113 protein-coding genes and 3 tRNA genes (2 of these 116 only partly in view) are annotated in these 114,238 nt (G+C 66.4%); 79 read left to right on the top strand and 37 right to left on the bottom strand.

Annotation, left to right across the window (positions count from 1 at the left end):
• The 7 genes from VMV82_04720 to dusB all read left to right on the top strand — a co-directional run.
• Positions 1-3 carry the end of an FHA domain-containing protein gene (locus VMV82_04720; protein ID HUY40853.1) on the top strand. 291 nt of this gene lie to the left of the window's left edge, so 3 of the gene's 294 nt are visible here — the last part of the coding sequence; its start codon lies off the left edge, out of view; it ends in the stop codon at positions 1-3.
• Positions 3-821, top strand: coding sequence for a pantoate--beta-alanine ligase (gene panC / locus VMV82_04715; GenBank protein HUY40852.1), 819 nt, complete (start codon positions 3-5; stop codon positions 819-821). Before VMV82_04720 ends, panC begins: the two co-directional genes overlap by 1 nt.
• Positions 818-1,999 (top strand): bifunctional phosphopantothenoylcysteine decarboxylase/phosphopantothenate--cysteine ligase CoaBC, encoded by a 1,182-nt coding sequence (coaBC, locus tag VMV82_04710; protein HUY40851.1) that lies wholly within the window; start codon positions 818-820, stop codon positions 1,997-1,999. Before panC ends, coaBC begins: the two co-directional genes overlap by 4 nt.
• Positions 1,999-2,772, top strand: a complete 774-nt coding sequence (locus VMV82_04705) for a type III pantothenate kinase (protein HUY40850.1) — start codon at positions 1,999-2,001, stop codon at positions 2,770-2,772. The genes coaBC and VMV82_04705 overlap by 1 nt, the downstream gene beginning before the upstream one ends.
• Positions 2,773-2,862: 90 nt before the next feature.
• Complete coding sequence (locus tag VMV82_04700) at positions 2,863-3,105, top strand: type II toxin-antitoxin system prevent-host-death family antitoxin (protein HUY40849.1); 243 nt, start codon at positions 2,863-2,865, stop codon at positions 3,103-3,105.
• Between the two features lie 9 nt (positions 3,106-3,114).
• A complete protein-coding gene (locus VMV82_04695) occupies positions 3,115-3,507 on the top strand; it encodes a type II toxin-antitoxin system VapC family toxin (GenBank protein HUY40848.1) in 393 nt (130 codons plus the stop codon).
• A gap of 12 nt (positions 3,508-3,519) precedes the next feature.
• Positions 3,520-4,521 (top strand): tRNA dihydrouridine synthase DusB, encoded by a 1,002-nt coding sequence (gene dusB / locus VMV82_04690; GenBank protein HUY40847.1) that lies wholly within the window; start codon positions 3,520-3,522, stop codon positions 4,519-4,521.
• A 131-nt stretch (positions 4,522-4,652) separates the two neighbouring features.
• Here dusB and VMV82_04685 read toward each other — a convergent pair.
• Positions 4,653-4,726: transfer RNA gene (locus VMV82_04685), tRNA-Ser, on the bottom strand.
• Positions 4,727-4,791: 65 nt separating this feature from the next.
• On the opposite strand from VMV82_04685, the gene VMV82_04680 reads away from it, so the two are divergent.
• The 32 genes from VMV82_04680 to VMV82_04525 all read left to right on the top strand — a co-directional run bounded on the left by VMV82_04680 (position 4,792) and on the right by VMV82_04525 (position 30,142).
• Entirely contained in the window at positions 4,792-5,547 is a 756-nt protein-coding gene (locus VMV82_04680) for a hypothetical protein (GenBank protein HUY40846.1), read from the top strand.
• Positions 5,548-5,575: 28 nt separating this feature from the next.
• Positions 5,576-6,859, top strand: coding sequence for an aspartate aminotransferase family protein (locus VMV82_04675; GenBank protein HUY40845.1), 1,284 nt, complete (start codon positions 5,576-5,578; stop codon positions 6,857-6,859).
• Positions 6,860-6,865: 6 nt separating this feature from the next.
• Entirely contained in the window at positions 6,866-7,303 is a 438-nt protein-coding gene (locus VMV82_04670; protein HUY40844.1) for an aromatase/cyclase, read from the top strand.
• 4 nt (positions 7,304-7,307) lie between these two features.
• A complete protein-coding gene (locus tag VMV82_04665) occupies positions 7,308-8,426 on the top strand; it encodes a shikimate dehydrogenase (GenBank protein HUY40843.1) in 1,119 nt (372 codons plus the stop codon).
• Positions 8,423-9,169, top strand: a complete 747-nt coding sequence (locus VMV82_04660; GenBank protein ID HUY40842.1) for a type II CAAX endopeptidase family protein — start codon at positions 8,423-8,425, stop codon at positions 9,167-9,169. The genes VMV82_04665 and VMV82_04660 overlap by 4 nt, the downstream gene beginning before the upstream one ends.
• Positions 9,166-10,071, top strand: coding sequence for a quinate 5-dehydrogenase (locus VMV82_04655; protein HUY40841.1), 906 nt, complete (start codon positions 9,166-9,168; stop codon positions 10,069-10,071). Before VMV82_04660 ends, VMV82_04655 begins: the two co-directional genes overlap by 4 nt.
• On the top strand, positions 10,058-11,398 hold the full coding sequence (locus VMV82_04650) for an APC family permease (protein ID HUY40840.1): 1,341 nt from the start codon (positions 10,058-10,060) through the stop codon (positions 11,396-11,398). Before VMV82_04655 ends, VMV82_04650 begins: the two co-directional genes overlap by 14 nt.
• A 98-nt stretch (positions 11,399-11,496) precedes the next feature.
• Positions 11,497-12,003 (top strand): transcription elongation factor GreA, encoded by a 507-nt coding sequence (gene greA / locus VMV82_04645; protein HUY40839.1) that lies wholly within the window; start codon positions 11,497-11,499, stop codon positions 12,001-12,003.
• A 28-nt stretch (positions 12,004-12,031) separates the two neighbouring features.
• Positions 12,032-12,238: a hypothetical protein gene (locus VMV82_04640; GenBank protein ID HUY40838.1), complete on the top strand. Its 207-nt coding sequence runs from the start codon at positions 12,032-12,034 to the stop codon at positions 12,236-12,238.
• Positions 12,220-13,722, top strand: a complete 1,503-nt coding sequence (gene lysS, locus VMV82_04635) for a lysine--tRNA ligase (GenBank protein ID HUY40837.1) — start codon at positions 12,220-12,222, stop codon at positions 13,720-13,722. Before VMV82_04640 ends, lysS begins: the two co-directional genes overlap by 19 nt.
• A gap of 16 nt (positions 13,723-13,738) precedes the next feature.
• Positions 13,739-14,173: a DUF5069 domain-containing protein gene (locus VMV82_04630; protein HUY40836.1), complete on the top strand. Its 435-nt coding sequence runs from the start codon at positions 13,739-13,741 to the stop codon at positions 14,171-14,173.
• Positions 14,062-14,970: a tRNA pseudouridine(38-40) synthase TruA gene (gene truA, locus VMV82_04625; GenBank protein ID HUY40835.1), complete on the top strand. Its 909-nt coding sequence runs from the start codon at positions 14,062-14,064 to the stop codon at positions 14,968-14,970. Before VMV82_04630 ends, truA begins: the two co-directional genes overlap by 112 nt.
• Positions 14,971-14,972: 2 nt before the next feature.
• Positions 14,973-16,427, top strand: coding sequence for a PQQ-binding-like beta-propeller repeat protein (locus tag VMV82_04620; protein HUY40834.1), 1,455 nt, complete (start codon positions 14,973-14,975; stop codon positions 16,425-16,427).
• Positions 16,428-16,502: 75 nt separating this feature from the next.
• Positions 16,503-16,943, top strand: a complete 441-nt coding sequence (rplM, locus tag VMV82_04615) for a 50S ribosomal protein L13 (protein ID HUY40833.1) — start codon at positions 16,503-16,505, stop codon at positions 16,941-16,943.
• Positions 16,940-17,335, top strand: coding sequence for a 30S ribosomal protein S9 (gene rpsI, locus VMV82_04610; GenBank protein HUY40832.1), 396 nt, complete (start codon positions 16,940-16,942; stop codon positions 17,333-17,335). The genes rplM and rpsI overlap by 4 nt, the downstream gene beginning before the upstream one ends.
• A gap of 28 nt (positions 17,336-17,363) precedes the next feature.
• The gene (locus VMV82_04605; GenBank protein HUY40831.1) at positions 17,364-18,410 is read left to right on the top strand and encodes a DUF3810 family protein; all 1,047 of its coding nucleotides are present in this window, start codon (positions 17,364-17,366) and stop codon (positions 18,408-18,410) included.
• Between the two features lie 43 nt (positions 18,411-18,453).
• Complete coding sequence (locus VMV82_04600; GenBank protein ID HUY40830.1) at positions 18,454-18,672, top strand: hypothetical protein; 219 nt, start codon at positions 18,454-18,456, stop codon at positions 18,670-18,672.
• On the top strand, positions 18,669-18,998 hold the full coding sequence (locus VMV82_04595) for a flagellar basal body rod C-terminal domain-containing protein (protein HUY40829.1): 330 nt from the start codon (positions 18,669-18,671) through the stop codon (positions 18,996-18,998). The genes VMV82_04600 and VMV82_04595 overlap by 4 nt, the downstream gene beginning before the upstream one ends.
• On the top strand, positions 18,995-19,270 hold the full coding sequence (locus VMV82_04590) for a flagellar hook-basal body complex protein FliE (GenBank protein HUY40828.1): 276 nt from the start codon (positions 18,995-18,997) through the stop codon (positions 19,268-19,270). Before VMV82_04595 ends, VMV82_04590 begins: the two co-directional genes overlap by 4 nt.
• A 1-nt stretch (position 19,271) precedes the next feature.
• Positions 19,272-20,555 (top strand): hypothetical protein, encoded by a 1,284-nt coding sequence (locus VMV82_04585; protein ID HUY40827.1) that lies wholly within the window; start codon positions 19,272-19,274, stop codon positions 20,553-20,555.
• A complete protein-coding gene (locus VMV82_04580) occupies positions 20,548-20,994 on the top strand; it encodes a FliH/SctL family protein (protein ID HUY40826.1) in 447 nt (148 codons plus the stop codon). Before VMV82_04585 ends, VMV82_04580 begins: the two co-directional genes overlap by 8 nt.
• A complete protein-coding gene (locus VMV82_04575) occupies positions 20,991-22,232 on the top strand; it encodes an EscN/YscN/HrcN family type III secretion system ATPase (GenBank protein HUY40825.1) in 1,242 nt (413 codons plus the stop codon). The genes VMV82_04580 and VMV82_04575 overlap by 4 nt, the downstream gene beginning before the upstream one ends.
• Before the next feature lie 34 nt (positions 22,233-22,266).
• Positions 22,267-22,830 carry a hypothetical protein gene (locus VMV82_04570; GenBank protein ID HUY40824.1) on the top strand — a complete coding sequence of 188 codons (564 nt, stop codon included), beginning with the start codon at positions 22,267-22,269 and terminating at the stop codon, positions 22,828-22,830.
• Positions 22,821-23,534, top strand: coding sequence for a hypothetical protein (locus VMV82_04565; protein ID HUY40823.1), 714 nt, complete (start codon positions 22,821-22,823; stop codon positions 23,532-23,534). The genes VMV82_04570 and VMV82_04565 overlap by 10 nt, the downstream gene beginning before the upstream one ends.
• Positions 23,531-24,283: a FliM/FliN family flagellar motor switch protein gene (locus VMV82_04560; protein HUY40822.1), complete on the top strand. Its 753-nt coding sequence runs from the start codon at positions 23,531-23,533 to the stop codon at positions 24,281-24,283. Before VMV82_04565 ends, VMV82_04560 begins: the two co-directional genes overlap by 4 nt.
• Entirely contained in the window at positions 24,283-24,534 is a 252-nt protein-coding gene (fliN, locus tag VMV82_04555; protein ID HUY40821.1) for a flagellar motor switch protein FliN, read from the top strand. Before VMV82_04560 ends, fliN begins: the two co-directional genes overlap by 1 nt.
• The gene (locus tag VMV82_04550) at positions 24,531-25,187 is read left to right on the top strand and encodes a flagellar type III secretion system pore protein FliP (protein ID HUY40820.1); all 657 of its coding nucleotides are present in this window, start codon (positions 24,531-24,533) and stop codon (positions 25,185-25,187) included. The genes fliN and VMV82_04550 overlap by 4 nt, the downstream gene beginning before the upstream one ends.
• A gap of 10 nt (positions 25,188-25,197) precedes the next feature.
• A complete protein-coding gene (gene metF / locus VMV82_04545) occupies positions 25,198-26,103 on the top strand; it encodes a methylenetetrahydrofolate reductase [NAD(P)H] (GenBank protein HUY40819.1) in 906 nt (301 codons plus the stop codon).
• A 34-nt stretch (positions 26,104-26,137) separates the two neighbouring features.
• Positions 26,138-26,404: a flagellar biosynthetic protein FliQ gene (locus tag VMV82_04540; GenBank protein ID HUY40818.1), complete on the top strand. Its 267-nt coding sequence runs from the start codon at positions 26,138-26,140 to the stop codon at positions 26,402-26,404.
• The gene (locus tag VMV82_04535; GenBank protein HUY40817.1) at positions 26,401-27,099 is read left to right on the top strand and encodes a flagellar biosynthetic protein FliR; all 699 of its coding nucleotides are present in this window, start codon (positions 26,401-26,403) and stop codon (positions 27,097-27,099) included. Before VMV82_04540 ends, VMV82_04535 begins: the two co-directional genes overlap by 4 nt.
• Positions 27,096-28,103 (top strand): EscU/YscU/HrcU family type III secretion system export apparatus switch protein, encoded by a 1,008-nt coding sequence (locus VMV82_04530; GenBank protein ID HUY40816.1) that lies wholly within the window; start codon positions 27,096-27,098, stop codon positions 28,101-28,103. Before VMV82_04535 ends, VMV82_04530 begins: the two co-directional genes overlap by 4 nt.
• Positions 28,100-30,142 carry a flagellar biosynthesis protein FlhA gene (locus tag VMV82_04525; GenBank protein ID HUY40815.1) on the top strand — a complete coding sequence of 681 codons (2,043 nt, stop codon included), beginning with the start codon at positions 28,100-28,102 and terminating at the stop codon, positions 30,140-30,142. Before VMV82_04530 ends, VMV82_04525 begins: the two co-directional genes overlap by 4 nt.
• A 177-nt stretch (positions 30,143-30,319) precedes the next feature.
• On the opposite strand, the gene VMV82_04520 is transcribed toward VMV82_04525, so the two are convergent.
• Positions 30,320-33,976 carry a TonB-dependent receptor gene (locus VMV82_04520; protein ID HUY40814.1) on the bottom strand — a complete coding sequence of 1,219 codons (3,657 nt, stop codon included), beginning with the start codon at positions 33,974-33,976 and terminating at the stop codon, positions 30,320-30,322.
• 200 nt (positions 33,977-34,176) lie between these two features.
• Entirely contained in the window at positions 34,177-35,319 is a 1,143-nt protein-coding gene (locus VMV82_04515) for a site-specific integrase (protein ID HUY40813.1), read from the bottom strand.
• Positions 35,320-35,408: 89 nt separating this feature from the next.
• Here VMV82_04515 and secD point away from each other — a divergent pair, with 89 nt between their 5' ends.
• The 5 genes from secD to VMV82_04490 all read left to right on the top strand — a co-directional run bounded on the left by secD (position 35,409) and on the right by VMV82_04490 (position 43,028).
• Positions 35,409-36,788, top strand: coding sequence for a protein translocase subunit SecD (gene secD, locus VMV82_04510; GenBank protein ID HUY40812.1), 1,380 nt, complete (start codon positions 35,409-35,411; stop codon positions 36,786-36,788).
• Positions 36,788-38,080, top strand: coding sequence for a protein translocase subunit SecF (gene secF / locus VMV82_04505; GenBank protein HUY40811.1), 1,293 nt, complete (start codon positions 36,788-36,790; stop codon positions 38,078-38,080). Before secD ends, secF begins: the two co-directional genes overlap by 1 nt.
• Positions 38,004-40,022 carry a helicase-related protein gene (locus VMV82_04500; protein HUY40810.1) on the top strand — a complete coding sequence of 673 codons (2,019 nt, stop codon included), beginning with the start codon at positions 38,004-38,006 and terminating at the stop codon, positions 40,020-40,022. The genes secF and VMV82_04500 overlap by 77 nt, the downstream gene beginning before the upstream one ends.
• A gap of 38 nt (positions 40,023-40,060) precedes the next feature.
• Complete coding sequence (locus VMV82_04495) at positions 40,061-42,580, top strand: zinc-dependent metalloprotease (GenBank protein HUY40809.1); 2,520 nt, start codon at positions 40,061-40,063, stop codon at positions 42,578-42,580.
• Positions 42,581-42,653: 73 nt separating this feature from the next.
• The gene (locus VMV82_04490; GenBank protein HUY40808.1) at positions 42,654-43,028 is read left to right on the top strand and encodes a hypothetical protein; all 375 of its coding nucleotides are present in this window, start codon (positions 42,654-42,656) and stop codon (positions 43,026-43,028) included.
• Here VMV82_04490 and VMV82_04485 read toward each other — a convergent pair whose 3' ends face one another.
• Positions 43,029-44,234: a hypothetical protein gene (locus VMV82_04485; protein HUY40807.1), complete on the bottom strand. Its 1,206-nt coding sequence runs from the start codon at positions 44,232-44,234 to the stop codon at positions 43,029-43,031.
• An 84-nt stretch (positions 44,235-44,318) separates the two neighbouring features.
• Positions 44,319-45,092: a DUF4097 family beta strand repeat-containing protein gene (locus VMV82_04480; GenBank protein HUY40806.1), complete on the bottom strand. Its 774-nt coding sequence runs from the start codon at positions 45,090-45,092 to the stop codon at positions 44,319-44,321.
• A 92-nt stretch (positions 45,093-45,184) separates the two neighbouring features.
• On the opposite strand from VMV82_04480, the gene VMV82_04475 reads away from it, so the two are divergent.
• Genes VMV82_04475 through VMV82_04455 form a run of 5 tightly spaced genes read left to right on the top strand, consistent with a single transcriptional unit; the run spans position 45,185 to position 49,642 of the window.
• Positions 45,185-45,697, top strand: a complete 513-nt coding sequence (locus VMV82_04475; protein ID HUY40805.1) for an adenine phosphoribosyltransferase — start codon at positions 45,185-45,187, stop codon at positions 45,695-45,697.
• Between the two features lie 23 nt (positions 45,698-45,720).
• Positions 45,721-46,158 (top strand): hypothetical protein, encoded by a 438-nt coding sequence (locus tag VMV82_04470; protein HUY40804.1) that lies wholly within the window; start codon positions 45,721-45,723, stop codon positions 46,156-46,158.
• A gap of 22 nt (positions 46,159-46,180) precedes the next feature.
• Complete coding sequence (locus VMV82_04465) at positions 46,181-48,346, top strand: bifunctional (p)ppGpp synthetase/guanosine-3',5'-bis(diphosphate) 3'-pyrophosphohydrolase (GenBank protein HUY40803.1); 2,166 nt, start codon at positions 46,181-46,183, stop codon at positions 48,344-48,346.
• 10 nt (positions 48,347-48,356) lie between these two features.
• Entirely contained in the window at positions 48,357-49,094 is a 738-nt protein-coding gene (locus VMV82_04460; protein HUY40802.1) for a sulfite exporter TauE/SafE family protein, read from the top strand.
• Positions 49,091-49,642: an NTP transferase domain-containing protein gene (locus tag VMV82_04455; protein ID HUY40801.1), complete on the top strand. Its 552-nt coding sequence runs from the start codon at positions 49,091-49,093 to the stop codon at positions 49,640-49,642. The genes VMV82_04460 and VMV82_04455 overlap by 4 nt, the downstream gene beginning before the upstream one ends.
• A 15-nt stretch (positions 49,643-49,657) precedes the next feature.
• Here the strand turns inward: VMV82_04455 and VMV82_04450 are convergent, their stop codons facing one another.
• The gene (locus VMV82_04450; protein HUY40800.1) at positions 49,658-50,107 is read right to left on the bottom strand and encodes a hypothetical protein; all 450 of its coding nucleotides are present in this window, start codon (positions 50,105-50,107) and stop codon (positions 49,658-49,660) included.
• A complete protein-coding gene (locus VMV82_04445; GenBank protein HUY40799.1) occupies positions 50,107-50,742 on the bottom strand; it encodes a hypothetical protein in 636 nt (211 codons plus the stop codon). Before VMV82_04445 ends, VMV82_04450 begins: the two co-directional genes overlap by 1 nt.
• 95 nt (positions 50,743-50,837) lie before the next feature.
• Between VMV82_04445 and VMV82_04440 the strand changes: the two genes are divergently transcribed.
• Positions 50,838-52,220 (top strand): winged helix-turn-helix domain-containing protein, encoded by a 1,383-nt coding sequence (locus VMV82_04440; GenBank protein HUY40798.1) that lies wholly within the window; start codon positions 50,838-50,840, stop codon positions 52,218-52,220.
• Positions 52,220-53,122 (top strand): XdhC family protein, encoded by a 903-nt coding sequence (locus VMV82_04435; protein HUY40797.1) that lies wholly within the window; start codon positions 52,220-52,222, stop codon positions 53,120-53,122. Before VMV82_04440 ends, VMV82_04435 begins: the two co-directional genes overlap by 1 nt.
• A gap of 7 nt (positions 53,123-53,129) precedes the next feature.
• Here VMV82_04435 and VMV82_04430 read toward each other — a convergent pair whose 3' ends face one another.
• Complete coding sequence (locus VMV82_04430) at positions 53,130-56,354, bottom strand: efflux RND transporter permease subunit (protein ID HUY40796.1); 3,225 nt, start codon at positions 56,352-56,354, stop codon at positions 53,130-53,132.
• On the bottom strand, positions 56,351-57,487 hold the full coding sequence (locus VMV82_04425; GenBank protein HUY40795.1) for an efflux RND transporter periplasmic adaptor subunit: 1,137 nt from the start codon (positions 57,485-57,487) through the stop codon (positions 56,351-56,353). Before VMV82_04425 ends, VMV82_04430 begins: the two co-directional genes overlap by 4 nt.
• A gap of 203 nt (positions 57,488-57,690) precedes the next feature.
• Between VMV82_04425 and rpsF the strand changes: the two genes are divergently transcribed.
• On the top strand, positions 57,691-58,059 hold the full coding sequence (gene rpsF, locus VMV82_04420) for a 30S ribosomal protein S6 (protein ID HUY40794.1): 369 nt from the start codon (positions 57,691-57,693) through the stop codon (positions 58,057-58,059).
• A gap of 81 nt (positions 58,060-58,140) precedes the next feature.
• Positions 58,141-58,584 carry a single-stranded DNA-binding protein gene (gene ssb / locus VMV82_04415; protein HUY40793.1) on the top strand — a complete coding sequence of 148 codons (444 nt, stop codon included), beginning with the start codon at positions 58,141-58,143 and terminating at the stop codon, positions 58,582-58,584.
• Between the two features lie 453 nt (positions 58,585-59,037).
• On the opposite strand, the gene VMV82_04410 is transcribed toward ssb, so the two are convergent.
• The 3 genes from VMV82_04410 to VMV82_04400 all read right to left on the bottom strand — a co-directional run bounded on the left by VMV82_04410 (position 59,038) and on the right by VMV82_04400 (position 61,701).
• Positions 59,038-59,667, bottom strand: coding sequence for an RES family NAD+ phosphorylase (locus tag VMV82_04410; GenBank protein HUY40792.1), 630 nt, complete (start codon positions 59,665-59,667; stop codon positions 59,038-59,040).
• Complete coding sequence (locus VMV82_04405; GenBank protein ID HUY40791.1) at positions 59,664-60,038, bottom strand: antitoxin Xre/MbcA/ParS toxin-binding domain-containing protein; 375 nt, start codon at positions 60,036-60,038, stop codon at positions 59,664-59,666. Before VMV82_04405 ends, VMV82_04410 begins: the two co-directional genes overlap by 4 nt.
• Before the next feature lie 259 nt (positions 60,039-60,297).
• Positions 60,298-61,701, bottom strand: a complete 1,404-nt coding sequence (locus VMV82_04400; protein ID HUY40790.1) for a hypothetical protein — start codon at positions 61,699-61,701, stop codon at positions 60,298-60,300.
• 295 nt (positions 61,702-61,996) lie between these two features.
• On the opposite strand from VMV82_04400, the gene VMV82_04395 reads away from it, so the two are divergent.
• Together VMV82_04395 and VMV82_04390 are read left to right on the top strand one after the other, a co-directional pair.
• Entirely contained in the window at positions 61,997-62,269 is a 273-nt protein-coding gene (locus VMV82_04395) for an AbrB/MazE/SpoVT family DNA-binding domain-containing protein (protein HUY40789.1), read from the top strand.
• Positions 62,256-62,675: a PIN domain-containing protein gene (locus VMV82_04390; protein ID HUY40788.1), complete on the top strand. Its 420-nt coding sequence runs from the start codon at positions 62,256-62,258 to the stop codon at positions 62,673-62,675. The genes VMV82_04395 and VMV82_04390 overlap by 14 nt, the downstream gene beginning before the upstream one ends.
• A 34-nt stretch (positions 62,676-62,709) precedes the next feature.
• Here the strand turns inward: VMV82_04390 and VMV82_04385 are convergent, their stop codons facing one another.
• Positions 62,710-63,948 carry an MFS transporter gene (locus VMV82_04385; protein ID HUY40787.1) on the bottom strand — a complete coding sequence of 413 codons (1,239 nt, stop codon included), beginning with the start codon at positions 63,946-63,948 and terminating at the stop codon, positions 62,710-62,712.
• Between the two features lie 18 nt (positions 63,949-63,966).
• On the opposite strand from VMV82_04385, the gene VMV82_04380 reads away from it, so the two are divergent.
• The 8 genes from VMV82_04380 to dnaB all read left to right on the top strand — a co-directional run bounded on the left by VMV82_04380 (position 63,967) and on the right by dnaB (position 72,279).
• Positions 63,967-65,127, top strand: coding sequence for an MFS transporter (locus tag VMV82_04380; GenBank protein HUY40786.1), 1,161 nt, complete (start codon positions 63,967-63,969; stop codon positions 65,125-65,127).
• Positions 65,127-65,690: a thymidine kinase gene (locus tag VMV82_04375; GenBank protein HUY40785.1), complete on the top strand. Its 564-nt coding sequence runs from the start codon at positions 65,127-65,129 to the stop codon at positions 65,688-65,690. Before VMV82_04380 ends, VMV82_04375 begins: the two co-directional genes overlap by 1 nt.
• The gene (locus VMV82_04370; GenBank protein ID HUY40784.1) at positions 65,677-66,567 is read left to right on the top strand and encodes a CHAD domain-containing protein; all 891 of its coding nucleotides are present in this window, start codon (positions 65,677-65,679) and stop codon (positions 66,565-66,567) included. The genes VMV82_04375 and VMV82_04370 overlap by 14 nt, the downstream gene beginning before the upstream one ends.
• Complete coding sequence (locus VMV82_04365; GenBank protein ID HUY40783.1) at positions 66,492-68,105, top strand: retropepsin-like aspartic protease; 1,614 nt, start codon at positions 66,492-66,494, stop codon at positions 68,103-68,105. Before VMV82_04370 ends, VMV82_04365 begins: the two co-directional genes overlap by 76 nt.
• A 126-nt stretch (positions 68,106-68,231) precedes the next feature.
• Complete coding sequence (gene rpsR, locus VMV82_04360; protein HUY40782.1) at positions 68,232-68,477, top strand: 30S ribosomal protein S18; 246 nt, start codon at positions 68,232-68,234, stop codon at positions 68,475-68,477.
• Positions 68,478-68,487: 10 nt separating this feature from the next.
• Positions 68,488-68,934, top strand: coding sequence for a 50S ribosomal protein L9 (rplI, locus tag VMV82_04355; protein ID HUY40781.1), 447 nt, complete (start codon positions 68,488-68,490; stop codon positions 68,932-68,934).
• Positions 68,935-68,944: 10 nt separating this feature from the next.
• Positions 68,945-70,918 carry a Lon family ATP-dependent protease gene (gene lonC / locus VMV82_04350; GenBank protein ID HUY40780.1) on the top strand — a complete coding sequence of 658 codons (1,974 nt, stop codon included), beginning with the start codon at positions 68,945-68,947 and terminating at the stop codon, positions 70,916-70,918.
• Positions 70,915-72,279, top strand: coding sequence for a replicative DNA helicase (gene dnaB, locus VMV82_04345; protein ID HUY40779.1), 1,365 nt, complete (start codon positions 70,915-70,917; stop codon positions 72,277-72,279). The genes lonC and dnaB overlap by 4 nt, the downstream gene beginning before the upstream one ends.
• Before the next feature lie 6 nt (positions 72,280-72,285).
• Here dnaB and VMV82_04340 read toward each other — a convergent pair whose 3' ends face one another.
• Genes VMV82_04340 through VMV82_04325 form a run of 4 tightly spaced genes read right to left on the bottom strand, consistent with a single transcriptional unit; the run spans position 72,286 to position 74,879 of the window.
• Positions 72,286-72,687 (bottom strand): YbjN domain-containing protein, encoded by a 402-nt coding sequence (locus VMV82_04340; GenBank protein HUY40778.1) that lies wholly within the window; start codon positions 72,685-72,687, stop codon positions 72,286-72,288.
• A 10-nt stretch (positions 72,688-72,697) separates the two neighbouring features.
• Complete coding sequence (locus VMV82_04335; protein HUY40777.1) at positions 72,698-73,159, bottom strand: hypothetical protein; 462 nt, start codon at positions 73,157-73,159, stop codon at positions 72,698-72,700.
• The gene (locus tag VMV82_04330) at positions 73,156-73,644 is read right to left on the bottom strand and encodes a gamma carbonic anhydrase family protein (GenBank protein ID HUY40776.1); all 489 of its coding nucleotides are present in this window, start codon (positions 73,642-73,644) and stop codon (positions 73,156-73,158) included. The genes VMV82_04335 and VMV82_04330 overlap by 4 nt, the downstream gene beginning before the upstream one ends.
• Positions 73,645-73,697: 53 nt before the next feature.
• The gene (locus tag VMV82_04325) at positions 73,698-74,879 is read right to left on the bottom strand and encodes a tetratricopeptide repeat protein (GenBank protein ID HUY40775.1); all 1,182 of its coding nucleotides are present in this window, start codon (positions 74,877-74,879) and stop codon (positions 73,698-73,700) included.
• A 33-nt stretch (positions 74,880-74,912) separates the two neighbouring features.
• Here VMV82_04325 and VMV82_04320 point away from each other — a divergent pair, with 33 nt between their 5' ends.
• Entirely contained in the window at positions 74,913-75,164 is a 252-nt protein-coding gene (locus tag VMV82_04320) for a hypothetical protein (protein ID HUY40774.1), read from the top strand.
• 63 nt (positions 75,165-75,227) lie between these two features.
• Positions 75,228-75,303, top strand: a tRNA-Thr gene (locus tag VMV82_04315).
• 28 nt (positions 75,304-75,331) lie between these two features.
• Here VMV82_04315 and VMV82_04310 read toward each other — a convergent pair.
• On the bottom strand, positions 75,332-76,372 hold the full coding sequence (locus tag VMV82_04310; GenBank protein HUY40773.1) for a S1/P1 Nuclease: 1,041 nt from the start codon (positions 76,370-76,372) through the stop codon (positions 75,332-75,334).
• Between the two features lie 194 nt (positions 76,373-76,566).
• Here VMV82_04310 and VMV82_04305 point away from each other — a divergent pair, with 194 nt between their 5' ends.
• From VMV82_04305 to VMV82_04295, 3 genes are all read left to right on the top strand, one after another.
• A complete protein-coding gene (locus VMV82_04305; GenBank protein ID HUY40772.1) occupies positions 76,567-78,339 on the top strand; it encodes a S53 family peptidase in 1,773 nt (590 codons plus the stop codon).
• A 1-nt stretch (position 78,340) separates the two neighbouring features.
• Positions 78,341-80,200, top strand: a complete 1,860-nt coding sequence (locus VMV82_04300; GenBank protein ID HUY40771.1) for a S53 family peptidase — start codon at positions 78,341-78,343, stop codon at positions 80,198-80,200.
• A gap of 74 nt (positions 80,201-80,274) precedes the next feature.
• On the top strand, positions 80,275-81,189 hold the full coding sequence (locus VMV82_04295) for a hypothetical protein (GenBank protein ID HUY40770.1): 915 nt from the start codon (positions 80,275-80,277) through the stop codon (positions 81,187-81,189).
• A gap of 2 nt (positions 81,190-81,191) precedes the next feature.
• Here VMV82_04295 and msrB read toward each other — a convergent pair whose 3' ends face one another.
• Genes msrB through VMV82_04275 form a run of 4 tightly spaced genes read right to left on the bottom strand, consistent with a single transcriptional unit; the run spans position 81,192 to position 84,377 of the window.
• Positions 81,192-81,671, bottom strand: a complete 480-nt coding sequence (msrB, locus tag VMV82_04290; protein ID HUY40769.1) for a peptide-methionine (R)-S-oxide reductase MsrB — start codon at positions 81,669-81,671, stop codon at positions 81,192-81,194.
• Positions 81,668-82,141 carry a peptide-methionine (S)-S-oxide reductase MsrA gene (gene msrA, locus VMV82_04285; GenBank protein HUY40768.1) on the bottom strand — a complete coding sequence of 158 codons (474 nt, stop codon included), beginning with the start codon at positions 82,139-82,141 and terminating at the stop codon, positions 81,668-81,670. Before msrA ends, msrB begins: the two co-directional genes overlap by 4 nt.
• A complete protein-coding gene (lysA, locus tag VMV82_04280) occupies positions 82,138-83,373 on the bottom strand; it encodes a diaminopimelate decarboxylase (GenBank protein ID HUY40767.1) in 1,236 nt (411 codons plus the stop codon). The genes msrA and lysA overlap by 4 nt, the downstream gene beginning before the upstream one ends.
• Positions 83,370-84,377: a type I phosphomannose isomerase catalytic subunit gene (locus VMV82_04275; protein ID HUY40766.1), complete on the bottom strand. Its 1,008-nt coding sequence runs from the start codon at positions 84,375-84,377 to the stop codon at positions 83,370-83,372. The genes lysA and VMV82_04275 overlap by 4 nt, the downstream gene beginning before the upstream one ends.
• Before the next feature lie 134 nt (positions 84,378-84,511).
• Between VMV82_04275 and mptA the strand changes: the two genes are divergently transcribed.
• The gene (mptA, locus tag VMV82_04270; GenBank protein HUY40765.1) at positions 84,512-85,927 is read left to right on the top strand and encodes a GTP cyclohydrolase MptA; all 1,416 of its coding nucleotides are present in this window, start codon (positions 84,512-84,514) and stop codon (positions 85,925-85,927) included.
• Here the strand turns inward: mptA and VMV82_04265 are convergent.
• On the bottom strand, positions 85,872-87,068 hold the full coding sequence (locus tag VMV82_04265; protein ID HUY40764.1) for a M48 family metallopeptidase: 1,197 nt from the start codon (positions 87,066-87,068) through the stop codon (positions 85,872-85,874). The two genes, mptA and VMV82_04265, sit on opposite strands and share 56 nt — an antisense overlap.
• On the opposite strand from VMV82_04265, the gene VMV82_04260 reads away from it, so the two are divergent.
• On the top strand, positions 87,067-88,584 hold the full coding sequence (locus VMV82_04260) for an amidohydrolase family protein (GenBank protein HUY40763.1): 1,518 nt from the start codon (positions 87,067-87,069) through the stop codon (positions 88,582-88,584). The two genes, VMV82_04265 and VMV82_04260, sit on opposite strands and share 2 nt — an antisense overlap.
• A gap of 15 nt (positions 88,585-88,599) precedes the next feature.
• On the opposite strand, the gene VMV82_04255 is transcribed toward VMV82_04260, so the two are convergent.
• Positions 88,600-89,700, bottom strand: a complete 1,101-nt coding sequence (locus VMV82_04255; protein HUY40762.1) for a P-loop NTPase — start codon at positions 89,698-89,700, stop codon at positions 88,600-88,602.
• A 52-nt stretch (positions 89,701-89,752) separates the two neighbouring features.
• Between VMV82_04255 and VMV82_04250 the strand changes: the two genes are divergently transcribed.
• Positions 89,753-91,030, top strand: a complete 1,278-nt coding sequence (locus VMV82_04250) for a glutamate-1-semialdehyde 2,1-aminomutase (protein HUY40761.1) — start codon at positions 89,753-89,755, stop codon at positions 91,028-91,030.
• Between the two features lie 92 nt (positions 91,031-91,122).
• Here VMV82_04250 and VMV82_04245 read toward each other — a convergent pair.
• The 3 genes from VMV82_04245 to VMV82_04235 form a co-directional block, all read right to left on the bottom strand.
• Positions 91,123-91,195, bottom strand: a tRNA-OTHER gene (locus VMV82_04245).
• Positions 91,196-91,371: 176 nt separating this feature from the next.
• Entirely contained in the window at positions 91,372-92,745 is a 1,374-nt protein-coding gene (locus VMV82_04240; GenBank protein HUY40760.1) for a M28 family metallopeptidase, read from the bottom strand.
• A gap of 12 nt (positions 92,746-92,757) precedes the next feature.
• On the bottom strand, positions 92,758-93,219 hold the full coding sequence (locus tag VMV82_04235) for an ATP-binding protein (protein HUY40759.1): 462 nt from the start codon (positions 93,217-93,219) through the stop codon (positions 92,758-92,760).
• Between VMV82_04235 and VMV82_04230 the strand changes: the two genes are divergently transcribed.
• Positions 93,218-94,054: a peptidylprolyl isomerase gene (locus VMV82_04230; protein HUY40758.1), complete on the top strand. Its 837-nt coding sequence runs from the start codon at positions 93,218-93,220 to the stop codon at positions 94,052-94,054. The genes VMV82_04235 and VMV82_04230 overlap by 2 nt on opposite strands.
• A gap of 276 nt (positions 94,055-94,330) precedes the next feature.
• Here the strand turns inward: VMV82_04230 and VMV82_04225 are convergent, their stop codons facing one another.
• Genes VMV82_04225 through VMV82_04205 form a run of 5 tightly spaced genes read right to left on the bottom strand, consistent with a single transcriptional unit; the run spans position 94,331 to position 98,386 of the window.
• The gene (locus tag VMV82_04225; GenBank protein ID HUY40757.1) at positions 94,331-95,212 is read right to left on the bottom strand and encodes a serine hydrolase; all 882 of its coding nucleotides are present in this window, start codon (positions 95,210-95,212) and stop codon (positions 94,331-94,333) included.
• Entirely contained in the window at positions 95,209-96,003 is a 795-nt protein-coding gene (locus VMV82_04220; GenBank protein HUY40756.1) for an ABC-2 family transporter protein, read from the bottom strand. Before VMV82_04220 ends, VMV82_04225 begins: the two co-directional genes overlap by 4 nt.
• 27 nt (positions 96,004-96,030) lie before the next feature.
• A complete protein-coding gene (locus VMV82_04215) occupies positions 96,031-96,828 on the bottom strand; it encodes an ABC-2 family transporter protein (protein ID HUY40755.1) in 798 nt (265 codons plus the stop codon).
• Positions 96,829-96,842: 14 nt separating this feature from the next.
• Positions 96,843-97,379 (bottom strand): hypothetical protein, encoded by a 537-nt coding sequence (locus VMV82_04210; protein ID HUY40754.1) that lies wholly within the window; start codon positions 97,377-97,379, stop codon positions 96,843-96,845.
• Positions 97,376-98,386 carry an ATP-binding cassette domain-containing protein gene (locus VMV82_04205; GenBank protein ID HUY40753.1) on the bottom strand — a complete coding sequence of 337 codons (1,011 nt, stop codon included), beginning with the start codon at positions 98,384-98,386 and terminating at the stop codon, positions 97,376-97,378. The genes VMV82_04210 and VMV82_04205 overlap by 4 nt, the downstream gene beginning before the upstream one ends.
• 45 nt (positions 98,387-98,431) lie before the next feature.
• On the opposite strand from VMV82_04205, the gene VMV82_04200 reads away from it, so the two are divergent.
• The 3 genes from VMV82_04200 (at position 98,432) to VMV82_04190 (ending at position 101,432) form a co-directional block, all read left to right on the top strand.
• Positions 98,432-99,040 carry a cytidylate kinase-like family protein gene (locus VMV82_04200; GenBank protein HUY40752.1) on the top strand — a complete coding sequence of 203 codons (609 nt, stop codon included), beginning with the start codon at positions 98,432-98,434 and terminating at the stop codon, positions 99,038-99,040.
• The gene (locus VMV82_04195; GenBank protein HUY40751.1) at positions 99,037-100,275 is read left to right on the top strand and encodes an MFS transporter; all 1,239 of its coding nucleotides are present in this window, start codon (positions 99,037-99,039) and stop codon (positions 100,273-100,275) included. Before VMV82_04200 ends, VMV82_04195 begins: the two co-directional genes overlap by 4 nt.
• A 335-nt stretch (positions 100,276-100,610) precedes the next feature.
• Entirely contained in the window at positions 100,611-101,432 is an 822-nt protein-coding gene (locus tag VMV82_04190; GenBank protein ID HUY40750.1) for an alpha/beta hydrolase, read from the top strand.
• Here the strand turns inward: VMV82_04190 and VMV82_04185 are convergent.
• Positions 101,339-105,505 carry a DEAD/DEAH box helicase gene (locus VMV82_04185; GenBank protein ID HUY40749.1) on the bottom strand — a complete coding sequence of 1,389 codons (4,167 nt, stop codon included), beginning with the start codon at positions 105,503-105,505 and terminating at the stop codon, positions 101,339-101,341. The genes VMV82_04190 and VMV82_04185 overlap by 94 nt on opposite strands.
• On the bottom strand, positions 105,490-106,065 hold the full coding sequence (locus VMV82_04180; GenBank protein HUY40748.1) for an NUDIX hydrolase: 576 nt from the start codon (positions 106,063-106,065) through the stop codon (positions 105,490-105,492). The genes VMV82_04185 and VMV82_04180 overlap by 16 nt, the downstream gene beginning before the upstream one ends.
• A 41-nt stretch (positions 106,066-106,106) precedes the next feature.
• On the opposite strand from VMV82_04180, the gene VMV82_04175 reads away from it, so the two are divergent.
• A complete protein-coding gene (locus VMV82_04175) occupies positions 106,107-107,675 on the top strand; it encodes an FAD-dependent oxidoreductase (protein ID HUY40747.1) in 1,569 nt (522 codons plus the stop codon).
• 14 nt (positions 107,676-107,689) lie between these two features.
• Here VMV82_04175 and VMV82_04170 read toward each other — a convergent pair whose 3' ends face one another.
• From VMV82_04170 to VMV82_04160, 3 genes are all read right to left on the bottom strand, one after another.
• A complete protein-coding gene (locus tag VMV82_04170; GenBank protein HUY40746.1) occupies positions 107,690-108,100 on the bottom strand; it encodes a hypothetical protein in 411 nt (136 codons plus the stop codon).
• Positions 108,101-108,165: 65 nt separating this feature from the next.
• The gene (locus tag VMV82_04165; GenBank protein HUY40745.1) at positions 108,166-109,107 is read right to left on the bottom strand and encodes an NADP-dependent oxidoreductase; all 942 of its coding nucleotides are present in this window, start codon (positions 109,105-109,107) and stop codon (positions 108,166-108,168) included.
• A gap of 5 nt (positions 109,108-109,112) precedes the next feature.
• Entirely contained in the window at positions 109,113-110,903 is a 1,791-nt protein-coding gene (locus VMV82_04160) for a serine hydrolase domain-containing protein (GenBank protein ID HUY40744.1), read from the bottom strand.
• On the opposite strand from VMV82_04160, the gene cysK reads away from it, so the two are divergent.
• The 3 genes from cysK to metH form a co-directional block, all read left to right on the top strand.
• Positions 110,902-111,864, top strand: coding sequence for a cysteine synthase A (gene cysK / locus VMV82_04155; GenBank protein HUY40743.1), 963 nt, complete (start codon positions 110,902-110,904; stop codon positions 111,862-111,864). The two genes, VMV82_04160 and cysK, sit on opposite strands and share 2 nt — an antisense overlap.
• A 33-nt stretch (positions 111,865-111,897) precedes the next feature.
• Positions 111,898-112,878, top strand: a complete 981-nt coding sequence (locus tag VMV82_04150; protein HUY40742.1) for an asparaginase — start codon at positions 111,898-111,900, stop codon at positions 112,876-112,878.
• Between the two features lie 140 nt (positions 112,879-113,018).
• A protein-coding gene (metH, locus tag VMV82_04145; protein ID HUY40741.1) for a methionine synthase crosses the window boundary here: on the top strand, positions 113,019-114,238 show its 5' portion. The gene runs 2,281 nt beyond the window's last position; 1,220 of the gene's 3,501 nt are visible here — the first part of the coding sequence; it begins with the start codon at positions 113,019-113,021; its stop codon lies beyond the right edge, outside the window.

Raw genomic sequence — 114,238 nt, 5'->3', positions numbered from 1 at the left:
TAATCACGCAGCCCCGCGCGCTGCGCGAAGCCGTCGCCAAGCTCCCGCGCCCGCTTGGATTCGTTCCAACCATGGGATCGCTGCATGCCGGTCATCTTGCGCTTCTGGCACGTGCGCGCGCGGCAAGCGCGTGCGTTGCAGCCTCCGTTTTTGTCAACCCGCTGCAGTTTCGCGCCGGTGAAGACTTCGAGCGGTATCCGCGCGATCTCGCCGGCGACCGCTCGGCGCTGGAAGGCGCCGGCGTCGAGCTGCTCTTCGCACCCGACGCGGACGCGATGTATCCCACCGGTTTTTCGACGGCGATCGATCCGGGTTCGGTCGGCGAGGCCTTCGAGGGCGCGATTCGCCCAGACCACTTTCGTGGCGTCGCAACCGTCGTGGTGAAGCTGCTCGATCTCGTGACGCCCGACGTGCTCTACGTCGGGCAGAAGGACGCGCAGCAGACCGCGGTGCTGCGGCGCGTCGTGCGCGACTTGAACGTGCCGGTGGAGATCGAGATCGTCGAAACCGTACGCGAGAGCGATGGGCTCGCGCTTTCGAGCCGCAACGCGTATCTGAGCGGTCAGGAGCGTACGGCTGCTCCGACGCTGTACCGTTCGTTGCGCGAGCTTTTGGCGGTGCTCGAGCGCGGCGCGAGCAAGGCTGAGGCAATCGCCGTCGCGCGCAGCGCGCTCGCACCCGCGGCATCGCTCGACTACTACGATCTGGTGGACGCCGACACGTTCGAGCCGCTCGAAAGGCTGCGGCCGCCAGCGTTCGTGCTCGGCGCTGCGCGCTTCGGCAGCACGCGCCTCATCGACAATCTCTGGGTACGCGGATGAAGGGGCGGCGGATTCTCCTCGGCGTGACCGGGGGCATCGCTGCCTATAAAACGGCGGCGCTCGCCTCGACGCTCGTGCAACGCGGCGCCGTCGTCGACGTCGTCATGACCGCCGAGGCCGAGCGGTTCGTCGGCGCGCTCACCTTCGCATCGCTGACGGGGCGCCCGGTCTACACTTCGCTCTGGGATGCACCCGAAGAGATTCCGCACATCCGGCTGGTGCGCGAGGCGGAGGTTGCGATGGTCGTTCCGGCGACCGCGCACGCGATCGCCAAGCTCGCGCTCGGACTCGCCGACGATCTGCTCTCGACCGCGCTGCTTGCCGCGCGCATTCCCATCGTACTCGCACCGGCGATGAATGCGGCGATGTACGAGAATCCCGCAACGCAAGCGCATCTTGCGACGCTGCGCGAGCGCGGCTATGCGATCGTCGAGCCGGAAGAGGGCTACCTCGCCGAGGGCGAGCACGGCGTCGGGCGCCTGGCGTCGGAGGAGCGCTTGATCGCCGCGCTCGAGCGATCGCTCGCGCCGCAGACGCTCGCGGGCGTGCGCGTCGCGATTACCGCGGGTCCGACGCGCGAAGCCTTCGACCCGGTGCGTTTCGTCAGCAACGCAGCGACGGGGGCGACCGGAATCGCACTCGCGCGCGAAGCGGCGCGTCGCGGCGCCGACGTGACGCTGATTCTGGGCCCCACGCTGCTCGCGCCTCCGGCGGAGGTGCGCGTGCTGCGGGTGACGAGCGCGCGGGAGATGCGCGACGCTGCCCTCGCGCACGCCGTCGGCGCGGACCTCACGATTGCGACCGCTGCGGTAGCGGATTGGCGGCCCGCGGAGTTCGCGGCGGAGAAGCGCGCGAAAGGTGAGGCCGAGCTCGATCTGCGCTTCGAGGCGAATCCGGACATTCTGGCGGAGCTCGGCGCGCGCAAAGGGAAGAGCTTTCTCGTCGGGTTCGCCGCGCAAACGCACGACCATGAAGCGCGCGCTCGAGAGAAGCTGCGGCGCAAGCATCTCGATGCGATCGTCGTCAACGACGTGGGCGGCGAGCGTGGATTCGGAATCGGCGAGAACGCGCTCGTGCTGCTGTGGGGGGAGAGAGAGAGAAAGGACTTGGGCAAGGGCGGGAAAGCGCTGCTCGCGGCGCGGCTGCTCGACGCGCTCGAAGAGCTGCGAGGCCGCTGATGCTGCTCGCGATCGACGTCGGAAACACCGAGACCAAGCTTGGCTGCTTTGCCGATGGCGAGGATCGGCTGCGTCACACGTGGCGCCTAACCACCGAGCCCCGCCGCACGCCCGACGAGTGCAGCGCGCTCTTCCTGCAATTGTTCGGGCAGAGCGGCATCGCTGCAAGCGAGGTCAGCGCGATCGTGATCGCGAGCGTCGTGCCGAAGCTCGACGCGTCGCTCGAGGTTGCCTGCGAGCGAAGCTTCGGCGTCGCGCCGGTCTTCTTCGAACCGCATCGCCAAAGCCTCATTGCCGTCCGTACGGAGCGGCCGGAGGAGGTGGGCGCGGATTTGGTCGCGATGGCGATCGGCGGGCGCGCGCGGTACGGTTCGCCGCTCATCATCGTCAGTTACGGAACGGCGACCGTCTTCATGGCGATCTCCGCTACCGGCGAGTACAGCGGTGTGGCGATCGCGCCCGGGATTCAAGTCTCGATCGACGCTCTCGTCGGCCGCACTGCGAAGTTGCCGCAGATCGCGCTCGAGGCGCCCCACACGGCGCTCGGCCGCAACACGATCGAAGCACTGCAAGCCGGAATCGTCTACGGCTTCATCGGCCAGAGCGAGGCGTTGATTGCCCGCATGCGCGAAGAGATGGGCGTGGACGCGCGGGTGATCGCCACCGGCGGCCTCGCCGACGTCGTTGCGCGCCACTCTACGCTGATCGAGCGGGTCGACCCGTACCTCAGCTTGGAGGGCCTTCGCTTATACCATGCGGCAAATCGCCGTTAGCGGCCGAAGGCTTGCGAGGGGCCGTCGCCCCATAAAAGCTTGCAAAGCTTGGCCATCGCATAGTAGACTGGTCTTGGAGACTAGTCTACTATGAAGCAGATCGGCGCCTACGAGGCCAAGAGCCACTTTAGCCAGATCCTCGACGACGTCGCCGCCGGTGAGACCGTGACGGTCACGCGGAACGGGCGTCCCGTCGCGCGCATCGTACCCATCGAGTCGCGCGCCGATCGCGTTACACGGCTGCTTGGCGAAAGCCGCGCCCTCCGGGAGCGAGTCAACGCCCGCTTTACCGCCGAGGAACTGAAGGACATGGCACGCGAGGGCCGGCGCTAGGTGCTCGTCATGGATTCGTCAGTGGTTCTCGCATGGCTTTTGCCCGACGAGCATAGTCACGATGCGGAGTCCATCCTCACGCGCATGCGTGACGAATCAGCCGCGGCACCAGCGCTGCTGCGGGTCGAGGTCGGCAGCGCTTTGCTTGCCGCCTCCCGCAGGGGAAGAATCTCCGATGATTCGCTTTCCGAAGCGTTTGTGAAATTCGAAGCATATCCGATCGACATCGTGCCGATAGAAACCGAGCACGTTCGCGAGGCGATGACCCTCGGCACGCGGTACGCTCTCACGGTCTACGACGCGCTCTACCTGCGACTCGCTGCGGCGCACCAGGCCGTCTTGTGCTCGTACGACGCGGCCCTCTTGGCAGCCGCATCCCGTCACGGCGTCGCTTGCGGCTAGGATACGACGAACGTGGGCCACGCCGTTTCTCCGTTGCGTATCGGGCCGATCGAGGTCTGGCCGCCGCTCGTGCTCGCGCCCATGTCGGGCGTGACCAACCGCACGATGCGTGCGCTCTACAAGCCGTTCGGCCTCGGGCTCACCGTGACGGAGTTCGTCTCGTCCAACGCGCTGAAGTTCGGCAGCAAGCGCACGATGGAGATGATCGACCAGCACGGTATCGAGAGACCCGTTTCAACGCAACTCTGGGGCGACGATCCGCAGGCGATGGCGCACGCGGCGAAGATCGTGCGCGAGTGCGGCGCCGATATCGTCGACATCAACTTCGGCTGCCCGGCGCCGAAGGTCACGAAGACGAACGGCGGCTCCGCCTGCCTGCGCGATCCCGACCGTTGCGAAGCGATCATGCGCGCGGTCGTCGCCGCGGTCGACTGCCCGGTGACGATGAAGATGCGCCTGGGCTGGGGCGAGGACCGGCTCGTCTACCTGGAGATTGCCCGCCGCGCTCAAGATGCCGGCGTTCAGGCGCTGACGCTGCACGCGCGCACCGCGAAGCAATTCTATAAAGGAGATGCCGACTGGGAGCACATCGCGCGCCTCAAGCGGGCGGTCGAGATTCCCGTAATCGGTAACGGCGACCTCAACGACGCGCACGTTGCGATGCGGCGCATGCGGGAGAGCGGCGTTGACGCAATCATGCTCGGGCGCGCGACGCTGGGCAATCCGTGGCTCATAGCGCAGATCCGCGACCTCATGGAGGGACGCGAGGCGCAGCCGTCGCCGAACGCGCCCGATCGCTTGCGCTATGCGATCATTCACTACCGCGCGATGCTCGACGAGTTAGGCGAGGCGCGCGCGGTTCCGCAGATGCGCAAGCACGTCGCGCTCTACTTGAAAAGCGTTCCCGGCGCGGCGCAACTGCGCGAGCGTTTGATGCGGCTCGACCGCGCCGACGACGCGATCGCGCTCATTGAAGAGACGATCGCGCGCCTCGAATCCAACCTCGCAGCATAGGAGAAAAAGAAGAGGGCCGGATACCCGGTCCTCTTCCGTGTAGCTCGCGGATGCGAGCGCCGCTCCGACTAAGCACCTCGACTCTAGCGCGGGTGACCAGTCCGCGTCAAGGTGCCTAGCCATCGGGAGCGCGCGCCCGGCGGGACTCAAACCCGCATCCTCCACTTAGTCGGAATGGCGCTCTGTTCGATTGAGCTACGGGCGCCATCGGCCAATACCGCGGCGTGAAGCAAGAGCGAGGCCCTCAATAGAGAATTCTCGCCGGCGATCATGCCTCTCCAGGTCGAGCTCGTTCCATTGCTGCAGCGCGAGCGGGAACTCTACGCCGTTCCACGCGGGCGCGAGCGTTTCGATGCGTACGTCAAAGCGATGACCGACGAGACGGGCGAAGCCGTGTTGCCGTTGACCGTGCTCAACCCGATGGGGCGCGAGCACGTTGCCGAGCTGCTCGACCGCATGATCGATCTCGGCGTGGAGCGCGTCGCCGCGCAAGCCGCCGCGCAGGCGCAGGAGCGCCTGGCCGGCGTGGACGACAGCGTGCGCGTCGCGATCGCCGTCGCGGACGATCTCAAAGGCGGATGGACGAATCGCTACTTCACCGAGATGGCAAACCGCTTCGAGCGACGGTACGAAGTCGCGCGCGGCTGGGCGACGGTACTCTTCTGGACGAGTGAAGAGCCGACGCTGGAGCACGCACGTCGCGAGACGCTCGGCGCCATCTGTCGCACGGTTCACGAGCGCAAGCACGGCCCAGCGCGAACGCTGCGAGCGATGATGGAGCAAGAGGGCGAGGCCGCGCACTTTGCCGGCGAGCGCGTGCACCTCGACGACGCAGCGCTGCGCGACGCGCGACGCATCATCGAGCCGCTCCGTGAATCGACGGCGTATCCCGCGATCGTAGCGGCGCTCTACGGCGACGAGGCTGCGGCGTCGCTCGGATATCCGCCGCTGGGCCTCCCCGCGCGGGCCGGCTACGCCGTGGCGCTCGCGCAAAGCCGCGATCGCCCTTCGACAAGCTCAGGGTGACAGCGGGGAGACGGCGAAAAGGCCATTGATGATCGAGGAACGCGACGCGCTCTACGGCGCGGCGACTCCGGCAGAGCTCGCCGACGAGACCTACGAGAACTACCGGCGCTACGTGAACCCGCCGCTGGCGCGCGTCATGCGGCTCTCCGGCAGTCCCGTGGAGACGCGCGCGCACGGCTGCACGATTTGGGATCAGAACGGAAAGGCGTATCTCGATTTCGCGGGCGGCTACGGCGTCTTCACACTCGGCCACACGCACGTACGCGTCGTCGAGGCGGTTCGCGCGCAGCTCGATCTCATGGCGCTCTCGGGCAAGACGATGTTCGACCCGCTGCTCGGCCGCGCCGCGAAACGCCTTGCCGAGCTCGCCCCCGGCGACTTGCAGATCTCGTTTTGGTGCAACTCGGGAACCGAAGCCGTCGAAGGCGCAATCAAGCTCGCGCGCGCTGCGACCGGCCGCGCGAAGATCGTCGCGACGCATGGTGCGTACCACGGTAAGACGCTCGGCGCGCTTTCAGCCAGCGGTCGCGACGCGTTTCGTACCCCGTTTGCGCCGCTGCTCGCCAACGTCGAGCACGTACCCTTCGGCGACGAAGAGATTCTCAAGAGCGCGCTCGACGGCGCGGCTGCGTTCATCGTCGAGCCGGTGCAGGGCGAGGGCGGCGTCAACGTTCCGCAGCCGGGATACCTGCGCGCTGCAAAGGCGGCGTGCGAGAGTGCGGAGGCGCTACTCGTCGCCGACGAAGTGCAGACGGGGCTCGGCCGCTGCGGCTTTCGCTTCGCCTGCGAGCGCGACGGCGTCGTGCCCGACGTGATGACGCTCGCGAAGGGACTCTCCGGCGGCGTGATCCCGGTAGGAGCGTTCATCGCGCGACCTGCGGTTTGGGAGCGCGCCTTCGGAAAGGCGCCGCTCCTGCACACGTCGACCTTCGGCGGCAATCCGCTCGCCTGCGCGGCGGCGCTCGCCGCGATGAACGTGCTCGAGGAGGAGCATCTCGTCGAAAACGCGCGGATTCGCGGCGAGCAGCTTCTTGCCGGGGCGCGCGCAGTCGCGGCGCAGTTTCCCGCCGTAATTCGCGAGGTGCGCGGGCTCGGGCTGCTCGTCGGCGTCGAGCTCACGAACGAGGGGTATGGCGGCGCGATCATTCCTGAGATGCTGCAGCGCGGCGTTACGGCCGCATGGACGCTGAATCAGCAGCGCGTGATTCGCTTGGAGCCGCCGCTGGTCGTCAACGAAAGCGAGATCGCGCGCGCGATCGACGCATTGCGCGCCAGCATTGCCGCAGCCTACGAAAAGCTCGGCGACCTCTAAGCGCGAATGCCGTTCGTCGAGACTGCGATCACGGTGACTGCGCCAGCGCGGGTCGTCTACGAGCTGGCGAAGCAGCAGGATCGCTTTCCGCAGTTCATGCCCGACGTCGAGAGCGTCACCATCCTCGAGCACCGCGCCGGCGGCGTCGTCTCCCGCTGGAAGACGCTCGTGGAAGAGGCGCCCATCGAATGGACCGAGGAGGACCGCTTCGACGACGACGCGCTGCGGATCGACTACAAGCTCCTGGAAGGCGATCTCGACACGTTTGAAGGAAGCTGGACTTTCACCGAGCGCGACGGCGCGACGCACGTGGTGCTCGGCGTGGAGTACGACTTCGGGGTTCCGACGCTCGCCGAGCTCATCGGACCGACGCTCGAGAAGAAGGTGCGGGAGAACAGCGAGATGATGCTGGCAGCGTTAAAACGAGAAGCGGAGCGCTTGTGATCGCATGAGCGTTCCGAAGTTTTGTTTTGTCATTCATCCGGTGAGCCTGGATGACGTGGCGCGGTACGAGCCCAGCGCAAAGGGTAAAGGCGCGCCGATCGTGCGCAAGATCCTCGAATGGATGCCGGCGTGGACGGCGGTGCACGTCACCGGCGTGCGCACGCCGGACGGGCGCGAGACCGAAGGCTGGTTCGTCGCCACTGGGTTGCTGCCCGAGCAGATGCTCGAGCTGCCGCGCGAGGACGTGTATGCGCGCATTCTGAGCGCGATCGATCTGGGCGTCGAGCTTGGCGCACAGATCGCGGGCCTGGGAGCGTTCACCGGCGTCGTCGGCGACGGCGGCGTCACGATTGCACAGCGCGCGCCGATTCCGGTGACGACGGGCAACTCGCTCACGATCGCCGCGGGCTTGCAGAGTCTCCTGCGCGGAGCGCGCGAGATGGGCGTCGAGCCGGCGGAGTCGACGGCGGTCGTCGTCGGCGCGACCGGCTCCATCGGAGGCGCCTGCGTTCGGCTGCTCGCGCCGAGCGTTGGGCGCGTGATCCTCGTCGCGCGCAATGCGACGCGCCTGCGCAAACTGCACGAGCAGATCGCGGGCGAGCTTGCCTGTCCGTCGGAGGCGACGACCGACGTCTCGGCAGCGGTGCGGCGCGCGCAGCTCGTGCTCACGGCAACTTCCTCGACGCAAGACGTGATCGAGCCGGAGGATTTGCAGACCGGCGCGATCGTCTGCGAGCTGTCGCTTCCGCACGACGTCAGCCGCCGCGTCGCGGCGCTGCGCCCCGACGTGCTCGTGACGGAAGGCGGCAACATGCTCGTTCCGGGCGAGCCGCGCTTCGAGCGCGTGCGCGAGCCGGGCAGCGAGTTCGATCTCAATCTGCCGCCGCGCACCGCGCTCGCGTGCATGAGCGAGACGATGGTGCTCGCGCTCGAGCAGCGTTTCGAGAGCTACACGCTGGGGCGTGGCATCGACCTCGCAAAGGTCATCGAGATGCAAGCGATGGCGGAGCGCTGCGGATTCACGCTGGGTGGCATGCGCGCCTTCGACGCGGCGATCACGCAGGAGAAGATTGCCGCGACGCGCGCGGCCGCGCGCGAGCGGCGCGCCCGGGTTCCCGTATGACGCAACGGTTGCAGCGCTGGCTGCGCTTCGACGCGCAGCGCGTGCCGGTCGTCGAAGAAGCGTACCGCGACTTCGTGCGCCACTCGAAGCCCGGCGTCGCTTTCTTCATCGCGCTGCTGATCGCGATCACCGCGGCGGTGGGCCTGGGCGTCGTCCTCGTCGCGCGGGGCTGGGCGCATTCGCGAACGATGGGTCCGGTCGTCATCACGTTCAGCACCGTTTTCTACGGATCGTTGTTGTTTGCCGTGGTGCGCTCGCCGTTGCCCGTGCTGCGAACGATGCTTGCCGGCGCCGTGAGCTGGCCGCGCGCGTCGCTGCTCGCACTGGGCCTCGGTCTGGCCTGCGTGGTGGTCGAGCTTGCGATCGTGAGCGTGCTCGTGTTGGCATTGCACCTGCGCAGCCATTCGGTCACCATCGATTACTTCAGCGGCGGCCTGATCGCGGGGATGCTCGTTCTCGCGCTCGGGGCGCCGGTGGTCGAAGAGTTTCTGATGCAGGGTTGGCTCCAGACGCGCGTGCAGCGCCTGGGCCCGTTTTGGGCGGGCGCCGTGACCACGATCGTTTTCGTGCTGGTCCATCTGCCGACGTCGTTTCTCGACCTCGCGCGCGGCGTCGCGCTCGGTACGGCGGCGTGGTTTCGCGCGACGACGCGCTCGATGCTCGCGTGCATCCTCGTCCATGCGACAAATAACATCGCGATCGCGGGGCTGCTGCTCGCCGCGCGCGTCTCGGGGCATCGATGAAGACCGTCGTCTCCGTCTCGCTCGGCTCCTCGAAGCGCGACCATCACGCGCGGGTGACGCTGCTCGGCGAAGAGTTCGACATCACGCGCTCCGGCGTCGATGGAAAGCTCGACGTGGCGATCGCGAAGGTTCGCGAGCTCGACGGAAAGGTCGACGCCATCGGGCTCGGCGGCATCGACGTCTACCTGTATGCGGGAACGAAGCGGTACGCACTTCGCGACGGTCTGCGCCTGCTCGACGCGGCGAAGATCACGCCCGTCGTCGACGGCAGCGGCTTGAAGAACACGCTCGAGCGCGAAGCGGTACGGTTCATGCGCGAAGAGCTCGGTATCGAGCTACGCGGCACGAAGGTGCTCATGGTCAGCGCTCTCGATCGGTTCGGCATGGCGCAAGCGCTCGTCGACGCCGGGGCCGACGTCCTCTTCGGCGATTTCATTTTTGCGTTGGATCTCGACAAGCCGGTGCGCGATCTCACGACCTTCGAGGAGATGGCTGAGAAGTATCTCCCCGACGCGTGCAAGCTTCCGTTCCAGTTCTTCTATCCCACCGGGAAGAAACAAGACCAGCCGCCTGAGCCCAAGTACCCGCAGTACTACGAAGAGGCCGAGATCATCGCCGGAGACTTCCACTTCATGCGGCGCTTCATGCCGCCGCGCCTCGACGGTAAAATCGTGCTGACGAACACCGTGACCGATGCGGACGTCGAAGACCTAAAGAAGCGCGGCGTCTCAACGCTCGTGACGACGACGCCGGACTTCGGCGGGCGTTCGTTCGGGACCAACGTCGTGGAAGCCGCGCTCGTCGCGTTGCTCGGCAAGAAGTGGGGCGAGATTCGTGCGCAAGAGTACGAGCGCGTGCTGCACGAGTTGTCCCTCAAACCGCGTGTCATTGACCTCCACTAAGCCTCGGCGGCTGCCCCGCGTCCTGGGGTTCTTCGACGTCTCGGTACTGTCGTCGGCGTCGATGGGCCCGGCGTACTCGCTCGCTGCAACGACGGGGCCGATGGTTGCGGCCGCGGGCGCCGCCGCGCCGCTCGCGCTGGGCGCGATGACCGCGATCATGCTCTGCATCGCCGTGAGCTACGCGATGCTTTCGCGCGTCGCGCCGAATGCGGGGTCGGCGTATTCGTGGGTGCGAGAGTCGTTCGGGCCGTATGCCGGCGCGTACGCGGCGTGGCTGCTCCTGCTTTCGAACTTCTTCGCCACGCTCGCGACCGCGGTGCCGGTCGGCTTCTACACGCTCGCGCTCGTCGCGCCCGCGCACGAAGCGGATCCGCGCTGGTCGGCGGTCGTCGGCGCGATCTGGATCGCCGGCAGCGCGATCTTGCTCTACGCGGGCATCAGGCCGACAGCAGCCGTTACGCTCGTCGCGCTGCTCGTCGAGATGGCGGTGCTCGCAGCGAGCGCGATCGCATCGTCGTTCCTTCCGCCGCCGCACGCCGCAGCCGCGCACGCAAGCGCCGTGCCGGTCACGTTCGCCGGCGTGCTCGCCGCGATGACGCTCGCGGTGTGGATGGTCGACGGATGGGAGCTCTCCGCTGCGACGAGCGAAGAAGTCGCCGGCGACGCAAGGGCATCCGGGCGCGGCGGCATCACGGGCCTGCTCGTTACCGCCGCCGTCCTCGGCTTGTGCATGGTGGCGTATCTGCACGCGGGCGGCGTTGCCGGTCTCGCCGCACATCAAACCGACGCGCTCGCGTACGTCGGCGATCGTCTCGGCGGCGAAGCGTGGCGCGTCGCAATCGTCGTGACGGTGCTGACCTCGTCGCTCTCGGCGCTGTGGACGACGATTCTCTACCTATCGCGCTCGGTGTACGCGATGGGGCGCGACGGAGTGCTCGCGCGCGCCTTCGGCGGCTTGGACGACCGCAACGAGCCTCGCTGGGCGCTCGTGGCGGTCGCCGCGGTGGCGACGCTCTTCGAGCTCCTTACCGGCTTTTCGTCGTCGGCAGCGGACCAGCTGACGCTCGTGCTCGACGGCAGCGCGCTCTTTCTCGGACTTCTCTTCGGGGTGAGCGCGCTCGCTTGCGTGCGCCGTTTCCTCAGGGTTCGCGGAGCGCTCCTCGCCGGCGTCGTCGTTCCACTGGCCGGCGCGAGCCTGCTCTTGGCGGTCCTCGGCTTGTCGGTGGTGACCGAGAGCGCGCAGCTGCGCTCGTACGCGCTCGTGGGGGTGCTGTCAGGCCTAATTTTCGCCCTCTGGCGGGGCCGTCCGGCGGCCGAGGCAGGGTAAGAAATGGGCCTCCAGAACAAACGGCGCCAGCGCCCGGGCGGGCGCGTCGACTTTTGGGGCTTTCGCATGGTGCGAGGCCCCACCCTGAGGTGTTGCACTTGAACGACAAAGAGATCATCTTGACCGCCGAGGGCCTCACGAAGCTCCAGCTGGAGCTCGACGAGTTGAAGAGCGTGCATCGCCGCGAGGTCAACGACCGCATTCGTCAGGCCAAAGAGTACGGCGACCTGAGCGAAAACGCGGAGTACGAAGATGCAAAACAGGAGCAAGCCTTCATCGAAGGCCGCATCTTGCGCATCGAATCGATGATTCGCAACGCGCGCCTGATCGAAGAGACGGAGTACGCCGCCGGGGAAGTGCATCTCGGCGCGGTGGTCAAGGTCAAGGACGTCAAGAGCGACGATACGTACGAGTTCACGATCGTCGGTTCGGCGGAAGCCGATCCGCCCAAGCAGCGCATCTCCAACGAATCGCCGCTCGGCGGCGCGCTCATGGGGCACAAGAAGGGCGAGACGATCGACGTCACCACGCCGCGCGGAATCGTCAAGTACCGCATCGAGCAGATCAAGACCAACGGGGCGAAAAAGATAAAGAAGGCGTCCTGAGCGTGGCGCCCACGTCGAAGAGCTCGGGGTGAGGTTCGTCCAATCTCGGAACCGCTCGTCGCTCGTCGTCCGTGACTCGCTCCTGCTCGTCGGCCTCGTCGCTCCCGACGTCCTGTCTCCGCTCCTCGGTCCGACGTTCCTCAATCGGACGAACCTCAACCCGCGCTCGGACGTTCTTCCACGCTTCGAGGATGCGTTCTCGAAAGGGGAAGTAGCTTGGACTCTGGTGGCGTAGGCAAGACCGAGGCTGCGCTCGTCGCTGCGAGGCGAGAGCACCTCGAGCGGTTGCGCGCGCGCAGCGGCGACCCGTTCGCACAAACGCGCTATCCCGTCGATGCAACCGCTGCCGAGCTGACGGCGCGCTACGGGTTTTTGGAGAACGGGCAAGACGCCGCAGCGGAGGGCTGGAGCCTCGCGGGACGTCTGCTCGGAAAGCGCACGATGGGCAAGAGCATCTTCGCGGATCTTCAAGATTCCGCTGGCCGGGTGCAGCTCTATATAAAGAAGGACGACGTCGGCGAGCAGGGCTTCGCCGATTGGGATGATCTCGAACGAGGCGACCTCGTCGGCGTGCGCGGGTACATGTTTCGCTCGAAGATGGGCGAGCTGACCCTGCGCGTGACGTCCGCGACCGTGCTGGGAAAATCGCTGCAGCCCCTTCCCGACAAATGGCATGGCTTGCAGGACGTCGAGAAACGCTATCGCCAGCGCTACGTCGACCTCATCGTCAATCCGGAGGTTCGGGAATCGTTTCTGCAGCGCAGCCGCATCCTTTCGGAGATGCGCCGCTTCATCGACGCGCAGGACTTCTTCGAAGTCGAGACGCCGACGCTCTTGCACGTCGCCGGCGGTGCGGCGGCGAGGCCCTTCCTGACGCACGTCAACGCGCTCGACCAAACGATGCAGCTGCGCATCGCAACAGAGCTGAACTTGAAGCGCCTGATCGTCGGCGGCATCGATCGCGTCTACGAGATCGGGCGCATCTTTCGCAACGAAGGCATCGACACGACGCACAACCCGGAGTTCACGATGCTCGAGCTGTATGCCGCGTACTGGAACGTGCACGACATGCTGGAGTTCAACGAAGCGCTCCTCGCGCGGCTCGTCGAGGTCGTCTCCGGCGGTGCGAGCGAGCTGAAGTTGGGCGACCGCACGCTGTCGTTCGCGCGACCTTTCGCGCGCATCGGCTATTTCGACGCGCTCGCGCAGTACAGCGACGGGAAGCTGACGCAGGAGCGCCTGCTCGACGCAAAGGGCGCGGCAGCCGCGCTCGAGGAACTGGGCCTGCCGCCGTCTCCGGCGCACGGCCACGCGCTCGACAAGATCTTCGACCGGGTTGTGCAAGACAACTTGGTGCAGCCCACCTTCGTGATGGACTATCCGGCGGTGATCTCGCCGCTCGCCAAGCGCAAAGCAGGCGATCGCGAGCTCGTCGATCGCTACGAGCTGTTCTGCGCGGGCATGGAGATCAGCAATGCCTTCACGGAGCTGAACGATCCCGACGATCAGCGAGCCCGCTTCGAGGCGCAGGCCGCACAGCGTGCTGCGGGCGACCAAGAGATTCCCGAGCCCGATTGGGACTTCGTGCGGGCGCTCGAGTACGGCATGCCGCCGACCGCCGGCATCGGCATCGGCGTCGACCGGCTCGTGATGTTGCTCACGAACAACGTCTCGGTGCGCGACGTCATTCTCTTCCCGCTGCAACGCCAGCACGGGTGAGCGTGTTCCCGGCAGTATGGATCTAACAAAAGAATACCCCCGCAGCGTGCACGAGGAGATGCTGGGCCTCGTCCAGCTTCCGCGCACGATTGACAAAGCCAAAGCCGTCGTACACGGGAACGTCGGCGAATACAATTACGATTGCCCGATGGACCAAGGACTCTTCGAGTTCCTCGGCGTCACGGGTGAGGAGTTGCTCGACGTCGTGCGCACCGCAAAGGGCGATCGCGAAATCGAAGAGCGGCTCGCGCCAATCGTGCGCAAGAAATCGCCCGCCGAGATCGAGCGTTGGAATCGCGACTGGCTGAGCCATCGCCCCGAGGGACGCTCCTTGGAAGGATTCCTCACGGTGCGCAATCGCGTCGCACCCGACCGCGAGGACGTCATGACCTGGCCGGATCTTCTCGACCTCGACGAAAAGCGCGAGGTTCCCGTTCGCGTGGGCGTCTGACCGCGCTGCGCTGCACCGTCGAATACGACGGTACGGAGTTCCACGGTTTTCAGCGACAGGCGTCGGTTCGCACCGTCGCCGGCGTTCTGGAGGATGCGCTCGCCAAGATCTTTGGCGAGCGCATCGCCGTAACGGGGGCTGGGCGCACCGACGCCGGCGTGCATGCAACGGGGCAAGTGGTCTCGTTTCGCACTCCGGGTGCGTTTCCGGCCGAGCGGCTCGCCGTCGCGCTCAACGCCGTGCTCGACGACGACCTTGCGGTGCGCGACGTTGCCGAAGCCGGCGACGATTTTTCGGCGCGCCGCTGCGCGTTAGAGCGCACGTACGTCTACGCGATTCTGAATCGCGCCGCGCCCTCGCCCTTGCTGGCCCGCTACGCGTGGCATGTCCGGCGCGCGCTAGACCTCGACGCGATGATTGCGGCTGCGGCGCATCTAGCCGGCGAGCACGATTTCCGCTCGTTCTGCGCGCTGCCGGAGAACGGCCGCACGGTACGCAGGCTCTCCGAGTGCGCGCTCGATCGCCGTGGCGAGCTCGTGCGGCTGCAGGTGAGCGCAGATGGGTTTCTTCATCATATGGTGCGCGCGATGGTCGGCACGCTCGTCGAGTGCGGCGATGGGCGCCGCGACCCGGCGAGCCTGCTCGCCGTACTGGCGGCCCGAGAGCGCAGAGCTGCGGGCATCACCGCCCCCGCCCGCGGTCTCTACCTCGCCGGCGTTCGCTATGCGGGGTACGACTCGTACGGCGAGCCGTGGGTCGGGGAGGTGCCGCCCGCTCGCCCGCCGGAACTGCGCTAACGTTGGCGTTCCATAACGCGCGCGCGTCTGCGTTTCTCATTGGGTTGCTCGCGTCGGCCTGCCTCGTCGCGGCATGTTCGCCGCACGACGCGTCGGTGGAGCGCGGCGTCGCGACCCACGATCCGCTGGTCACGGTCTTCCGCGCCGACCGCGAGACCGCGTGGCGGAGTTTTCGCCTCGGCGGCGGGCTCAACGTCGTCGTCGTGAGCGACGATCTACCGCGTACGTTCGCGTGGCGTTTCCAAAGCGGCGGGATCTCGTCGTCGCCGACGGTGATGGGAACGACGATTCTCGTCTCGGCCAACGACCATCACCTCTATGCGATCGACGGCGTGACGGGATCGCTGCGCTGGCGCTACCGTGCGGAGAACGAGGTCATGTCGCAGCCCGCGTATGCAAACGGGCTCGTCTACGTCGGCACCGGGAACAACGGCGACATGGTCTACGATCCGCCGCACTTCGTCGTGATTGGCGAAGGCATGAACAAGTTGGAGGCAATCGACGCGGCGACCGGCATCGAAGCGTGGTGGAGCGGACTCGACGGGACGGGCATGCCTTCCCAGGCAATCATCGGCGGCACGATCGTCGCCGCCGACGGTGCAGGAACCGTGCTCGCCGTCGACGCGCACACCGGCGCGTATCGCTGGCATCGCCGTCTGCCGAGCGCCTTCGCGATGTCGAGCGTCGTCGACGGAGAAGACGGGCGGATCTATCTGTCGGGACGTCTCGAGAATGCCGTCTACGCGCTGCGCGCGCGCGACGGCGCACCGGCGTGGAAGCATCGCTTCAGCGACCTCGACGGTGCGATCGGTGCCGATCCGCTCGCGCTCACCCCGGTTGCGCTCGTCGGAATGTACTTGGAGCCGGTTGCGCCCGGCCCGCGCGGCCTCATCGTCACCGAGGGCGCGCGCGCGCGCGAGCACGTCTACGCGCTGGACAGACGCACGGGCAGAATGCTGTGGGACACGAGGCTCGCGTCGGTCGTCGGCCGCGTGCCGAGGTACAACGAGGCCGCCATTCCCGCGATCTACGGCGGGCGCATCTACATAGGAAGCGCGGTGGCGCCGATCGTCACGGCACTCGACGCGAACGGCCGCGTGCTGTGGCAAACGCGCGTCGACGGTCCCGTCAAGGGCGGGATCTGCGCGCGCGACGGCATCCTCTATCTGGGCGATTTGGGCGGCCATCTGTGGGCGCTCGACGCGCGCACCGGACGCGTGGTGGGTTCGACGGCGACGGACATGCAGTTCAATACCGGTTCGCCGATCGTCGTGAACGATTCGCTCGTCATCGGCGGCCGCAGCGACGTCGTGGCGCTGCCCCTCTCCGCGATCCGCGATTCGCGCCAGGTCGCGGGGATAACCCGGCTGACGCTCTGGGAGCGCATCGGACGCTCCCTCGGCCGGATCGTGCCGCAGCGCGACCCGCACCTCGAGAAATCCTACGCTCGGCACTGAATCGGGAAGGAGACGCCTGCCGGCTACGGGCGCGCCCTTGACCCCCGGGGTCTTTCCCGATAGAATCCCTTGGTCGTGCGAACCTACCAGCAGACGACGGCAGAGACGCGCCACGATTGGTATATCGTGGACGCGGCGGGGCAGCGCCTCGGGACCCTCGCCGTCCATATCGCCCGCGCCCTCTCGGGCAGGCACAAACCGACGTGGACGCCGCACATCGATGACGGCGATCACGTCGTCGTGGTCAATGCTGCGCAGGTGGAGCTCGGCGGTAGGAAATGGGACGACAAAGTCTATCGCCGGCACAGCGGCTACCCGGGCGGTCTGCACACGCGCACCGCGCGCGAGATTCACGCCAAGCACCCGCAGCGCCTGATCGAGATGGCCGTCCGCGGCATGCTGGCGACGAATAAACTACGCGGGGAGCAGCTGCGGCGTCTGCGCGTCTACGCCGGTACCGAACATCCGCACGAGGCGCAACAGCCTCGCCCGCTCGCTGAGGTCCCCACGCATTGAATCCAGCTGACGTCTCGCAAGGGACCGGTCGCCGCAAGCGCGCAGTCGCGCGCGTGAAGATCACGCTTGGCCAAGGCGTGATCACGATCAACAAGCGTTCGATCGACGACTATTTCCCGCGCCCGCAGCTGCAGCAGATCGTGCGCCAGCCGCTCGAAGCTACGCAGAGCGTGGCGCGCTTCGACATCGACGTCAAGACCCAAGGCGGCGGCATGACCGGTCAAGCCGGTGCCGTGCGGCACGGCATCGCACGCGCACTGCTCGAGATGGACGAGACGTTGAAGGAGACGCTGCGCAGCAACGGCTTCCTCACGCGCGACTCGCGCGAGAAAGAGTCGAAGAAGTACGGCCGCAAACGGGCACGCAAGCGCTTCCAGTATAGCAAGCGCTAGCTCAAGCTCTCGCAGCCTTTACGTCTCCTTGAGCCTGCGCGCCGCGGCGATCGTTGCGGCGAGCATGGCGCTCTTCATCCATCCGAGCGCCGCGTGGATCGAGCGCGTCTACACGAACGGTGCGTACGCCCGCTGGGAGCCCGTCGCGCACGCAATCACACGTCTCTTCCCGTGGTCTCTTGGCGATCTCGCCGCGCTCGCCGGCGCCGCACTCATCGTATGGCGCATCGTGGTGCGCGCGCGAGAAGGCAGGAGCGGGCGAGCGTGGTTTGCCGCCGGATTCGCCGCACTCGACGTGCTCGCGATCGCGGCGCTCTACGCGATTTGGTTCGAGGCGAGCTGGGGCTGGAACTACGATCGCGCACCGGTTGAGACGCGCGTGCTCTACGAGCCTTCTCGCATTACTCCGCGGGCGCTCGAGGCGCTGCGAGCTCGCGCAATCGCCGAGATGAACGCGCTCGCTCCCGCCGCGCACGCGCGCGCGGGCGAACGGCTCGAGCTCGTTGCACTGCGCGCTGCGTGGCTTGGCGTCGTACGGCGCAGCGGCGACACGTGGGCGCCGCAGGTCGGGCAACCGAAGGCGACGCTCGCCGATCCGTTCATGAACGCGACGGGAACGAGCGGCTTCATCAATCCCCTGACGCTCACCGTGCAGCTCGCATCCGACCTTCTCTGGTTCGAGCGCCCATTCGATCTCGCGCACGAGTGGAGCCACGTCGCGGGCTTTGCGCGTGAGGACGAAGCGAACTACCTCGCAACGCTCACCTGTCTGCGCTCGCCCGATCCAGCGGTTCGCTACTCCGGCTGGATGCAGCTCTTCTTCGCGCTCCCTCCGCTGCGCCAGTACCGGCACAGCACGTTTGCCCCGCTCGTCTGGAGCGATTTCGCGGCGATTCGCGCGCGCGACGCGCGCCGCATCAACCTCTCGCTCGCGCGTCTTTCCTGGCACGCGTACAACGCCTATCTCAAGAGCAATCGCATCGTCTCCGGCGTCGCGAGCTACGACGAGGTCACGCGCTTGATGCTAGCGATTCCGCTCGACCGCAGCGGCTTGCCGGTAACAGCGCGGACATAGCCCGGCCCCGCGGCGGTCACACGGCCGCCGTACGATCCGGAGCATGTTCGACGTAGCACACTCCCTGCGTAGCGGCTTCGCCGAGGCTGACCGGCAGTTGCGCGACGCGCAACGCGCCGTCGCGCGGGCCGACGCCGGAGACGACCGGCGCGGTGCCGACGCGGCAATGGCCGCCGTCGCGCGCAGCGTGATCTTTACCGAGGCGCTGCTCGGTGCGACGCGTGCGCGGCTGCAAGAGATCCAGACGGCGGCGAAAGGATGAGCGTCGACCTTCTCGCCACGGCCGCGAGCGCAATGGACGCCCAGCGCGCCGCGATGGACGTCGCCGCGCGCAACGTCGCCGCAGCCGAAGCGGCCGGGCCCGATGCGGCGTATCCGCGCGCGGTGCCGCAGTTCCGCATCGTGGAGAGCCCGCGCGGGAGCATGGTCGAGTTCGCGGGCACGCGCAGCGAGCGCGGCACGAACGTCGACATCCTTACGGAGATGATTGCCGTGATGAACGCATCGCGCTCGTACGAGAGCGACGCAGCGATCTTCACCGCGGGCAAACGGCTCGCCGAGCGTACGATCGAGCTCGGACGCGTATGACGGTACGCCTCCTGCAACCCGACGCTCCTCGGCCCGACTCCGCGGCCCGCGGTGAGAACGGCGACGCTGCGGCCTTCTCCCAAGCCGTCGACGCGCTCGGCGCGATCTTCGGGGACGCCACGCGTGCGGAGGACGCATACGCGAGCGGGCGCGGGGATCTGCGCGGCGCGGTCTACGCTCGAGCGCGTGCCGATGTTGCGCTCGCGGTTGCCGTCGCGGCGGCGCAGCGCACGGCGCAGGCGGTGCAGAGCGTCCTGAACATGCAGATTTGAGATGCCCTGGTCGTTCGCGCTCGCACGCTGGAGCTCGCTCGAAGGGCGCTCCCGCGCGATCGTTGCGGCGGTTCTGCTCGCGTTGCCGCTAATCGGCATCGCTGCCGCACTCCTCGAGCATCCGTCACAGAGCGCGCTCTTCGCGACGCCGCTCCATCCCGAGCAGCTCGAAGAGGTCGAGGAGCGGCTCGCGGGTTGGAACGTTCCCTTCACGCCGACGCAGGAGAACGTGCTCGTCGACGCGCGCCGCAGAAGCACCCTCCTGCTCCGCCTCTCGCTTGCCGGCGTTCCGCACGCGCACTTGACGGGGGAGAACGAAGCGCTCGCGAGCGTCGGCGCGCTCACGCCGCAGAGCGTCATCGACGCGCAGGCACTCGACGGGCGTGCGGACGACATCGCCGCGTCGCTGCGCGACGTCGCCGGCGTGCAGGACGCGCGCGTCATCATCGCGCCGGCGAAGAGCGCCGAGTTCGCAGACGAGAGCGCGAGCGCCGCGACGGCGAGCGTGCGTCTGCGCCTCGACCCCGGCGTGCGGCTCTCCGGCCAGACCGTCTCCGGCATTCGCGACTTCGTCGCTGCCGCCGTCCCCGGCCTCGTCGCACCGCGCGTAACGATTCTCGACGACCGCGGCCTCGCGCTCGGCACCGCGGGCAGCGGCGACGAGGACGCGACCGGCGTGCAAGTCGCGCTCCAATCGGCGCTCGACGCGGCATTCGGTGCCGGCACGACGATCGTGCGGGTGCGCACCGGCCCCGCAAGCACGTCGACCGCCGTGTTCGTCGACACCGCCCATACCGGCGATCTGCTCGCCATTCGCGACCTGGCCGCAGCGACCGTCGGCTACGACGCGCAGCGCGGCGACGCGCTCGCGGTGCAGGCGGTCGACTTTGCGCGGCTGCCGAGCGCGCGCAAAGATGCGTGGTGGCTGCTTTACGGTAGCATCGTGCCGCTGCTTCCGACCCTCGCGTGCGTGGCGGGCGCGCTCCTCGCCGTGCGCGCTGCAGCACCGCCGATCGTTGCGGCAGCCCAGCATCTCGCGCAACGCCTGCGGATCGACGAAGCGAAGAAGGCCGCGCCCGAGATGCCGCCCGCCCGCGTTCGCTCAATGCTCGAGGCCGAGCCTCCGCATGCGGCTGCGGCCGTCATCAGCGCGCTTCCCGCCGCGACCGCAGCAGCCGTGCTCGAGCTCTATCCGCCGCACGAGCGGGAAGCGATCGTCAAGCGCATGCACCGCCCGCCGCCGCCGCTCGCTCCCGATCCAAGCGAGTTCCTGCGCGATGGATGAGTTCGTGCCGTTGGATGCGTATCTGCAAGCGTCCGAACGTGCGCAGGAACTCGCTGCCGCGCCGGAGCCGGCGCAACCGCAGGTCGCACGCCAAGCGCTGCAGGAGGCGCGGCGCTTTCGCGCGGCACTGGCCGACGCGTTCGACGCGGCGCGCGAGCAGCTCGTGCGCGATCTCGCAAGCGACGTGCTCGCGCGGGAGCTCGCCTGCACGCCTGCGGACGTGAAGCGCATCGCACAGCGCGCGCTCGCGCGATATGCCGGCGACGAGCCGCTCCACGTCTGCGTGCATCCCGGCGAGGTCGCGCTGCTCGCCGGGTTCGATCTGCCCGTCGTCGCGGACGCGCGGCTGCGGCGCGGCGACGTGACGCTCGTGCTGCGTCACGGAACGATCGACGCGTCGCTCGGGGTGCGTCTCGCGCACGTGCTGCAAACGGCGTGATTGCCCGCGGACGCGTCGAACGCGTCGACGCAGCGCTGCTCGTCGCTCGCGTCGTCGGCGCAGCCGTCGGGGACGGCGTGCGCGTCGCCGGCGAGGGTGCGACCGGAGAGGTCCGCCGGATCGACGGATCGCTCGCGTACGTTGCGATGCACGGCGGCCTCGACGGCATGGCCGCGGGCAGCGAGGTGTGGATCGATCCGTCGGTATCGACGATGGCGCTTGGCACCTGCGCGCTCGGGCGCGCGATCGACGCGCGAGGCTTGCCCCTCGACGGAGGCGCGCGCGTGCGCGGCCGTACGGTCTGGCTTGGCGTCGCCGCTCCCGCGCGGCGAGTTCCCGTGGTCGCTGCGCTGTGGACGGGGATACGCGCGATCGACGGGCTTCTCTGCCTCGGCGTCGGCGCGCGCATCGGCATCTTCGGTCCGCCAGGAGCCGGAAAGAGCACGCTGCTCGACGCACTCGCGCGAGCGCGCGCCGACGCCGTCGTGGTCGCACTCGTCGGCGAGCGCGGCCGCGAAGCGCAGCGTTGGGTCGAGTGCTGCGACCCGCGTACGACCGTCGTCTGCGCGACGTCGGACCGGCCGGCGGCGGAGCGCGTGCGCGCCGTGCACGTCGCGTTGGCGCATGCGGCGGCGCTGCGCGAGCGCGGTCTCGACGTGCTCGTTCTGCTCGACAGCCTCGCGCGAACGGCCGGGGCACTGCGCGAGCTCGGCGTCGCCGCCGGCGAGAGCGTCGGGCGCGGCGGGTATCCGCCAAGCGTCTTCGCGCAGCTCGCGCGTCTGGTCGAAGTCTGCGGCGCGACGGCGACCGGCTCGATCACGCTCGTCGCCACCGTTCTCGACGACGGCGAGGAGCGCGATCCGGTGAGCGATGCCGCGCGCTCGCTCCTCGACGGACACGTGCAGCTCAGCGCGAAGCTCGCGCGCGCCGGACGCTTCCCGGCGATCGACGTGCCCGCGAGCGCAAGCCGAACGATGGCGTCGGTCGTCGACGCGCGGCACGCCTGCGCGGCCGGCATCGTGCGCGAAGCCGCCGCCGCGCTCGAGCGCACCGAGGACGCGCGCTCGCTCGGCATCGCGGTGGAAGGCGAACTGCTTCAGGCCGCGCTGCGGTGCGAGCGCGAGCTCGATGCGTTTCTCCGCCAAGACGCCGAGCCGTACGCGCCGGAGCAGACGCGCGCGGCGCTTTTCGCGCTAGCAGCGCTGCTGCAGGGAAACGCGGCGGCAACAGAGCGGTGACGCGAGGGCCATCTCCTTGCCGCATGATGGGTGCATGACGACGCTCACGCAACCGCTCGAGTTCTCCGTTCTCTGCGCTCCGCTCGCTGCGATCGACCGGCGCGCGCTCTCGCAAGCATGGTTCTCGGCGCTCGGCCTCTCACAGGGACGCAGCGTTTCAAAGGGTTCCCGGCGGCGTTGCGCGAGCGGGACGCCCCTCCGCCTCGCTGCGTCATCTTTACGCTCGGCTCCGGGGTGCCCACACGCGCGCAACGTCACGACGGCTGCTCCCTCTCGAGAACGCGTCTTGGAAGAGCCCGGACTTGGAAAGAGTGAAACGCTTCTAGAACGCCGGCGACCTTCGCAGCTCGCGCGGCGTATCGAGCGGCGCTTCGCCGTGCGCCGCGTGCCGCGCCGCGCGAGCATCGTGCTTGCCGGCGAACGCGCGCGCGTGCACCTCACGCTCCAGGTCGACGGATCGCGCGCGCGGATCGTCGCGATCTGTCCGCGCGCCGTCGAACGTCACGTCGCACGAGCGCTCGCAGAGGCGCGCTACGCGCTCGCCCGGCGCGGTATCGCACTCGAGGCTCGTACGAAGGCCGGTGCGCCGTGCACGTGAGCCCTGTCGTGAGCGCTGCGATCGATCGCGTCGAACAGCGCGCAGCCGACGTCCGCCATGCGTTCACGCCGGGCGCGCCGCCGATCTTCGACGACGCCGGGCGGGACGAGACGAGCTTTCCGACGATCGATCCGCTCTCGGTCGCCGCGCCTGACGGCGCGTACTTCATCGAGCGCGGCGAAGCCGGTGAAGCGCGCTACACCCGGGGCGGCTCCTTCGTCCTGCGCGACGGCAGGCTCTGTGCGCCCGACGGCAGGCCCGTTCTGGGCGCTACCCGCCGCGGCGTTCTCGAGCCGATCGCGATCGATCCGGTCGATCTCTCGCTAGGGCGCGCGCGCGCAGTGCACCTGGACGCGAACGGTGCCCTAATGTACGAGCGGCGCGTCATCGATCCGCGCACGGGTTCCGTTCAGGCACAGTCCGTCGTCGCCGGACGTCTCGCGCTCGCGCGCTTTGCCGCCGGGACGCGGCTGCAGCCCGACGGTGACGGCGCGACGGCTCCTCCCGGCATCACGCCGCACGTCGGCGTCCCCGGCGACGGCTCGTTCGCGCCGGTGGCGCCGATGCGGCGCGAGAGCAGCGGCGTCGACGTCGACAGCAGCGTCGATCGCTTGCGCATCGCCTATCGCCAGCTCGACGCGATGCAGGCAGCCTTTCGCGCGCAGTACGGCGCCGAAAAGTCGGCGATCGATCTCGTCAAGTGAAGTATCTCGCCTTTGCCGGAGCGCAGCGCGTTTGCGCCGCGCGCTTCGAGGAGCGCTCGATCGTGTCCGTGAGCGCCGCGTGCGTCGTCGCCAACGCGATGCGCGAGCGTATCGGCGCGCTCTGCGGCAGCGAGGTCGACCTTCGCCTGTGGCCACCGGCGATTCCGCGCGCTGACGCGTGGAACGCGATTCTTCGCGACGCGCACGTGTACGTCGCGCGCGGTACCCTTGCCGACGCGGCGATCGTGCTGCGCGCTGCGGAGGCGCGCGCACTCGCGGCGTTACTCTTCGGGGAGATGCCGCGCGACGCGCCGCAGGGCGCACTCTCGCGCATAGAAGCGGAGATCACGCGCCGTGCGATCGCTGCGATCGTTCCGACGCTGGCTCCCGTCTGCGGCGAAACGCAGCTCGACGAGTCTTCGCAGGCGATCGATGCAGCGACGTACTTCGAGCTGCATCTCGTCGCACCGGCGCCGCTGTGCATCGGCATCGCGCTCTCGCGCGAGCCGCTGCCGACCACGACGAAGCGCATCGACGCCGCGCTCGTGCGCAAGGCACGCATCGACGCCCGCGCGGAGCTTCGGCTTGCAGCGATTGCCGCAGAGGCCGTCGCCGCGCTGCGCCCCGGCGACGTGCTCGTCGCGCGCTCGGCGCAGTGCGTCCTGCGCGCCAACGGAGCGGTCTGCGCGCGCGGTACGTGCGGCGTGCGGTTGCGCCGGTACGCCTTTCGCGTCCACCGGCGCGCGTGATGCAGGGCGAAGAGCGCACCGAGCTCGACGCGTTGCGGGCGGTTCCTCTCGATCTCGTGGCCGTGCTCGGAGGCCGCAGAATGAAGCTCGCGGAGCTGCTCGAGCTGGGCGAGGGAGCCGTCGTCGAGCTCGACCGCGCGGCGGACGCGCCGGTCGACGTTCTCGTCGGCGGCGCCGTGATCGCGCGTGGCGAGATCGTTGCGGTCGACGGACGGTTCGGCGTGCGCATCACCGAGGTCGTCTGCGCGTGAGCGACTGGCTCGCGCTCGCGTCGCGCACGCACGCGGGAACGCCCGTCGACGTTCTCGTGATGTTGACGTTGCTCGGGCTCGCGCCGTTTTTGCTCGTCATGTGCACGTCGTTCGTGCGCATTGCGGTCGTGCTCTCGCTCGTACGTTCGGCGATCGGTGCCTCCGCGGTGCCGCCGAACGCGGCACTTACGGGGCTCGCGCTCGTCCTCACCCTGGTCGTGATGGCGCCGACGCTGCGCGCGATCCAGAGCGCCGCCGTCGCGCCGTACGCGCGCGGGCGCATCACGCAGTCGCAAGCGCTGCTGCGCGCCGTGCAGCCGCTGCGCGCATTCATGCTGCGCCAAGCGCACGTTGCGGACATCGCGCTCTTCGAGCGCATCGCCGGCCGTACTGGCCAGCCACCTGAGCGCGCGCCCATCACCGTGCTCCTCGCGGCATTCGCCGTCGGCGAGCTGCGAAGCGGCTTTGCAATCGGCTTCGCGCTCTATCTGCCCTTCGTCGCGATCGATCTTGCCGTGGCCTCGATCCTCATGGGCCTGGGCATGGTCATGCTGAGCCCGCCCGTCGTCTCGCTGCCGGTCAAGTTGCTGCTCTTCGTCATGGTCGATGGCTGGGCGCTCGTCTGCGGAGGCGTCGCGACGAGTTTTCGGTAAGACCTGCGGCGTGAGGATATCGCAGGCGCTCGCGACGATGCGGCCGTTCTTCTCGTTCGAGTTCTTTCCGCCGAAAGACGACGACGGCGTGGAGCGGCTCTTTGCGTCCATCGAGACGCTGCGGCCTCTGCACCCCGCGTTCGTCTCGATCACGTACGGCGCCGGCGGATCGTCGCGCGCGCGCACGATCGAACTCGCGAAGCGCATCCAGCGCGAGCTCGACCTGACCGTCCTCGCGCACGTGACGTGCGTCGGCTCGACGCGCGCGGAGCTGCGTTCGGTCTTCGACGACCTCGCGCGCGCGGGCATCGAAAACGTGCTCGCGCTGCGCGGCGATCCGCCGCGAGGCGAAGCGGCATTCTCGCCGCCGCCGGGCGGGTTCGCGCATGCGACCGAGCTGATCGCGATGCTGCATCGGAACTACGATTTCTGCGTCGGCGCCGCGTGCTATCCGGAGACGCACGTCGAAGCCGAGACCGCGCAGCGCGACCTCGATCGCCTTCGTGAGAAGGTGCAGGCCGGTGCGGAGTTCCTGATCTCGCAGCTGTTCTTCGACAACGACGCATTCTATGCGTTCGTCGAGAGCGCGCGCGCGGCAGGCATCGCGGTACCGATCGTTCCGGGCCTGATGCCGGTCACGAACTACGAGCAGATCACGCGCTTCGTCGCGATGTGCGGTGCGACGATTCCGCCGAAGCTCAGGGCTGCGATGGAGCTGCGCCGCGGCGACGAGCGCGCCGTCGAGGATCTCGGCGTCGCGTACGCGTCGATGCAGGCGCTCGAGTTACTGCGGCGCGGCGCACCGGGCATTCATTTCTACACCCTCAACCGCTCGCCGGCAACGCGAGCGATCGTCTCCGGCATGCTCGCCGCGAGCGCCTGGCGCCCGGACTTTTCTCCGCACACCATTCCATAATATCGCGGCAATCGCCGCCCGATAGCATCGGCGTGTGGATGCTTTCGACGCGCTGTTGCGCGAGATGCTCGTCGTGACGGCGATTCTCGCTCTGCCGGCGGTCGCGATCGCGGCCGGCGTGGGCGCGGCGATCGCGATCGCGCAAGCCGCGACGCAGATCCAGGAGCAGACGATCTCGTTGCTGCCCAAACTGATCGCCGTGGGCATCGCGGTTGCGCTCTTCGGCGGCTTCGGCTTGCGGTTGTGCGCGCGGCTCTTCAGCGACGCGCTGGCCGCGCTCCCGGCGATCGTGCGCGGATGACCGCGGCCGCGCCGCTCGTCTTTGCGCGCTGCGCCGGCTTCGCGTTCCGGGCACCGGGAATCTCGTATCCGGGCGTTCCGCCCGCGGCGCGCGTGGCACTGGCCCTCTTCCTCACGATCGCACTCCTACCGGCAGTCCACGCGGCGAGCGCGGACGGCGCCGCGCTTGCCGCAGGCGTCGCGCTCGAGTTCGTCATCGGGAGCGCGATCGGCACGGGCGCGAGCGTGCTCTACGACGCGGCCTACGCCGCCGGACGTGCCATCGACGATTACGTCGGCGTCAAGGCGATCGCGCCGAGCATTCAGCTCGTTGCGCCGAGCGGGTTCGGACGCATCTGGTCGCTCGCGTTCACGGCTGCGTTCTTTCTCTTGGGTGCGTACCGGCCCGTGATTGCGGCGTTCGCTGGAAGCTTCGTGCGGCTGCCGCCTGGAGCGCTGCCCGATCAGCACGCCTGGACGGCGTATGCGTCCGCCGTCGCAACGCTGCTCCCGCGTGCGGCGCTCGCGATCGCGGCGCCGGCGATTGCCGCGGGCTTCATGGCGCAGTTTGCGCTCGGCGCGCTCTCCCGAACGATTCCGCGTTTCGGTAGCCTGACGCTCTCGTTTCCGCTCGTCTTCGGCGTTGCGCTCGTCGCGTGCGTACTCGGTCTCCCGGCGATTGCCGCGCGTCTCGCGCCGATCTTTCCCTCGCCGTGAGCGACGAAAAACCGCTCGATCCAACGCCCGCGCGGATTGCGAAAGCGCGCCGCGAGGGCAACGTGGCGCGCTCGCCGGAGCTCGTCGCCGCGGCGGCGTTCGGCGCGGGCGGCATAGCTGCGTGCGCCGTCGCGGCGCCGATCGGAGCGCTCGCACAACGCGCGCTCTTCGCTGCGGCTCGCGGCAAGCCGGCCCTCCACGAAGAGGCCGCCGCACTCGCGCTGGCCATGGTGCCGGCGACGGCAGCAGCCGCCTTTGCCGCACTCGCCGGGGCGTTGCAGGGCGGCGGACTGCGCGTTACGGGAATCGCGCTCAAGCCCGAGCGTCTGGACCCGTTCGAGGGCGTGCGCCGTATCGCGTCGCGCGAGACGCCGGCCCACGCGCTGCGGGCGATGGTCGCCTTTGCGGCGGCGATCGCCGCGATCGCTCCCGCCGTCGCGCATGCGATCGTCGCTTCGGCGAGCGCGGGCGGCATGCTCGGCGTCGCCGCGGCGGCTGCGGGCGGCGTTCGTCGCACGCTGTTTGCCGCGTGCGCCGTCGGCCTGCTCTTCGCCGGGGCCGAGTATGCGCTCGTGCGCGCAGCGTGGTTGCGCAAACTGCGCATGAGCCTCGACGAGCTCAAGCGCGAGGTCAAGGAACAGGACGGAGACCCGCACGCGCGCGGCCGGCGCCGCTCGCACCACAAGACGCTGCTGCGCGGAGCGATCGCCGAGGTGCGCAGCGCCGCGTTCGTCGTTGCGAACCCCACGCACGTCGCGGTCGCGCTCGCCTACGCTCCGCCGGGAATTCCCGTTCCCGTCGTGCTCGTGCGCGCGCGGGAAGCGGCGGCGCTGCGCGTGCGCGAAGCGGCCGCGCGTTGGCGCGTGCCGGTGATCGAGAACGCCGCGCTCGCGCGCGCCCTGTTTGCCGGCGGCAGAGCCGGTGCGCCGATTCCCGCCGCTTGCTACGTCGCGGTGGCTGAGGTCGTCGTCGCGCTCGCGCGTTCGGGCGCGCTCGAACGATGAACCGCCTGAGCGTCTACGCATTTGCGGCGATGCTGCTCGCGATCGTCGCGATCCTCATCGTGCCGTTGCCGCCCTGGCTGCTCGATCTGCTGCTCGGTATCAACATCTTCGGCTCGGCGCTCGTGCTGCTGCTCTCGGTCACGGTCGAGGATCCGCTCGAGTTCTCGGCATTTGCTCCGGCGCTCTTGGTTGCGACGCTCTTTCGGCTCGCCCTCGACGTCTCAGCGACGCGGCTCATCTTGACGCAAGGCGAGATCCCGGGAGCGGTCGGCGCGGTCATTCCCGCCTTCGGCGAGTTCGTCGTTCGCGGCAACCTCGTCGTCGGCATCATCGTTTTTGCGATCCTCGTGACCATTCAGTTCGTCGTGATCGCGAGCGGCTCGCAGCGCGTCGCAGAAGTGGCGGCGCGCTTCACGCTCGACGCGATGCCCGGCAAGCAGATGGCCGTCGACGCGGACGTGCACGCCGGCTTGCTCGATGCGGACGCAGCGCGCGCGAAGCGGGAGGTGGTGCAGCGGGAGGCCGATTTCTACGGCGCGATGGACGGCGCGGGAAAGTTCGTCAAAGGCGATGCGATCGCCGCGCTCGTCATCGTGGCGCTGAACCTCGCCGGCGGACTCGTCGTCGGCATCGCATATCACGCGATGTCGCCCGCCGACGCGTTGCACACGTACGCGCTGCTCTCCATCGGCAACGCGCTCGTCACGACGTTGCCCGCGTTCCTCATCTCGACCGGCATGGGCATGATGGTGACGCGCGTCGCCGCCGAAGGCGCGCTCGGCGCCGACTTGGCCGCGCAGATGCTGGCACGCCCGGACGTGCTGCGCGGAGCCGGAGGCCTGCTGCTCGCTCTCGCGCTCGTGCCGGCGTTGCCGCACGCGCTCTTCTTCGCGCTCGGCGCAAGCGCATTCGCCGCCGCGCATCTCGCGCAGCGCGCGCGCGCCGATCGCGCGCGGCTGGCCCGCGCGCAGGAAGAAGCGGCGAACCGGCGCGCGCTGCGGCGCCCGGAGCTTGCGCTCGGGCTCGTCGGCGTCGATGCGATCGCGATCGAGTTCGGTGAGGAGCTTTTGCGGCTCTTGACGCAGCCGCTCTGCGACGCATTGCTCGATCGCGTCGGCGAGGTGCGCCGCGGGCTCGCAGCGGAGATCGGACTCGTGCTTCCCGGCGTGCGCCTGCGCGACAACGTCGAGCTCGCGACGCGGACGTACGCGGTTCTCGTCCGCGACCGCCCCGCCGGCTCGGGATCGCTCGACCTCGAGCGACTGCTCGCCGTTGCCGACGGCGATCGCCTTTCGCGCCTGGGCTGCACGCTGGAGGCGGAGCCGGTCTACGGCTTGCCGGCGGCGTGGATCGAGCCCGCGTCGCGCGAACGCCTCGTCGAGGCGGGCGCGCTCGTCTTCGACCCGATTTCGATTCTGGGCTCGCACGTCGCCGAAGTCGCGCGCACGCACGCAAGCGACCTTTTCGGTAGGCAAGAGCTGCAGACGTTGCTCGAGCACCTGAAGCTGCGCGCGCCGGCGGTGGTGAAGGAGATCGGCGGAGAAGCGCTGCCGCTTGCCTGCGTGCATCGCGCATTCTTGGCGCTGTTGCGCGAACGCGCGTGGCCGCGCGATCCTATCGGCGTGCTCGAAGCGATGATCGCATGCGGCTCGCGCGATCCGGCGGAGCTGGCGGAGGCGGCACGCCGCAGCGTCGTTCCCGATCTGCTGCGCCGCCGCGCGCGCGGACTCCAGCCGCTCTTGCTCGATCCCGCGCTCGAGCGCTCGCTGTTGCAGGGTTGGTCGGGCACGGAGGCGCTCGACGCCGACGCAGCACTTCGCCTACGCGAGCGGATCGAGACGTACGCCGCGCGCGTGCCGCGCGAGCGCGCAGCCGTCGTCTGCACGGCTGCGCTGCGGCCGCTGCTCGCAGATTTACTGCTGCGCTCGGGCTTGTGGGTAGAGGTCTTCGCGTACAACGAGCTTCCGCCGGAGCTCGCTCTCGAGCCCGCGGAGGTCGTACGCCTCGATGCTTGTGCGCCCAGTCAACTTCCGATATGACAGCCATAATATATGACCATCTTGACACGCGGGATCGCGCGATTCGTAAGTACGCAAATGATGCGGCGCACATCCGTTGCCTCGCCTGCTGAGTGGCCTTCGAAAGCCCCGAATATGCGAAGGCCCCGGGGTCGGGTGTGACTCCCCCGAGGCCTTCCGTTCTACGTCAGGAGCCGATTACAAGTGAATCTGCGCCTGGATGTAGAGGTTGAACGGCAGTGGTATGTTGGTGACGCTTGAGCCGGTTCCCGGCGCATACGAGGCAAGCTGCCACGGGTAGGGGGTGTTACCGTTCGCGGTGACGTCGCTCGCACTCGTACCGTTGTAGAAGTTCGAGGCGTAACCGCCGCTGGGGAAGTAACCGCAGACGTTCTGCCCGGGTGGATACAGGCTCGTCCACGGTTCCTTCGATCCTCCAAAACAGGTGTGGAAGATATTCGTAGCCGTGAGCGCGAGGCGTAGCCTCGGTGAAACGTCATACGTCAGACCGATGTTCCCAGTGAGCAGACTCGGATTCCGGAATGCCCCAGGGATTGCAAACGTGCCCGTTTGCGGGTTGGGGATGTAGAGGACACCGGCGGCGTTCGAGAAGGCCGGTTGAGTGACGCTCGTCCAGTCGCAGTTGTTTGGAGTCGTGGACGGAACGAGGTCTTGCCCTTGCGTGTATCCGCACGTCCTCGGATCGAGGCCGGTGATATCCATCGGGCCGCCATAGGACGAGCCTGCGATGAACTGGATACTCGGTGTAATCGCCAGCCTATTCATGCGGTAGTTGAGGATCAACGAACCGACCCAGGGCGAGTCAAAGTACGAGGTCGTTGCATTACTCGTTGGCGACAGGCCAGTATTTGCCGGCGCGTACCAACCGTTGGGGTCGAGCAGCGGTTGCGGCGCCATGTGGTAATACGGGTTGACGATGTCGTTAAAGCCACCGCCGCCGTTGGGCGATCCGCAGGCGCCCCCGACTAACGGGGTACTGCTCACCCCAGAATTGCCCGGGTAACATGGAGATCCGCCACCCCCGCCGGTGAGGGCGTTAAAGGCTGTGATCGCGGTGTTCGTGGTCACGATCTGGTTTGCACCGAAGTAGTACTGATACTGTACGGCGGCTTTGGTATACGTGAGCGAGAGTAAAGCCGCAAGACCCTGCCTCGCAAAGTCTCCCACGCTGAGTGCGCCCTCCACGCCGTAGCTCCGGAACTGTCCCACCGGTGTCTGCGTGACGAAGTTCGCGCCGATAAACGCCTGCTCCTGATACGCGCTGATATGATCGTAGAACGGCGTTATTTTGAAGCTGACGTCGGTGTGTGGAATGCGCTGTTCGAGTGAGAAGTCGTACTGCCCTGAACTCATCGCGGGGATCGGGTGGAACGGAGAGGTGAAGCCCAAGGGCAACGTCGCGATCCAGACGCTTAACTCGTTGCCGGATGCGGCGAGGTACTGCGTCGATGCGGAGATCGGCGGTTCGATGTAACGTCCGGCCGATAGACGGAGAACCGTGTCGGGGCCGGCCTGATAGGTGAGCGAGCCACGACCCGACCAGGCGCTGATGGTATACGCAGCCGGAGAGCCGCCCGTAAACGGCGGATGGCTGTAACCGGATGGGCAGCTCGTCGTGTAGTGCACCGGCGCCGGCGGCGGCTGGCCGGGCTGAAGCGGATACGAGTAGACGGTGCCGGCACTATTCGTGCACACGTCCTGGGAGATGACCGCCGCGTAGAAGTTCGTCCACGGCGTGTTGCCGTTCGCGAGGTCGTAGGTGTAGTTTTCGTAGCGCAGGCCGAGGTCGATCGTCAGTCGATCGCTCGGCCGGAACTCGTCGGTAAGTGAGAGCGTCGTGAACTTCGGCTGGACCGTATTGAACGATCCGTTCGTGCTGCCGTTGTACAGCGTTCCCCAGTAGCAGGCAGCGCCGCCCGCGCATGGTGCGTTTCCGGTCGGTCCGGTGACGCTGTTGCTCTGATAGGTCCCGCCTGGAAGGCACAGCTCCTGAGCTCCGCTAGTGGGATCGTAGCAGTTGTAGCCGTTCCCGGATCTCGCGATGTAGCCGATCGGTGACGAGCCACCTAGGTAGCCGGTGTCGTACCACCGCGTCACGTTCGCCGTCACATAGTTAGCAGTGAACTGGATGAGATTCTGGTTGTTGATCTGATCGGCCAGCTGGAGCTCCCCGCCGGCCGTGTGCGTCGGCAGTTCGTAGTCCGATGCCACGCCAATATAACCCGGGCCAAAACCGGTTTCATAGGCCTGATAGGCGGCGTTAGCCCCGGCCTGCATCCAGTCTGAGTACATCGAGTACACGAATACCCGCGCGTAGGCGTTGTCGCTGAATGGATGCGTCCATTGCAGCTTTAGCGCGCCCATGTCGTTGGAGATGGTGTCGCGCACGTTCAAGGGTAACTGAGCGTAAGCCGGCCGGTGCGTCGGGCTGTCGGGCTGGTAGTACCATTGCGGCGTGTGCCCGGCGATCGGTGTTCCGAACGGCAAGTTATAGTTGTAAGCGTCGGCGTAAAACGGATAGTTGCCGCTGCAGATCCCTTGTGGCGCCTGCGGTGTCGGTGCACAGACCGGCGCTGAATAGGGAGCGAGCGTCTCGTCGAGCGTCAGGGCCGCATAGCCGCCGGCGTCCGAAGGGCTATTGGCGAACTGTGATGACATCGCCGCAGCGCTCCAGAGGAGCTGGATGTCGTCTCGCTGGCCGTCCCTGCGAGGAAAGCCGAAGTGGAGATTGATCACATCCTCGCGGTCTGAGATGTAGCTCTGTTGACCGAAGGAGCCCAGATAGAAATTCCAGCAACCGGAGGAGGGACTAAAGACCCCTGGGTTGGGCGCGATGGGCGTCAGCGTACCCAGCGCGCAAAGGCCACGATCGCCGTAGCCGTTCGTGGTGAACAACGGGTAGGGGAACGCGCCCGCATAGCCATAACCCGCGTACGCCTGTCCGGGGGTCATCAGGCTTGCGCCGTTCTGCGAATCGAAATAGCGAAACGCCTGATCGTTACCAGAGATACCTACGTAGTACGAGAAGTTGCGGTCTGGCGTCGACCCTCCCGCCTCGAAAGATGCAGCGTGGTAGAATGCTTCGGTCGCGAGGCCCCCGCTCAAGGTCGCGTAGCCGGGATACGTCCCGGTCTTGATGACCTCGTTGATGAACCCGCTCGTGCCCGAAGAAGAGTTGCTTGCTGGGCCACCGCCCGTATAGACTTGTAGCTCCTGCAAGCCGAGATTCGATTCGGTCGAACCGTTGTAGTTGTCGAACGCGCGGTTGACCGGTATGCCGTCGTACTCATAGCTAGAGAAGAATGATTGTTGTCCGCGGATGAAGACGCCGCTGAAGTTCCATCCGCCCATTTGCCCACCGTTCGCCTCCACCACGCCCGGTACCGAGGCGATGGCCGAGTAGGCGGTGTTCAATTGCGAACCGCCGCCGAGCGCCGCTGCGGCTGCAGACTCGGATGACGTGACGTTGTAGACGTCGTTCCCGACACCAGGCTTGACGAGATTGGACGCAGTCGTCCGTTCCGTCGCAATCACGTGGATCGCGCGCGGCGTGATGACCGTGACCTCCTGGGTCTGGTCGGCGAGAACGGTCGTGCCCGCAATAGAGACACTCTGATAGCCGTCTTTGCGGACGCTCAGAGTGTACGTATCGGGCTGGAGCACCAGGAACACGAAGTGTCCCGATGCGTCCGTCGTAGTGGTTGCGGTCTGCGATGGCGAGGAGGCCGTTACCGTAGCGCCGGCGACGGCTGCTCCCGTGTCATCGTGGACGGTGCCTGCGAGACCACCGGTGACGCCTGCCAGTGCCCATGTTCCCTGGAACAGGAATGCCACCGCGAGTAACGCGGCTGTAGCCACGCGACGGAGGGTGCATGTTGAACGCAATACCGAACCACAGCGTCGCTTCCCGCTTGTCGCGACAGTGCATGATTTAACGTCGGGGATTGTGTCTGTGAATCGCCGTCAGGCGCAACGCTGCGCGGTGTTCGCAAACGGCAACGCAGCTTGCCGTTTCGCTGAAAACGGGTCAGGGATTATCCTCTGGGATTCGCAAAGAGGCCTTCTACTGCCAGCGCTGCTTCCCGCTGCATGCTTGGCATCACGTGAGAGTACGTGTCCATCGTCAGCTTGATACTCGCATGCCCCAACCGCTCCTGGACGATCTTCGGGTGGACGCCCGCCGCCAGCAGCAGTGACGCGTGCGTGTGGCGCAGATCGTGGAAGCGCATCGGCCGCAGCTTTGCCGTCTTCAGGATGCGGCGGAACGACTTGCGCACGGTCTTGCCGGCGCGAATCGCTGCCCCGCGCCGGCTTTGAAAGACCAGATCATCGGCCTCGGCGCCGAGGCCTTCGGCGCGCATCGCGTCGCGATGCCGGCGTAGCACGCGCTCGAAGCCGGGCGGTAGGTCGACGCGCCGCCGCGACGCTCTGGTCTTCGTGTCGTGAATCGTCATCGTTTCCTGATCGAGCGAGCCGGTGACAACGACGTAGTCGAGTCCGACGCAGCGCCAGCGCAGAGCCAACAGTTCCCCGAGGCGCAGCCCCCCGGCAAGCGCGAGTGCGAAGAGCGCGTAGAGCCGCTCCCCGCGCGCTACATCGAGGAAGACGCGAACTTCCGACGCGTCGAGCGGCTGAATCGTCAGATGGCGCACGTTCGGCATTGCGGCGAAGAGAAATGGATCGTTGATCATGAACCGTGCGTATGGACGCACGGCGGCCTTCAGCAGCATGTAGGCGGCGCGCGCGAGCGTCGCGGAGTGCGCCGAGGCCAGAAGCGCGCTCACGTCTTCGCGCCGCAGATCGACGACGCGGCGCTTGAGCCAACGCGTGAGGCACAGGCGAATCGCCGCTCGATAATGGCGCTGCGTCGACGGCCGCCAGCGCGGCGCGCGCGCCGCGACGAACGCGTCGAGCGCCTCGGCGATCGTGATCGTGCGCTCAGCGTTGTCGGCAGCGGTCCGCATGTCGCGTAGCTCGTCGCGAAGCCGGTGCAGCTGCGTGAGGCTACCCTGTCTCGTGACGCGTTGGGCGGATTTCCTGAAGCGACGGCCGTCCGGCGCCGTCCACTGGACTTCGGCGACCCAGACGTGTCGCCGGCGCCCGCTCGAGGCCTGGATGGTCGTGCGATAGAGCGTGCCGTCTCCGGCGCGCGACCGCCCCCGCTTCTGTCTGGGCATCCGCGAGTGTCAGCCGAGAACCGAAGCTTCTCCTCCGTCTTTAAAAGAAGGCCTAAGTCACCGCTCGGGGTGAAATGAGGCGGGCTCCGATGAACTGGAAGACGCTCAAGACTCCCTTCAAAGCGGTGGTCATTCTCGCGGTTGTGGCCTTCGCCGTCGTTTCGTCGTTCCCGATCCAGCAGAAGATTCGCCTCGGCCTCGATCTCGTCGGGGGCTCGCGCTTGATCCTGCAGCTCTACCCGACGGCGGAGGTGCCCCAGATCACCTCGCAGATCCAAGATCAGACGATCCAGGTCATCGACCGACGCATCAACGAGCTCGGCGTCTCGGAGCCGACGATCTCGAAGTTCGGCGGCAACCGCATCTTGGTCGAGCTTCCCGGTCTCAATCAGAACCAGACGGCGGAGGCCGAGAACCTCTTGAAGACCGCTGCGGTGCTCGAGTTCAAGATCGTCCCGCCGGCGATCGCACAAGAGGCGCAGCAGGACCTCGATCTGCTCAAGCAGCCGAATATCACGCCGCAGCAGCGGGCGCAGGCGGAGAAGTTCGTCGCGCAGACGGCGTACGCGCTCTCCGGCCCCGTCGTCTATTCGGGCAAAGACCTCAAAGGCGCGCAGTCGGGATACCAGCAGCAGGGCGGCTCGGCGATCGTGCTCTTCCAAACGCGCGATGCGGCGCGGTTCGGACGGCTGACGACGAACAACGTCAACAAGCCCCTCGGCATCTTTCTCGACCACCGCTTCGTCTCGGCGCCGAACATCAACAGCCCGATCTTCGGCAGCGGTGAGATCGAAGGAAACTTCACGCAGCAAGACACGATCACGCTCGCAAACGAGCTGAACGCGGGTGCGCTGCCCGCGACCATACGCATCATCTCCAACGAGAGCATCGGCGCGACGCTCGGCAAGATCGACCTCGTCAAGTCGCTGTGGGCCTCCATGCTCGGCCTCGGGCTCGTCTTGATCTTCATGATCGTCGCCTACCGCCTTCCGGGATTTCTCGCCGATCTCGCGCTTGCGATCTACGTGCTCGTCATGGTTGCGATCTTCGCGGTGTCGGGCTCCACGCTGACCCTTCCGAGCATCGCCGGCTTCGTGCTCTCGATCGGCATGGCCGTGGATGCGAACGTCCTGATCTTCGAGCGCATCAAAGAGGAGCTGTGGAACGGCAAGTCGCTGCGCGCCGCGGTGCGCGTCGGCTTCCGGCGCGCCTTCACGGCGGTCTTCGACAGCCATTTCACGACGATCGTCGGCGCCGGCGTACTCTACATGCTCGGGACCGGAACCGTCAAAGGCTTCGCGTTCGCTCTCTTCTGGGGCACCGTCGTCTCGCTCGTGACCGCGGTCTTCGTGACGCGTTTCTTCGTCGACGTGCTGGTCGACAACGACGTCGCGACCGCGCCGCCGCTCTGGGGCGTACGCAAAGACGAGGTCGGCATCTTCTCCAAGGGCGCGGTCGAGGGGGCGTAATGTTCTTCCGCCGGCTCAACTGGAACATCGTCGGGTGGTTCAAGATCGTCTCGGCGATCTCGTACATCGTGATCGCGCTCGGTTTCGGCGCGATGATCTATCACGGTTTCGAAGGCGGTCAAGGGTTCCAGCCGTCGCACATGCTGCAGCTGGGCCTTTCCTTCACGGGCGGAACCGACGTCGACGCGCGCTTCACGCGTCCGGTCACGATTCCGCAGGTGCAGCGCGCGATCGCGCCCCTCCACCTCCTTGCGCCGCAGATCACGACCGCGGGGGCGACGGGCACGGAGATCGTGATCGACACCCAGACGGCGCTTGCGAACAACGCCGAGGCGATCTGGAGAGCGCTCGGCACGGTGGCACCGGTCAATCGCAGCGCGTCGTCGATCACGTCGGTCGGGCCGACGCTCGGCGCGGAGTACTTACGCGACGCGATCTTGGCGCTCGTCATCGCGCTCTCGATCCAGTTCCTTTACATCGCGTTTCGCTTTGGGTGGAACTACATCTTCGGCCTCGTCACGGTCATCGCGCTCGCGCGCGATGCGGCGATGATGATCGGCATCTACGCGCTCGCCGGCCGCCGCGCCGACGACGCGTTCCTCGCGGCGGTGCTGACGGTCATCGGCTACTCGGTCATGGATACGATCGTGATTCTCGATCGAATTCGTGAGAACACGAAGCTGATGCACAACAGGCCGTACGACTACATCGTCAATGAGTCCATCAAGCAGACGATGACGCGCTCGGTGAACACGCTTGCGACCGTTGTCATCACGCTCGTCGCGCTGCTCGCGCTGGGCGGCGCGAGCTTGAAGAACTTCGCCTTTGCATTGCTCGTGGGCATCTGCTCGGGCGGCTACCATTCGATTTTCTATTCGGCACCACTCGTCCTGACGTTCCGTAAGCGGCAGCTCGAGCGCGCGGCACGGCTTCGCGCGGCAGCGCGCGTGCCCGAACGTGCGGCCGTAACCGCACGCGACGCGGGCGCAGCGCAGCGCGGCGGTCGCGCACGCGAGGATATCGTCGCCGCGCGCAGGGAGCGCCGCGCGAAGGAGAAGGCGGCGCGAGGCTCCGCGCAGGCGCAAGCCGCGCGCTACCGCCGCAAGCGGGCCGAGTCCGCGACCGCGGTCGCCGAAGAGTTCGATCCGCTCGACGCGCAGAACGCGGGGCTTCACGAGGAGGCACTCGAGCAAGGGCACGAAGAGATTCGCCTGAATCTCGAAGGCTTCGAGCCGGAGTCCGCACCGGTCGAGATCGATCGCCACGAGAACGACGAGAACAAGGAAGAGTAGCGGCCTTCCGCCGCCGACGCCGTCGGAGGCTGCCTTCGAGCGCGCGCTCGCGGAGCTCGCGAGCAGCCCTCACGCCGATACCGACCTTCGCGCGTTCGTCGACGACGCATTTGCGCGGCGCGAGGAGTTTCTCAAGGATCCGTACGCGAGCATCGGCGATGCGTCGTCGTTTCATTCGAAGATCGTCGGCGTCTCGTTCGAGGGCCGGCAGGACACGATTGCGGGTCTGCATGAGGGCGCGGAGCTCGAGCTCGTTCGCGAGCCGGCGCACGAAAAGGACCCCAATGCGATCGCCGTCTTTTACGGCGGTCTGCGCCTTGGCTACGTGCGCGCGGGCATCGCCAAACATCTCGCGCCGCCGATCGACGCCGGCGCGCGGTATCGCGCCCGCGTCGAAAACCTCACCGGCGGCGGTCAGAGGCATCGCGGCGTGAACATCTTCATCGTGCGCGACGCGTACGCCACCGTCGCGCAGCGCGCGCACGAGGTGGAGACGTTGCGCGCGGCGTGGGGCGGCGAGGCCGATGCCGTACGCGGCGCGCTCATCGGCGCGTCGCAGCCGCACGAGTATCAACGCAAGGTGCTCGAGCACGTCGAGCGCGGTAAGAGTACGCTCGCGCTCTTCGGAACGGGGCGCGGGAAGTCGTTCTGCTTTCAATATCCCGCCGTGCTGCGCGCGCTGGCCGGAGAAGGCAAGACGCTCGCGATCTATCCGCTGCGCGCGCTCGCGAACGACCAGTACGAAGCGCTGTTGCGGCGCCTCGAGCAGTTCGGGCTGCGCATTCTGCGCGCGAACGGGTCGATCGGGCCGCAGGAGCGCGACGATCTCTTCGCCGCGCTGCGCGAGGGCACGTGGGATCTCGTGCTCGCGACGCCCGAGTTTCTCTCGTTCCACCGCGATGCGTTTGCGGATCGGAGCAGCCCGACGTTCGTCGTCGTGGACGAAGCGCACCACCTCTACGAGTCGCGCCATCGCGCGGCGTACGCCGCGCTCGGAGCGACGATTGCGTCGCTCGGGCGCCCGCAGGTCTTGGCGCTCACCGCAACGGCAGGCGAGCAAGCCTTCGCGCGGATCGTCGAGCAGCTACGCATCGAGGAATGGGTCATCGACCCGACGGTGCGCGAGAACCTGCACCTCGTCGACGCACGCGGCCGGCGCGACAAGCTTGCGTATCTGCGGGAGGTCGTCGACGACGGGAAGACCATCGTCTACTGCAACTCGCGCAGCGAAGCCGGAAAGGTGGCCGAGCGGCTGCGCGCCGCGCTTTCGGGGCGCGGGGAAGTGATGTTTTACCATGCGGGGATGCCGAGCGCGCAGCGGCGCGACGTGGAAAAATACTTTCGCGAAGGCGCGCTGCACGTCGTGGTAGCGACCTCCGCCTTCGGTGAAGGCATCGATCTACCGGACGTACGCCACGTCGTGCTTTATCATCTGAACTTCAGCTTCACCGAGTTCAATCAGCAGGCCGGGCGCGCCGGGCGCGACGGAGCGCCGGCGCAGGTACATCTGCTCTTCGGCGAGAGCGATCGCCGCATCAACGAGTTCATCATCGATCGCGGTGCGCCGACGCTGACAGTCTTGCGGCACATCTACTCCGGCATGAAGGATATCGCGCGCGGTGGCGTGCTGCGCGGAAGCTTCGCGGACCTCGCGCGAACGCTTGATCTCGAAAAGGCCGACGATAGAACGATCGCTGCGGCCGTGCGCATCTTCGAGGACGAAGGCCTCGCCGAGGTCGCCGAAGACGACGACGGGCGCTACGTTCGCTTTCCGGCGGTCTCAGCGAAGGTCGACATGACGCGCAACGAACGGTTCGCCGAAGGGGAAGCCGAACGCGAGAGCTTCAGCCGCTTCGCCGAGTTCGTGCTCTCCGCGCGCATCGAAGACCTCGAGCGCCTCGTGAACCGCCCCATCTATCCGAACGTCTTGCCGCGGCGATAACGAAGGAACTGGCTCCTGGCCGGACGTACCTTCGCAGCATGATGCAGCAGCGTTTTCTCTTCGCTTTGTCGTGCGCGTTTTTTGCAGCGTTCGGCGCTCCGGTTCTTGCAGCGACGGCGACGCCGCACCCGCCCACCGCGTACGACGCGTTCGTCACGGGTGCGACGGTGCAGTCCGGGCTCATCTCGATCGTCACGAAAGCAGGAAACGTCTATCTCGCGCTCTCGAAGTCTCAGCTCGGAGCCGACTTCATCGAGACGTCGGTTCCTGCGAGCGGCCTCGGCGGCTTCGGGCCGGCGCCGGGCGAGCCGTACGTCGCGCCGGCGCGCATTCTGCACTTCGATCGCGTCGGCAACGACGTCGTTCTTCGCTGGCCGAACACCTACGCGCGGGTCGACCCGTCGAGCCCCCAGGCACTCGGCACCAGCGAGTCGCTTCCGAGCTCCATAATCGCGGTCGAGCCGATCGTCGCCGAAGACGCGGCAACGGGTACCGTCGTGATCTCCGCCGTCCCGTTTCTCTCGGACGTCGGAGACTTTCAAGCGCAGTTCGATGCCGCGATCGCGAGCCCGCTGCACGGATACCACCTCGACCCGACGCGCACGCTCTTTACCGGGAGCAAAGCATTTCCGCAGAACGACGTGCTGCGCGTCAGCCAGACGTGGGCGAGCTTGGATCCGGACAAGATCGACAACGCTCCCGACGCGCGCAGCATCGAAGTGCGGATGTCGTACAACATCATCGCCGCTCCGCACGACAACTACAGACCGCGAATCGCGGACTCGCGCGTCGGCTACTTCGTCCAGCCGCTGATCGATTTTGCGAGCGACGCGCACATGACGCGCAACCTCTACTACATCTCGCGCTGGAACTTCGCTCCCGCGCATCCGGGAACGCCGTCGAACGCGACCAACCCCATCGTCTTCTATTTGAGCAACGACATCCCGACGCAGTATCGCGCAACCGTGCGCGACGCATTGCTCACCTGGAACGGCGCATTCCGGCGCGTCGGAATCCTCAACGCGATCCAAGTGCACCAGCAGCCGGTCGATCCGAACTGGGATCCCGACGACATCCGGCACAACATCGTTCGTTGGATCGATACGTCTCGGCCGGAATACGGCGCGGAGGCGCTGATCGTCACCGATCCGAGGACGGGCGAGGAGCTCAACGTCGGCATCAACGTCGACGCGATCGAAGGCATGGCGGCCCGGCTCTATCGCTACGTCGTCGCTCCCGCACGCGGGCTGGCAGACAACGCGGCCGCCGAGCGGCAGTTTACGCTCCAGTGGCTGCGCGCAACCGTGCTGCACGAGTCCGGGCACGACATGGGCTTGCAGCATAACTTCATCGGCTCGATGGCGTACACGGCGCACGATCTGCAGAGCCAGGCCTTCACGCAGCGGTACGGCGTTGCCACCTCCGTCATGGAGTATGCGCCGGTCAACCTGTGGCCGCGCGGAACGCCGCAGGGCCAGTACGCGCAGACCGTGCTCGGGCCCTACGACTACCACGCGATCCAGTACGGCTACGAGTACGTGCCCGCAGCCTCCACGCCCGAGCAGGAACTGCCGGCGCTGCGCCGCGTGGCGTCGATGTGGAGCAACCCGACGTATCGCTTCGCCTCCGACGAGGACGTCGCGTTCGCGAACGGCCACGCAATCGATCCGCGCGTGCAGCAGGAAGATCTGACGGATCACCCGCTGCAGTGGTGCTCCGTTCAGGAGACGATGATGCACCGGATCATGAACGACATCGATCGGCGATTCCCGGCGCGCGGCGAATCGTATGCGGATGCGCTGCGTGCGTTCATGATACCGCTGACGACGTACTTACGCTGCGCGATGATTCCCGTGCATACGATCGGCGGTGAATACCTGTCGCGCGCGCACGCCGGCGACCCGCACTCCGCGCCGCCGCTGACGGCGGTCTCGCGTTGGCAAGAGGAGCGTGCCTGGCATGCGCTCGGCAGCGGTCTCTTCTCGGACCAGGCATGGGCCTTCAGCCCGAGCGTGCTGGACCGCCTCACGTATTCGGAGGTCAGCTCGTTCACCAACGCCACCTGGGCATACGTGCCCGCGCCGCGACACGACGTGGCCGTTTCGCAGATTGCCGCCGCCGCGCAGGACGCCGTGCTGAACGAGCTCTTTGCGCCGTTGACGCTTGCGCGGATCGACGACCTCTCGCTGAAGTATCGGGCGGGCTCCACGATGAGCCTCGCCGATCTCTTCGACTGGGCGCGCGCGAGCATCTTCGGCGATCTGGCGACGGGAGCGGTCGTGCGTGACGGCGTCGTGCGGCGCGGCCTCCAGGTCCGCTATGCAAAGCGCCTCGCGGCGCTGTGGACGTCGCCGGCGCCCGGAACGCCGTCGGACGCGCAAGCGCTGGCGCGGCTTCAGCTCGTCTACTTGGAGCAAGACGCGGGCAGCGGCCTCCAGCATCGTAATTTGAACGAGCTGACGCAAGCGCACCTGCAAGCGCTCGCCGCCATCGCGCACCAAGCGCTGCAGGCGCGCGCGACGATCGCGCCGCCGCCGGCCCCGGCGCTCTCGCCCTAGCAGGCGAGTAGCGAGATTTTTCCCGACCGTTCGCACGGTCGCATACTGGCGTACGGATGGGTACAATGCGGGGATGAGACTCTCAGCTCGTATCCTATCCCTCGCGGCGGCACTCGCGCTCCTCGCGAACGTTGCCTTTGCCCTGCCGGCCATGGCGCAGTACGCGAACGGCTCGAACGGCGAGCCTACGTATAAGACATGGCAGCCGGCCTGGAATGCCGGACGCTACGATCGCATGCACGTCATCCTCGGCACGGTCGCCGGCTTCACGCCGTATCGCTTGACGGTCGCCCTTCGGAACGGCGGCACGCAGATGGTCGACTTGAAGAACGGCACGGCGATCTTTCCGACCGGGCAGACGCCGGCGACAGGCGAGCACGTCGCATTGATCGGCTACTACAGCAAAGGAACGTTCATCGCCAACCGCGTGATCTTGCGCTCGTTCTAGCTACGCGAGGGCGTGCGTAAGGGCGGGGCCGTCGACGGACCGGTAGAACGCGTTGTTCGTCTCGCTCATGCGCGGTGCCCACGGATCGATCTCGCGTCGCGCCGTCGGCAGATGCACGGTGGGTCCAACGGCGTCGCGGTAATCGGTACCGCCGAAGGGCGCGAACGCCCGGCTCTCGCCGTGCGCCAGCACGAGATCGCGAACGTTGCACGCTGCCGTTTTTGCGTCGGCGCGCACGCTCGCGTCGAGCCGCGCATCGTCTGCGAGCCGATCGTACACGGCGAGTGCGGGTCGATCGGCGCGCCAGGGAAGATCCTCGCGCCCGGGGATGCGGGTCATGCCGGCGACGCTGCTGATGTCTTCGCGCATCGCCGCGCGAGCTGCGGGATCGTGCGCGCGCGCGACGAGCGCATCGTTCAGGCGCTTGATCGCGACGCCTGCAGCGTACGTCGCACGAGCGTCGCAATCGATCACGTCGAATGCGGCGGCGGGTCCGAACGTGCCGAACGGACCGGCGTCGTACTGCGTCTGCATCACGCGCGCGACGATTGCGCGCGCCATCGCCTGCGGATCGGATGCGTGAGATGCGATCGCTTCGGCAACGCCCGTAGGCACGCCGGGCGCGACCATCGTCTCGGGGCTTGCCGCGAGGTAATGCACGCCGGCTCGCGAGAGCGCGTTTTCGAACCCCAAGCTCGCCATGAGGCATTGATTCGCAACGACGCCGTCAACGCGGCGCGCCGCATCTTCGGGGTGCGCGCGCGCGTGGAGCGCGACGCCTTGCGCAATCGCGCTTGCGATCTTCGGCATCGGCATGATGCGCCCGTCGCTCGTCTGTAGTCCGCCGCCGTCTCCACCGCCGTGGTCCACGAGGTCGATCCATGTCGATTGTGCCCCGCACGCCTCGGCTTCGTCGAGCGTGCGGGCGACGAAAGCGGCGAGCGTTTTCGGATCGCTCATCTCCTTCGCGTCGCGAACGCGATCGTGCGTTACCGTGCCTCCCGCGAGATCGAAATCGTGCGTCGCGAGGCGACCCGTGGCGACGGCGCTCGTGTCTTCGACGGCGAACGCGATGCGCGGATCGCGTCGCGAGACGTCGATCGCCTGAGCGACGACCGACTCTTGAATCGCGTCGAGGTTGTTGTCGCCGTCACGGTATATCCCGAACTCGAGCGTCCGCCGCGGGGTGAGTGGCGCTGTTTGCATAGGGCCTCCTGATTCGAAGTGAACTCAAGGGGCCTTATTGCGGCAAACGCCTCCGGTGACAAGGGGAGACTACTCTCCCCTGACCTAGCGTCTTGTCAAATGCATGTCGCCGCTGATCGTCTTGAGGCTGATCGTCGCGGATCCGTTGCCGATGCGGCCGTCGGCCGAGACGCCGACGGTTTGCCTATGCGACGGGATCGGGAAATCGCTGTGGAATCCGCCGGAGATGCTCTGTGCGCTGACCGACGCGTTGCTCGAAGGCGGGACCGCCAGCGTGACGGAGCCGCTCACGGTTTGGATCTCGGCGCGATCGTTGCCGGTCATGTGGAGCATGGAGGCGTTGACGTCGCCGCTTACGGCATTTACGCTCAGGTCGCCGCCTACGCCCGACGCGGTGACCTCGCCGGAGACTTCGTTGATCTCCACTGCACCTTGCATGCCGGACACGCTGACGTCGCCGCTTACGTTGGCGAGTTGCAGCGAGATATCGCGTGGAACGTGGATGGTGTAGTCTACGCCCGCACCGGATTCACCCCAAAAGAAGAAGCCATCGTGCTGGTAATGCGTCGAGATCTCGACGTCGGTCGCTGGAATGGTGTCGCGAGTGACGTTGATCGTCGTGCGCCGTAGTGCGGTCACGTTGCCCGCGTGCTTGCGAGCGACGATGTCGATCTCGTGGCGGTTCCAGGGGACGATGACGATCGGCCCGGAGACGTTCGAGACGCGCACGTGCGCGTGCGGTGCGAGGGCGAAACGTTCGTGCATGGTCGAGTGAACGGCGTCACCGCCGAAGTCCCCGCTGATGCAGCCGGGGAGAGCGAGGACGGTAAGAGCGAGGATGGCGAGGAAGCGTCGCATGTCTAGGCTACCTCCGTGGAGCCTCCAGGGTTTCAGTGCCGCCGGCGGGGGCCGGAGGCCCGACGCCGGGCCTCTCGAATACCCGGTCCTTCGTGAGCCTTGAGAGCCTCATTCGAGCCATCCCCGATTTTCCGCTGCCCGGAATCCTCTTCCGCGACATCACGCCGCTGCTGAAGGACGCGAAGGGTTTCCGCAGCGCGATCGATCTCTTCGTCGATCGCTTCAAAGGGCGCGGCATCGGCTACGTCGTCGGCATCGAGGCCCGTGGGTACATGCTGGGCGCGCCTCTCGCCTACGGAATCGGCGCCGGATTCATCCCCGTGCGTAAGCCCGGCAAACTCCCCTTCAGCAAGCTCTCCGAGTCGTACGCGCTCGAGTACGGAACGAACTCGCTCGAGATCCACGCCGACGCGCTCGAGAACGGCGATCGCGTCATCGTCGTCGACGATCTGCTTGCAACCGGTGGAACGGCTTCCGCGACGCGGCGGCTGCTCGAGCGGCTCGGTGCGAAGGTCGAGTCGTTCGCGTTTCTCATCGAGCTCGACGCGCTCAAAGGCCGCGACGCTCTCCCGGGCGCGGAGGTGGTCTCATTCATACGATACTGAAGCGCGGGGCTGCGCTCTCCGCGATGCTGCTCTGCGCGATCGCCGCGCTCGCGATCGTGACGTCGCCGGTCCAGGCGCGTCGCCACGCGCCGCCGACGCCGTCGCCGACGCCGGTTCCTCCAGCGAACCCCGTGGTGACGCAGATGGCGCGGCGACAGTTCGTCTTGTGGCAGGCGGGACGCATCGACCGCACCGAGTACACGGCTTCGCTCAGCGCGCAGATCGACGATGCGAAGGTTCAGCAAACATCGACCGATCTCGGGGCGCTCGGAGCGCTGCTCGGCTTGCAGTACCTCGGACCGGTCCCGATTCCAGGCATCCCCCCGGGCGCCGGCGTCTATCTCTATAAGATGAACTGCTCGAACGGCTCGATCTACGAGCAACTAGCGCTCGACGCGAGCGGCAAGGTCGCTGGGATCGTCTTCCGCGACACGCTCGCCACGCCGACCCCGGCCCCGTGATACAATGGGGGCCCAGGCTCCCATGACCGTTGACGAACTGATCGCGAAGGTAAGCTCGTACGACCCGTCACTCGACGGGGCGTGGCTCCGGCGCGTCTACGAAACGGCGGATCTCGCCCACGAGGGCCAACACCGCGCCTCCGGGGAGTCGTACATCGCCCATCCGCTGGCGGTCGCGGTAATTCTCGCCGACCTCGAGATGGACCGCCAGACGATTGCCGCCGCCCTCCTGCACGACGTCGTCGAAGACACGAGCGTCACGAGCGAGCAAGTCGCCGCGGCGTTCGGTGAGGAGATCGCGCAGCTCGTCGAGGGCGTCACCAAGCTGACGCGCATTCCCTATCAGTCGAAAGAGGACGCGCAGGTCGAGAACCTTCGCAAGATGTTCATGGCGATGGCGCGCGACATCCGCGTCATCATCATCAAGCTTGCGGACCGGCTGCACAACATGCGCACGCTCGCGAGCCTAGCGGCGTCCAAGCAGCAGGCAATCGCGCGGGAAACGCTCGATATCTACGCACCGATCGCGCACCGCTTGGGCATTTGGCGCATCAAGTGGGAGATCGAAGATCTCTGCCTGCGGTATCTCGAGCCCGACGCCTATCGCGACATCGTGGAGCGCGTCGCGAAGACGCGCGACTCACGCGAAGCCGACGTTGCCGAGGCGATCGCCCGCCTCGAGCGGGAGTTCAAAACGCTGAAGATCGAGGCGGAGATCCAAGGACGTCCGAAGCATTTCTTCTCGATCTACTCGAAGATCAAGCGCGGGCGCGAGTTCTCGTCGATCTACGATTTGACCGCGATCCGCATCATCGTCGAATCCGTCAAAGACTGCTACGCCGCGCTCGGCGCGGTGCATGCGATGTGGCCGCCGCTTCCCGGGCGCTTCAAAGATTACATCGCGATGCCCAAACCCAATATGTATCAGTCGCTGCATACGACCGTCGTCGGCTCGCAGGGCGACCCGCTCGAGATTCAGATTCGCACCCGCGAGATGCACCGGACGAGCGAGTACGGAATCGCCGCCCACTGGCGCTATAAAGAAGGCGGCAAGCAGGATCAGTTCGAGAACAAGCTGTCGTGGCTGCGCGCGCTGCTCGAGTGGCAGAAGGACATGCGCGACTCGCGCACGTTCATGGAGAACCTTCGCCTCGACCTCTTCGACTCGCAAGTCTTCGTGTTCTCACCGCGCGGCGACGTCTATCCCATGCCGGCGGCAGGATCGCCGCTCGACTTCGCCTATGCCGTTCACACCGACGTCGGCAATCATTGCGTTGGCGCGAAGGTCAACGGCCGCATCGTACCACTCGATTATCAAATGCAAAACGGCGACATCTGCGAAATTCTCGTCAGCAAAGCCGGCGGCCGCCCGTCGCTCGACTGGCTCTCAATCGTGAAGACGTCGAGTGCGAAGCACAAGATCAAGCAGTGGTTCCGTCGCGAGCAGCGCTCCGAAAACGTGCTCTCGGGGCAGGAAGCACTCGAGGCCGAGCTCGTTCGTCATCAGGTGCGTCTCGATGCCGTGCGCGGCGAGGTGACCGAGCGCATCGCCAAGCGCATGAACTACGGCTCCGCTGCGGATCTCTTTGCCGCCATCGGCTTCGGCGACGTCTCGCTGCAGACGGTGGTCAAACGCTTGCGCGACGAGATTCGCGCAGACAACGTCGTCGATCTCACGAAGATCGGGCGGCGCGCTCCGGCGCGGCGCAGCGCGCACGGCGGCAGCGGCGTGCGCATCGCTGGAATCGACGACGTGCTGGTGCGCCTCTCGAAGTGCTGCTCGCCGGTTCCCGGCGACCCGATCATCGGTTACGTCACGATCGGGCGAGGCGTCAGCGTCCACCGTGCCGACTGTCCGAACGTCGCGTACATGAACGCGACGCCGGATCGCATTCTGCAAGCGCAGTGGAGCGGCAGCACGGAGAGCACGCATGCGGTGGACGTGGAGGTCGAAGCCTCCGACCGGCCGCAGCTGCTGCAAGACATCATGGCGATCTTTGCCGAGCGCAAGACGCAGGTGAGCTCCGTGACCGCACGCGTGCGGCGCGATGGATTGGCGGTGACGAGCCTCACGGTGCAGATTCGCGATCTCGACCACCTCCACACGCTGCTCACGCGGCTGGAGCGCTTGAACGGCGTGCGACGCGTCTATCGCGTGACCAAGCGCGAGCGCACGCAGAGCTCGTGACCGCCGCCGCTTGAGCGCGAGCCCGCTGCTTCCCGATGCGGTGGCGTTCGTTGCCGGTGCAATGAACAGCGTCGCGGGCGGTGGAAGCTTTCTCTCGTTTCCCGCACTGATCGCCGCCGGCGTCTCGCCGATTCCCGCAAATGCCACGAACAGCGCGGGGCTCTGGGTGGGAAGTATCGGCGGCGCGCGCGGCTACGCTCCGGAGCTGCGTGCGACTCGGGCGCTGCTCGTTCCGATCCTCGCCGTCAGCATTGCCGGGAGCCTGCTTGGGGCCGTGCTGTTGATTCGTACGCCTGCGCTGCTCTTCACCAGAATGATCCCGTGGCTGCTGCTCTTCGCGACCGTGACCTTCGCCGCAAGCCCACTCGTCAAGCGGCACGCCTCCGGTACGCCCCGCAACGCCCCGTGGCAGCTCGTCGCCCAGTTCGCAGTGTCGGTGTACGGCGGGTATTTCGGCGCCGGAATGGGCATCCTGATGCTCGCAATTCTCTCGTTTACCGGCTTTCCGGGAATCAACGCTGCCAACGCGCTGAAGAACGTGCTCTCGGTTGCGATCAACGGCGTCGCGCTCGTTCCATTCATCATCGTTGGCATCATCGATTGGCGCTTTGCGATACCGATGGCGGCGATGGCGCTCGTCGGCGGATACGCGGGCGCGCATCTCTTTCGCCGCTTGCCGCCGATCTATGGGCGCGTCGTCGTCATCGTCATCGGCGCCGTGATGACCACGGTCTTCTTTCGCCGGTGATCTATGTCGTGCTCGCTGCGGGAGAGTCGCGCAGGATGGGATTCGCGAAAGTCTTCACGCCTCTCGCCGGCGCGGGCGCGCCGCTCGAGCGCATCGCCGCGCTGCTCGAAGCGCGCGGCGCGGTCGTCGTCGTGCCGCCCGAGCGTCGTGCGGACGCGCGGCGCATGGCACCGGACATGCGCGTCGTCCTCAACGCCGAGCCGGAGCGCGGCATGACGCACTCGCTGCTGCTCGGCCTAGCAGCGGTTCCGCAGGATTCGCCATTCGGCGTGTTGCTCGGCGACAAGCCGTTCCTTCGGCGTTCGACGCTCGAGCGGATGGAGCGCGCTCTCGACGGCTTTGACGTCGCCTACCCCGTCGATGCGGCCGGGGTGCCCGGACACCCCGTACTCTTCAGTCCGCGCGCGCGCGGATTGGTGGATGCGCTGCCGGACGGCGACACGATCTCGGTCGTCCGCGACGATCCATCGCTCCAACGCAGAATCGTCGAGGTCGCCGACGACGGTGCATTCCGCGACTTCGACGAGCCGGCCGAGTGGCCGTCGTAGGCGGGCAGGAAGGCTCTAGGAGGTGGATCGGGCGCATCGCGCGGACCCGTAGGTGACGAGCGCGCCGTGCTCCACGCCCTGATAGAGCTGGCGGAAGATTCCGCCGGAGACGCTCCACGACTCAGGCCCGTCGGTGCGATCGACGTGGAGCTGGTCGTGCGATCCGTACCAGCGCCAAACCCCTCTCGCGTCCGGGCCTGTCGAGAAGTCGCGATAGAAGCCGCCGTCGTCATGGTAGTCGTCGTACATCCATACACGAATCGCGGGGAGATATTCGACGTACGCAGTGCCGGCCTCGGCCGTACTCGCTACGCTCCATCGGACAATCGTCCAGTGACGACCCGGGCCGGCCGCAATAACGTACGACAGGCGTGTCGCCGGCTGTCCGCGCGAATGGTTGACGCAGTCCCAGTGGCCCCCAAAAGCATTGAGGAACAGGGATGCGACGGTCGCCAGCGCGAGCATCAGTGTAGCACGATGCTCGTGACGAGGCAGTCGTACTCAAAGCTCGGACCATGGTCCTCCTCGACGATTCCGGTGCCGAGCGCGTACCCGTAGTTGTGCGTCGAGCTGCTCTCAAAGTACGGTGCTACGGTGAACGTTCCAAGCGGCGTAGGATTGCTCGATTCGATGCCTTCGAAGATGCGGTCGATCGTGCTTGCGTTTTGGCCGGTGTAGTCGTAGGCGGTACCCGTCGGGCCGGGGTTTGCCGCGACGATGATCGTCGGCGCGATCGTCTGCGGCGTGCCCCCGACGAGATAACCGTAGATCGACGTGTTGCGCTGCGCGTCGTTGGCGAGTAACTGGATGACGGTCGTGCTCTGCGTCGGCGAGCTCGGTATTTGGATGGAGAACTCGTACACCGTCTGCCCGCCGACCGTGGTCGTTCCGAGAACCGAGTTTTGGATCGCGTACTGCTGCTCGGCGGGGTTGTGCGTGTTGTGGCACGTGTACGTCCAGGTATCGCCGACCGCGAGCGGTTGGTAGTACGCGGGAGCGGGCGGGCTGGGGTTGGGTCCGGGCGTTCCGCCGCCGCCTCCTCCGCCGCCGCAGGCGGCGAGAAGGGCGCAAAGCCCGGCGACGACGATCCAATGGCGCATGAACTACCTCCCTGTGCCTGAGGCACGTGGGAGAATCATCTCGCCTGCGGGGCGGCGAAGTCTCCAAGAACCCCTCATCGAGCTATGATGAAATTATGAACGAAACGTATCGTCTCGACCGCTGCTGCGTTTACGCGGAGGAACGCGTGCTGCGGTGCGGCGACGACATCGTGCCGTTGCCTCCGAAGGCGCTCGACGTGCTCGTGGCGCTTCTCGAACGCCGCGGCGGCGTGGTTTCGAAGACGGCGCTGATGGACGCCGTCTGGGGGCATGCCGGCATCGAAGAGTCGAATCTCACGCAGAGCATCTACCAGCTGCGGCGCGCGCTGCAGCGTTGGGATCCGGCGGTGCGGATCGAAACGGTTCCGCGCCGCGGCTACCGGCTCGTCGACGGTGCTCCCACAGGGGAGCCACGCGTTGCGGCGGGCGGGCGGTGGAGCCGATGGCTCGCGGGAGGCCTCGTTGTAGCGGTGGTGGTGGTGAGTGCAGGCGCGGCGTGGTGGCACCTGTCGCGGCGGCCTCCGGCCGGCGTTCCGCCGTCGTACGCGATGGGGTATTACTACTGGAGCAATGCGAAGGACATAGCCGACGACGAGCGAGCCATCGCGTATTTCGATCGCGCCATCGGCGAAGAGCCGCACAGCGCTCTCGGATACGCGGGCTTGGCCGACACCTATCTCAGCCTCGCCGTGCGCACTGCCGGCACCGCACGCATGATCGCCGATGCGCGCTCTGGATTTCATGCCGCGCGAGAAGCGCTTGCGATCGATCCGTCGTCGGCGGACGCTCACGCGGCGTACGGCCAAGCGCAGTCGCTCTTCGGCGACCCTGCGATCGCGTTGCGCGAGTTGCATCGCGCGGTCGAACTCGATCCGACGCTTGTGGAGGCGCATACGTGGTATGGCGAACTGCTCATGTCGCAGGGGAGCGTGCGGGACGCGGCGGTGCAGTTTCGCGCTGCGCTTGCCCTGAACGGGTCGTGGACGGAAGCGGGAGATAATCTCGCCATGCTTGCGTATTTGAGACGCGATTACGTGCGAAGCCGCGCCTATGCGAGCCAGTCGCTCGCGCAGAGTCCGGGCGACCGCGGCGCGGCGTTCGTGCTCGCCCTTGCGGACGGGCAGCTCGACCGGCGCAAAGCCGAGCGCGAGCTGATCGCGCTGGAGCAAGCCGGTTCGCGCCGCGACGTCGCAGTGAGCGCACTGCTGAGTTACTACGAGAGCGAGGATCGCGACTGGCCGCAAGCGTCGGCCGCTCTCGATCGTGCTGAGCGAGCCGTTCGAGAGCAGGGCTCCGTGAGCGATCCGTCGGCGATCGTATCGCTGGCAGCAGCGCTCGCGGTGCGGCACGAATCGGCGACGGCGCTGGCGTGGCTCGCACGCATCGACGTACCGAGCCGAAGGCTCTTTGCGAACGATCCGCGCCTGGACGCATTGCGCGGCGACCCGCTCTTCGCGCGCTGGCTGCACGCGACGTAGTGCGCGAAATCTACGGCACGATCGCGCGGCGTCTGCGCGACGAAGAGCCTTTTGCGGTTGCGACGCTGATCGCGACGCGAGGAGCGAAAGCCTCTGCAGTAGGGACGTCGCTCGTCGTCGACGCCGATGGATCGTTCGCCGGGGACATCGGTGCCGGATGCCACGAAGGAACGATCGTGGAGCGCGCGCTCGCGATGCTCGGCGAAAGCAGTACGGCTCCGGTGCGGCTGCCCTTCGAGCTCGACGACGAGCTCTTGGCGGGAACGGGCTGCGGGGCGTCCCTCGACGTCGTCGTCTGGAGGCCGCAACGCGCCTTCGAAGAGACGGCTCAGGCGATCGCCGCCGGCGAGCGCGACGTCACATTCGACCTCGACGGTGAAACGATCGTCGTCGGGCGCCGGCCACGTCTGCTCATCGTCGGTGCAACGGCGCTCGCCGCAGAGCTGACCGCGCTCGCGCAGCGCGCCGATTACGTCGTGACGGTCGTCGATCCGCGTCCGCCGTTCGCGACGCGAGAGCGCCATCCGACCGCCGACGAGCTGCTGCTCACGTGGCCCGACGATCCCGTTGCCGTCGCGCGCGCGCAAGAGGCAGTGGCGATTGCCGTCGTGTCGCACGACCTCAAGCTCGATCTTCCGGCGCTGCGAACGGCTCTGGGATCGCTCGCAGCGTACGTCGGGCTTCTCGGGAACCGGCGCGTGCAGGCGGCGCGGCGCGCGGCATTGCTCGCAGAGGGCTACGAACGCGTGCAGATCGCGCGCATCCGCGGACCGGCCGGCCTCGATCTCGGCGGCGTCACCGACGGCGAGACCGCGGTCTCGATTCTTGCCGAGATGATCGCGGTGCAGCGGGAGCGCTCGGGCGAGCCGCTCTCACGCGGCAACGGCCCGATCCATTTGTAAGCGGGTTTTAAGCTCTGGCAGCCGCTTCTTGCGCGAGCCGCGCGTCGGCTTCGGGCGGCCAGTTCGATGCCGTGATGCTCTCCGGCGCGAAGCGCATGTAGATGATCGGAATCAGCAGCAGCGTCAGGACGAGCGAGCTCAGCACGCCGCCGATGACGACGATCGCGAGGCTCGAGCGCGTGGAAGACCCCGGCTCGATCGCGATCGCCAGCGGCAACATTGCCGCGACGATCGAGAAGCTCGTCATCACGATTGGCCTGAATCGCGTGAACGCGCTCTCTTTGATCGCGGCGAGCTTGTCGCGCCCGCGCCCCCGCAGCGTGTTGGCGTAATCGACGAGCAAGATGCCGTTCTTGGTCGCGATGCCCACCAGCAAGATCGTGCCGATCAGCGAGAAGAGATTGAGCGTCTGATGCGTGATCAGCAGGGCGCCGATCGCGCCCACGGCGGCGACCGGTACGGAGAAGATGATGATGAACGGCGAGCTGTAGCTGTTGTACAGTGCGATCATCAGCAAGAAGACCAAGATGACCGAGATCACGAGAGAGGTTCCCATGCCGACCAGCGTTTGGTGCATGAAGTCCTGTTGCCCGAGCGGTGCGGGCCGAACGACGACGTTCGGCGGCAGGTGAAGCGAGTGGAGCTGCTTCATGAAGGCCCGCTCGACGTTCGAGAGTGAGGCCCCGGGTGCGACGTTCGCGTCGACGTGAATGACCGTGTTGCGGTTCGTGCGCGTGATGAACGGCGGCGTTGGCGTCCACGCGAAGGACGCGAAGTCTCCGAGGTGCACGATGTTGCCGGCGTTCGTGCGGATCGGGATTGCCGAGAGCGTGGCGAGGCTGGTTTGATCTGCGAGCGGATAGATCACTTGCACCTGCTCGAGGCCGGCGCGCGTCTCGAACTGCGTCGCGACGTTGCCGCCGAACGCCGCTCCGGCCGCCTCCGCGGCTTGGCCGAGGTCGACGTCGAGCGCCTGGGCCTTCTGGCGGTTGAAGATGACCGAGACCTCCGGCGCGAGATCCTGAGCGGAGCTGTTGACGCTCGTCGCACCCGGCACCGTGTGCAGCAGCGCCAACACGCGTTGCGCGTACGGCGTCGGATCGCCGCCGGTGAGATCGGAGACGAGGAAGTCGAGCGGCTGCGCGTTGCCGCCGCCGGTTCCGGAGGCGGGAATCACCGACGTGGGCACGTTCGGTAACACGCGGTGGGCCAGCGTGCGGTACTGCGCCACCCAGTAGTAGGTCGAGTGTTTGCGCGCGTCCTTGAGGAAGATGTGGATCTGCGCGACGTCCGGTTGCACGACGAAGCCGCCGAACGACGCGGAGTACGCGCCCGCGACGGTCGTCTCGTGCTGGAGATCGGACGTGTTGTCGATCGCGGCCTCGAGCCTATACGCACCGGCGCGCACCCGATCGATCGGCGTCCCCTCAGGGTAGTTGATCTGAACGAAGATCTCGCCGCGATCGACCGGCGGGATGAACGTCTCGCCGACGACGCCGAGCGGCACGAGTGCGACCGAGAGAACGAAGCTCAAGAAACAGCCTACGACGACCGTTGCGCGGTGGTCGAAGGCCCACGGCAGCGCTTTGTGCGCGTACCAGCTGCGAACGTTGTCGAATCCGCGGCCGAACGCCTCGACGACGCGCCAGGGCTTCCAGTGCGACTTCAGCGCCCACAACCCGGCGAGCGTCGGCGTAATAGTGAAAGAGATGAAGAGCGACGTGAGCGTCGAGATCACGATCACGAGGGCAAACTCGACGAGAAAGCGGCCGACTTGCCCCGGGATGAACGCGATCGGCAGGAAGACGACGACGTCGACGAGCGTGATGACGACCGCCGCGGCGCCGATCTCCATGCGGCCTTCATAGGCCGCTTCTTCCGGCGGTTGCTTGAGCTCGCGGAAGTGCCGCTCGATGTTCTCCAGGACGACCGTCGAGTCGTCGACGAGGATGCCGATGACGAGCGTCATCGCGAGCATCGAGATCGTGTCGATCGTCATGCCCATCATCTTCATCACCGTGAGCGTGATCGCGAGCGACGTCGGGATGGCGATGCAGACCACGATCGCGCTGCGCCACGAGCGCAAGAAGAAGAGCATCGCGATCGCCGTGAGGAAGATCGCCTCCAACAGCGTGTGCGTGACGGCAGTGATCTGCTGCTGCGTGAAGCGCGACGCGACGTTGATGACTTCGAACTGAATGGCGGGAAACTCGTGTTCGAGCTGCGGCAGCGCACGCAAGAACGCGTTCGACGCGTCGACCTCGCTCGCGTCGGCGGTCTTCTGCACCGACAGGAAGAAGCCGCGGCGCCCGTTGATGCGCGCGTACTGGAGCTGCGGCTCGTTGCCCGCGACGACGCGTGCGACGTCCCCGACGCGGGTGACCTGAGCGGAGGCGGTCCAAGGGTCGACGGTTCCGGGAAGGCCGGAGACGCCTGCCGCGTACGACTGCGTTTGGCCGGCGGTCTGGGAGGAGCGCGCAGCACTTCCCGCGGTGATGATCGGCAGCGCTTTGACCTCATCGATGTTCTGAACGTCACCGCGGACGTCGATGATCGTTTGGCGGCCGGGCTGGTACGCGTATCCGCCGGGAACGCGCTGGTTCTCGGCCGAGATGGTGTTGATGACGTCGTTGATGGTGAGGTTACGCGCGGCAAGCTTTGCAGGATCCACCTCGACCTCGTAGGCGGGCGTGACGGTGCCGCCGACGTCCGCGTACGAGATGCCCGGGATCTGCTGAACCTGAGGAACGACGACGTTGTTGGCGTAGAGGGCCAGCTGCGCGGGCGTGAGCTTTGCCGAGTACATCGCGAGCGTCACGACCGTCTCTTCGCCAGGGTCGCGGATGTCGACGGTAGGCGCCTGCATGTTCGTCGGCAGCTGGCGTTCGGCGGCTTGGACGGCTTTCTCCGTCAGCGCGAGATCGGTCGCCTCGTTGGAAGACAGCGAGAAGCTTGCGGAGATTCGCGCCCGCCCTTGCTGAACGACCGAGTTGATGTTGTCGAGGCCGGTCGTTCCGGCGAGGTTCTCTTCGATCGGCGCCACGATGTTGTCGCGCATCTCCGTTACGGAGGCGCCGCTGTAGCCGGCTTCGACCGTGATCGTCGGCCGAGAGACGTTCGGGAAGTACTCCTTGACGATCGTGGCGAGCGAGACGATGCCGCCGAAGAGCATGAGCGATACGATGACGAAAACGAGCGTCGGCCGCTTCAGGAAGAGCCGCGTCAGGTTCACTGCAGTGAGACTTTCTGACCGCTGCCGACGCTGGCCAAGCCGTTGTTGACCACGCGCGTGCCGGACGCGATGCCCGTTACCACCGAGGTAACGCCGTCGTTGCCGATCTCGTTGACCTGCGCGACGTGAATGACGTGCTGCGCGTCCACCGTCATGATCGCCGTGTGGTTTTCGTCCGTGAAGGCGCTCTCCGGAACGCGCACGCCGCGCAGCGCCGGCAGCGCAACGGATGCTTGCACGGACATGCCCGGCCGGAGCCGCCGTTGCGGATTATGCAGCAGAACCTTCACGGTGAAGTCCGTCGATCCGGGGACGATTTCGTTCAGGACCCCGACGACCGTTCCCGGCGCTCGCAGGCCGAGGTCCGATGCGTCGACGGTCGCCGGAGCGCCGACGGCGACGTGCGCGATCTGCACGCCCGAGCCGTGGACGACCGCGTAGACCGGATCGATCTGCTGGATCGTGAAGATCTGCCGATTGCCAGGGTACTCCCCGGGATTGAGGTTGCGATTGACGACGACGCCGTCGATTGGCGATACGATCGTGGCCTTCGCCATCTGCACGCGCACTTGCTCGGCTGCCGCTCGCGCCTGCGCGACGGCTGCCGCCTGGAGCCCGCTGCCCGCGATCGAGCCATTCGCTTGGACGTTGGCCTGGGCGGTGCGAACGGCTTGCTCGTCGTTACGGACGACTTCGAGCTGATTGTCGTAGGTCTGTTGCGAGAGATAGCCGTGGCTGAGCAGCGCACGATCGCGGGTCAGGTTCAGCTGATCGGTGTGGAGCGTCGTTTCGGCTTGTTGAAGGGTATTGACCGCTTGCGAGATCGACAAGCCGCCCTGATAGACGGCGTGCGACGTGTTCGCCTCGTCTGCGGCGAGCTGCGCCTGGAGGTCGGCGGTATCGAGCCGAGCGAGCACCTCGCCGCGATAGACGGTGTCGCCCTCTTGCACGTAGACGCCGTCGGCCGCCTCGACGAGTGTGGTCTGGATCGCAACGTTTTCGTATGGGGCGATGATGCCCGCAAGCTGCGAGGCGGGGTGAATCGCCCCGAAGGTAGCGATCGAAGTCGCGACATACGGGGGCGCTGCCGGCCCTTGCGCCCCGCCCCGGCCGTGGCCTGCGCACCCGGCCATGAGCATAACGAAAGAGAGTCCGGCGCATGCGAGAAGCGGCCGGCCCAGGCTCCTTCGAGGTGCAAAGCGAGCAGTGGTCACTGACGAAATCTTACCCATAGAGGCTATCCGCAGGACCTTCGAACGGTCTGAGAAGCTTGCCCCCGGCGTTTGAGCCCCATGCCTTGTCGGCGCCGAAACCGGCGTGATAGCATACCTAGGCTATGAACGACTATGAGGTCACGTACATTTTGCGTCCCAGTCTCGAGGAGACCGAGATCGACGAGCGCTCGAACGCCATTGCCGAGATCATTCGTGCTCAGGGCGGTCAAGTCGTCTCCGTCGAGAAACTCGGCAAGAAGCGTCTCGCCTACGAGATCGCGGACGCGCGGGAGGGCAGCTACGTGGCGATGCAGTTCAACGCGTCGCCGGCTGCGGCCAAGGAACTGGAGCGCCAGTTGCGATTGCACGAGGACGTCCTGCGAGAGCTCCTGATCCGGCTCGACAAACAAGCCCTGGCACAGATGGCGATCGCTAGGGCCGCCCAGCCCCGGCTGGAGGAGGCAGAGGAGAGCGCTGAGGCCCTTCCCTAAGAGTGCCCACCAGTGGGCATAGATTGGTCCTAGGATCGGACTGCACTAGCACCGTGACACTGCGAAAGAGAGAGAAACATCATGGCAGGATCCTATAACCGGGTGATTTTGGTCGGTAACCTCACGCGCGATCCGGAGATCCGGTACACGCAGTCGGGCAAAGCGGTGACGAAGTTTTCGCTCGCGGTCAACAACCCGCGCAACAAAGAGGAGACGACGTTCGTGGACATCGTGGCGTGGGATCGCCTCGGCGAGACTTGCAACACGTACCTCAAGAAGGGGCAGAACACGCTCGTCGAGGGGCGCCTCGTCATTCGTTCCTACGATGACAAGGATGGCAACAAGCGCAAAGCAACAGAAGTCGTCATCGACAACATGCAGATGCTCGGAAGCCGTCGCGACGGTGGAAGCGGCGGTACGGGTGAGGAGGAGTTCGCTCCCGTCGGTGCGCGCGCAGCGGCAGCCCCGAACGGAACGGGCGACGCCTTCAGCGGCGACGATCTCGACGACGAAATTCCGTTCTAGCGTTCTGATGCTGACTCACCCTAACTATCGAAAACCGGCAGTTAGGTGGAAATGGCTCTAAAAATGTAAATGCCGCGACGGCACCAATTGAGACAAGTGAGACAAGCAAAAACGCCCCGTCAAACGGGGCGTTTTTCGCATCATTGCGGTTGCGATGCAAACAAGTGCGGGTGTCAGATATCGGTCGAGTTTCCACCTAACTGGGCGATAATTCCCATCTAACTCGCCGTCCGCATTTTCCATCGAACTCGATTGGGCGAACGAAAAGGGCCTGGACATTCGATCGTCAAGAAAGCCGATTCGCAAGGAATCGCGATATCCGACGGTCATTCGATAAGAGCAGTAGCGGGATACAACGACGCTGGAGAGCTCGCAGTCGACCGACTTCGAAAAACCCCTTATCTTCGGACCCTAGCTCCCGGGGCAGCGCGCCGCTTTAATGCAGTCTGGGGTTTAGGATTCTGGGATTGGGGAGATGTCGTGCTCTTCTATGAAGCGCGTCCCATCCCAAACAAGTGCCACGTCGCCGGCGATCGCCGCGTGCTTGACAAGATGCGGAGTAAAGGCACCGACGCAGTGGCCGCCGTGTGTGTTGCGCACGCTGTCGAAGTGTAGCCCCGGGATACTTTGCTTCTGTTGGTATCGCCCGAATGTGCGAGCTGCACGATAGTCGTTCGGATCGTATATCTCGGTGGGGACGTCTTTGTCGACCGCGACTCGAATATCGTGGACTTTGCCGGCTACATCGATCGCGAGCTTCTTTTTCCGTGAATCTTGTTTGGGGGCATTGCCGTCGGCGAATATGCGCGCAAGATGATGCGCTGTTTCTCTAACTGCGGTGGTGATCGAATTTGCAGCGTACAATATCCCGTAGGACCCATCGCTGAAGCGGCTCGGGTTTGGAAACTCGAAGGGGCGCATGATGTACCCCTTGATGGTTTCGTCGGATGACGTCCCGCGCGCACGCCCAATGAGGCCGGTGAGCGCTTTCAGTTCATCGGGATTGTCCACGAGCGATTCGACAGCAGTGCTGCGTAGCGGGTATGCGAGACGGATGAACGGTGCATTGAGTGTGACGATCATGCGAATGTCTGCTGCAAATAACGGTGCACGTCGACGAGTGCGGTAAAGCTGCCCGAGAGCATGAGATCGGCGGGTTTCTTCTCTCCGAAGGCTAGGTTGGGCTCCTGAATCCAGCGATCGGCGTAGTCGCTATCGCCAAAGATGGTGTGAAGGGCGTCGTAGATCCCGACGACGTGTCCAATGCGCTCGAGGACGTCTTGATCGAGGGCTGCCGGCGTATTCTCGTACCAGGAGCGAACGGTGCGCGGTTTGCTGCCTAAGAGCGTCGGGAGGTCTTGCCGGTGGAGGTGCCATCGCTCTGCGACGCGCTCGGCAGCTTTGAGGGCCGTAGCAGGTGCGATCGCAAGGGCGGGATCAAGGATGGTTGTCATTGGTTCCTCTGGTGGCTGTTCTGCCATAATATAGCACAACATAGGCGGAATTGCCATGCACCCGTGGCCGGCCGGTCGAGAAGGTTGAGGTCCGCTAGGCTTTGGTCGGGCGTAGACAGCTTATTTACTTTGTATTACAAAGTTAACGATGCGATCCCCGCTAGTGCTCGCCAGTTAGGACGAAATGTGCCTAAAACGTGAGACTAACGCCGTTCTATCGTTCTAGCGTTCTAGGGACAACGCCAAGGAGTGGGCTCGCCTACTGGCCGCAGGCGGCGCCGGTGCCCTCCGTCGTACAGCCGCTAGCTGCCGAAATGTAGCCCATGCCTGACGTCGAGTTCGTGCTTCCTTTTGAGAGCGGATACATTGCGGAGAGCGGCGCAGGCATATGGTGCGCGTTTACCGACTGCGCACCGGCGCCGTGTCGTTGGTCGAGCACCACGGCGACGTACACGAGTTCGCCGAGGAAAACGCCGGAGAAGTCGACGGCGGAGAGCTGCCACGAAATCGTGTCGCCTGTCGGCACGGTCATCGATGAGAAGCCGGCGAGCGTGATGTTCGGAAAGGTATACGTCGACCGCGTCGCTTTGAGGAAACCGTCGGACACGAAAGCGAGATTCCAGCCGTCCTGACCGTTGCCTGAATACCACGGCTGACTTATCAGGTAACCGCTGACGCCGCCGCGCGGAGCGTGCAGACCGTTGAAATCGAGCGTATACTGCGGCTGCGAGGTGACGTCGGGGCCGTTCGCGTTCCACACGTCCGGCATCTCCATGCTCGACGGCAGCGACGCCCCGTATTGCATCGCCTCGACGAGGTTCGTGGATCCTGAGCCGAAAATATACGCTGTTCCGTCAGCGGTGTAGAAATCGTTTGCGCTGACGTCTCCGGCAGCGATTGTCGGATACGTAACCGTCGGGGTGGGGTAAGGAGCGTTTGCGAGGCTGAGCTGGTGCCAGAGGTCGCCGAACGAGACGGTATAGCCCTGCGTCTCGCCAGTCCAGGGCGGATTATTCGTCCAGGACACGGTCTTGTTCGCGCCGACGGCGTCGCCGGCCGAGTATACGATGTTTTGCGTCGCGCCGCTTGCCGTAACGTCGACGTTCGGATACGTCTTGACGGCGAGCACGTTGAGATTCACGTCATATGCAAAGCTGAGGACGTCCTGCGTCGCGACCGGTACGGTCATCGAGTAGCTGCCGCTGGTAGCGTTGGTTGGAGTAGCCTGGTCGTCGACGTCGACGCCGACCGTGTTTGCGATTGCCGTCGCGTCGTACGTTCCCGAAAGGGTCGCGTATTGCGGCAGGCTGCAGGGAATCGGAACCGTGTTGAACTCCTGCGTCGTCGATTGGATGACGGCCGTCGGCTGCCACCCCACTCGTTGCGGGCGAACTCCCGTTCCCCTTTGCGCCGGAAGTATATCGGGACAGGTATAGGCGACGCCGTACGCCGTGCCATTCGTCGTCTCGAACGTCGTCTGGCCCGGTGCGAGCAGCTTCCACGGCGAATGCGGACTCGTCTGGTATGCAACGGTCGCGGATCCCGAGATGACGACTGTCACGATGTTCCCGCCGAAGGGTGGATTGTACGCCGTGCCCGTGCTCGTACACGCTGCGAGTACCGCCGCAGCGACGACGCCGGCCACGATAGAACGGGTCCTCATTGCTCCTCCTCGCACGCAAACGAGGCAATGCTGACGCTAGCACGCCTCACATGAAGGGCGCCTGTTCGCTTATGCACTCGCGCGTCCTGTGCGCCAGCGCGTCCTGCCCGCGGAGGCCGCTTTAACTGCAGACGTTCACTCGTTTACGCGCTCACTTTTTTGCGCGCCGTCCCCCCCACGGGATCGCGCACGTTGCGCCGATGCACCTCCGTGAGGAGCTGTCCTTCAGTGGCGACGACCTCGACGACGCGCCGGGGCGTTGACGACAGCAGCGAGAATGGCTATCTTGTAAGGGATGAGTGGTAAGGAGTTCAAAGCAAGGATTACGAGTAAGAACCAGTTGACGCTGCCCGCCGGCATCAGTGCTCTGTTTCACGTCGGCCCCGGCGACGATCTTCGCTTTGAGGTTCAAGACGACGGCACGGTCACGGTGGCCCCTCCGGCCGTTCGCGAGCGATTGGCCCCGCTCGTCGGCACATGGAGAGCCGGCGAAGGCTTGGAGGCCGCCGAAATTGACACGTGGCTTCGCGACGTCCGAGGTCATGATGACTACGATGACCGCGCTTGACACGAACATCGTGATCGATTTGGGTGCCGGCACCTCGTTGGCCGCCGACGCTGCGTTGCGGGCGATCGAATCAGCGAGCCGAAATAGCGGCGTCGTGATCTGCGCAGCAGTCTATGCGGAGCTGCGTGCGTCGCCGGCCGTTCATCGTAACGACATCGATGAGGTGTTGCGTTTGTCAGGAATTGCGATAGATACTGCGCTCGCGCTCGACGTTTGGGCGCACGCCGGCGTCGCGTTCGGTGCGTACGCTTGCCGGCGCAAGGCATCGGGCGCAGGCATTCCTCGCCGTATCCTCGCTGACTTTCTCATCGGTGCCCATGCCTACGCTGTCGGGAGCCTCGTGACGCGCGACGCCGCGTTTTACCGGCGCGCATTCCCCGAACTACGTGTCGTCGAGGTGCGATGATTGAGACTCAAGAGGCCAGTTGCTCCTCAACTCTTCAACGCGGAGCGCGCGCCAGCCCGGCGTGATCGATCAGCCGCGTGTAACTGCGGCGATCGACCACGAGGAGCATGCTCGCGAGGAAGACGAGCATGAAGACGACCGCGCTGCCGAACGCCATCGGAAAGCCGTAGCGCGTCGCGAGCCACGTCAGGATGAGCGAGTTGAGCGCGCCCATGACGTTGAGCGCACCGTTGTAGATGCCGTAGACGAAACCCGTCGAGGCTTGATTCGGTGAGATGTCGAGAACGTTGACTGCCCAAGCACCGACGGTGACGTTCATGAGGAGCTGTGCCAGCCCGAGAAGAACCGCGGTCTCGCCCGCGAGCGCGGCGCGCGCGCTGAAGAGCGATGCGACGACGCACGCGACCGCGAAGATCATCGGAAGGCACGAGCCGATGCGCCGTGCGGTGAGGCGGTCGAAGCGGCGAACGAGCCAGTCGTTGAATGGGCCGGAGATGATGAAGCCGAGGAAGCCGAGCAACCCGCCGAGGCTCGCCCACGCCGAGCTCTTGAGAATGCTCATGTGGAACGTGTAGTACATGTAGCTCGGCACCCAATACAAAAATGTGAAGAGGATGTAGCCGAACGTCAGATAGACGAACAGCATCCCGAGGCCGGTCCGGCTAAAGATGACGGCTTTGATGCCGGGCCAGTCGGCGCGCTGATGTGCGTGATCGGGATGGTCGCGAACGATGCCGATCCAAAGCGGAAGAAGCAGCAATCCCGCCGCACCGAAGACGATGAACGTCCACTGCCAGCCGAACCTCACGAGAATGAGGCCGGCGAGCAGCGTCCCCACCGCCGGCCCGAGGAACTGGCCGGAGCCCGCCCACGTGTAGAGCGTCGATCGCTCTGAGGGCCGAGCCCATGTATTTGCGCACTTCGCGTTGAGCGGCCAAATCGGCGCCTCACCGGCGCCCATGAGGCCGCGCACGAGGTACCAGGCCGCGAGCGATCCGGCGAACGGCGTGAGAATCGTGAAGACCGACCACCATCCGAGCGTCACCACGAGTCCCCAGCGCAGGCCGAGCCGGTCGACGAGCCAGCCGCCGGGAAAGTTGAAGATTGCATAAACGATCGCCCATGCGAACCCGATCGCTCCGATTTGCTGAAGAGTGAAGCCGAACGTGTGTCGAATCGCCGGAATCGAAACGGAGAAGTTCACCCGGTCCATATAGTTGATGAAGATGCCCGCGAACATCAGTGCAAAGACCAGGTATCTGCGAGACGTCATCGCAGCTCTCTTCTTCATATGAAGCCGACGCCATTCCGCTTCGTATTCATCATCGGCGTCGTCAGCCTCTTCGCCGACATGACGTACGAGGGCGGTCGCAGCATCGCCGGCCCGTTTCTCGCTCACCTCGGTGCGACGGGGTTGATCGTCGGGCTCATCGCCGGCCTTGGAGAGCTCATCGGGTACGGCTTTCGCATCGTCAGCGGAGTCGTGGCGGACCGCACGCGCCGGTATTGGCCGATCACGTTTCTCGGCTACGGGGTCAACGTGCTCAGCGTTCCTGCGCTCGCGCTCGCGCACGCGTGGCCGGCGGCCGGGGCGCTGCTCGTCGGGGAGCGCTTCGGGCGCGGCATTCGCAAACCGGCGGTCTCGGCCATGCTCGCTCATGCCGGCTCGCAGATCGGCCAGGGCTGGGTATTCGGCTTCCACGAGTCGATGGATCAAGCCGGGGCGACGGTCGGCCCGCTGCTCGTCGCGGCGGTGCTTGCATTCCAGGGTGGATTCGCAGGCGCATTCGGCGTGCTCGCGATCCCCGGCGTCCTGGCGCTCCTCGCACTGACGTTCGCGCGCGCGCAGTATCCCTCACCGCGCGATCTCGAGCCGCACCCGGCGCCACGCATCGAGCATTTCGGCCGTGCCTATTGGATCTACGCCGGAGCCGGAGCATGCGTTGCGGCAGGGTTCGCGGATTTCGCACTCGTGTCGTTCCACTTTAGCAAAGCGCACGTCATCGCGAACCACTTCATTCCCATCCTTTATGCCGTCGCGATGCTCGTCGGCGCCGTTGGCGCGCCGTTCTTCGGCCGGTTCTACGACCGCTCCCCGCTTACGACGGTGCTCGGCGCCTTTGCGCTGGCGGCGTTTTTCGCGCCGCTGTGTTTTCTCGGCAACGAGCCGATGGCGATCGCGGGCGTGGTCCTGTGGGGGCTCGGCATGGCCGCCCAGGAGACGCTGCTTCCGTCGATCGTCTCGGGGCTGATTCCGGCCGCGCAGCGTGCGACGGCGCTGGGCACGTTCGACGGCATCTACGGTATCGCGTGGTTCGCCGGCAGTGCGGCGATGGGGGCGCTCTACGATCGCTCGCTGCTCGCGGTCGTGATCTTTTCGGTCGCGTTGCAGATCGCCTCGCTGCCGCTCTTCATCGTCGCGGCGCGCGCCCGCGGGCAGGCGCGGGGCTAATGGCAAAACTCTACTTCCGCTACTCGGCGATGAATGCCGGCAAGTCGACGGCACTCCTGCAGGTCGCGTACAACTACGGAGAGCACGGCCGCCCGGTGTGGATCTTCACGTCGGTTTTGGACGATCGCTACGGCGTGGGAATCATCACGTCTCGTCTCGGTCCGCAGCGCGGCGCGGCAACGTACGACACGACGTTCGATTTCTTCGCCGGCGTCAAGGAGGCAAGCGACGCGGCGTGCATTCTCGTCGACGAAGCGCAGTTTCTCACGGCCGAGCAGGTCCGCCAGCTTCATCGCGCCGCGCACGAGCTGGGGGTGCCCGTGATCTGCTACGGCTTGCGCAGCGATTTTCGCGGCGAGCCGTTTCCCGGCTCCGCGTACCTCTTGACGCTCGCAGATAGCATCGAGGAGCTCAAGACCGTATGTGCGTGCGGGAAGAAGGCGACGATGAACGTGCGGATCGACGCGCAGGGGAAACGCGTCACCGAGGGAGAGCAGATCGGCATCGAAGGGAAGCACCACTACGTTCAAGTCTGCGGGAGCTGTTTCTATCGCGAAGCGTGATCTGCGCGTCGGAGCGTTCCTCCACGCGACGCTTTCGGGCTACGTCGAGGATTTTTCGGCCTGCGATCTGCAGCTCGAGCGCGGCAGCGCCGATCCCGAGATCGTGCACGACGCTCGCGTCGCGGTGCGCCGGTTGCGCTCGGCGTTGCGCACGTTCGAAACCGCGCTCGATCCCGGCTGGGCGCGAAACGTGCGCGAGACGTTGCGCGGATTGAGCGACGAGCTCTCGGAGGCGCGCGACGCCGACGTCATGGTCGAGCGCATGCGCGCGGCGCTCGCCGATATCGACCCCGCCGATCGCCCCAGCGCCGGCGAGATTCTCGCGCTCTTCGAACAACGGCGCCGGGAGGCATACGACCGGATCGCTGCAACGCGGCGCAGCAGAGAGTACGGCGAGGTCATGCGTGCGCTGCAGGGCGCAGCCGAGCCGCCGGTGCTCGCGGCTCGTGCGGCGGATCGGGCGAGGACGCTGATTGTGCCGGTGCTCGAGGACGTCTACAAGCGCTTGCGCAAGCGGGTGCGCCGGTGCGGGCCCGGACCGAGTGACGAAGCGCTGCATGCAGTGCGCATCGCGGCCAAGCATCTGCGCTATGCGCTCGAGGCGCTGGCCCCCATCGACATGTCTCCGCCGCGGCGCGTGGCGAAGTGCGTCGTGCGCCTGCAGGACGTACTTGGCGAAGAGCACGACGCGGCAGGGGCGGCGCGGCGGCTGCGTGAGTTCTCCGCCGATCCGAAACACGCGTTCGCCGCTGGGGCGATCGCCGCCGTCGAGCGGCGCGCCGTCGCGAAGGCGCGCTCCTCGTGGCTGGCCGAGTGGCACGGCGTCGAGCGCTGCATCCGGCGGGAGAGGAGGCGAGCGCCCGCGAGCGTATCCTGAGCGAGAGACTGGAGGCGCTCGTGCGAATCGGGTTCGTAGCAGGGCTGATCGTCGTTTTTGGCACGCTCGCGTTCTCGCGAACGGCTGCCGACACCCCATACCTCCCCACCGCCGTGACGGCGGCGCAGTTGTTGGCAAAAGCGAACGCGGCGGCGGGCACGTTGGCGTCGGGATCGTATCTCGTTATACGCCAGGTGAGCGGAAGCGATTGGAAGATGCTGCGCATGACGCAGATCGTCGGGAACGATTCGGTCACGATCGAGCAAGAAGGCTTGGGTCTGACGCAATCCTGGGGCACGTATCACGGGCAGAACTGGTTTCGCGACGAGAACGGCATCGTGATGCTCGAGAGCGGATTCCACGACACGGCCGATCCGAATTCCTTGGCATGGCAGCACGTCGCCGATCCCCAGTTTCACGTGCGCGTGCTCGGGTTGACGCAAGGCTCGCCGAGCGAGTACGTCGTCGAGGCGAACCCGCCCGGAGGCCAAGACCAGTACGAATACATCAACGCGCAGACGTTTCGGGTCGATCGCGTCGTCACGTTCGAGGTCGATCGACGCCGGCACGTCACGACGTACGCGGATTACCGCACGGCGTTCGGAAAGACCGTTGCATTCGACCTGCACCTCAGCGACGGGGATCCGGCGGACGACGAAGAGGTGCGCACGACGTCGTTCGCGAGCACGCCTACCGTTGATCCGGCCGCCGTCACCATGCCCACCACGACGCCCATGTTTAGCCTGCAGAACGGTCCGGTTCGCTTAGCCGCACGTTTTACGCACGACGACGGCTTCGTCGTCGGCGTGCAGATCAACGGCCAGACGCTCGACTTTACGCTAGACACGGGATCGTCGGAGCTGCTCCTCGATGAAGGGGCGGCGCGCCGGCTGGGTTTGACGATCTCCGGCGGCGAAGCCGTCGCATCCGACGTCACGTTCGGCAACGTCCACGTCCACCGCGTCGCGTTCTCGGTCGCCCCGATGACGCTCAGCTCGGGCCCGCACGCTCACGTGGTCGGACTTCTCGGATGTGATTTTCTCGCGAGCGCCATCGTCGGCTTCGATTTCAAGACGCGGCAAGTAACGCTCAACCCCTGGTCGGGCTTCGATCCGCATGCCCTCGGCGTACGCGCGATGCCGATACAAATGGACGACTGCGTGCCCCGCGTCGGCGCGAGCTTCGAGGGCGTTGCGGGCTCGTTCTTGCTCGATACCGGCGGCTTCGGAACCCTTCTCTACCACCATTACCTCGACAGGCTGCCGCGGGCCGGCGTCGCGCTGCGGACCGGAGAGGCGTCGCCGCAGGATCTCATCTTCGAATCGGTCGCCGGCGACGTGCACAGCCAGATCTACGACGTCCAGAACATGATCTTCGGGCCGCTTGGGTACCGCACCGGGCAAGTGGTCGTTCCGGACAGCAACCAGACCTTCCAGGATCCCGATTACGACGGCATCATCGGGCGCAACGTGCTTAAAGAGTACCTCTTCTATTTGGATTACAACGACGGCTTGCTGTTCATCAAGGACAATACGTAGCGCGAAGGAGAGCCGCCGGACGCGGCGAACAGACGTTCTCCCAACCGTCCCTCAGGGGACATGGCTAGGGTCGCGCGCCCACCGAGCGACGCGACCGCACGATCCACCTAGTCGAAAGGAAGAACGATGCCCGGTAAGCCTAAGCGCGCGACGAAAGAACGCCGCACAAAACGAAAGCCGTGCAGTTTCTGCATCGAGAAGGCGGTCGACGTGAGCTATCGCGACGTCAATCGTCTGCGCAAATACGTCTCCGAACGCGGGAAGATCGTACCGCGGCGCATCTCGGGCAACTGCGCGAAACACCAGCGCATGCTCACGGTCGCGGTAAAGCGTGCGCGCCTCATCGCATTTCTCCCGTTTGTTTCGGAGTGAAGCCCGCTCCATGAAAGTGATACTGCTCGGCGACGTCGCATCGCTCGGGCGCAAAGGCGACGTCGTGGACGTCGCCGAGGGCTACGCGCGCAACTTCCTCTTACCGCGGAGTCTCGCGCAGGAGGCCAGCAAAGGCGCGCTCGCGATGCTCGGCGAGCAGAAGAAAGCGAAGGACAAGCGGGACGCGCAAGTGCTCGCGGACGCGCGCGAGCTCGCGAGCCGAATCGAGGCGGCGACGCTCGCGGTGGCGGCACGTGCGGGCGGAAACGGCAAGCTCTTCGGCGCCGTGACGAATGCGGACGTCGCGGCGGCGATTGCCGCTGCCGTCTCGGTTCCGATCGACAAGCATAAGGTCGAGATCAAGCGTCAGATCAAGAGCCTCGGCTCGTATCCCGTCGAGGTAAAACTGCACAAGAGCGTCGTCGCGAAAACCACGGTCGACGTCGTCGCGTCGTAAGGACGCGGACGTGGAGCATCCGTATCGAGCGCGTCTTCGTCGAAAATACGGCGTCGAAGACGAGCTGAACCGCTACGTAACGGCCCTCTACGAGATGCTCTCGAGCGTCGTCGGCCAGGACAAGCTCGTCCTACGAGCCGGAAAGGTGGGCGCGCTGAAGATGATGCGTTCGTCCAGCCTCCCCGACCGCCTCTGCGCGCTCCAGCGCCTCGTTTTCGAAGACCCTACGGTCGAGCGCGCGACGACGCGAGCGCAGCAGCGCAAGGCAATCGGCGAGATCGAGGAGACGATGGCGAGCCTCATCGCGCAGAAGAGCGTCGAAGACGAGATCGAGCGGCGCGTGAACTCGAAGATGAACGAGCGCCACCACGAGTACCTCAAAGACCTCAAGCTCGAAACGCTTCGCGAGAGCGGAGATCCCGAGACGCCGGCGACGCGCGCGAAGCTCGAGGAACTCAACGCGCTGTCAGGACGCAGCCTCGCCGCCTCCGCGCTCCAGCGCTTGCGGCCGCAGGCGCTGCGCGAGATCGTCGGACAGGAGGCGGCCGTGCAAGCGCTACTCGCAAAGATCAGCTCGCCGTTTCCGCAGCACGTCATCCTCTACGGTCCGCCCGGCGTCGGCAAGACGACGGTGGCGCGCCTCGTGCTCGAGATCTCCAAGGCGCGGCCGAATACGCCGTTCGCAAAGGACGCACCGTTCGTCGAAGCGAGCGGGACGACGCTACGCTGGGACCCGCGCGAGACGACGAACCCGTTGCTCGGCAGCGTCCACGATCCGATCTATCAGGGCAGCCGCCGTGAGTTCGCGGAGTCGGGCATTCCGGAGCCCAAACTCGGGCTCGTCTCGCGCGCGCACGGCGGCGTGCTCTTCATCGACGAGATCGGTGAGATGGACCCGCTGCTGCAAACGCGCCTGCTGAAGGTCCTCGAGGACCGCAAGGTCACCTTCGAGTCGTCCTATTACGACGAGAACGCTCCGAACGTCCCGGAGTTCGTCAAGCGGCTCTTTCGAGAGGGCGCGCCGGCCGATTTTCTTTTGATCGGCGCGACGACGCGCGAGCCGGACGAGATCGATCCCGCGATCCGGTCGCGCTGCGCCGAGATATTCTTCGCGCCGCTGACGCAGGCGCAGATCGTCACCATCGTGCGCGGCGCGATCAAACGCCTCAACGCGAAGGCTGCGCGAGGCGTGGCGCCGCTGATCGCATCGTACACGATCGAGGGTCGCAAGGCGGTACAGATCGTCGCGGATGCGTACGGCCAAGCGCTCTTTCGTCTACCAGCATCGCCCCGTAAGGGGCGCACGCCGGCGGCCAAAGCGCTGACGATCGCCGAAGACGACGTTCGCGCGGTCGTCCAGACGAGCCGCCTGGTACGGCACACGCCCGTCCGCGCGCGCGCCACGCGTGAGGTCGGGAAGAGCTTCGGCCTCGGCGTGCTGCACTATACGGGTAGTCTCATCGAGATCGAGGCGGTCGCGTTCCGTGCGGGGCAGCCCGGCAAAGGCACCGTGCGCTTCAATCAGACGGCGGGCTCGATGGCCAAGGACTCCGTCTTCAACGCGACGAGCGTGCTGCGGGCCGTCACCGGCATCGATACCGGCGATTACGACATTCACATCAACGTCGTCGGCGGCGGCAACATCGACGGGCCTTCGGCGGGTTTGGCGATCTTTCTCGCGCTCTACTCGGCGATTCTCAAGCGGCCGCTTCCGCAGGACGTGGCGATCACGGGCGAGCTCTCCATTCAGGGCAAAGTGCGCGGTGTCGGCGGCGTGATCGAAAAACTCTACGCGGCGCGCCAGGCCGGCATGCGCGTCGCGTTCATCCCGCGAGAGAATCTGCGTGAGATCGACGCCACGCTCGCCGGCATGCGCGTCATACCGCTCGACTCGGTGCAGCAGGTGCTGCGGCGTTTGCATCTCCACAGGCCATCCACAAGGCGGTCCACCGAGCGGCGGCGCAGAGTCGGCACACGATCATGAGCGTTACCAGCCTTTCCGTCGTCGATCGCATTCCGCCGCACAATCTCGAAGCGGAGATGGGCGTCATCGGATCCGTGCTGGTCGATCGCGAGATGATGGCCGTCGTCGGCGAGATCGTCAAGGCCGCGGATTTCTACGCGCACGTGCACGAAGCGATCTTTGGAGCGCTGCAGGATCTCTTCGACCGCGGCGAGCCGATGGACAAGATCGCCCTTGCCGAGGAGCTGCGCCGACGCGACGCGCTCGAACGCGTCGGTGGTCTTCCGTATCTCAACACCCTGATGGACACGGTTCAAACCGCGGCGTCGGCGTCGTATTACGCGAAGATCGTGCGCGAGAAGGCGGTCCTGCGCGCGCTGATTCACGCCGGCACGGAGATCGGGCGGCTCGGGTACGAAGCGGAGGAAGACGTCGAAGGAGCGCTGGACCGCTCGCAGCAGATCGTCTACGATATCAGCGAGCACCGCGGGCACGCGGACTTCACGCCCGTCAAGCACCTCATGAAAGACGCGTTCGATTACATCGACCGCCTTTACCACATGCGCGGCGAGCGCACGGGCCTCACGGCCGGTTTTCGCGACATCGACGAGATGACGACGGGGTTCCAGCCCGGCAATCTCATCCTCATCGCGGCGCGCCCCGGCATGGGCAAGACGTCGTTCGCGCTCAACATGGCGGTTGCGGCTGCGCGCGAGGCCGAGGAACCGGTGGCGTTCTTCTCGCTCGAGATGTCGAACAACGAGCTGCTGCAGCGGTTGATTTGCTCCGAGGCGCGGCTCTCGATGCACGACCTGCGGCGTGGCAACATCAAGACGCACCAATGGGAAGACATCTCGCGCGCGATGGGCGTGCTGAACGATCTCCCGATCTATCTCGACGACTCAGGCGCCCTCACGGTCACCGAGCTTCGCTCGCGCGCGCGGCGTCTGAAAACGACGGGCGGTCTTGCCGCGATCTTCGTCGACTATCTTCAGCTCCTGCGTCCGGGCCAGCTCGCGCGCAACGTCAACCGGAACGAAGAGCTCTCCGACATCTGCCGGACGCTGAAGGTGACGGCGAAGGATCTCGAGGTCCCGATCGTCGCATGCGCTCAGTTGAACCGCGCCGTGGAAACGCGCAACGACAAGCGTCCGCTGCTTGCAGACTTGCGCGACTCCGGGAGTTTGGAGCAAGAATCGGACGTGGTCGCGTTTCTCTATCGCGACGGATACTACAATCCGGAAGGCCCCGATCCGACGGCGACCGAGTTCATCATCGCCAAGCACCGTAACGGGCCAACCGGGACGGTGCGCCTACGCTTCGAGCAGCAGTACACGCTCTTCGTCCCGTACGGCGACGAATCGCGCTACCCCGCGCCGTAAGGCTCGTCAGCCGGCGCGCAGCTCCGCGAAGAACTCCGACGCGCTGTCGCGCAAGACATCGAGCAGCCGCCCGAAGTGCGGGCGGATTTCCTCCGGCGTCACGACGCACAGCTCGATCGTGAAGAGGACGTCGTTCTCTTCCTCCCAGAGTGCCGACTTGACGAACTTCTTACGCGCGTTGAGCGCGTTGATGATGCGCATGACGCGTTCGCGCTCGGCGCCCTCCGGCAGAGACCAGCCCGAGCCAATCATCACGAAGTTCGGATCGTCGCGATAGCTGACGATGAAGTAGCGGTCGCCTTCGCTCTTGAACGCGACGCGTAACGCCTCGTCGTCGTCGTCGCGCGTGGAGAACAGTCCTTCCTCCTCGAGCGCGAGCTCGAGCGGAGCCAGCCGGTCGGAATCCACTAGAGCTTCCCTAGTCCCCCCGCGTCAAGGACTTGATGAACTTGTTGGCGGCGGCGCGGCTCTCGCTGCGATCGAGGATGCGCTCCAAGGCGGCGACGCCGGCTTCCCGCACGCGCGCCACGCTCGTCCAGAAGTCGCGCTGAAACTCTTGCAGCGACGCGCCCGCGCAGTCGAGCCTGACGACGAAGTTCTTTCCGTTTGGCGCCAGGACGAAGTGCACGTCCCCAACGTCGTTCGCAACGTCTTGGAGCGTCACCGCATTCTGCGCCCGCTCGCGCGCCCACGGTGGGATCTCGTATGCGGTTGCGATCGCGAAATGCGGCGGCTCGCCCTCGCGCGCGCCGACGGAGAAGACGTATCCGCGCGAACGGAACAGCAGCTCAGCCGCCGCGCCGTCGCCCACCGGGGCGACCTCGACGCGATGCCCCTCTATCTGGATGAAGCGCGCCAGTTCTTCGCGCAGGAGCGTCATTCGCGGCAGCGCGCCTCGGAAGCGCCCAGTCCTTCTTCAAGATACGACCGCGACAGCGCGACGTACTCTTCTGCGGCGAGCTCGATCCAGTGCGCCGCATCGCCGCCGAGAGACTTTTTGACTTTTGCCGGCGCGCCGGCGGCGACGACGTGGTCGGGAACCTGGTCGTTGGCGGCGACGACGCTTCCCGCGCCGATCAACGCGCCGGCGCCGATGCGCGCGCCGTTGAGCACGACGGCGTTGCTGCCGATCAGCGCGCGGTCCTCGATGACGCAGTCTTCCATCACCGCTGCATGGCCGATCGTCACGTCGTTGCCGATGCGCGTGGTGCAGCCTTCGCTCACGTGGATCACGGCATTATCCTGGATCGATGTGCGCGCCCCGACGCGTATCGGACCATTGTCCCCGCGCAGCACCGTCCCGAACCAGATGCTCGATTCCTCGCCGACCTCGACGTCGCCGATCAGCGTGGCAGTAGGGGCCACGAAAGCCGAGGGATGTACGCGCGGCCGCTTACCGCGATACTCCAGATACATGCCTAGGGCTGCTGCAGTTCCTCCACGCTCTCCTTCGCGAACTGCACGATCTGCGGGTCGAGCGACTCCTCCGCTGCGAGGAACTGCGCAACGGCGAGGTCGCGGCGGCCTACCTTGCGGTAGAGATACCCCAGCATGTAATGCAACCGGGCATCTGCCGGAGCCAGCGACAGCCCCTTGAGCGCCTCCTGCTGCGCCTGCGCGAGCATGCCGTGCTCCTCGTCGTCGAACGCGATGTTGACGTACGCATCGGCTCCGTACGGCCAGACGTACAGCGCGCGCTCGTAGTCGGTAACCGCCGCCTGCCACTCACCGCGTGCATCGTTGAGCCGGCCCATGCTCAGAAGCGCTTCGGGCGCCTCGGGTGCCAAGCGGTAGGCGTGATCGAGCGCAGCCTGTGCTTGGTCGTAGTTGCGCTCCTGAATCTCGAGCAGCCCGAGCGCATCGAGGCAGCCGTAGTTCGAGGGGTCGAGCGTAAGGCAGTGCGTCAGCGTCTGCTCGGCAGCGTCGTTGGCGCGTTCTGCGACCTGCGCGAGGCCGAGGCCCTCGAGCGCTTCGAGAGAGTTCGGATCGATCGCGACCGCGCGCTGGAACTCGAGCGCGGCATCGCGCGGAAGGTAGAGCGCTCCGAAGAGCTGTGCTGCATCCAGTTGCGCGTTCACGTCATTTGGATGCTGCTGCGCGTTGCGGCGCATCTGCTCGCGAAACGCCACGAGGTCGCCCTTGCGCTGATGCAGCAGAACGAGATAGTAGGCCGATTCGATGTCCGGAAGGCTCTCTTGAAACTGCGCGATCGCTTCGTCGACGCGATTTTCGACCGTGTAGAGCTTCCCGAGGCTCGTGTGCAGGCTGCGATCCAGCGGATACTCGACCAGCATCTGCCGGTAGAGCAGCTCGGCATCGTGGAAGTCGCCGTTACTGACGTAGAGATCGCCGAGGAATCCCTCGACGGCGCCCTCCTCGGGATGGTTGATGATATATCGCTGAAGCGCGAGGACGGCGCCGGGCAGATCGTGCGCGGCTATGCGATCGCGCGCGAAGCGCAACGCGTGGTTCGGATCCGAGATCGTGGAAATGGCAGCATTTTGAAACGTAATGTCGTCGGCCTTGGCGGCTGCGGCGGCACACCATGTCAGCGCCCCCGCCGCCAGGGCGAGGGTCAGAAGCCGGTGCCCCTGCTTCATGGAATCCTACTTCGCCGCGCCGAAGCCACTAGCATGCACCGCCACCGTACCCCCCTACGCGGCGTCAAGGCCGTCCCCCGGCCGAAATCGGACGAGCCCGGTTACTCCCCCGTCAACTACCGGTACGCCGGCCAGGAGGGGAGCATCCACGAGGTGGTCGAGGTCGGCGGGCGCGAGCTTGCCAAGGTCGGCTTCAAGGACCGCAAGATCGTCTACTACTATCTGGAGGATCTGGAGCTCGATCCCACCGCCGAGCGAGGCACGTTCCACGACTCCGAGGAGTGACAAACCCAAAGCAGGAAGACGCGGCGCCGTCGCGCACGAACGGATGCTCGCCTCGCTTCAAACGCCGACGTAGCTCAGTTGGTAGAGCAGCGGTTTCGTAAACCGCAGGTCATCGGTTCGAGTCCGATCGTCGGCTCCAGGACGGGCGGCTAGGAGGCCTAGGAGCCCTAGCGCAGACCCGCGTACCGGACTTTGCCGCTCACGATGTCGCGCACCCGTTGCGGGACGTCGTCGCCGATGGTTTCGTTCACGCTATCGTCCCACGCCCAGACCATCAGCGTGCGAAGCTCGCTCGCGCCGAACGCGAGGCGCTCCTCCACGAAGGTCTTTGCCTGCGGCGTACCGGTGTTGAAGCCGCCGGATCGCGCAATGCGGTAGAGTTGCGGCACGGTGGCGTTCGACGTTCGCAGATATCGCACCACCGCTGCCATCACGCGGCCTTGATCTGTGAGTTGCGTGGGCGCGCGCAGATGCAGCGGCGCCATACGCGCGGCTACCGCGGAGCGACGGACGAACCGATCGACGAACTGCGTTTCGAACAGATCGTGCAGGTGGGTGGAGTTCGAGTATCCGTGTGGGTTGGGGTACTTGCCCCAGCCGTTGAAGTGGACGGTGACGTGCAGCGGCTGCGAGGCGTCGGCGACGTAATGACCCCAGACGCCCGCGTCGCGACGAGCGAGCTGCTCGTCGACGTTCTCGCGCATTGCCGCGGTCGCGCGCAAACGCGCGGTGCTCGCGTGCGTGGCCTCGTAGCTGTCAACGCGCCAGTAGGCAAACACCATGCGCAGCTGCTCCCAGCCCTGCACGATAGAATACGGGAGATATCCAGCCTTATATTGGTCGGTGCCGCGCGCGCGTAGCGCGGTGTCGTACGCTTCACGGGTCGGCGGAAGAGCGTCGAGTGAGAGGTTGCCTACAATCTTTCCGTCATCCGTCAGATCCAGGTAGTGCCCGGGGTCCAGCTCCGAGTCCCATTCCGGCCCGGCACCCTTGAGAAGGTCTAGCTCGAGGCCGAGATAGGTGAGCTCGTCGGTCGCAGAAGGCGTCCGCATGAATGCCGGCATCGTCGCCGGGAGCGACTGCGCCGCAAGGCGGTTGATGAGATAATGGCCTTTCGCTCCCCAGGCCGATGCCGGCGAGCGTGTGCCGATTGCAGCGAGCAAGAACGAGCAGAGCACGGCGGTTCTCAGTGCGGCAGTTTTATCCATTGCAGTACCGCCAGGCATTGGACGCCTGCATGATGTTTACTTCTTATTCCTAAGCCCGCAGCTATTAAAACGAGCAATCTTCGTTCGTGACATAGCGACGGAAAGAAGTGCACGCATAGGTGTAGGCCAGTCGCTTGTTTGGGTATCTCTCGCCCGGTTTTCCTTGCTACGCCACTATCGGAGAGAGAAACACAATGCAGAAGATCACCTGGATCCTCGCCGTCGGGTTGTTGACGGCGTCTTGTTCGGGCAACGGCGCCAATTCCGGCGTCGTGCCTTCGATGCCGATGCAGTCGGCGCACGGCGGCGGCCTCGGGACCACGCGAATGTCGACCGCGTCGCTCACGGCTCCGTCGGGATGGTCGACGACAAACACGCGAGCGCTCTCGCTTTCAGGCGCGTCGGACCTCGGGACACTCGCGGCGTCCACGCAGCTCACGGTCGTCGTCGGGCTGCAGTTACGCAACGCCGCGCAGCTGCAGTCGGCGCTCAAGGCTGGACAAGTGCTCTCGCGCGCGGATATCGCTGCGATGGCCGATCCCACGCCGGATCAGGTGCAGCAGGTCGAATCCTATCTGCAGAGCGCCGGCCTGACGAACGTCAAGGCGACGCCGGACAACCTACTGGTGAGCGCGACCGGCACTGCGGCGCAGATGCAAAAGGCCTTCAACACGACGTTGCATTCGTTTTCGTGGAACGGCAAGGTCGCGTTCGGCAACGTCTCTCCCGCGTACGTGCCCACGTCGCTCGGCGGCGTCGTCGTCGCGGTGCTCGGCCTCAACGACGTGAGCGCGTTCAGCGACAAGCCGAAGATGGCGACGCAAGCCACGGCGTGCGAACAGGGCGTCACCGTCCCGTGCGTGCGCTTCTACGATCCCGCGACCTTCCAGAGCGCGTACGACGTCGGATCTCTGCCGCCGGCAAGGAACACGTCGATCGCAATCATGGCCGAAGGCAACGTGTCGCAGGCGGTCGCCGATTTCCGCACCAACGAGTCGCAGTTCCATCAACCGCAGGTGCCGCTGACGGTGCGGCAGGTCGGCTTGGCGAGTCCGGACACTGCCGGGAACGACGAGTGGACCCTCGACATGACCTATTCGACTGCGATGGCCGGCAACGTCAAGATGCTCTACGTTTACGCGACGACGTCGTTGACGGATTCCGACATCGCGCTCGAGTTCGACAAGTGGATGACCGACGATCTCGCCCAGGTGGGCAACGCGTCGTTCGGTGAGTGCGAGGCGTTCCCGTACGTCGACGGCGCCATGGTGCTCGACGACGAGATCCTCGTGCAGGCGGCAGCGCAGGGCCAGACCCTCTTCGCCTCATCCGGCGATTGGGGCGGCTACTGCAACGTCGAGGGTGACACCAACGGCGTTCCGGGCGGCGTGCCCATGGTCGCGTACCCGTCGGCGTCGCCATACGTGACGTCCGTCGGCGGAACCGATCTGCTGACCAACGCCGATGGAAGCTATCAAGGCGAAGTCGCCTGGGAGGCAGGCGGCGGCGGCTTGAGCCAGTTCGAATACGCGCCGTACTGGGAGGCCGAGGCACAGCCTGTCGCGGGGCAAGGTGAATCGTTCCGCGGCCTGCCCGACGTCGCGATGGACGCCGCCATCGAAACCGGTGCCGAGCTCTACACGTCCGGCTCTGCCGTGAACGGGTCGTGCACGCCCTGCATCACCGGGGGCACGAGCCTCGCGTCGCCGCTGGCGGCGGGAACCTACGCGCGCCTTCAGAGCGCGAAGAACAACGCGCTCGGTTTCGGGCCGATCCAGTTCTACAACATCTACCAGCAGAACCCGAACGCAAGCGAGGACAGCACCGGGCTTGGCGCATGGGAGCTCGTCGGCGGATTCCACGACATCCTGACCGGAACGAACGGACTCTACACGGCGCTTCCTCGCTACGACATGACGACCGGTCTCGGCAGCTTCGACGTTTCGAAGACTGCAGGAGCGATCTGAGATGCGCAGATTCCTTTGGCTCGGATTCGTCGCCGCGACCATAACCGCGGCATGCTCCGGACACGGCAGCACCTCGCTGATCCCTTCTGCCGGTACGATGGGTCACGCGAGTAACGTCGGCACGGGAGCGACCCGCGTCACGGCCATCGCAATCGCGGCGCCTGCGGGCTGGGCGCCGACGTCGACCCTGCCGCTCGCGCTCTCGGGCGCGAGCGATTTGGGCGCGCTCGCGCCGTCGCAGTCGATCACCGTGCACGTCGGGCTCCAGCTCAACAACGCCTCGGCGCTGAAGGCGGCCGTCGCGTCGGGGCAGACCGTCTCTATCGCGACGTTCATGGCGTCGTACGCGCCGACGAGCGCGCAGGTCTCGCAAGTGAGCTCGTATCTGCAGTCGCAAGGACTGACCGACGTCACCGTCGAGCCGAATCACCTCATCGTCAGTGCCACCGGCACGGCGACGCAGATCGAGAAGGCGTTCAATACGAAACTCGAGAGCTACTCTCTGGGCGGCACGACGCTCTATGCAAATCAGACCGCAGCGTACGTCCCGCAGACGCTCGGTGGCGTCGTCGTCGCCGTTCTCGGGCTCAACGACATGCAGTTGGCCGGGCGCGAGAAGCGGCACTACGAGCATTGCGGCGGCTGCGACGGCAAGGGTGATCCCAGACCGGCTCCCACGCCTCCAGGTACGCCGGAGTCGCCGTGCACGCTCTACGGCCTCGAGATCCTCGGCGCTCCGACGCCATTACCGGAACCTGCATCGTCGACCGTCGGCTGTCTGCGCAACTACCGGCCTGCGGACTTCTGGCGCGCCTACGACGAACCCGTCTCGCGCATGCAATCGGCCGGCGTGGACGTCGCGATCATGAGCTTCGGCGGCGTCGGAACCGCCGTCAGCGACCTTCACGTTAACGAACAGGCCGACAACGTACCGCAAGTACCTGTGACGATCGAGCAAGTCGGTCTTGCGGGAGCGCCTCCCATCACCGACGGCCCGGGCGAATGGACGCTCGACATGACCGAATCCAGCGGCATGGCCGTCCACATGCAGCAGCTCTACCTCTACAACACGACCTCAGGATCGGATTCTGACGTCGTGCTCATGTACAATCGCTGGGTTACGAACGACCTTGCCAAGGTCGCGAATTCGTCGTTCGGAGAATGCGAGGCGTTTCCGTATCTCGACGGAGCGATGGTGTTAGCCGACGAGATATTCCTCGAAGGGGCGGCTCAGGGGCAAACGATGTTCGCCTCGGCTGGGGACACTGGCTCGTTCTGCCCGGTTGCGGTCGGCGCAAACGGTGTGCCCGCCGGCGTTCCGTTCGTGAACTGGCCGGCCGCTTCGCCGTACGTCGTTGCGGTCGGCGGTACGACGCTCCTCACCGACAATGCGGGGAACTATCAGGGCGAAGCGTCCTGGTACTCCGGTGGCGGCGGTGTCAGCCAGTTCGAATACTCGCCCTACTGGCAGACGGTTCAGCCGCTCGGCGGAAGCTTCCGCGGCGTTCCTGATATGGCAATGGACGGCGATTTGCAGACCGGCGCGATCTTGTATTCGCAAGATTACGGCGGCTGGACGATCGTCGGTGGGACGAGCCTATCGTCTCCGCTCGCGGCGGGAGTCTGGGCGCACATGCTGAGCTTGAATCGGAGTCTCGGCTTCGCCGCCCCGGTGCTGTATGGCAACTTCGCGTCTCACGCCGCCGGCGCGCAGCAGACCGGCCCACCTCCGTGGCAGCCCGACGGCGGGTTTCACGACGTCCTCGTCGGCGGTGACGGCATGTATACCGCGCTGCCGGGGTACGACTACACGACTGGTCTGGGATCGTTCGACGTAAACGTGCTTCGAAGCCAGCTGTAGCGCTTTCCTAGCGCCAAACGTTGGTACAGATGGGGGTGCCGGGTTTACCGGCACCCCCATCGAAGAGAGCGCGCATGCCGATCATTGCACTTCCCCCGCAGCGTGTCGGGCCACCCGCGGGCTTCGATTACGTCACCGTCGACGCGGTCCATCATCGCGTTTATGCCGCGCACGGTCGCGCGCAAAAACTTCTCATCGTTGACGCCGATACGGGCGCGGTGCTCAGACAGGTGACGGTCGGACATATAGCCGGCTCCGCGGTCGATCCGACGAACGGGCATGTCTACACCGGCAACGGTGACGACGATTCCCTCTCCGAGGTGGATCCCGTCGCCGGGCGGGTGCTACGCACCGTCAAGGTGCAAGGCCACGTCGACGCGATCGCTTACGATCCGGCGTTCCATCGCATCTATGCCGGTGAAGACGACGGAACGCGGGTATTCGTTATCGACTCGCGCACGTTCAAAGAGATCGCCGTCATTCCGCTCCCGGGCCACAAGCCCGAGTACCTCGCGATCGATCCGGTCACGCATGCTGTCTATCAGAATATCTCCGATGCGAATCCGCGCGTCAGCGCGATTGCGGTCATCGACCCGCACCGGCTTCGCGTCGTGCGCACGATTCCGACGCCCGACCTCCAGATGGATCATCCGCTCCAATTCGATCCCGTGCACCGCGTCTTGCTCGTCGCTGGAGAGAATAACTGGCTCGACGTGTACAGTCTTGCGGGCAGGCGGCTCTACCACATGGCGTATCCGCATCGCGTCGATCAGTGCGGCTACGACGCGTCGCGCGGCTGGCTCGCCTGCGCGGGCGACGTCATCACGCTCGTCGCGTTCGACGGGCACGGGCCGCCGCACATCCTCGCGCAGACCGGCCATATCCAGGGCGTGCACACGTGCGGGATCGATCCGGCAAACGGAACGATCTTCGCAGTCTGGTCGAATCCCCGCGGATCGTTCGTCGGAAGATTCGTCTACCGCCCGTAGCTTCAGGCAGGAGCGAAGCGCAGCGCCAAGCCGTCGATGCAGTAGCGAAGGTGCGTCGGCGGCGGGCCATCGTCGAAGCGATGGCCGAGATGGCCGCCGCACTGGCGGCAGTGCACTTCCGTGCGCGGATCCACGAGCGCGTAGTCTGCTTGCCTGCGGACGGCATTCGGGAGCACGTCCCAGAAGGACGGCCAGCCTTCACCGGCATCGTATTTCGTGCGGGAGTCGAAGAGGCGGAGATCGCAGCCGGCGCAATGATAGATGCCGGCGCGGCGCTCCGCATTGAGCGGACTCGAGAATGGCTGCTCGGTTCCGCCTTGGCGCAATATCCAATAGCGGTCTCGGCCCAGAATCCGTAGCCATTCGGCATCGCTGTGCCGGACCGGATACCCTGCGGCTGCTGCAGGCTTCGCCGCGCCGAGACGAGAGAGCGCCACCGCGCCGGCAGCCGCAAGTGCGCCGAGAAAGACCGTGCGGTTCATCGTTGCGGGACGTGGCAGGCGACGTTATGCCGCTCGAAATAGCGTTGATGGTAGGCTTCGGCGGGCCAGAACGCCGGGGCGGATACGATCTCCGTCGCAATCGGCTTGCCGAGCGTCTCTCGTTCGCGCGCCAGCGAAGCGCGCGCCGCAGCATCCTGCTCGGGTGAGTGGACGAAGATCGCCGAGCGGTACTGCGTGCCGACATCGGGGCCTTGACGATCGACTTGCGTCGGATCGTGGATCTTCCAGAAGATTTCGAGCAGGCGATCGTATGAGACGCGCGCCGGGTCGAAGGCGATCTCCGCCGCCTCAGCGTGACCGGTGCGATGGCCGCAGACCTGCTCGTACGTCGGGCGCTCCGCGTGACCGCCCGTGTAGCCGACGACGACGTCTACGACGCCCGGCACTGGGCGAAAGGCCGCCTCCGTGCCCCAGAAGCACCCCGCCGCGAACGTTGCCTTTTCCGTCATGATCCTGCGTTCTCCATTACGTCGTTTTTCAAGACGTCTTCCAACGACTCGCGCCGCGCGAGAAGACGCTCCTTACCCTGCTCGACTCCTACAACCGCCGGGCGCGCGAAACGGTTGTAGTTGCCCGCCATGCTGTAGGTGTACGCTCCGGTGACCGTCATCGCGACGAGATCGCCTTCACGCAGCGCGTGTGGAAGCATGGCGCGCCCGAGCTCGTCGTTCTCGCAGGAACGGCCGCAGATGGTGACCTCCTGGAGATCGAGATTCGGGCGCGAGACCGCAACCGCGTGGTGGTACGCACCGTAGAGCGCGGGCCGAGGATTCTCATACAAGCCTCCATCGACCACGACGAAGGTTCGGCGCGCCTGACGTTTCACGGCGCAGACGCGATAGATCGTCGTGCCGGCCGCGCCGATCAGCATGCGTCCCGGCTCGATGCCGATCCTGGGCACCGGAACGCGGACGCGCGCCGCGGCCGCGCGCGTGGCGCGATCGACGGATGCGATCGTTGCCGGGAAGTCGATGCGCTCGTTCGGCCGATCGGGATGCGTCGTCACGCCGAAACCCCCGCCCACGACGATTTCGTCGACGCCCAGGCCGTCCCGCGCAAAGCGCGCGGAGGCTTGGATCAGTGCTTCGGCGACGGCAACGTACGCGCCCGGCTCGTAGATCTGCGAGCCGACGTGCGCGTGCAGCCCGCGAAAGCGTAGCTCCTTCGCGCCGCCGAGCATCGCCCGCGCCGCATCTTCGTCCTTCGGAGTAACTCCGAACTTCGTGTCCTCGCCGCCGGTACGCACGAAGGCGTGCGTGTGCGCCTCGATTCCGGGGTTGAGGCGCAAGAGCACGTTGACGGGCGCTCTACCCGACGCGATCCGTCCCAGACGCTCGAGCTCCTCGAGCCCATCCACCACGATGCGGCCGACGCGCCCGTCGGCTGCCGCGCGCAGCTCTTCGTCGCTCTTGCCACAGCCGTGGAGCGTGATGCGCTCGTGCGGAAAGCCGGCGCGCTCGGCCGTGAGAAGCTCCCCGAGCGAGCAGACATCGAGCCCGAGTCCGCGCTCGGCGACGAAGCGCGCGATCTCGACGAGCAGGAGCGCTTTGCCGGCGTACGAGACCTCGACGTCGTACGGAGCGCAGGCGCTATTGCAGTACTCGATCGCCGCGCCGAACGCGTCGAGGTCGATCGCGACGAGCGGCGTGCCATACCGATCGGCGAGCGCGGCGAAGTTCAAAACTGCTCCAGGAAGCGATCGACTCGCGTCTGCTCGATTCCGGCGGCCAGGAGCTGCGCGGCGACGAACCGCTCGTCGGGAGGGGGCGTCACGAACATAAAGGGCGCTTCGTCGCCTTCGTTCGCGCATATCGCGCAGCGGCCGGCACCGGCCGGTACGAGGGCGGTGTCGAACGGCGCGAGCGTCACATCGGAGTCGCCGCACGAAATCGTCAGGCTGCGTTCCAGTGCCATGATGACGAGTGGCCGGTCGTGCGTCGCCACCGACGACGGTTCGTCGCGCGCAACGATGCGCTCGACGAGGAAGCGCGGATCCGCGATGAAGATCGTGCGCTGCAGCGACTCGAAGACGTACTTTACCGGTTCGACGGCTCCCCGCGTCTCCGCGCGGTATTCGAGGACGTCGGCGGCTTTACGTACGTGCAGAGGGCGCGGTACGCCGTCGAGGCCGACGCGGTTCCAGTCGAAGATGCGATACGTGAGATCGCTGGCCTGCTGCGTTTCGAAGAGCACGATGCCGCCGCCGATCGCGTGCAACGTTCCGGCGGGCAGGTAAAACGCGTCCCCGGCCTTCACCGGTACGCGCCGCAGCAGCTCGCCGAGCGTTCCGTCCGCGACGCGCCGCTCGTACTCCTCACGCGACGTGTCGCGCGTCCAGCCAAGCACGATCTGTGCGTCCTGCTGCGCGCTGAAGACGTACCAGCACTCGACCTTGCCGTTCGCCTGATGCTCGACGCGCTGCGCGTACGCGTCGTCGGGGTGAACTTGAACCGAGAGCCAATCGCGCGCGGTGATGATCTTCGTGAGGATCGGAAAGATCCGGCCGGAATCGATCGTACCGAGGAGCCGGCTGCCGAGCGACTCGCGCAGCTGCGCAACGCGCATGCCGGCGAGAGCGCCGTTGCGCACGCGGTTCTCGTCCCAGCATTTCCAGGACTCACCGCCCCAGATCGCGGTCGTCTCCTTTGGTTCGAGCAGGTACGGGTAGAGCGGTTCGCTCGCCATGATACCTGCTGGAGGTACGCCCAAACGGTGTCGGAATCCTGAGGGTTCGGATGGTAGGCTTCCTCCTCGCTCCTCGATCTCCGATGAAAACGCTCCATGCAGCGGCCTCGTCGGGTCTTCTCTAGGGCCGCAACATGCATCGGGCTTACGTCGCTCTGGGTTCGAATCTCGGGGACCGGCGTGCAAACATCCTTGCTGCGCTGCAGCGCTTGCGCGCGCAGGCGCGCGTGCTCGTGGTCTCCGCGTTCTACGAGACCGCTCCGGCCGACGGTGCGGAAGGGCCCGCGTTTCTCAACGTCGCCGCGCAGCTCGACGTCGACGAGGATCGCGAATCGTTCTCACGCCGGTTAGAAGACGTGCAGCGTTCGGTCGGACGCGTCGCGATGCGCCGCCTCGCCGCGCGGCCGATCGACGTCGACCTCCTCGTCTTCGATGCGTGGGAGCGCCCGCAGCTCGATGCGCGTTGGTACGATCTCGTGCCGCTGGCCGAGATCGCTCCGGCGTACGCCGCGCGCGCGCGTCGTGCGAACGGCAGCGTTCGCCGCTTGGAGAGCGATCTTCGTTTCCGTACCGACCGCCAGGAAGAGGTTCCGGAGGTACGCATCGCGCTGAACAGGGCCGGGGTGACGAGCCTTCGCCGCATCGTCCACCTCGAGATCGACGGGCGCCCGGGCGTCTTCAACGGCGAGTTCACGATGGTGGCGGATCTCGGGCCGCATCGTGCCGGCCTGCACATGTCGCGCTTCGTCGAGAACTTGGAGGAGGCGACGCTCGAGGTGCTCTCGCGGGAAACGACGCCGATGCGGGTCGAGCGGCTCGCGGGAGCGATCGCGCGCGAGATCGTCGCGACGCAGCAGACGAGGGAAGCCGACGTGCGCCTGCGCGCCGATTTCGCGTTGGAGCGCTGGACGCCGGTAAGTGCGAAGCGGGGTGAGGAGACGTACACGCTCGTCGGCATCGCGCACGCAGGCGACGATGGCGTGCGGCACGTCGTCGGCGTCGAGGCTGAGGGGATGACGGCGTGCCCGTGCGCGCAAGACATGGTGCGCGAGCATTCGCTCGCACAGCTCGAAGAGGCGGGGTTCACGCAGGAGCAAGCGCGTCGCGCGCTCGGCGTGCTCCCGATCGCTACGCACAACCAGCGCGGGCGCGGCTCGCTGCTCCTGGGCACCGCGGGCAACCTGGAGCCCGGCATCGACGTTGCGGACCTCGTGGAGATCGTCGAGAGCGCGATGTCGAGCGAGACCTACGATCTGTTGAAGCGTCCCGACGAGTTCTTTGTCGTCAACAAGGCCCACCACAACCCGAAGTTCGTCGAAGACGTCGTTCGGGGCATCGTCGCGCGGGCGCTCGAGGCGTACGAGCGTTTCGACGACGATGCCTTCGTCTTCGCGAGCCAACGCAACGAAGAGTCCATCCACAAACACGACGCCTTCGCGGAGGCCTTCGGGTGCTTCGGTGAGTTTCGGCGCGAGCTGCGAGAGACGGAAGAGGTTATGCCGAAGACGGATCTTGGGGCATGGCTTCGAGGGCGCCGATGCGGGACTTGAGCGACGGGTGCGAGCTGAAGAAGAGCTCGTACCACCGCGGGACCTCGTCTTCGGCGAGATTTTGATCGCGTAGCCGGCGAAAGGCCGACGCGCCGGCGCGAGGGTTGCGCGTGGCTTCGACCGCGAAGCGATCGGCAGCGGCTTCGCGCGCGCGCGTGAATGCGAAGAGCAGCGGGCGCACGGCTTGCGTCGCGACGAGCATCGCGGCGTACAGGCGCGCGAGGACGATCGGACGGTCGCGCATGCCGCTTCGCGGCCCGCTCGCGGCATTCGCGATGAAGAAGAGCGCGCCGGCGAGCGCGTCGCCGAGGGCGGTCAGCCGCCAGACGTCCTTCGAAACGTAGTGGCCGAGTTCGTGAGCGACGACGAACTCGGTTTCGTCGTCCGGAAAGCTATCGACGAGGGTGTCGCCGAGGACGATGCGGTGCGTTCGCGCGACGCCGACGACGAAGGCGTTTGCCTTGCGCGTCTGGCGGCTCATGTCCATCTTCAGGATGTCGGCGTCGCCCACCCCGTACCGAGAGGCCAGGGCGCGGAGCCTCTTCTCGAGCGCTCCGTCGAGCGGATCGAAGCGGTTGAACATGGGCAGCACGTAGATGGGAACGATGAGGTTTCCGGCGACGAAGAGCGGCAGGGCGCCGAGCGTTGCGAAGAGCGGCCACCATCGCGGCGACCGCCGCACGGTGGCGCCGAGCAACAGCGCGCCGACGGCCGTGATGACGGTCGAGATGACCGCGCCCTTCACGTAGTCGCTTAACCACGCTGCGGGCTGCTGCTCCGTCAGCCGATAGCGCCGCTCGAGGAGATGATCCGCGACGAAGGACGCCGGAAGCTCAACGGCGGCGCTGCAAAAGGAGAGGGGGATCACGAAAAGCGCTGGGCGCAGCCACGCCGGCGCGCGCAGAGTCGCGCGGTCGACGCTCTCTCCTACCGGCCCGTACGCGACGGCGATCGCTCCGCAGATGCCCTGCAGCGTATCCGCGACTTCCAATGCCCGGCGCACGCGCCCGTAGCTCGCGGCGCCGTCGCGATGGCGCGTCTCCGGCGCGCGCAGCTCGCACCATGCCTCGTAGCTGCGCGCACCGAGGTACCCGGCGGCGAAACCCGCGGCTAGGCCGAGAAGAACCTCACGGCCGCGCATGGTATCCTCGCATCGCGTGCAGATTCTCGACGGCGCCCGGTTTTACCGCTTCGATGCTCGATCGGCGCGTTTCGTGCGTCACGACGCAATGATCGTCGACGAAGGGAAAATACGCTCGCTCGATGCGCGCGACGCAGGAACCGGCGTGCCACGCGTCGATCTTCGCGGCGCGACCGTGCTGCCGGCGTTTGCCGATTGCCACGTGCATCTCACCGACGTCGGATACTTCCTCGGTCCGCGCGATCTCGCGACGACGACGGATTACGCGTCGTTCGAGCGCGCGGTTGCAAAGATCCCGCGCGACGGCGGCATGGTGTACGCTGGCCAATACGACGAATCGCACTGGCTCGACGGTGCGTCCGCCGACGCGCGCCCGCTCGAGCGGCTGCACGCGGACGCGCGCGCGATGCTCGTGCGCATCGACGGGCACTCGTGTCTGGTGAATCGGGCGACGCTGCAGTGGCTCGCGCTGCCCTCGCACGTCGAAGGTCTCGAGCGCGACGAGCGCGCAGAACCGACAGGCAGGCTCACGCTCGCCGCCAATTGGCTCGCGCAGTCGCGCTTCCTCAACGCCATTGCGGTCGAGCAACGCCGGGAGGCGGAGCGCCGAGCGGTCGATCTCGCGCTCTCGCGCGGCGCACTTCACCTGCACGCGCAGTTGTGCGGTTTTGCGCGCGAGCAGTATGCGCGCGAGATCGATGCGCTGCGCCGGCTGCCGGCAAAAATCGTTCCGAAGATCTGCGAACCCGACCCGGCCCTCGCCGTCGAGCTCGGGCTGCCGTTCGTCGGCGGAGACGTCTTCGCCGACGGGTCGATCGGCAGCCGCACCGCGGCCCTCACGCAGCCGTATGCGGACGCCCCGACGTGCGGGGCGCTGCAGTTCCGCGACGACGAGCTCGCGGCGTTCTTCGCCGATGCCGAGCGGCTCGGAGTCGCTGCCGGCGTGCATGCGATCGGCGACGCGGCGATCGATCAGTGCGTGGCCGCGTGGGAGCGCGTACTGAGCGGCAAGCCGTCGGCTCGCGGTGCTCGTCACTTCATCGAACACTTCGAGTGCGCGCGCCCCGAACACATCGAGGCGTGCGCGCGCATGAAGCTCCATCTTTCGATGCAGCCGCTCTTCGACGCGCAGTGGGGCGGGGCGGGCGGCATGTACGAGGGGCGGCTCGGAACGGCGCGCATGCGTAGGATGAACGCGCTCGCGAGCATCGTTCGGGCCGGAGCGGTGCTCTGCGGTGGGGACGACGCGCCCGTCTGCCCGCTCGATCCTTTGGCGGGCATGCGCGCGTGCGTCGAGCATCACGAGGCTACCGAGCGATTGACGCCGCACGACGCGCTCGCCGCCTACACGGTGAATGCGGCGCGGCTGGCCTACGCGGAGACACAGACCGGAAACCTCGAGCCCGGCCTCGCGGCCGATCTCGTCGTGCTCGACCACGATCCGTTCGAGGACGGCTTCGAGCGTTGCACGGTGCTCGAGACGTGGAGCGACGGCGCGGTCGTCTACCGTGCCTAGGAGCCCGACAAACTCCTAGATCAGCGAGATCGTCGCGGGTTCTTTCGGGTGCGCCGCGATCGCGTCGAGAAGCGCAGCCGCGAGCGTGTCGCAGATCGGATCGTCGATCTCCTCGACGCGTCCCGCATCCGCCAGCTCGGCCTTGCGTGAATCGATCGGAATCCGGGCAAGCACGGGAGCGCGCGCGATTTCGGCGACGGCATCCGCATACGACGGGCCGAAGATGTCGTACCGCTTCCCCGTGTCGGGGGCGATGAAGTACGACATGTTCTCGATGACGCCGAGGACGGGCTTCTTCAGTTGGTGCACGAGGTTCGCCGCTTTGCGCACGATCATCGTGGCGAGGGCCTGCGGCGTCGTGACGAGCACGACGCCGGCGATATCGAGCGACTGAAGAACGGTCAGCGGCGCATCGGACGTGCCGGGCGGCAGGTCGACGAGCAGAACGTCGAGCTCGCTCCAGATCGCCTGCTCGTAGAACTGACGGATGACGCCGGAGAGAATCGGTCCGCGCCAAATCATGGCGGTATCTTCCTTATCCGTCAGAAGGTTCGCGCTGACGATCTCGATCGCGCTGCGCGAGAGCGCGGGCGTCATCAACGGCTGCGGCTGGCCCTGCGGGGTCGTACGGTGCGGATCCGCCTCGATGAGCATCGGGGCGTGCAGACCGAAGATCTTTGGAATCGACGGGCCGGTGATATCGGCATCGAGGATACCGACGCGCTGGTGCCGCCGTCGCAGTCCAAGTGCTAGCAGCGCGGTGACGAGCGACTTGCCGACGCCGCCTTTGCCCGACATGACGGGAACGATGTGCGCGATCTTCGCTCGGCCGGTGAAGGGACCCGGTGCGCGGCGCTGCGGCGTTCGATCGGCCTGCGCGACCGCCGGCACTCTGCCCGATTGACGTGCAATGAGCAGCGCGGTGAGAATCGGCTCGACGCGCAGACCGTGCGCCCGCGCACCTTGCTCGATCGTCTCGTTGCTGCTCACCCCGCAACCGGGGCAGCCGAGACCGAACTGCTCGAGCACGCCGGCGGCAAGCGGTAGCGCTGCAACGAGATCCTTGATGTTCGTTTGCGGGGCGATTTCAATCTGCGACATACGACGTATCAGCATACCTTCGCGGGCGCAGAGGGCCGTACCCGTAACCGACCGAAGTCGCAAGAGCATGCGCGCCCTCGCCGATCTTTCCGAGCGCGCTCGCGACGTGCTCGCGGGCGGCTGCGACTCTCCGGTGCGCTCCGGTTGGTCGATCGGCGAGGCGATGTTCGTGCAGGCGTCGGCGAGCGGCGCGTACGCATATGACGAGCGCGGACGGCGCTACGTCGACTACGTCATGGGGTACGGCCCTCTGCTCTTCGGTCACACGCATCCCGCCTTGATCGAACGCCTCGACGAGCTCGCAAGCGCCGGGTTCGTCTGGGGAGCGACGCATCCGCTCGAGGTGCGCCTCGCCGAGCGCATTCGCACCCATCTCCCCTCGATGCAGCGCATGCGATTCGTAACCACCGGAAGCGAGGCCGTGATGAGCGCGGTGCGCGTCGCTCGCGCGTTCACGGGACGCGATCTCGTGCTCAAGTTTGCCGGCAACTACCACGGGCATTTCGACCTCGCGCTTCTCGATGCCGGGGCGTCGGCGCAGACGCGCGATGCGCGGCAGAGCGGGATTCCGCAAGGCGTGACGCGCGACGTAGTGGTCACGCGCTACAACGATCTCGATTCGGTGGATGCGCTGCTGCGTGGGCGCGAAGGCGAGCTCGCCGCGGTTCTCGTCGAGCCGGTCTGCGGCAACATGGGATGGGTCCCCCCGGCGGTTGGCTTTCTCGAAGGATTGCGGGAGCGCTGCGACCGGTACGGCGCGCTGCTCCTTTTCGACGAGGTCGTTACGTGGCTGCGCCTCGGTCTTGGTGGAGCGCAAGGGCGACACGGCGTCGTGCCGGATCTCACGACACTCGGAAAGATCATGGGCGGAGGCGTACCGATCGCAGCCTTCGGTGGGCGCGCGGACGTGATGGACGTGCTCGCTCCGGACGGCGCCGTTTTCACGGGCGGGACGCACGCGGGGAACCCGTTCTGCGTTGCAATGGCGCACCGCGTGCTCGATCTTCTCGAAGCGCATCCGGAGTACTACGCGCAGATGGACGCGCTCGCGCGGCGGCTCGCTGATGGCCTTCGCTCGATCTTCGCCGAACGCGGCTTACCATATGCCGTCGTACAAGAAGAATCCATCGTTGACTTCGCGTTTCGCCCCGGCCCGCCGACTCGCAACTACGACGATGCGCGGGCCGCGGACAGGCAACGGTACGCGGCGTACTACCGCGCTATGCTCGAGCGCGGCATTCTGCTCCCGCCGTCGCAGAACGAAGTGATGTTCCTCTCGACCGCGCACACGGCGCAAGACGTGGACGAGACGCTCGCGGCCGCCGAGGAGGCTCTTGCGTCGTGAACGAGCGTTGCTGTCGCGGGGCGCTATCGGTCTAGACCCGGTCGCAACCCCGGCCGAAAGCTCCCGCGCGAATCCAGCGGCATGCCGCCGGGGGCCCCTGTCGGGGCTCGAACCCGAATCCACGTCTTGCGAAAAACGCGTTCTATCCAGTTGAACTACAGGGGCACCCAAGTCTACCTTCACTCGAAAGCGGCGGCCCGCAAGGCCTAACGAGACAAAAAGAGAGACCTACTGAGGTCTCTCTTCGTCCAACCGGTCACGTTTTCGCAAGACGCATGGATAGTATAGCACAAGCCATCCGCATATTCGCGAAATGTCGCCCGCGACGTTGGGATGAAACCTTACGGTAACGAGCTCCCCTTGAGCGGCGGGACGCGCTCTCTGACCGGCGTCGGGTAGACCGCCGGGCTGCGTACGCCGCGCGCATCGATGCTACGCACGCCGAAGATGTAGTCGTCCTTCGAGGCGTCGATGGTTGCCGAGAGAACGTCGCCGACACGATGGGCGTACTGCCACGTCGACGCGTCCGTCGCGCGCCAGAGAATCTCGTACCCCACGGCGTCCGCAGCCGGTCGCCAGCGCAGAGTCGTCGTGTAGCTGAGGTGCCTGAGCACCATCTGCGCGTTGCCGGGTGGCGCCGGGCCGAGTGCGAGCGTTGCGAGCGCGGCTACGTTGGCCTTCGTCACGCGGGCGAGGTAGGCGGGATCGATGTACTGCGGCAAGTCGCCGTACCGGACGCCGTTCTCGACGCGCACGTCCTGATGCTGATGCGTGAAGTTCTCGTGCGCTTCGACGAAGCGCACGGCGGGGTAGCCGACGGCCTGAAACGACTGCTGGTCGCCGCCGCGCAGAAAGCGGTCCGCACGATAGATCTGGCGCACCCGCAAACCGGGAACGTAGACGGGAACGATCTCCGCGACGAAGCGCGACAGCTCGCGCGAGGGGGAATCGTTCTCCGAGCCGATGGCGTTGACGCGCGCGTCCACCGTGCCGGTGGGCAGCGCTTCGCTGAAGACGCGCACGATGCCGGGCTCGGAGAGCCCGCCGCCGCCGTCGATCGAGCCGATGATGTCGTTGTTGAGGACGGCCAGCACCGGCGCGCGCGCCGAGGCGAGCTCGTGCGCGTAGTGATTCGAACCCCACAAGCCGAGCTCTTCGCCGTCGAAGCATGCGAAAACGATCGTGCCGTGGAAGTGCGTGCGTGCCATGACGCGCGCCGCCTCGAGCACCGCCGAGACCGCCGAACCGTTGTCGTCGGCGCCGGGCGCTACGCGCGAGCCGTTGGTGCAATCGCCGTTGCAATCGTCGTAGTGGCTCGACATGACGTAGATGCGGCCGGGTTCGTCACCGTGCAACGTCGCGATCACGCTCGATTCCGTGACGGCGCGCGGGGTGCGCGGCGTCTTCGGCTGCACGTACGTGTCCAGTGCCACGCTCATGCGACCGTGCGTGGTCGCGGCGACGGCACGAAACTCACCGGCGATCCAATCGCGCGCCGCGAACACGCCGTGCGTCCTCGTCGACGTCGTCTCCGAGAAATCGTTGCGCGTCCCGAACGCGACGAGGCGGCGATCGTCGGCGCCGACCCGTGCGGCGCTGACCTGTGCCACCAGCGCAGCAACGCGAGGATCGGGAAGAAGATGAGGGATGGCGCCGGCGGTGGGTACCGCGGCGAGGAGCGCCACGGCGAAGAGTGCGGTGCAGGGAGCCTTCATGGCTACTGCATTTCACGAAGCCAAGTCATTCTCCTGAATCCGGCGCAGGAGCCCGAGCACGACGGCGGTTCCTCCTCCCGGGAGCCGGCGCAGGGAGAACATGTCGGTGCAGCGCTGCATCAGCGGGATGCCGCGGCCGCCTTCGGACATCGGCTCGGGAAGCGGCAGGATGCGGTCGACTGCCGAGCGATCGACGCCGCGTCCGCTGTCGATGATCGTCGCGATGATCTCCCGCTCGTCGATGCGGCATTGGACCTCGATGTCGTGCGTCGTCTCGGAATGCTCGACGGCATTGGTCACCGCTTCTCCCACGGCGAGCAGCAGCGTGTCCAGATCGCGCGACGCGACGTGGTGTCGGCGGGCAAAGCCTGCCAGCGTCTTGCGGACGCCTGGAACGTGACGCGCGTCGGGCGGTATACAGACCCGAAGCACACGGTCGCTTCCGTCGCCGACCTCCGGCTTTCCCCAACTCATGGCAATTAACCATATATCCCATCAGGGAGCATGCGCTAAACCCCAGGCCGTCGTATACGTGCTCGCGTGCGCCGACGGCACCCTCTATACAGGATGCTCGACGCACTTGGCCCGGCGTCTACGAGCACATTCCCGCGGTACCGGTGCGCGGTACACGCGCAGCCGCTTGCCGGTCGCATTGCTGGCCTGGTGGTACACGCGCGGGCTCAATACCGCCCGCTCGCACGAAGCGCGCTTCAAGCGCCTCGACCGGCCGGCTAAGCTTGCCCTACTCGCTCGTGACGAGGCCTTTGGCTGTCCGCTGCACAAAGCACCGGCTCTTACGACGCCCGCACAGGTAACTGAGAACATGAGCATGACCCCACCAGATCCGTCGGAGATCGCGCAGAGCGCGCAGCGCGCGAACACGTCGCGCGTGCGCATCGCCACCGACCACGGCGACATCGTCTTCGAGCTCTTCCCCGACGACGCGCCGCTGCACGCGGCTGCGTTCGTGAAACTGGCCGACGCCGGGTTTTACGACGGTCTCGCGTTTCATCGCGTCGAGCCGGGATTCGTCGTGCAGGGTGGCGATCCGCGCGGTGACGGAACCGGCGGCCCGGGATACCAGCTCAAGGCGGAGTTCAACGCGCGCCCGCACCTGCGCGGGACGGTCGCGATGGCGCGTGCGTCGCAACCGGACTCCGCAGGCTCGCAGTTCTACATCTGCTTGGACGACGCGCGCTTTCTCGACGGCCAATACACCGTCTTCGGGCAGATGACCGACGGGTTCGAGGCGCTCGATGCGATTCGTCGCGGCGACACCATGCGCTCGGTGCGCGTCGAGCCGCGCTAGGGAAGCTCTGAAGAAGTCGCTGCACCGAGCGCAACGAGCGTTTTGGCCGGAGATCGAGGAGCGAGGAGGGAGCATAGCCCGGGCGCTCTGTGACCGACGCAGCGACGACGAGCTACGGCAAAAACGCCGTTGCCCATTGGGTTTGCGCCCTGAGGGCTCGTCTGCGGCGTCGCCCGCTCGGTCACAGACTGCCACGAGTATGCTTCCTCGCGGTCTCCTACCATCCGAACCCTCAGGGCGTCAAACGATCGGTACATGGACTTCTTCAGAGCTTCCCTAAAGATCGCTGCCGGCCACCGAATCGTACGTAAGCCGCGCGACGCGGCGAATCGTGTGCAAGCACCTCGCGTAATCGCCGATGCCCTTCGTGAAAATCGACAGGATGAACGGGGAGTCGCCGAACGGCTCGACGATGCCGGCGTCGTTGCGCGTCCCGTCAAGCTCGCCGTCCTTGTCCGCAACGGGGGTCCCCGGCGGTAGCCCGGCCGGGATCTTGTCGCGGTCTTGCTGGTGGAGCATCAGGCCGACCATGTGACGGCAGTGCCGCGGCTGCACGATCGTCGGCACGGCCTCTCGCGCGCCGTACTCGATCTGATACAGGAGGGTGGCCATGTCGTACGGCGTCGTGACGTTGAGGTCGTGCACTTTCCACGGAACGTCGATGAACAGCCTCGCGAGATGGGTGTCGAGCATGCCGGCCTGTACCCCGACCGCGTTGATGAGCTCCATGCCGAAGTGGCTCATGAGCATGTTCGCGGCGGTGTTGTCGCTGTAGAGAATCATGGGCCTGATGAGATCTCCGACGCGCAGGCGTTCGCCGTCTGGGAGGGTCTGCATGTAGTCGGATCCTCCGATGAGGCGAGCGCGGTCGAACCGAACGCGTTCGGCCAGCGCGCCCGGCGCGCGTTCTTCGGCGTAGAACGCCGTCGTCATGACGAGCACTTTGATGGTCGAGGCGCAGGGGAAGCGCTCGTACGCGTTGATCGCATAGAGCGCCGGTCCGGTGGCCATCGTTCTGGCGAAGACCCCGAAGGTGCCGTCTCCTTGCGCGAGCAGGTCGGAGATTTGCTGCTCGAGCTCTTGCCCGCGCGCGCCCCTCGGCAGCACGGCGGCTGCCGCCGCCGCGAGCGCCGTGCCGATGAATCCACCGCGCTTCACGATCCCGTTCCTTGGTACCGGCGCAGCCCGACGTGCCAAAAGCCGTACGCAACGCCGGCCCACGCAACGCCGATCGCCGGCGTGAGCAGCCCGACCGCCGGATTCAATCCCAATCCCGTCTCCTGTTTCGCGAGCAAGAACGTCGCTGGAAAGTAGTTCATGAAGGCAAACGGCAGCACGAAGGCGAGGACGAGGCGCACGCCGCGCGCGTAGATGCTGATCGGATAGCGCGTAAAATCCTGTTCGAGCGACATCACCGCCCATCGCAGCGTATCGACCCGAACGAACCAAAACGAGAGCGTCGCAATGACCAGTGAGATGCCGAGATCGATCAGCGCCCCTCCCGACACGACGAGCGCGATCAAGAGCAGCAGCAACGGGGTGACGTGCAGGCCCGCGACCGGAATGGCCAGGCCGAGCGTCACCAACGCGAGCACGAGGCCGTCGGGAATCAGCTGTTGCGGAACGATCAGCACCTGGAAGAGCGCGTCGAGCGGGCGGATGAGGAATCGGTCGAAGCGTCCCTCGCGGACGAAATCGGGCACGCTGACCACTTGGAAGAAGAACGCGTTGTGCAGCTCGTGTCCCGTCATCCAGAGCGCGTAGAGCAGGAACATCTCACGGAACGTCCAGCCGTTCATGGACGGGAACTGCCGCATCGTGACGTAGAGGGCTCCGAGTGCGACCGCGTGATAGACGATCGTGAACGCGAACCACATGACGAAGTTCGCTCGGTACTCGAGCATCGTCAAGACGTTGATACGCCAATACTGCGCGTACGCCGCCAGCATCAACTCGTGATTCCGTGCACCGTCGCGTTAGCCCCCTTGGATGACGATGCGCCGCGCCGCTGCGCGCCAGACGCCGAATGCGGCCAAGCCGAAGGCTGCAAGCCAGAGGATTTGCACGGCGAGGGCTTCTTGCCAGCCGCTCGGAGGGATTATACCGATGTAAATCAAGAGCGGCGTCGAGTAGATCGCGGCAAAAGGCAATGCGAAGAGCACGCGGCCGGCCAAGCCCGGGAAGAGCGTCAGGGGGATGATCTGCCCGGAGAGCAAGTCGGAGACCCAGCGGACGATGAGCTGGAGCGCAAACGTCTCCAGCGTCCAGAAGGCGATGGCATTCATGCAGAAGTTCAGCGCGAAGTTGACGCAGTACGCGACGAGGAAAGAAAGCGCAAAGACGGCGAGCGTGGCCGGCCGCGGCACGTCGATGTGGACGAGCAGCAGCGCGCACAGCAGCGTCGGTATCACGAGGACCGCATAGAGCAGCGTGCGCCCCGCGCCGTCCGAGAAGAAGTACAGCGGCAGGCTGATCGGCTTCATGAGGTCCGTCGCGATCGTGCCTTCACGCAGTCTCTCGCGGATCAACCGCGTTCCGTCGATCTCGAGCACGAGCGACATCAGTAGCGCGACCGTTGCATACGTGATCATCGCATGCAGCGGGAGATTCATGGGCGCGGCGTTCTGCGCGTAGAGCGCCGTCCATAGACAACGCAGCAGGTATACGCGCAGGATCAGCGACCCGACGTTAGTGAAGACCTCGAAGCGATACGTCGCCTCACGGGCGAACGCTTTCTTCGCAAACTCCCAATACGGAAGAACCAGCGCGGTCACGTGGCGACTACTTTCTACTTACCGCCTCGTTTGCGCAGCGTTTCTTGCCGCCGGCGCTCCATCTCCGCGAGCTCGAGCATCATCGCGTTGTCCACGCCCTCGACATGCGGCGCCTCCGGAATCTCCTCCGGAACGCTCGGCTGCTTCGGCGCCGTGCGCTTCGGCGTGTCGACGGCGGCGTCGTCGGCGTGCGCTTTCCGAAGGAAGTCCGCGTACGTCTGCGCGTTGCGCGAGCGGACGTTCTCGCCTTGTGCGGCGGCGATCGGCACATGCGAGTCCGCCGGCAGCGAGGCGTCTACGACGTAGGCGTGCGGAGCGATGACGCAGCGCTCGCCGAGCGTGAGGCGCTTGCTCGTGGCGCGCAGCACCGCGTGCTCCATGACGACGCACTCCTCGCCAATCTCCACGGGCGCGCCTTCGGCGACGATGACGGCGCCATGGAGAACGGCGCAGCCTGCCGCGATCGTCACGTCCCCGCTGACGATGGCGGTCGGAGCCACGTACGCACTCCGGTCGATGCGCGGCCGCTTCGCCCCGCTGGAATAGATCACGTCGATGCCTCCTCCGGCAAGCGGTCGTAGCCCTCGATGTAGATGCGGCGAATGATCGATTCCAAGTCCGGCTCCTCGATGCTCACGTCCTCCAGCGCATAACGTTCGCTCGCCGCTCGAATGAGCCGGTCGGCGCGCTCCCGCGTGCGGTCGAAGCGCAGCCGCGCCGTGGACCCCTCGACGCAGACCAGCTCCGCGCCTTCCAGCTGCGGCCGTGCGACGGGCTGCGCGAAGTGGACGACGAGCGTTCGAAAGCGGCCGTACTCGTTCTTGATGCGCTCGACGTCGCCGTCGTAAATGATCGAGCCGCGGTCGATCAAGACGATGCGGCGGCAGAGCCGCTCGACGTCGGCGAGGTCGTGCGTCGTGAGGATGATCGTCGTTCCGCGCTCCGCGTTGACGCGCGCGATGAAGGTGCGTATCGCCTCCTTTGCCACGACGTCGAGGCCAATCGTCGGCTCGTCGAGATAGATGATCTTCGGATCGTGGAGCATCGCCGCCGCGAAATCGCCCCGCATTCGCTGACCGAGAGAGAGCTGCCGCACGGGCGTACGGATGAAGTCTTCCATCTCGAGCAGCTCGACGAAGGCATCGAGATTACGGCGGTAGCGGTCGCGAGGAATCGCATAGATCGCGCGGAGCAGCTCGAAGGATTCGACGAGCGGCAGATCCCAATAGAGCTGGCTGCGTTGTCCGAAGACCACGCCGATGTTGCGAGCGTTGCGGCCGCGGGAGGCGTACGGAACGACGCCGGCCACGGTCACGTTTCCGCTCGTCGGGACGAGGATGCCGGTGAGCATCTTGATGGTCGTCGATTTCCCGGCGCCGTTCGGTCCAATGTACCCGACGAGTTCGCCCGGCTCGATCGCCATGGTCACCTGCGAAACGGCGACGCGCTCCTCGTAGGCGCGCGAAAAGAGCGTGCGCAGCGCGCCGAGCGCCCCCGGTCTGCGGCGTACGGTTCGGAAGACCTTGCGCAGGTCGCGGGTCTCGATGATCGGCGGCACGAGTGCTCACAGTATTCAAAACGCGCGGTCCCGAAGCCCGTTGCGGTGCGCACCATCGTTACGATCGGCAACGAGTTCGGCGCCGGCGGCACCGGGGTCGGCCGTCGAAGCGCGGAGCTGCTCGGCTTCGACCTCGTCGACGATCAGCTTCCCGTCGTCGTGGCCAGGCGTCTTCAGATCAGCGCCGAGGACGTCGAGGCCGCCGAGGACACGCGGCGGTCGATGGGCGAGAGGGTGCTCGCCGCGCTCGAGCGTGCGACGCCGGAGCTGGCGCAGCCGAGCGTTGCGGCCGAGCTCGGCGAGCGATATCTCGCCGAGGTGCGCAATGCCGTCCTCGAATACGCCGCTCGAGGGCGAGTCGTGATCCTCGGGCGGGGCGCCGGCGCAATCCTCGGGCGGCGCCCCGACGTGCTTCGCGTCTTCCTTTACGCACCGCGTGCGTGGCGCGTCGCTCACGTTGCGCGGGCCTACGGCGTCGAGGAAGGCGGTGCGAGCGAAGAGGTCGACCGAATCGACGCTGCCCGGCGCGCGCACCTGCGCGACGTCTTCGGATGCAACTTCGGCGACCCGCACATCTACGATCTCTGCCTGGACAGCTCCGAGCTCGGCGTCGACGGCAGCGCCGTCCTCATCGCTGCAGCCGCGCGCGCGTGATCGACCGCCCGATCCCCAAGCGCGCGCCGCTCCTGGCGGCGTTGCGGTATCGCGATTTTCGCCTCCTGTGGGGCGGCTTGCTCGTCTCGAATCTCGGCACGTGGATGCAGTTCACCGCGATGGGATTCTTCGTTGCGCGCATGGCCGGGTCGCCGCATCGGGCCGCGCTCTATCTCGGATTTCTCGGAGCGGCGCGCGCCGTTCCCGTACTGCTGCTCTCACCCATTGCCGGCGTCGTCGCGGACACGCTGCCGCGGCGCGCGACGCTCCTCGTGACCAATGCGGTGGAGTCGCTCGTCGCGTTGACGCTGGCCGTTCTGGCGACGCTCGGGCATCTCGATCTTGCCAGCCTCATCGTTCTCTCGGCGATCAACTCCGCGGGAGCAGCGTTCGATTCGCCATCGCGGCAGAGCTGGGTTCCGCTGCTGGTCGATCGCGCGTACGTCCCGAACGCGATCGGCCTGAACTCTGTCGCATTCAACGCGCCCGCGGTAATCGGTCCGGCCATCGCGGGGCTGCTCATCGTCTGGGTCGGCGTTGCCGGGTCGTTCTACGCGAACGCCGTGATGACGCTCGCGGTCGTCGTTGCGATTCTCCTCATGCGCCCTTCGCCAGCGAGCACGCAGCGGGGTGAATCGCTCTTCGGCGCGCTGCGGCTCGGGATCGTCTTCCTGCTGCGCCATCCGATTCTACGCTGGGTGATGCTGTCGTTCGTGGTCACGGCGCTGCTCGTGCGGCCGTACGGCCAGCTGCTCCCGGCGTTCGCCGTGAACCTGCTTCACGCCGACGCGCAGCAGCTCGGCTGGGCGGTGGCGGCGGTGGGCATCGGCGGATTCGGCGGAGCGCTCGTGACCGCGTATTTTGCGCAGCGGGAGCGCCGCTCGTACCTCTGGCTCATCGCCGGCTGCACCATGTCCTGCGGCGTTCTCCTCTTAGGCGTGGTGCCGACGCTCGCTCTCGCCTTACCGGTCCTGACCTTGATCGGTGTCGGAACGCTCGCCTTTCTTGGAACGACGAACGTCCTGATCCAGACGCTCGCGCCCGACGAGGTGCGTGGGCGTGCGATCTCCGTGTATACGATGGTGGCGATCGGCGTCGTGCCGCTCGGATCGTTGCTCGACGGCACGATCGCCGCCTTCATCGGCTTGCATGAGATGTTCTTTGTCGCCGGTGCGCTCTGCGCGCTGCTATTACTGGGGATTTGGGCCCTACGGCCCGTTGTGAGAACCGCATAAAGAAAGCGAGTTTGCGCATATTCGATGCGCAAACTCGCATGGGTTAGAGAACGAAAAAGGCCGAGCCTTTTAGGCGGCCTTTTTCCGACGACGGCGACGCGTGGTCTTGCGCGCTGCCTTCTTGCGAGTGGTCTTGCGCGCAGCCTTGCGGCGCGTGGTCTTACGCGCTGCGCCCTTGCGAGCTTTCTTGCGGCGCGTCGTCTTCTTCGGAGCTGCCGCCTTGGACGCGGCTTTCTTTCTCCGTCTCTTAGCTGCCATTATATGCAACTATCCTTTCTCCGGTCGCGAGGAGCGACCAGGGTTGTTGCCTACCTTATACAGTATTAGCGCGATTTATGCAAGTTTTGGTCGACGGCGGTATCGCGCTCGACGTCAGCGTCGCCGGATCCGGCGCGCACACCGTCGTGTTACTAGCGGGATTTCCACTCTCGCGCGAGATTTGGGATGCGACGGCGCGGGAGCTGTCGGCGCAGTGTCGCGTCGTACTTCCCGACCTGCGCGGGATGGGTGCGTCGGGTGTCGCGGACGGACCGTATCTCATGGAATCGCTCGCCGGTGATCTGGCGGCGGTGCTCGATGCGCTCGGCGAGGAGCGCGCAACGATCGTCGGTCACTCCGCCGGCGGATACGTGGCGCTCGCCTTCGCGCGCATGTTCGCGGAACGCGTGCGCGGGCTCGCGTTCGTCTGCAGCCGTCTCGCCGCCGACGCTCCCGCCCAGGCGCGAGAGCGTGAAACGCTCGCCGCGCGCGTCGAGCGTGAGGCGAGCATCGACGCAGTCGTCGATGCGTACGTTGCGCGTCTTCTCGCGCCACAAACGCTGGCGGATGCGCCGGAGATCGTCGCTCGAGTAACCGCAATCGCCCGCCGCACGGGCCCGCGAGGCGCAGCGGCGCTCTTACGCGGAATGGCGATGCGCAGCGCGTCCGACGACATCGCGCCGGAGTTGACGATGCCCGTGCTCGTCATCGCCGGCGCGCACGACGCGGTCGTTTCGCTCGACGAAGCGCGCAGCGTCGCCGCGGCGTTTCCTCATGCTGCGCTCGTCGTTGCGCAACGCAGCGGTCACCTCCCGATGCTGGAAGAGCCTGCGTTCATCACTGCGGCACTCTGCGCGTTCATCGGAAGGATCGCACCGGCGAGCGAGAGCGGATCGTAATCGCCGACGCGAGCGTCGTCGGCGTAGGCGCTGCGCCGTGCAGCGCGAAGTGCGTCGAGCGCCTCTGGGAGCGCAAACTGTTCGCCGCCGACCCCGGCGACGAAGCGTCCGCCGCGAATCTCTCCGCGCGCCTCCATTCTGCGCAGCACGACGACGAGCTCGCGCCACGGCGGCGCGAGACTCTCCCGAGCGGTCACGTCCCGGCAGACGACACCCCAGCGCGCAAGGAGCCGAGATGCGAACGCAGCGGGGTCGATCCGCTCGCGCGCTCCCGCAAGCAGCGTCCAGCGCCCGCTCGAGGAACGCGGACGCGAACGCACACCCTTTTCACCGAGCCGGCGCTTTGCGTCGATGAGCGAGCGAAGCGCGTCGAACCCGTCGGCCGTGACGCAACCGGCGGCGACCAACTGCCACAGGGCCTCTTCGACCTCGCTCGGCAAGCGTTTCGTGGCTCGTACGATGTCGGCGAAGAACGGGGCGCCGCGATGCTCGATCTCCGCGAGGACCTCACGGGAGGCGTGCGAGAGCCCCGCGTCGTCGCCAAGCGGAGCCGGCGAGCGTACCACCAGCTGCTCGGCGCTTTCGCGCAGCAGCAGCGCGATCGGTGCCAGCTTCGTCGGGCGCACGCGAGTCCTGAGTCGAGTCGAGGGGAGCGTCGCGTCCTCGTCCGACCGAGCAAGAGCCGGGTGAGGAGAGAGCCGTCCCCACATCACGTCTCCCGAGTAGCAGAGGCGATCCAGGTACTCGGGCTTGTAGCCGGCGATGCGCGCCGGAAGAATCTGCGTCTCCCACGCGGCGGCGGAGGCTTCGAACCCTTCGAGCTGCCGCACGATCTGCAGCGTCCCGTCGACACCGTAGAGCCGCGTCGCGAGCGTCACGTGCTGCCAGCGATGGAGGAAGGCAACGTACTCGGCCGCCGAGACGGGCTCGATCTCTCGGCGCAGCCGCCCGATCGTCAGGCGATGAATTCTCGCGAGCACTCGCCGGTTGCAGTACTGCTCCGATGATGCTGCAGCGCCTGCGGTGGGCCCACCGTTGCCTGATTTCGCCGGTTTGCTTGTTGCCGTGAACGTGCCGCGCAGGAGTTGGCCTTCAGTCTCCAGCCGCAGCAATGCGCTTTCGACCGATTGCGCGTCGAGGGCGAGGCGCTCGCAGAGATCGCCGATGCTCGCCGGTCCGCTGCACTCGAGCCACCCGCGCAAAACCTCGGTCACCGCTCCGCCCTCGCGCTCGTCCGGCGGTTGCGGGTACGCACGCCGCGCGAGCTCGGCACGCTCGGCGCAGACCCAGAACCGGCGCTCGCCATGCGTGAGGACGAGCGCCCGGCGATCTGCGCAGAGGCGTTCGAACCACGGCTGCCAAGCGTCGACGGGCGGGAGGACGACGAGCGTCGTCAGCGCGTCGTGCAGCTCGTCGGCGTCGCGCACGACCGGCCATACCTGCCCCGCGACCTCGTCGATCGCGGCGGCATCGAGCAGCCCCGCGCCGGCGTCGTCGTCGCGGAGCGTTCGCCGCAGCTGCACCGCGCGCGTCCGGCGTTCCTCGAGCGGCGCGTCGTCGAGGAACGCGTACGGATTGGCGTTGAGAATCTCGTGCGAGAACGGCGAGGGCTCCGCCGTGTCGATCGCATGCGTCGCGATCTCGCCTCGCTCGATGCCGCGCAAGACGTCGAGCAGTCCGTCGACGTCCATCGCTTCGTGGAGGCAGTTGCCGATCGTCTCGCGGACGAGGACGTGATCGGGAACGCGGATCGGCCCGGTCAAGTTTTCCGCGCACGCGGCCTGATCCGGGAAGACGGACGCGAGCAGATCGTCGGAGCGCATGCGCAGAATCTGCGGCGGAACCTTTTTCCCGCCGCGGCGGCGCAGCACAGCGAGCGACCGCGTGACGTTCCATCGCCAGCGGGCGGCGAACATCGGCGCCGGCAGCAGAGCCTGGGTCAAGACGTCTTCTGCGCTGGCGGACTTCACGAACTCGAAGACGATTTCGAGTGGAAAGGCATGCTGGTCGGTGAGCGAGAGCACGATGCCGTTGTCGGTCGCCGCAGCTTGCAGCTCGAGATTGAACGAACGGCAGAATCGCTTGCGCAGCGCCAGCCCCCACGCGCGGTTGATGCGTGCGCCAAAGGGCGTGTGCAAGACGAGCTGCATGCCTCCCCCGTCGTCGAAGAAACGCTCCGCGACTACGGTGCGATGCGTCGGGAGGGCGGCGAGCGCGGCACGTCCGGCGCGCACGTACGCTACGGCCTGGGCGGCGCCGGCATCGTCGAGGCCGCACTCGGCCGCGAGAAACGCGCGGGCCGCACCGTCGTCGCTCGTCTCGATGCGCTCGCGCACCGCGCAGACTTCGCGCGAGAGCTCGATCGTGCGGCCAAGTCCCTCGCCGTTCCAAAACGGAATTGAGGGCGGTGCGCCGCGCGCGTCCTCGACGCGCACGGCCCCGGCCTCGATCTTCCGAACGCGCCACGAGTTAGTGCCAAGCAGAAAGATGTCGCCGGCCATGGATTCGATGGCGAAATCCTCGTCGAGCGTACCGATGATCTGCCCTTCCGGCTCGACGATCACGTTGTAGTTCGCGGTGTCAGGAATCGCGCCACCACACGTGATCGCCGCAAGGCGGGCGCCGCGCCTCGCGCGCAGGCGGCCGTTGACGCGATCGTAGTGCAAGAACGTGCCGCTGCGCCCTCGTGAGGTCGCGACGCCGTCGGCGAGCATCGCAAGCACGTCATCGAAATCGGTGCGCGAGAGATCGCGGTACGAGTAACTGCCCCGTACGAGCGCGTAGAGTTCGTCGGCTTCCCACTCGCCTGCGGAGCACGCCGCGACGAGCTGCTGCGCGAGGATGTCGAGAGGCGAGCGAGGGATCGTCAGCGCGTCGATCGATCCGGCGCGTAGCGCGTGCACGAGCGCCGCGCACTCCACGAGCTCGTCGCGCGTCGTCGCATAGATGATGCCCTTGGGCTTTGCGCCGACCCAGTGCCCGGAGCGTCCGATGCGTTGCAGGGCGACGGCGACGGCGCGCGGCGTACCGAGCTGGACGACGAGATCGATCGTGCCGATGTCGATGCCGAGCTCGAGCGAGGCCGTCGCAACGACGGCTCGGAGCTCTCCGCCTTTCAAGCGCCGTTCGGCTTCGAAGCGCGCGTCGCGCGAGAGACTGCCATGATGCGGCAGCAGCACGCCTTCGCCCAGTCGCTGCGTGAGCGCGAACGCGACGCGCTCGCTCATGCGCCGCGTTCCGACGAAGACCAGCGTCGTGCGGTGCGCGCGAATGTGCTCCGCGATGCGATCGTAGACCTCGTCCCACATGGCCGTGCTCGCTACCGCGCCGAGCTCGTCGCGCGGTACCTCGACGCGGACGTCCATCTCGCGGCGCGCGCCGACGTCCACGACGCGCGTTTTCGGGCTGAGGAAGCGTGCCACCGTCTCGATCGGTCGAACGGTCGCCGAGAGACCGATGCGCTGCGGCTTCTTGCCGCTCTCACGCTCGACGAGCGCGTCGAGGCGTGCGAGGGTGAGCGCCAGGTGCGCGCCGCGCTTGTCGCCCGCTATCGCGTGGATCTCATCGACGATGACCGTCGTGACGCCGCCGAAGAGACGCCGCGACTTCTCCGCGGTCAGGAGAATGTAGAGCGATTCCGGCGTCGTGACGAGTACGTGCGGCGGCGTGCGAAGCATCCGCGCGCGTTCGGCTTGCGTTGAGTCTCCCGTCCGCACCGCCGTGCGGATCGTTTCGAGACGGATGCCGCGCTCGAGGGCGCGCACCGTCAGCTCACGCAGCGGTAACTCCAGGTTCTTGCGAACGTCGTTGCTCAGCGCCTTGAGCGGCGAGACGTAGACCGCAAGCGTCCCGTCGGGCAGATCGCCGCGCTCCGCACGCCGGACGAGATCGTCGAGGCAGACGGTGAACGCGGCCAACGTCTTTCCGGAGCCGGTGGGCGCGCAGACGAGCACGTCTTCGCCGGCGCGTACGAGCGGCCAGCCGAGTCGTTGCGGATCGGTCGGAGCGCCGTAGCGCTGCGAGAACCACTCCCCGACGAGGGGATGGAGCTCCGGGATCAGGGCTTGGGGCATCGAACAGGAGTTCGCGCCGCGAGCGCCCGGTACCCAGCGGCAATCGAGGCGAGGTTGTCGATCCGGCCGTCTTCGAGCATCCTGGCGAACTCTGCGATAGACGGGAGCTCGACCTCGATGTGCTCGGTGGGATCGAGATGCGGCTCGCTCGTGCGACGCGCTTCCGCGGCTGTAAAGATGTAGGCCTTCGCGGTCGAGCGCACGGCTTCGACCGCATACTCGCCGAGCGGCTGGATCGACTCCGCGGAGAAGCCGGTCTCCTCGAGCAGCTCCCGCCGCGCGCATGCCTCGGGGTCTTCCCCGGGCTCGAGCATGCCGGCTGGGAGCTCGAGACCGACGCTGTCCGTGCCGTAGCGGTACTGGCGCACGAGAACGACGCGCTCGTCGACCGTGAGCGCGAAGACCATCACGAACCCAGCCGCTTCGCGCACGAAGTACTCCGGCACGAGGGTGCCGTCCGGCAACTCGATCGTGTCCTGCCGAATGCGAAGGAATCGCGAGTCGACGACGTAGCGCGACGCGACCCTGCGCCAGTGCGGCTTGTCCATCATCGCTGCCATACCGACGAAGCATCGGCTGCCCCTCTCGCGAAGGCGGCCCCGTGGCGGATCGCATCGTCGTCGTCGGCGGCGGCAGCATGGGTGCCGGGATCGCGGCCGTAGCAGCCTCGAGCGGCTACGCGGTCATCCTCGTCGAGCCACATGCCGAGGCGCGCGAGCGTGCCGCCGCGCGTGCTGGAAGCGCGCAGGTCGTCGCAGAGATTCCGAGCGACGACGGCGTGGAGATCGCGATCGAGGCCGTGCCGGAGCGGCTCGATCTCAAAGAGCATGTCTTCGCCCAGATGGAACGCTCTCTGCCTGGCGCCGTGCTCGCCACGAACACGTCATCGCTTTCGGTGGCGGAGATTGCGCGCGCGACGTCGGCGCCCGAACGCGTCATCGGCCTGCATTTCTTCAATCCGCCGGAGAAGATGCGGTTGGTCGAGATCGTGCGCGCGCCGCAGAGCGCAGACGACGCACTCGAGCGCGGGCGCGCGTTCGTCGAGCGTATCGGCAAGACGGGCGTCGCCACGGCGGACACGCCGGGATTCATCGTGAATCGCGTGGCCCGGCCGTTCTACCTGCAAGCGATGCGCGCACTCGACGCCGGCGTCGCACGCGTCGAGGAGCTCGACGCGCTCGCTCGCGGAGCCGGTTTTCGCATGGGTCCCTTCGAGCTCATGGACTTCATCGGCCTCGACGTCAACCTTGCGACGAGCGAATCGGTGTACGCGCGCTTGCAGGCCGAGCGTCTTGCGCCGGTTGCACTGCAGCGCGCACTGGTCGCGCAGGGCCGTCTCGGCCGCAAATCGGGAGCCGGCTTTTACTCCTATGCGGGGCCGCCGCCGCGCCTCGACCTTCGCACGAAGCCGCGGGTCCGACGCAGCGAGGACGAGCACGCTGCAGTGTTGGGTGCCGGCGGCCTCGCCGACGAGCTCGCGGCGGCACTCGACGCGCATTGCGCACCCGTGACGCGCTTCACACACGACGAGGAGGTCGAGCATCTCGACGTTCAGCCGACCCTCCTTTTCGACGTCGGGGACGGAGAGAGCGATCGCGGCGTCGCCGTCGCGCGGCTCGACGCGCTCCTCGATCCCGCCTGTGCGATCTTCGTCGATGCATACGCAACCGATCTCGACCGATGCGCGGCGAGGATGCAGCATCCGGATCGCCTCGTGGGATACGGCATCCTCGGCTCGCTCGCGGAGCAGGACGGCGTCGAGATCGTCGATGCGGACGCGACCTCGGACGAGATGCTCGAGCTCGCGCAAGAGAGCTTCGAAGCGATTGGCCACGGTGTCGTTCTCGTGGAGAACGTCCCCGGGCTCTTTCTCGGGCGCACCATCGGTGCGATCGTCAACGAAGCGGTGATTGCCGTCGAGGAGGGCGTCGCCGTGGCCGACGACGTCGACGCTGCGATGCGTCTGGGGACGAACTACCCGCGCGGTCCGATCGCGTGGGGGCGCGAGATCGGCGGCCACCGCATCTCGCGCATTCTCCGGCGCGTCGCGGCGCGTGACGGAGCGGCGTTTCTTCCGCACCGTGCGCTCTGGGTTCTCGACGTCGACGAGGAGAGCGCTCCTGCGATGCCCGCGAACGACGCATCGTGGCTACCGAACGCGGAGCTGTAAGCTAAGAGGCTCCCTTAAGGATACTTCAGCGTGACGGGGCCGTACGTCCAGTTCAGGGTGCACGAGGAGACCGTCGGTCCGCCGCCGACGACGTAGAAGAACGTGTAATAGGTATTCGGCGTGAGCGGCGAGAGCGTCGCTTGGCCCACCGATTGACCGTTCACGGTTGTGAGGGTCGGCGTTGCCGACACCGTCGAGCCGCTGACGACCGTCGATCCCGGGCATCCCGACGCTGCGGCGTTCGCGTAGATCGTTCCGAGGTACGCGCTTCCGTTGTACTGGGCATTGACCGTCGCGGTGTTCGCCGTCGGATTCGCCGTTGGAGTAGGGCTCGGCGTCGGTTTGGGCGTGATCGTTGCGGCGGACTTGCAGGCCACGAGGACCAACACAAGGACCCCCAGAGCGAAGAGCAACCGTTTGGGCATGAGGGCGTCGGTTCGTCGTGGGTGCACCGCGCTCCGCTTCTCGCTTCTCAACGTGCCGGGGAAGGTTACTCGACCATGAGGACGAGCTTGCCGGCCACTGCGCCGCGCTTGCTCTCCTCGAGCGCGTCAACCGCCTCCGACAGCGGTCGCTCGGCGGCGATGACCGTGCGGAGGCGGCCTTCTTCGAGCATTTTGACCAGCGTACGCAGCCCTTCGTGCGACGATGCCGCCGTATGGGTCATGCGAAGATTCTCCGCGAGAATCTTGCGCGCTGAGAACCACGCCGCGTCCGCGGCATGGATCGTCGAAACGATTCTGCCGCCCTCGCGTATGATGCCGGCGGTGCGCCCGATGGCGTCGGCGTCGTCGACGAGGTCGAGTACCGCGTCGACGCCGCCGGGATGTGCGCGCGCAATCGCCGCGAAGACGTCTTCGCGGTCGTACGCCACGTACTCGTCGGCCCCGAGCTCGCGCGCGAGCCGCTCGTTGGACGCGCGTCCGCTGGCAATCACGTGCGCGCCGCGATCCCGCGCGATCTGCACCGCAAAGGTGCCGACGCCGCCCGTCGCGCCGACGACGACGAGCGTCGTTCCCTTGGCGGCCTGGAGAGCATCGAGCGATCCCAGCGCCGTGATTCCGGCGGTTGGAAGCGCCGCCGCATCGGCGTAGCCGACGTCGTCGGGAATCTTTGCTGCGGGCTGCGAGGTGCTCTCCTCCGGAACGAGCGTGTACTCGGCGAACGCGCCGCGATCGTGCGCGACCCCGAAGATGCGTTCTCCGTAGCGGTATCGCCGCACCGCGCTCCCGACTGCGGCGACCGTGCCGGAGAAATCCTGTCCGAGAACGTACGGCATCGGGCGCGTGCCGGCATCGCGCACTTTCCAGTCCACCGGGTTCACGCCGGCCGCGCAGACGTGGACGAGGACCTCGTGCACTCCCGGCTGAGGATCCGGCATCTCCTTGAGCGCTCCCGGCGAACCGCGGTGCTCGACGACGACGGCTTTCATGACGGCTACGGAAGCTCGACGCGATACAGATCGATGTCGTCCACGCGCATGCGCTGCGTTTTCCCGCCCGCGACGACGTCGAATCGAACGACGTCACTTCCCGCAGTAAACGTGCCGTTGCGTTGTGGCGAGAGCGGCTGCAGGCCATCGAGCGTGAGGACGCCCTTGACGACGATCACGCGCACGACGTCCGGCGATCCCCAAAACGTGTTTTCATATCGGCCTAGGTACGCATCCCACCGGCGCGGATGGCTCCAGCCCCTCGGTCCGAAGTACTGGCGGTTTCCGAACCACTGCGAGCCGTACGTCGCCTCAACCACGTGCTTGCTCGCATTGCGCCCGAAATGGAGCAGAAAGAGCGCGTAATGCGGATCGGAGCTCCACAAGAGATCTGGGCCGCGCGGATAGCACGCGTACGATTGACCGTGGTCGATCATGACGACCCGTCCCGGAACGCCGGCGATCGCGAACGTGGTTCCATTCGCTGCAGTGTACGTGCCGCTGTAATCGGAGCCGTTGGGGACGAGCGCGGGATCCGGTGCGAGCGGAGGTGCGGGAAGAGCCAGGCCCAAGCTCTGCGCGCGCAGGACGCGCATGGCGTAGAGTACGATGGCGCAGGGGTGCAACGGCTCTTCCACGAGATTGGCCATTGCGATCGCACCGAAACCGCGCGTGAGGTTTGCTTGCATGCAGGCCGTGTATCCTGAGATGCCACCCGTATGTCCGACGACGTGATCACCGCCGGCGCTCGCGTCGTTGCCGAAAACGGCCAGGCCGTAGCCGTACTGGCGGTAGAACTGCGGAGCCTCCGCGAGCATCGGTACCGGCGACCCTGCCGGCCGGCCGTTGCGATAGGTGTCCGGCCGCGTCATCGCATCGAAGCTCGCGCGTGAGACGAGGCGCCGTCCCGAGGCCGTGACGCCGCCGTTCAGGTAGACGCGCAGATAGAGCGCCATGTCCTCAGGCGTCGAGAGCACGGACCCGGCGGGATCGACGAAATCCATGACGCGCGACGGGACGAGCGCCGGATGGAGCGGCGCGGGGCGGTCGGCGTCGCGGAACTCATAGCCGGTCGCAGCCCTCTCGAGCGTGTCGGGCGTGAATACGGGTGCCGTGTCGCTCATGCCGATCGGGTCGAGCACGCGCGCTCGCAGCGAATCGGCCCACGGACGATGGTCGAGCGCAGCGATAACGGCGCCGATGGTCGCGTAGCCGTCGTTGGAGTACGACCACGCCGTTCCGGGCGTGAAGAGCGTGTGCGCTTCGCGTAGCGCCGCGACGTCGTACAGATAGCTCGGCGCCACGGAGTAATCGTCGGGAAGGCCCGCCGTGTGCGAAAGAAGCTCGTGCACGAGTATCGGCTTGCCTGCGGAGTCGATCGAGAACCACGGAAGATAGCGCCTCACGCGCGCATTCAGGTCGACGCGGTGCTCGTCGCGCAGTTGGAGCAACGCCAGCGTCGTCATCGACTTCGTGATCGATCCGATTGCAAAACGCGTCGCCGGCGTTACCGGCGTCTTCGCGGCGAGATTCGCGTATCCGAGCGTGACGATTGCAAGCGTATGCGTCCGATCGGTGATCGCAACCGAGAGGCCGGGCGTTCCTTGCTCGGCCATCGCTTCGGGCGCATAGGCGCGAATGGCGGCGATCGCATCGTCGAGGCTCGGCCCAGGCCGGGCCGGCGGCGCCGCGGCGGCGAGCGTAATGACGAGCAGTGAGGCGAGAATAGCGCGCATTGCGAACGGGCGTTCGGCCTGCAACGCCTTCCCGCCTTGCGTGGTTACACGCTCTATCATGGCACGAATTTACGAGAATCTTGCGGACACGTTCGGCAATACGCCGCTCGTTCGAATCCCGCGCCTGACGAAGGGTCTGGGCGCGACCGTTCTCGTGAAGATGGAGTCCTTCAATCCCGCCGGCTCGGTCAAGGATCGCATCGGCGTGGCGATGATCGAGGCGGCCGAGCGTGACGGGCGCCTCCTTCCCGGCATGACGATCTTGGAGCCGACGAGCGGCAACACCGGTATAGCGCTCGCCTTCGTCGCCGCGGCGAAGGGCTATCCGTGCATTCTCGTGATGCCCGAGACGATGACGATCGAGCGGCGCAATCTTCTGAAGGCGTACGGAGCGCAAGTCGTGCTCACGCCGGGGAGCGAGGGCATGAAGGGCGCCATTGCGCGAGCCGGCGCAATCCACGCCGCCAACCCGAGACGGTATTTCACGCCGCAGCAGTTCGACAACCCCGCAAACCCGGAGATTCACCGGAGGACGACGGCAGAGGAGATCTGGCGCGACACGGACGGGGCCGTCGACGTCGTGATCTCCGCTGTCGGAACCGGCGGTACGATCACCGGCGTCGGGCAAGCGTTGAAGTCGCATAAGAGTGCGGTCGTGACGATCGCCGTCGAGCCCGACGGGTCTGCGGTGCTCTCCGGCGGCGCTCCCGGGCCGCACAAGATTCAGGGTACCGGTGCCGGATTCGTGCCGAACGTCCTCGACACGACGATCTACGGCGAGGTGATTCGCGTCAGCGATGCCGACGCAATCGAGACGGCGCGGCGCGCGTCGCGCGAAGAAGGCATGCTCGTCGGAATCTCGTCCGGCGCCAACATCTGGGCGGCGCTCCAGGTCGCGCAGCGTCCCGAGATGCACGGCAAGACGATCGTCACCTTCGCCTGCGACACCGGGGAACGGTACTTGAGCAATCCCGTCTTTTCCGAGCAAGAGGCCGTCGTCGTCGAACCGGCTCTCGCATAAGAACTCGCGGGCGACCGTCGAACCCGCTCTGACGTGGTCGTTCAGGTAACGCGGGGATCGCTCGTCGAGTCCGTGCACGACGTGCGCGCGTGCGCGTGCGATGCGCGCGGCAATGTCGTCTTTGCTTCCGGCGACATCGACGCTCCGGTGTACCTTCGCTCCGCATCGAAGCCGTTCATCGCAGCGGCGGTAATCGCCGCCGGCGCGCGCGAGCGATTTGGTTTCGACGAGCGAGAGATCGCCGTCATGGCGGCGTCGCATTCCGGGCAACTCTTCCATCTCAACGCCGTGCGCTCCATTTTGCAGAAGATCGAACTGCCGGAGTCAGCGCTCTTTTGCGGAGCGCACCTGCCGTACAACGAGCAGGCGGCGCACGCGATGCTGCGCCGTGGTGAAGAGCCGACTGCGATACACAACAACTGCTCCGGTAAGCATGCGGGAATCTTGGCGTTATGCCGCATGCTCGGAGCCGACACCGCGACCTACCTCGACCCGCAGCATCCTGCGCAGCGCACGATCCTGGCCTTGTGTGCGCGATTGTCCGACGACGATTCCGGGCTCTGGCCGATCGCCGTCGACGGGTGCGGCATTCCAGTGTACGCGACGCCGCTGCGGCGGGCCGCGCTCTCGTTCGGGCGTCTTGCATCGCTCGAGGCCGTAGAGGAGAACGACGCGGCGGCGCTCGCGATCGTGCGCGCGGCAATGCTCGCGCGCCCCGAATACGTCGCCGGCACCGGCGAGTTCGACAGCGAGCTGATGCGGGCGGGCGGCGGTACGATTCTCTCCAAAGGCGGTGCGGAAGGCGTGCAGGCCGTTGCTGCGCTCGCGCTGGGAATCGGTCTCGCGTCGAAAGTGAGCGACGGCACGGGGCGCGCGCGCGCGCCCTCGAGCATTGCCATCCTCGCGCGCCTCGGCGCGCTGGATGAGGCGCAGATGGGGAGCCTCGAGCGATTCTCGCGCCCCATCGTGTACAATCGGGCGGGACGCGCGGTCGGTGCCATTGATGTTGTGTAGGAGCTTGTCGGACGTAGGCACGTTCCCGTCTCCGGGTCGCCTTTTGCCCGAATACTTCGTCGCTCATCGGTCACGAAGCTACGGCTTCGTTCCCTCTTCACGCCTCGTCTTCGAACAAAATTCGACACCGGAATCCGGAAATGGCTCAAGTCCGACAAGCTCCTAGCTACCTCGCCGAGCTCGAGAAGAAGGTTCTGCTCTTCGACGGCGCCATGGGCACGGAGTTGATGGCCCTTGGCCTCACGCCGGCCGACTTCGGAGGCGAACGGTACGCAGGATGCAACGAAGCGCTCGTGCTCTCGCGGCCCGATCTCGTGCGTCGCGTGCACGAAGCGTATCTCGCAGCGGGCGCAGACGTCGTCGAAACCGATTCGTTCACCGCATCGCGGCTCAAGCTCGACGAGTACGCCCTGGGCGATAGGACCGGCGAGATCAACCGCGACGCCGCGCGCATCGCGCGCGAGGCCTGCGATGCCGTTGCGACCGCGCAGTGGCCCCGTTTCGTTGCCGGCTCGATGGGCCCGACAGGTATGCTCGTCTCCTCGTCGGATCCGACGCTTTCGAAGATCACCTACGAGGAGCTCGCGGAAATCTACGCCGAACAAGCGCGCGCGCTCATCGACGGCGGCGTCGACCTGCTCTTGCTGGAGACGATGCAAGACTTGCTCGAGCTGAAGGCCGCAATCGCCGGAATCGTACGCGAGTTTGGGCGGGGAATGCGACGCGTTCCGATTCAAGCGCAGCCGACGCTCATCACCGAGGGGCGGATGCTGCTCGGAACGGACATCCGCGCGATCTGCGCCGTGCTCGACGCGCTGCCGATCGATGTCGTCGGGCTCAATTGTTCGACCGGTCCCGCGCAAATGCGCGACTCGATCCGGTATCTCTGCGAGACCTCACGCTGCCCGGTCGCGGTGATTCCCAATGCGGGGCTGCCGCTCATGGGACCGCGCGGCGAGACGATCTACCCGGAAACGCCGGAAGAGCTCGCGCGCGAGCTCGGGGAGTTCGTGCGCGAATACGGCGTCGGCGCGATCGGCGGCTGCTGCGGCACCACACCTGCGCATATCGCGGCCTTGCGAAAGACATTGGAGGCCGTAGGGGAGACGCACGCGAGGACGGCGCGGAAGGGACGTCCTGAATGCGTCGCGTCCGCGATGACCGCCGTGAGCCTCGAACAGGAACCGCGACCGCTGCTCGTCGGCGAGCGTATCAACAGTCAAGGTTCGCGGCGCATGAAGCGCATGCTGCTCGAGGACCGCTACGACGACATCGTGCTGTTGGGGCGCGAGCAGGTCGAAGGTGGGGCGCACGTCCTGGACGTGTGCTGCGCGCTCACGGAGCGCGGCGACGAGGAGTT

Source organism: Candidatus Dormiibacterota bacterium (genome assembly GCA_035532035.1).
Lineage (GTDB): Bacteria > Vulcanimicrobiota > Vulcanimicrobiia > Vulcanimicrobiales > Vulcanimicrobiaceae > Tyrphobacter.
This window is presented reverse-complemented; position numbering and strand designations above follow the sequence as displayed.

Bases quoted from the DNA above. Each gene is read 5' to 3' on its own strand.
- coaBC (HUY40851.1), top strand. From the start codon at position 818: ATGAAGGGGCGGCGGATTCTCCTCGGCGTGACCGGGGGCATCGCTGCC.
- VMV82_04705 (HUY40850.1), top strand. From the start codon at position 1,999: ATGCTGCTCGCGATCGACGTCGGAAACACCGAGACCAAGCTTGGCTGC.
- VMV82_04700 (HUY40849.1), top strand. From the start codon at position 2,863: ATGAAGCAGATCGGCGCCTACGAGGCCAAGAGCCACTTTAGCCAGATC.
- VMV82_04695 (HUY40848.1), top strand. From the start codon at position 3,115: ATGGATTCGTCAGTGGTTCTCGCATGGCTTTTGCCCGACGAGCATAGT.
- VMV82_04680 (HUY40846.1), top strand. From the start codon at position 4,792: ATGCCTCTCCAGGTCGAGCTCGTTCCATTGCTGCAGCGCGAGCGGGAA.
- VMV82_04675 (HUY40845.1), top strand. From the start codon at position 5,576: ATGATCGAGGAACGCGACGCGCTCTACGGCGCGGCGACTCCGGCAGAG.
- VMV82_04670 (HUY40844.1), top strand. From the start codon at position 6,866: ATGCCGTTCGTCGAGACTGCGATCACGGTGACTGCGCCAGCGCGGGTC.
- VMV82_04665 (HUY40843.1), top strand. From the start codon at position 7,308: ATGAGCGTTCCGAAGTTTTGTTTTGTCATTCATCCGGTGAGCCTGGAT.
- VMV82_04660 (HUY40842.1), top strand. From the start codon at position 8,423: ATGACGCAACGGTTGCAGCGCTGGCTGCGCTTCGACGCGCAGCGCGTG.
- VMV82_04655 (HUY40841.1), top strand. From the start codon at position 9,166: ATGAAGACCGTCGTCTCCGTCTCGCTCGGCTCCTCGAAGCGCGACCAT.
- VMV82_04630 (HUY40836.1), top strand. From the start codon at position 13,739: ATGGATCTAACAAAAGAATACCCCCGCAGCGTGCACGAGGAGATGCTG.
- VMV82_04600 (HUY40830.1), top strand. From the start codon at position 18,454: ATGTTCGACGTAGCACACTCCCTGCGTAGCGGCTTCGCCGAGGCTGAC.
- VMV82_04595 (HUY40829.1), top strand. From the start codon at position 18,669: ATGAGCGTCGACCTTCTCGCCACGGCCGCGAGCGCAATGGACGCCCAG.
- VMV82_04590 (HUY40828.1), top strand. From the start codon at position 18,995: ATGACGGTACGCCTCCTGCAACCCGACGCTCCTCGGCCCGACTCCGCG.
- VMV82_04585 (HUY40827.1), top strand. From the start codon at position 19,272: ATGCCCTGGTCGTTCGCGCTCGCACGCTGGAGCTCGCTCGAAGGGCGC.
- VMV82_04580 (HUY40826.1), top strand. From the start codon at position 20,548: ATGGATGAGTTCGTGCCGTTGGATGCGTATCTGCAAGCGTCCGAACGT.
- VMV82_04570 (HUY40824.1), top strand. From the start codon at position 22,267: ATGACGACGCTCACGCAACCGCTCGAGTTCTCCGTTCTCTGCGCTCCG.
- fliN (HUY40821.1), top strand. From the start codon at position 24,283: ATGCAGGGCGAAGAGCGCACCGAGCTCGACGCGTTGCGGGCGGTTCCT.
- VMV82_04535 (HUY40817.1), top strand. From the start codon at position 26,401: ATGACCGCGGCCGCGCCGCTCGTCTTTGCGCGCTGCGCCGGCTTCGCG.
- VMV82_04525 (HUY40815.1), top strand. From the start codon at position 28,100: ATGAACCGCCTGAGCGTCTACGCATTTGCGGCGATGCTGCTCGCGATC.
- VMV82_04515 (HUY40813.1), bottom strand. From the start codon at position 35,319: ATGCCCAGACAGAAGCGGGGGCGGTCGCGCGCCGGAGACGGCACGCTC.
- secD (HUY40812.1), top strand. From the start codon at position 35,409: ATGAACTGGAAGACGCTCAAGACTCCCTTCAAAGCGGTGGTCATTCTC.
- secF (HUY40811.1), top strand. From the start codon at position 36,788: ATGTTCTTCCGCCGGCTCAACTGGAACATCGTCGGGTGGTTCAAGATC.
- VMV82_04495 (HUY40809.1), top strand. From the start codon at position 40,061: ATGATGCAGCAGCGTTTTCTCTTCGCTTTGTCGTGCGCGTTTTTTGCA.
- VMV82_04490 (HUY40808.1), top strand. From the start codon at position 42,654: ATGAGACTCTCAGCTCGTATCCTATCCCTCGCGGCGGCACTCGCGCTC.
- VMV82_04485 (HUY40807.1), bottom strand. From the start codon at position 44,234: ATGCAAACAGCGCCACTCACCCCGCGGCGGACGCTCGAGTTCGGGATA.
- VMV82_04480 (HUY40806.1), bottom strand. From the start codon at position 45,092: ATGCGACGCTTCCTCGCCATCCTCGCTCTTACCGTCCTCGCTCTCCCC.
- VMV82_04470 (HUY40804.1), top strand. From the start codon at position 45,721: ATGCTGCTCTGCGCGATCGCCGCGCTCGCGATCGTGACGTCGCCGGTC.
- VMV82_04465 (HUY40803.1), top strand. From the start codon at position 46,181: ATGACCGTTGACGAACTGATCGCGAAGGTAAGCTCGTACGACCCGTCA.
- VMV82_04450 (HUY40800.1), bottom strand. From the start codon at position 50,107: ATGCTCGCGCTGGCGACCGTCGCATCCCTGTTCCTCAATGCTTTTGGG.
- VMV82_04445 (HUY40799.1), bottom strand. From the start codon at position 50,742: ATGCGCCATTGGATCGTCGTCGCCGGGCTTTGCGCCCTTCTCGCCGCC.
- VMV82_04440 (HUY40798.1), top strand. From the start codon at position 50,838: ATGAACGAAACGTATCGTCTCGACCGCTGCTGCGTTTACGCGGAGGAA.
- VMV82_04425 (HUY40795.1), bottom strand. From the start codon at position 57,487: ATGGCCGGGTGCGCAGGCCACGGCCGGGGCGGGGCGCAAGGGCCGGCA.
- rpsF (HUY40794.1), top strand. From the start codon at position 57,691: ATGAACGACTATGAGGTCACGTACATTTTGCGTCCCAGTCTCGAGGAG.
- ssb (HUY40793.1), top strand. From the start codon at position 58,141: ATGGCAGGATCCTATAACCGGGTGATTTTGGTCGGTAACCTCACGCGC.
- VMV82_04410 (HUY40792.1), bottom strand. From the start codon at position 59,667: ATGATCGTCACACTCAATGCACCGTTCATCCGTCTCGCATACCCGCTA.
- VMV82_04405 (HUY40791.1), bottom strand. From the start codon at position 60,038: ATGACAACCATCCTTGATCCCGCCCTTGCGATCGCACCTGCTACGGCC.
- VMV82_04400 (HUY40790.1), bottom strand. From the start codon at position 61,701: ATGAGGACCCGTTCTATCGTGGCCGGCGTCGTCGCTGCGGCGGTACTC.
- VMV82_04395 (HUY40789.1), top strand. From the start codon at position 61,997: ATGAGTGGTAAGGAGTTCAAAGCAAGGATTACGAGTAAGAACCAGTTG.
- VMV82_04390 (HUY40788.1), top strand. From the start codon at position 62,256: ATGACCGCGCTTGACACGAACATCGTGATCGATTTGGGTGCCGGCACC.
- VMV82_04385 (HUY40787.1), bottom strand. From the start codon at position 63,948: ATGACGTCTCGCAGATACCTGGTCTTTGCACTGATGTTCGCGGGCATC.
- VMV82_04380 (HUY40786.1), top strand. From the start codon at position 63,967: ATGAAGCCGACGCCATTCCGCTTCGTATTCATCATCGGCGTCGTCAGC.
- VMV82_04375 (HUY40785.1), top strand. From the start codon at position 65,127: ATGGCAAAACTCTACTTCCGCTACTCGGCGATGAATGCCGGCAAGTCG.
- rpsR (HUY40782.1), top strand. From the start codon at position 68,232: ATGCCCGGTAAGCCTAAGCGCGCGACGAAAGAACGCCGCACAAAACGA.
- rplI (HUY40781.1), top strand. From the start codon at position 68,488: ATGAAAGTGATACTGCTCGGCGACGTCGCATCGCTCGGGCGCAAAGGC.
- dnaB (HUY40779.1), top strand. From the start codon at position 70,915: ATGAGCGTTACCAGCCTTTCCGTCGTCGATCGCATTCCGCCGCACAAT.
- VMV82_04335 (HUY40777.1), bottom strand. From the start codon at position 73,159: ATGACGCTCCTGCGCGAAGAACTGGCGCGCTTCATCCAGATAGAGGGG.
- VMV82_04325 (HUY40775.1), bottom strand. From the start codon at position 74,879: ATGAAGCAGGGGCACCGGCTTCTGACCCTCGCCCTGGCGGCGGGGGCG.
- VMV82_04320 (HUY40774.1), top strand. From the start codon at position 74,913: ATGCACCGCCACCGTACCCCCCTACGCGGCGTCAAGGCCGTCCCCCGG.
- VMV82_04310 (HUY40773.1), bottom strand. From the start codon at position 76,372: ATGGATAAAACTGCCGCACTGAGAACCGCCGTGCTCTGCTCGTTCTTG.
- VMV82_04305 (HUY40772.1), top strand. From the start codon at position 76,567: ATGCAGAAGATCACCTGGATCCTCGCCGTCGGGTTGTTGACGGCGTCT.
- VMV82_04300 (HUY40771.1), top strand. From the start codon at position 78,341: ATGCGCAGATTCCTTTGGCTCGGATTCGTCGCCGCGACCATAACCGCG.
- VMV82_04295 (HUY40770.1), top strand. From the start codon at position 80,275: ATGCCGATCATTGCACTTCCCCCGCAGCGTGTCGGGCCACCCGCGGGC.
- msrB (HUY40769.1), bottom strand. From the start codon at position 81,671: ATGAACCGCACGGTCTTTCTCGGCGCACTTGCGGCTGCCGGCGCGGTG.
- msrA (HUY40768.1), bottom strand. From the start codon at position 82,141: ATGACGGAAAAGGCAACGTTCGCGGCGGGGTGCTTCTGGGGCACGGAG.
- VMV82_04275 (HUY40766.1), bottom strand. From the start codon at position 84,377: ATGGCGAGCGAACCGCTCTACCCGTACCTGCTCGAACCAAAGGAGACG.
- mptA (HUY40765.1), top strand. From the start codon at position 84,512: ATGCATCGGGCTTACGTCGCTCTGGGTTCGAATCTCGGGGACCGGCGT.
- VMV82_04260 (HUY40763.1), top strand. From the start codon at position 87,067: ATGGTATCCTCGCATCGCGTGCAGATTCTCGACGGCGCCCGGTTTTAC.
- VMV82_04265 (HUY40764.1), bottom strand. From the start codon at position 87,068: ATGCGCGGCCGTGAGGTTCTTCTCGGCCTAGCCGCGGGTTTCGCCGCC.
- VMV82_04255 (HUY40762.1), bottom strand. From the start codon at position 89,700: ATGCTGATACGTCGTATGTCGCAGATTGAAATCGCCCCGCAAACGAAC.
- VMV82_04250 (HUY40761.1), top strand. From the start codon at position 89,753: ATGCGCGCCCTCGCCGATCTTTCCGAGCGCGCTCGCGACGTGCTCGCG.
- VMV82_04240 (HUY40760.1), bottom strand. From the start codon at position 92,745: ATGAAGGCTCCCTGCACCGCACTCTTCGCCGTGGCGCTCCTCGCCGCG.
- VMV82_04230 (HUY40758.1), top strand. From the start codon at position 93,218: ATGGCAATTAACCATATATCCCATCAGGGAGCATGCGCTAAACCCCAG.
- VMV82_04235 (HUY40759.1), bottom strand. From the start codon at position 93,219: ATGAGTTGGGGAAAGCCGGAGGTCGGCGACGGAAGCGACCGTGTGCTT.
- VMV82_04220 (HUY40756.1), bottom strand. From the start codon at position 96,003: ATGCTGGCGGCGTACGCGCAGTATTGGCGTATCAACGTCTTGACGATG.
- VMV82_04190 (HUY40750.1), top strand. From the start codon at position 100,611: ATGCAAGTTTTGGTCGACGGCGGTATCGCGCTCGACGTCAGCGTCGCC.
- VMV82_04185 (HUY40749.1), bottom strand. From the start codon at position 105,505: ATGCCCCAAGCCCTGATCCCGGAGCTCCATCCCCTCGTCGGGGAGTGG.
- VMV82_04180 (HUY40748.1), bottom strand. From the start codon at position 106,065: ATGGCAGCGATGATGGACAAGCCGCACTGGCGCAGGGTCGCGTCGCGC.
- VMV82_04170 (HUY40746.1), bottom strand. From the start codon at position 108,100: ATGCCCAAACGGTTGCTCTTCGCTCTGGGGGTCCTTGTGTTGGTCCTC.
- VMV82_04165 (HUY40745.1), bottom strand. From the start codon at position 109,107: ATGAAAGCCGTCGTCGTCGAGCACCGCGGTTCGCCGGGAGCGCTCAAG.
- cysK (HUY40743.1), top strand. From the start codon at position 110,902: ATGGCACGAATTTACGAGAATCTTGCGGACACGTTCGGCAATACGCCG.
- VMV82_04160 (HUY40744.1), bottom strand. From the start codon at position 110,903: ATGATAGAGCGTGTAACCACGCAAGGCGGGAAGGCGTTGCAGGCCGAA.